Origin of the sequence: Paenibacillus tyrphae (assembly GCF_000722545.1) — a bacterium.
Classification (GTDB): domain Bacteria; phylum Bacillota; class Bacilli; order Paenibacillales; family NBRC-103111; genus Paenibacillus_G; species Paenibacillus_G tyrfis.
The window spans coordinates 1-92,817 of record NZ_JNVM01000030.1 but is presented as its reverse complement, the minus strand read 5'-3'; the positions used below and the strand labels follow the sequence as shown (position 1 = coordinate 92,817).

78 protein-coding genes and 1 pseudogene are annotated in these 92,817 nt (G+C 54.0%); 14 read left to right on the top strand and 65 right to left on the bottom strand.

Annotated elements, in window-relative coordinates; genetic code table 11:
• Nucleotides 1-991, top strand: a 991-nt coding sequence (locus ET33_RS39040; protein WP_036689991.1) for a fibronectin type III domain-containing protein, incomplete at its 5' end; no start/stop codon positions are given.
• Nucleotides 992-1,189: 198 nt separating this feature from the next.
• Here ET33_RS39040 and ET33_RS28210 read toward each other — a convergent pair.
• From ET33_RS28210 to ET33_RS28195, 4 genes are read right to left on the bottom strand one after another with little or no spacing between them, the layout of a single operon-like run.
• A complete protein-coding gene (locus ET33_RS28210; RefSeq protein WP_036689990.1) occupies nt 1,190-3,034 on the bottom strand; it encodes a DUF4352 domain-containing protein in 1,845 nt (614 codons plus the stop codon).
• Nucleotides 3,031-4,185, bottom strand: a complete 1,155-nt coding sequence (locus ET33_RS28205) for an ABC transporter permease (RefSeq protein WP_036689989.1) — start codon at nt 4,183-4,185, stop codon at nt 3,031-3,033. Before ET33_RS28205 ends, ET33_RS28210 begins: the two co-directional genes overlap by 4 nt.
• Nucleotides 4,166-5,371, bottom strand: a complete 1,206-nt coding sequence (locus ET33_RS28200) for an HlyD family secretion protein (protein ID WP_036689988.1) — start codon at nt 5,369-5,371, stop codon at nt 4,166-4,168. The genes ET33_RS28205 and ET33_RS28200 overlap by 20 nt, the downstream gene beginning before the upstream one ends.
• Nucleotides 5,372-5,407: 36 nt before the next feature.
• A complete protein-coding gene (locus tag ET33_RS28195) occupies nt 5,408-6,022 on the bottom strand; it encodes a TetR/AcrR family transcriptional regulator (protein WP_036690001.1) in 615 nt (204 codons plus the stop codon).
• 263 nt (nt 6,023-6,285) lie between these two features.
• Between ET33_RS28195 and ET33_RS28190 the strand changes: the two genes are divergently transcribed.
• On the top strand, nt 6,286-12,069 hold the full coding sequence (locus ET33_RS28190) for a S8 family serine peptidase (RefSeq protein ID WP_036689987.1): 5,784 nt from the start codon (nt 6,286-6,288) through the stop codon (nt 12,067-12,069).
• Nucleotides 12,070-12,204: 135 nt separating this feature from the next.
• Here ET33_RS28190 and ET33_RS28185 read toward each other — a convergent pair whose 3' ends face one another.
• The 3 genes from ET33_RS28185 to ET33_RS28175 are packed head-to-tail and all read right to left on the bottom strand — an operon-like array spanning nt 12,205 to nt 15,355.
• The gene (locus tag ET33_RS28185) at nt 12,205-13,032 is read right to left on the bottom strand and encodes a carbohydrate ABC transporter permease (protein WP_036689986.1); all 828 of its coding nucleotides are present in this window, start codon (nt 13,030-13,032) and stop codon (nt 12,205-12,207) included.
• A gap of 1 nt (nt 13,033) precedes the next feature.
• Entirely contained in the window at nt 13,034-13,918 is an 885-nt protein-coding gene (locus ET33_RS28180; protein ID WP_036689985.1) for a carbohydrate ABC transporter permease, read from the bottom strand.
• Between the two features lie 60 nt (nt 13,919-13,978).
• Entirely contained in the window at nt 13,979-15,355 is a 1,377-nt protein-coding gene (locus tag ET33_RS28175) for an extracellular solute-binding protein (protein WP_036689984.1), read from the bottom strand.
• A 267-nt stretch (nt 15,356-15,622) separates the two neighbouring features.
• Here ET33_RS28175 and ET33_RS28170 point away from each other — a divergent pair, with 267 nt between their 5' ends.
• Nucleotides 15,623-15,874, top strand: coding sequence for a zinc/iron-chelating domain-containing protein (locus ET33_RS28170; protein ID WP_036689983.1), 252 nt, complete (start codon nt 15,623-15,625; stop codon nt 15,872-15,874).
• A 656-nt stretch (nt 15,875-16,530) separates the two neighbouring features.
• Here ET33_RS28170 and ET33_RS28165 read toward each other — a convergent pair.
• The 5 genes from ET33_RS28165 to pdhA form a co-directional block, all read right to left on the bottom strand.
• Nucleotides 16,531-16,989, bottom strand: coding sequence for a hypothetical protein (locus ET33_RS28165; RefSeq protein WP_036689982.1), 459 nt, complete (start codon nt 16,987-16,989; stop codon nt 16,531-16,533).
• A 234-nt stretch (nt 16,990-17,223) separates the two neighbouring features.
• Nucleotides 17,224-18,642, bottom strand: a complete 1,419-nt coding sequence (gene lpdA / locus ET33_RS28160; RefSeq protein WP_036689981.1) for a dihydrolipoyl dehydrogenase — start codon at nt 18,640-18,642, stop codon at nt 17,224-17,226.
• A 6-nt stretch (nt 18,643-18,648) separates the two neighbouring features.
• Nucleotides 18,649-19,995 (bottom strand): dihydrolipoamide acetyltransferase family protein, encoded by a 1,347-nt coding sequence (locus tag ET33_RS28155; RefSeq protein ID WP_036689980.1) that lies wholly within the window; start codon nt 19,993-19,995, stop codon nt 18,649-18,651.
• 34 nt (nt 19,996-20,029) lie between these two features.
• On the bottom strand, nt 20,030-21,010 hold the full coding sequence (locus ET33_RS28150; RefSeq protein ID WP_036689979.1) for an alpha-ketoacid dehydrogenase subunit beta: 981 nt from the start codon (nt 21,008-21,010) through the stop codon (nt 20,030-20,032).
• 20 nt (nt 21,011-21,030) lie between these two features.
• Complete coding sequence (pdhA, locus tag ET33_RS28145) at nt 21,031-22,101, bottom strand: pyruvate dehydrogenase (acetyl-transferring) E1 component subunit alpha (RefSeq protein WP_036689978.1); 1,071 nt, start codon at nt 22,099-22,101, stop codon at nt 21,031-21,033.
• A gap of 216 nt (nt 22,102-22,317) precedes the next feature.
• Between pdhA and ET33_RS28140 the strand changes: the two genes are divergently transcribed.
• Nucleotides 22,318-23,043 carry an alpha/beta hydrolase gene (locus tag ET33_RS28140; RefSeq protein WP_036689977.1) on the top strand — a complete coding sequence of 242 codons (726 nt, stop codon included), beginning with the start codon at nt 22,318-22,320 and terminating at the stop codon, nt 23,041-23,043.
• Nucleotides 23,044-23,065: 22 nt separating this feature from the next.
• On the opposite strand, the gene ET33_RS28135 is transcribed toward ET33_RS28140, so the two are convergent.
• Nucleotides 23,066-23,938 (bottom strand): lipoate--protein ligase family protein, encoded by an 873-nt coding sequence (locus ET33_RS28135; RefSeq protein ID WP_051775724.1) that lies wholly within the window; start codon nt 23,936-23,938, stop codon nt 23,066-23,068.
• Between the two features lie 236 nt (nt 23,939-24,174).
• Here ET33_RS28135 and ET33_RS28130 point away from each other — a divergent pair, with 236 nt between their 5' ends.
• Complete coding sequence (locus ET33_RS28130; protein WP_036689976.1) at nt 24,175-25,059, top strand: RNA polymerase sigma-70 factor; 885 nt, start codon at nt 24,175-24,177, stop codon at nt 25,057-25,059.
• Nucleotides 25,060-25,150: 91 nt separating this feature from the next.
• Here ET33_RS28130 and ET33_RS28125 read toward each other — a convergent pair whose 3' ends face one another.
• The 3 genes from ET33_RS28125 to ET33_RS28115 form a co-directional block, all read right to left on the bottom strand.
• Nucleotides 25,151-25,690, bottom strand: coding sequence for a GDYXXLXY domain-containing protein (locus tag ET33_RS28125; protein WP_051775722.1), 540 nt, complete (start codon nt 25,688-25,690; stop codon nt 25,151-25,153).
• Entirely contained in the window at nt 25,683-26,912 is a 1,230-nt protein-coding gene (locus ET33_RS28120; protein ID WP_036689975.1) for a DUF2157 domain-containing protein, read from the bottom strand. Before ET33_RS28120 ends, ET33_RS28125 begins: the two co-directional genes overlap by 8 nt.
• A 242-nt stretch (nt 26,913-27,154) precedes the next feature.
• A complete protein-coding gene (locus tag ET33_RS28115) occupies nt 27,155-28,570 on the bottom strand; it encodes a HEAT repeat domain-containing protein (RefSeq protein WP_036689974.1) in 1,416 nt (471 codons plus the stop codon).
• 551 nt (nt 28,571-29,121) lie between these two features.
• Here ET33_RS28115 and ET33_RS28105 point away from each other — a divergent pair.
• Complete coding sequence (locus tag ET33_RS28105; RefSeq protein ID WP_036689971.1) at nt 29,122-30,039, top strand: NAD-dependent epimerase/dehydratase family protein; 918 nt, start codon at nt 29,122-29,124, stop codon at nt 30,037-30,039.
• A 66-nt stretch (nt 30,040-30,105) separates the two neighbouring features.
• Nucleotides 30,106-31,383, top strand: a complete 1,278-nt coding sequence (locus ET33_RS28100; protein ID WP_235206837.1) for an ATP-binding protein — start codon at nt 30,106-30,108, stop codon at nt 31,381-31,383.
• Nucleotides 31,384-31,472: 89 nt separating this feature from the next.
• Here ET33_RS28100 and ET33_RS28095 read toward each other — a convergent pair whose 3' ends face one another.
• The 17 genes from ET33_RS28095 to cymR all read right to left on the bottom strand — a co-directional run bounded on the left by ET33_RS28095 (nt 31,473) and on the right by cymR (nt 49,533).
• Nucleotides 31,473-33,278, bottom strand: coding sequence for a peptidoglycan D,D-transpeptidase FtsI family protein (locus tag ET33_RS28095; RefSeq protein ID WP_036689970.1), 1,806 nt, complete (start codon nt 33,276-33,278; stop codon nt 31,473-31,475).
• A gap of 116 nt (nt 33,279-33,394) precedes the next feature.
• Nucleotides 33,395-35,572 (bottom strand): methyl-accepting chemotaxis protein, encoded by a 2,178-nt coding sequence (locus ET33_RS28090; RefSeq protein WP_036689969.1) that lies wholly within the window; start codon nt 35,570-35,572, stop codon nt 33,395-33,397.
• A gap of 381 nt (nt 35,573-35,953) precedes the next feature.
• Complete coding sequence (locus ET33_RS28085) at nt 35,954-37,243, bottom strand: peptidase U32 family protein (protein ID WP_036689967.1); 1,290 nt, start codon at nt 37,241-37,243, stop codon at nt 35,954-35,956.
• A 33-nt stretch (nt 37,244-37,276) separates the two neighbouring features.
• The gene (locus ET33_RS28080) at nt 37,277-38,218 is read right to left on the bottom strand and encodes a peptidase U32 family protein (protein ID WP_036689966.1); all 942 of its coding nucleotides are present in this window, start codon (nt 38,216-38,218) and stop codon (nt 37,277-37,279) included.
• Between the two features lie 32 nt (nt 38,219-38,250).
• A complete protein-coding gene (gene mltG / locus ET33_RS28075; RefSeq protein WP_036689965.1) occupies nt 38,251-39,309 on the bottom strand; it encodes an endolytic transglycosylase MltG in 1,059 nt (352 codons plus the stop codon).
• Between the two features lie 85 nt (nt 39,310-39,394).
• Entirely contained in the window at nt 39,395-39,691 is a 297-nt protein-coding gene (locus ET33_RS28070) for a DUF1292 domain-containing protein (protein WP_036689997.1), read from the bottom strand.
• A 69-nt stretch (nt 39,692-39,760) separates the two neighbouring features.
• The gene (locus ET33_RS28065; protein ID WP_036689964.1) at nt 39,761-40,087 is read right to left on the bottom strand and encodes a DUF1292 domain-containing protein; all 327 of its coding nucleotides are present in this window, start codon (nt 40,085-40,087) and stop codon (nt 39,761-39,763) included.
• 6 nt (nt 40,088-40,093) lie between these two features.
• On the bottom strand, nt 40,094-40,516 hold the full coding sequence (ruvX, locus tag ET33_RS28060) for a Holliday junction resolvase RuvX (protein WP_036689962.1): 423 nt from the start codon (nt 40,514-40,516) through the stop codon (nt 40,094-40,096).
• A gap of 191 nt (nt 40,517-40,707) precedes the next feature.
• Nucleotides 40,708-40,971, bottom strand: coding sequence for an IreB family regulatory phosphoprotein (locus ET33_RS28055; protein WP_010497096.1), 264 nt, complete (start codon nt 40,969-40,971; stop codon nt 40,708-40,710).
• 77 nt (nt 40,972-41,048) lie between these two features.
• Nucleotides 41,049-43,670, bottom strand: coding sequence for an alanine--tRNA ligase (alaS, locus tag ET33_RS28050; RefSeq protein WP_036689961.1), 2,622 nt, complete (start codon nt 43,668-43,670; stop codon nt 41,049-41,051).
• Nucleotides 43,671-44,057: 387 nt separating this feature from the next.
• A complete protein-coding gene (locus ET33_RS28045) occupies nt 44,058-44,342 on the bottom strand; it encodes a hypothetical protein (RefSeq protein ID WP_010497092.1) in 285 nt (94 codons plus the stop codon).
• 32 nt (nt 44,343-44,374) lie between these two features.
• The gene (locus ET33_RS28040; RefSeq protein ID WP_036689960.1) at nt 44,375-45,655 is read right to left on the bottom strand and encodes an ArsB/NhaD family transporter; all 1,281 of its coding nucleotides are present in this window, start codon (nt 45,653-45,655) and stop codon (nt 44,375-44,377) included.
• A gap of 268 nt (nt 45,656-45,923) precedes the next feature.
• A complete protein-coding gene (locus ET33_RS28035; protein WP_036689959.1) occupies nt 45,924-46,994 on the bottom strand; it encodes an AI-2E family transporter in 1,071 nt (356 codons plus the stop codon).
• 161 nt (nt 46,995-47,155) lie between these two features.
• Complete coding sequence (locus tag ET33_RS28030) at nt 47,156-47,353, bottom strand: hypothetical protein (RefSeq protein WP_010497085.1); 198 nt, start codon at nt 47,351-47,353, stop codon at nt 47,156-47,158.
• Nucleotides 47,354-47,363: 10 nt separating this feature from the next.
• Nucleotides 47,364-47,885 carry a PRC-barrel domain-containing protein gene (locus tag ET33_RS28025; RefSeq protein WP_036689958.1) on the bottom strand — a complete coding sequence of 174 codons (522 nt, stop codon included), beginning with the start codon at nt 47,883-47,885 and terminating at the stop codon, nt 47,364-47,366.
• Between the two features lie 35 nt (nt 47,886-47,920).
• Nucleotides 47,921-49,072 (bottom strand): cysteine desulfurase family protein, encoded by a 1,152-nt coding sequence (locus ET33_RS28020; protein ID WP_036689957.1) that lies wholly within the window; start codon nt 49,070-49,072, stop codon nt 47,921-47,923.
• A 38-nt stretch (nt 49,073-49,110) separates the two neighbouring features.
• Nucleotides 49,111-49,533 carry a cysteine metabolism transcriptional regulator CymR gene (cymR, locus tag ET33_RS28015; RefSeq protein ID WP_010497078.1) on the bottom strand — a complete coding sequence of 141 codons (423 nt, stop codon included), beginning with the start codon at nt 49,531-49,533 and terminating at the stop codon, nt 49,111-49,113.
• Between the two features lie 173 nt (nt 49,534-49,706).
• On the opposite strand from cymR, the gene mnmA reads away from it, so the two are divergent.
• Nucleotides 49,707-50,798 carry a tRNA 2-thiouridine(34) synthase MnmA gene (gene mnmA, locus ET33_RS28010; RefSeq protein ID WP_036689956.1) on the top strand — a complete coding sequence of 364 codons (1,092 nt, stop codon included), beginning with the start codon at nt 49,707-49,709 and terminating at the stop codon, nt 50,796-50,798.
• 72 nt (nt 50,799-50,870) lie between these two features.
• On the opposite strand, the gene ET33_RS28005 is transcribed toward mnmA, so the two are convergent.
• The 4 genes and pseudogenes from ET33_RS28005 to ET33_RS27990 form a co-directional block, all read right to left on the bottom strand.
• Nucleotides 50,871-52,091 carry an extracellular solute-binding protein gene (locus tag ET33_RS28005; protein WP_036689954.1) on the bottom strand — a complete coding sequence of 407 codons (1,221 nt, stop codon included), beginning with the start codon at nt 52,089-52,091 and terminating at the stop codon, nt 50,871-50,873.
• 291 nt (nt 52,092-52,382) lie between these two features.
• Nucleotides 52,383-52,687: pseudogene (locus ET33_RS38645) on the bottom strand (MFS transporter); the annotation flags it as partial.
• Between the two features lie 48 nt (nt 52,688-52,735).
• Nucleotides 52,736-53,458, bottom strand: a complete 723-nt coding sequence (locus ET33_RS27995; RefSeq protein WP_036689952.1) for a hypothetical protein — start codon at nt 53,456-53,458, stop codon at nt 52,736-52,738.
• A 47-nt stretch (nt 53,459-53,505) separates the two neighbouring features.
• A complete protein-coding gene (locus ET33_RS27990) occupies nt 53,506-54,171 on the bottom strand; it encodes a YhbD family protein (protein ID WP_051775720.1) in 666 nt (221 codons plus the stop codon).
• Nucleotides 54,172-54,372: 201 nt separating this feature from the next.
• On the opposite strand from ET33_RS27990, the gene ET33_RS27985 reads away from it, so the two are divergent.
• The gene (locus tag ET33_RS27985) at nt 54,373-55,053 is read left to right on the top strand and encodes a sensor domain-containing protein (protein WP_051775718.1); all 681 of its coding nucleotides are present in this window, start codon (nt 54,373-54,375) and stop codon (nt 55,051-55,053) included.
• Nucleotides 55,054-55,111: 58 nt separating this feature from the next.
• Here the strand turns inward: ET33_RS27985 and ET33_RS27980 are convergent, their stop codons facing one another.
• The 12 genes from ET33_RS27980 to ET33_RS27930 form a co-directional block, all read right to left on the bottom strand.
• Complete coding sequence (locus tag ET33_RS27980) at nt 55,112-56,365, bottom strand: replication-associated recombination protein A (protein WP_036689950.1); 1,254 nt, start codon at nt 56,363-56,365, stop codon at nt 55,112-55,114.
• Nucleotides 56,366-56,498: 133 nt separating this feature from the next.
• Nucleotides 56,499-56,963, bottom strand: coding sequence for a hypothetical protein (locus tag ET33_RS27975; protein WP_036689949.1), 465 nt, complete (start codon nt 56,961-56,963; stop codon nt 56,499-56,501).
• 3 nt (nt 56,964-56,966) lie between these two features.
• Complete coding sequence (locus ET33_RS27970) at nt 56,967-57,752, bottom strand: hypothetical protein (RefSeq protein ID WP_036689947.1); 786 nt, start codon at nt 57,750-57,752, stop codon at nt 56,967-56,969.
• A 139-nt stretch (nt 57,753-57,891) separates the two neighbouring features.
• Entirely contained in the window at nt 57,892-58,644 is a 753-nt protein-coding gene (locus ET33_RS27965; RefSeq protein ID WP_036689946.1) for a tRNA threonylcarbamoyladenosine dehydratase, read from the bottom strand.
• A 32-nt stretch (nt 58,645-58,676) separates the two neighbouring features.
• The gene (aspS, locus tag ET33_RS27960) at nt 58,677-60,464 is read right to left on the bottom strand and encodes an aspartate--tRNA ligase (protein WP_036689945.1); all 1,788 of its coding nucleotides are present in this window, start codon (nt 60,462-60,464) and stop codon (nt 58,677-58,679) included.
• A gap of 25 nt (nt 60,465-60,489) precedes the next feature.
• A complete protein-coding gene (gene hisS / locus ET33_RS27955) occupies nt 60,490-61,752 on the bottom strand; it encodes a histidine--tRNA ligase (RefSeq protein ID WP_036689944.1) in 1,263 nt (420 codons plus the stop codon).
• Between the two features lie 461 nt (nt 61,753-62,213).
• Nucleotides 62,214-64,175: an FAD-dependent oxidoreductase gene (locus ET33_RS27950; protein ID WP_036689943.1), complete on the bottom strand. Its 1,962-nt coding sequence runs from the start codon at nt 64,173-64,175 to the stop codon at nt 62,214-62,216.
• A gap of 74 nt (nt 64,176-64,249) precedes the next feature.
• A complete protein-coding gene (locus ET33_RS27945) occupies nt 64,250-65,788 on the bottom strand; it encodes a coproporphyrinogen III oxidase (protein WP_051775715.1) in 1,539 nt (512 codons plus the stop codon).
• A 199-nt stretch (nt 65,789-65,987) separates the two neighbouring features.
• The gene (locus ET33_RS39035) at nt 65,988-66,164 is read right to left on the bottom strand and encodes a hypothetical protein (RefSeq protein ID WP_010498701.1); all 177 of its coding nucleotides are present in this window, start codon (nt 66,162-66,164) and stop codon (nt 65,988-65,990) included.
• A gap of 132 nt (nt 66,165-66,296) precedes the next feature.
• Nucleotides 66,297-66,743 carry a D-aminoacyl-tRNA deacylase gene (gene dtd / locus ET33_RS27940; protein WP_036689942.1) on the bottom strand — a complete coding sequence of 149 codons (447 nt, stop codon included), beginning with the start codon at nt 66,741-66,743 and terminating at the stop codon, nt 66,297-66,299.
• 41 nt (nt 66,744-66,784) lie between these two features.
• On the bottom strand, nt 66,785-68,980 hold the full coding sequence (locus ET33_RS27935; RefSeq protein WP_036689941.1) for a RelA/SpoT family protein: 2,196 nt from the start codon (nt 68,978-68,980) through the stop codon (nt 66,785-66,787).
• Nucleotides 68,981-69,114: 134 nt separating this feature from the next.
• Nucleotides 69,115-70,185, bottom strand: coding sequence for a CotH kinase family protein (locus tag ET33_RS27930; protein WP_036689940.1), 1,071 nt, complete (start codon nt 70,183-70,185; stop codon nt 69,115-69,117).
• Nucleotides 70,186-70,312: 127 nt separating this feature from the next.
• Between ET33_RS27930 and ET33_RS37845 the strand changes: the two genes are divergently transcribed.
• Together ET33_RS37845 and ET33_RS27920 are read left to right on the top strand one after the other, a co-directional pair.
• A complete protein-coding gene (locus tag ET33_RS37845; RefSeq protein WP_152570716.1) occupies nt 70,313-70,519 on the top strand; it encodes a hypothetical protein in 207 nt (68 codons plus the stop codon).
• 816 nt (nt 70,520-71,335) lie between these two features.
• Entirely contained in the window at nt 71,336-71,989 is a 654-nt protein-coding gene (locus ET33_RS27920; protein ID WP_036689994.1) for a hypothetical protein, read from the top strand.
• Nucleotides 71,990-72,062: 73 nt separating this feature from the next.
• On the opposite strand, the gene ET33_RS27915 is transcribed toward ET33_RS27920, so the two are convergent.
• From ET33_RS27915 to ET33_RS40470, 6 genes are all read right to left on the bottom strand, one after another.
• Nucleotides 72,063-72,575, bottom strand: coding sequence for an adenine phosphoribosyltransferase (locus ET33_RS27915; RefSeq protein WP_036689938.1), 513 nt, complete (start codon nt 72,573-72,575; stop codon nt 72,063-72,065).
• A complete protein-coding gene (gene recJ, locus ET33_RS27910) occupies nt 72,572-75,025 on the bottom strand; it encodes a single-stranded-DNA-specific exonuclease RecJ (protein WP_036689937.1) in 2,454 nt (817 codons plus the stop codon). The genes ET33_RS27915 and recJ overlap by 4 nt, the downstream gene beginning before the upstream one ends.
• A 23-nt stretch (nt 75,026-75,048) precedes the next feature.
• Nucleotides 75,049-75,999, bottom strand: a complete 951-nt coding sequence (locus ET33_RS27905) for a cation diffusion facilitator family transporter (RefSeq protein WP_036689936.1) — start codon at nt 75,997-75,999, stop codon at nt 75,049-75,051.
• 96 nt (nt 76,000-76,095) lie between these two features.
• Entirely contained in the window at nt 76,096-77,013 is a 918-nt protein-coding gene (gene secF / locus ET33_RS37840; RefSeq protein ID WP_081890540.1) for a protein translocase subunit SecF, read from the bottom strand.
• On the bottom strand, nt 77,003-78,235 hold the full coding sequence (gene secD / locus ET33_RS37835; protein ID WP_081890539.1) for a protein translocase subunit SecD: 1,233 nt from the start codon (nt 78,233-78,235) through the stop codon (nt 77,003-77,005). Before secD ends, secF begins: the two co-directional genes overlap by 11 nt.
• Nucleotides 78,236-78,346: 111 nt before the next feature.
• Complete coding sequence (locus ET33_RS40470) at nt 78,347-79,036, bottom strand: post-transcriptional regulator (protein ID WP_036689935.1); 690 nt, start codon at nt 79,034-79,036, stop codon at nt 78,347-78,349.
• Nucleotides 79,037-79,218: 182 nt separating this feature from the next.
• Between ET33_RS40470 and spoVB the strand changes: the two genes are divergently transcribed.
• The gene (spoVB, locus tag ET33_RS27890; RefSeq protein WP_036689934.1) at nt 79,219-80,784 is read left to right on the top strand and encodes a stage V sporulation protein B; all 1,566 of its coding nucleotides are present in this window, start codon (nt 79,219-79,221) and stop codon (nt 80,782-80,784) included.
• Nucleotides 80,785-80,797: 13 nt separating this feature from the next.
• On the opposite strand, the gene ET33_RS27885 is transcribed toward spoVB, so the two are convergent.
• Complete coding sequence (locus ET33_RS27885; protein ID WP_036689933.1) at nt 80,798-81,472, bottom strand: DUF421 domain-containing protein; 675 nt, start codon at nt 81,470-81,472, stop codon at nt 80,798-80,800.
• Between the two features lie 176 nt (nt 81,473-81,648).
• On the opposite strand from ET33_RS27885, the gene ET33_RS27880 reads away from it, so the two are divergent.
• The gene (locus tag ET33_RS27880; protein WP_235206836.1) at nt 81,649-82,011 is read left to right on the top strand and encodes a TIGR04086 family membrane protein; all 363 of its coding nucleotides are present in this window, start codon (nt 81,649-81,651) and stop codon (nt 82,009-82,011) included.
• Between the two features lie 136 nt (nt 82,012-82,147).
• On the opposite strand, the gene yajC is transcribed toward ET33_RS27880, so the two are convergent.
• From yajC to ET33_RS27840, 8 genes are all read right to left on the bottom strand, one after another.
• On the bottom strand, nt 82,148-82,471 hold the full coding sequence (gene yajC / locus ET33_RS27875; RefSeq protein ID WP_010498684.1) for a preprotein translocase subunit YajC: 324 nt from the start codon (nt 82,469-82,471) through the stop codon (nt 82,148-82,150).
• A gap of 96 nt (nt 82,472-82,567) precedes the next feature.
• A complete protein-coding gene (gene tgt / locus ET33_RS27870) occupies nt 82,568-83,707 on the bottom strand; it encodes a tRNA guanosine(34) transglycosylase Tgt (RefSeq protein ID WP_085978520.1) in 1,140 nt (379 codons plus the stop codon).
• 33 nt (nt 83,708-83,740) lie between these two features.
• Entirely contained in the window at nt 83,741-84,802 is a 1,062-nt protein-coding gene (gene queA / locus ET33_RS27865; RefSeq protein WP_036689931.1) for a tRNA preQ1(34) S-adenosylmethionine ribosyltransferase-isomerase QueA, read from the bottom strand.
• Between the two features lie 82 nt (nt 84,803-84,884).
• The gene (locus ET33_RS27860; protein WP_235206835.1) at nt 84,885-87,017 is read right to left on the bottom strand and encodes a SpoIID/LytB domain-containing protein; all 2,133 of its coding nucleotides are present in this window, start codon (nt 87,015-87,017) and stop codon (nt 84,885-84,887) included.
• A 45-nt stretch (nt 87,018-87,062) separates the two neighbouring features.
• Nucleotides 87,063-88,067, bottom strand: coding sequence for a Holliday junction branch migration DNA helicase RuvB (gene ruvB / locus ET33_RS27855; protein WP_010498666.1), 1,005 nt, complete (start codon nt 88,065-88,067; stop codon nt 87,063-87,065).
• Nucleotides 88,068-88,138: 71 nt separating this feature from the next.
• Nucleotides 88,139-88,780 (bottom strand): Holliday junction branch migration protein RuvA, encoded by a 642-nt coding sequence (gene ruvA, locus ET33_RS27850; RefSeq protein ID WP_036689930.1) that lies wholly within the window; start codon nt 88,778-88,780, stop codon nt 88,139-88,141.
• Nucleotides 88,777-89,280 carry a crossover junction endodeoxyribonuclease RuvC gene (gene ruvC, locus ET33_RS27845; RefSeq protein WP_036689929.1) on the bottom strand — a complete coding sequence of 168 codons (504 nt, stop codon included), beginning with the start codon at nt 89,278-89,280 and terminating at the stop codon, nt 88,777-88,779. Before ruvC ends, ruvA begins: the two co-directional genes overlap by 4 nt.
• A gap of 176 nt (nt 89,281-89,456) precedes the next feature.
• Nucleotides 89,457-90,161: a BofC C-terminal domain-containing protein gene (locus tag ET33_RS27840; protein ID WP_036689928.1), complete on the bottom strand. Its 705-nt coding sequence runs from the start codon at nt 90,159-90,161 to the stop codon at nt 89,457-89,459.
• Between the two features lie 135 nt (nt 90,162-90,296).
• On the opposite strand from ET33_RS27840, the gene lepB reads away from it, so the two are divergent.
• Complete coding sequence (gene lepB / locus ET33_RS27835; protein ID WP_036689927.1) at nt 90,297-90,845, top strand: signal peptidase I; 549 nt, start codon at nt 90,297-90,299, stop codon at nt 90,843-90,845.
• Nucleotides 90,846-90,898: 53 nt separating this feature from the next.
• Here the strand turns inward: lepB and ET33_RS39030 are convergent.
• The coding region (locus ET33_RS39030) for a hypothetical protein (protein WP_036689926.1) at nt 90,899-92,817 on the bottom strand (1,919 nt) is incomplete at its 5' end.

The following is a 92,817-nucleotide window of genomic DNA, read 5'->3' as shown; positions in this document are numbered from 1 at the left end:
TTCCAACGAAATCAATATTAAGCCAAGCGCCACCAAATATACGGGCGGTTTGTTGGATGGGGTAGCGTTAAACATAGGCCCATCTTTTAATAATCCGACTTCCACGGTTATGGAGTTTACAGACAACAATGGGAATACATACAAAAATATCGGAACCAATATCGCATGGTATACATTTTCCGCTCCTAAGGACATTAGTGCCGTAATCGCCAAATGGCACAGCACTTACACAATTAAAATGGAGTTCTATGACGCCAATAACACGCTGATCGGTTCCTATACGCCGACAACTAATGATGGCGTGGAGTCATTGCCTAATACGATTCAAAATGTTTCGAGCGTTGTGTTGAAACCCGTCACTGCCGGGTCTGCTATTTTGGCCTACGAATGGAACGTCTTCGGTAAAAATCATGATGTTCCTCCCGGCGCACCGCTTAATTTAACAGCGGTAGGAGGAGATAAAACCGTATCCTTGACATGGAACAGCATGAATACAGCTACAAGCTATAAAGTAAAGCGCAGCACTACGGCGGGGGGCCCTTACACAGAAATTGCCACCGTGAATAGCGCTACGTATGCTTCCTACTTAGATACTAACGTGGTTAATGGAACAACCTATTATTATGTCGTTACTGCCGTAAATGCAGCGGGAGAAAGTCCAAATTCGAACGAAGCTTCAGCTACACCTAACGGATCGATTGTAACCCCGCCTACTCAGGATACGGATAGAGCCTTACTGCGCATCATGCTGAACAACGGGGAAGAAAAAGAATACGACCTGTCCATGAAAGAAGTGAACGCATTCTTAGCTTGGTACGAAGGTCGAGCTTCCGGCACGGGTGCGGTGATGTTTGCAATCGACAAGCACAATAACAATAAAGGTCCTTTTAAAAACCGGAAGGATTACATTATTTACGATAAAATTATCACCTTTGAAGTAAATGCTTATACCGCTGCTTCCGGTAATCCCCATACCGATTTGAAGTCGTGATGCAACATAGCTTTCAGCAAGTCGCCGCTTAGCGGCGGCTTTTTTTTAGTTATCTTTACTGATTCAATCAACAAATAAGCAGACCGCCATTCAGCAGTCTGCTTATTTGTTAGTTATGAATATTCGTCGGAGTACAAGAAATTGTACACCTTCGTGTTTTATGCAATCACTACACCGTACACCAGATCAAGTTTCGTCCTACTGTTTCAGTACGCCGACAAGCCGCTTCGCTTCGCCCGTCGGGGTCGTGATCACTTCGTAAATATTGATGTCCAGCGGATACTCGTGTTCTTCGGTGCGTAAGCTGTCGAATTGAATAAACTGCACACCGCTGATCAATCGGTTGACGCCGCTAAACGGCAGCGACTTCGTCGATAAAATTCTACCTGTTTGGTCAACCAGCTCAAACATCATTTTGGACGAGTTCGGATCGACCACGACATGTTCGTTGCGGGTAATGTCCATATCGAGCTTCATACGGTACGTATAAGTAATTGGATTGCCCGGCGTCGTGGTCGTCCGCGCGTTCAGCGTCCAGTAGTTGATCTTGACGTTGAACGGATAGAACGACATATTTGCCAGATCCAGCTTCGATTCCTGCATTGCCACGCGGTATGCTCCGATCGCTGTCGAAGCCGGCGCCGCTGTCTTCGCATCCGTGAACTTCAGAACGTACTGCTCGTCCTGGTTTTCGGTCGGCATGTTGAACGCATAGCTGACGGCATAGCTCGTTTGCGGCATAATTTCCGCAGTAGCCCCCGCTTGACGGTTGCCGGAATACGTCATGCCCTGCGCCGTAATCAGCTTCGTCTGGAACGTTGGCACCGGAACCGGCAGGTCGCTGTTGTTCGTGAGCAGCAGCTTCGCAATCACGGTCTGATAGCCTTCGCCATCGTTCTCATGACGATGAAACTCAACCATTGATACCGACAGGTGCGGATCGATCGTATCAGACAAGCTGTCAAAAGCGAACGGTTGGCCTAACTCGTAAGGCTTGGCCGCATTATACTCGGTCGTACGGCTCGAGACCGGCAGCGCCACCTGATAACGTCCCACGTTGTAGGGAACTTCAACTGGCGGGTTCTTAGGATCAACTTGGCGGAACGTTTCCCGAGTCAGTACGTTGAAGCTCGTGAGCACGGTATCTTTATCGGTCGGGATGGCGAAATGGATGTACCGCTGCTCCTTCGGCTCAAGCACCAGCGGGGATGCCTCGACCCGTTTCCCCGGGAAGACGGTTTTATCGGTGCTTCCGTTCCCGTTCGACCTGCCGTCTATGGTAAAATCAGGGACAGCCTCTTTGGTGGCGGACGGATTCTCCACGCGCATCTTCACTGTTGTTACCGGGCCTTGCTGCGTATTGTCGCGGTTCACCGAAACCGGCGTATAGACAAGCGGCGATTCCAGCGCCGGGCTTAACGTAAAGGAGCGTTCCCACGGCAGCACCGATGAAGCGGAATTCGCGAAGCTCGACAGCGGTCCGGTCCATTCCTGCCCTTTCACAGGCACCGCGAGCTGCACGGTCTCCTTCTTCGGATACGAGTACCAATCGACAGCGTACCAGACTAGTTCGGTAAGCTCTGAAGGACTCCGGCGGTCCACCTTGACGAGGAAGTTCAATTCCTCGTTCGTCCCCGGACGAATGGCATGGGCGTTAAACACGCTCGCTTGCATCGGATATTCGTACCCGTCGGCCGTTTTGACCCTCAGCTCCAAGTCCGGAATTTTCGCCACCTTGGCGTCCGAGCTCCGAACCCGCACGACCGCAGCGATGCGTGTGCCTTCGCTGGTCGTTTCGTTCAGCAGGCTCTTGATTTCGACCTGCAGCTTATCCGTGAGCGCATAGCTTTGCAGCAGCGGCGTTCCGGCGATCGTCCCGGATGCTTGGCCGCCCGAAGCTGCCTTCGACGCGTCCGCCGTTACCGCAACTTCCGGCGCAGCCGAAGCCGCCATGGCAGACGGAATGGACGCCGTGCTGAGCAGGGACGCCGTCAACACGACAGATAGTGCCGTTTTTTTCCATTGATGGTTCGAATTCGTCATGCTGCAACCTCTCCCACTGTTGAATTTACTTTAACCCGGCGCGTCTCCCACATCGTCAGCAAACCGACGGCAAGCGACATCACACCGATCATCACGATAAATACACCGAGTTCCCTTGCGAAATATTCAAGCGCGCCGCCGCGGTAGCCTATGCCCCGAATGAATTTGAACAGCCAGGTCAAAGGCAGCATGTTGCTGACCGCTTGAATCGGCCCAGGGAATATAATTGTGGCCACCTGCACACCTGACAGCATAAAGGACGGGTACACAATCGCATAGGTGCGAAGCGCCACCTTCGACGGGTCCGCCGCCGTCCAGCCCACGACCATGCCCATCAGCGTGACCGTCAGCGTATAGAGCAGCAGCGGAACCAGAAATTCCAGCGGATTCCCAACAAATCTCAGCCCGCCAAGCTGCTTCAGAAGTCCGAAGGCCAGCATCAAGCTGATGCAGGAGATCACCGCGTACGGCAGCACGCGCGACCAGAGCCCGATCGGCGAACGAAGCGCCTCCTCCAGCCGGCCCTCCACCCGCAGACGGGGGACGATGGATGCCCCGGCGATAGCGGTAATCCCCAGAGCCACCACATTGACGAAGCCGATGACCATAAAGCCTATAAAATCGGAGGTCGGGTTAAACAGCAGCCGCTGCTGCAGCGAGAGCGGGGAGGCAATCCCCATCGCCGCATCGTCGCCGAGTCCCATTACCTTCAGCTTGCCTACGGACAGCGTCGTGTTCTCGATTGTAATCAGCTCTTGCATACCGGAACGTATGTTCCCGATAGCCGACGGCATCGAGTTGTCGATAAGCAGGCCTATATTAATTTGCTTCCCTTGGAAACGGTACTGCTCCATTCCCCGCGGCAGATACATGACAACCATATATTTTTCATTGGCCATCAGCTTTTCCGGCGGGATCGCCTCGTGGAACACGTCCACGACGTTGAGATATTGGGACGCGTTCACCTTGTCGATAAACTGCTGGCTGTACAAGCTGTTGTCTTCATCGACGACCGCCATCGGCGCTTCGTTGATTTGACCGTTCTTGAACATGTAGCCGAAAAGTGCTGCCACGATCAGCGGAGCGATCAGAATCGCCAGAACGAATTTGCCGGATAGCGCATATTTCGTTTCATCGAGCAGGGATTTCATCGACATGTACCTCCGCTGTCATGCCCGGCAGCAGCTTGTCGGTCCGCTCTACGTAGATACGCACTTGGAACGAGTTCAAATCCGCGGTACCTTTCTCCCGGCTCATGCGAAGCGCGGCGAATTGCGGCGCGGCCGTAACGAACTGGACTTTGCCCTCCACCTTGTCCGGCAGTGCGGCAAAATGCGTTGGAACAGCGGAGCCGGCCTGGAACTTGCCGACTTGGCGCTCATCGACATACAAGTCGTAATAGAGCTTGCCCGTTTCCAATACGACGACCGGCATCCCGGAGCCGACGTTCTCGCCCGTCTTCGGCATGATTTTGACCACTTTGCCGTCACCCGGAGCGCGCAGCGTGAAGCGGTCCTTCTGCACCTTCAGCGATTCCATCAAAATGTTCAATTGCTCCAGCTGCTTGTTCAGCGCCTCAATGCCGATCCGCTGATTCGAGATATCGCCCTCGGCGAGCTGCTGCTGCTCGACGACCGCCTTGGCGCGGTCCGCTTGCAGCGCCGCCAGCTTGCGTTCTTTATCCGTAGCGCCGGCAAGCATTTTATCCAGAACCGCCTTCTGCTGGTTTCTCGCATTCTCCAGCGTCGTTACCTGGCTGCGCGCATTCTCGACCGCATCGCGGTGATCCTTGTACGAATACGGATTATTATCGTACGCCTCCTCGGTATTGAGCAGTTGGTTGTACAGCTTGAGCGCATGCGTGTAGGCTTCCTCCGAAGCCGCAACGGCAAGCTTCTGCCGTTCGATATCTTCGCTTCTCGCGCCGTCCGCCACCTGCGCCTCCTGCGTCTCCGCCTGCGACAAGCCGAGCTGCGCCTGCTTCACCGCATTGCCCAGCTTGCCTTGGGCGACTTGGATGCCGTCTTCCGCCTGCTTGATCTTTAAGGTCGTAACCTCCACATCGGCCTGCGCTTTGCGGAGCTGCAGGTCGATATCCGTCGGATCGAGCGTCATCAGCACGTCGCCCTTGCGCACCGCCTGTTCCTCTTTGATCGGCAGATCGATGATTTTACCGCCGACGCCTTGAAATGAAACATTCACCTGCTCTGCCGTTAGAATGCTTCCTTTATTGGAAGAAGCCAGCGTTACCGCATCCTTGCCCTGCGCCGCCAGCATCCAGCCTCCTCCGCTGAGCGCTAATGCCAATACGACGATCGCCGCCACTTGTTTCTTCATTTCCTCCGTTCCCCTCTCCCGATGCTTCTTTTCTCTCTATATCTTGCTTTTGATTCCGTTCAAAATGAATTTGGTTGTCAGTTCCACAACCATTTTCTCGGTCTCGGCCGCCGTAGGCTGGTTCGATTCGTGCTCGTCCTGAAATACGGGATCCAGAAACGGGCTGCTGCGCGAAAACACGAGCGTACCTACGATAAAATGCACCGTATGGCGGGTCGAATCGAACTCGAACTGCCCTTTAGTTTTGCCCGCTTCAAGAATGAGACGCAGTTGCCGCCACAGTACGTAGATGATCGACTGAAGCTTCTCCAGCCGCGGGCTCTCCATCATGACTTCCTGCTGAAGGATATTGATCAGCTCCGGCTCCGCCAAGCGGAAGAGCGCAAACTCACGGACAAACGCTTGCAAATCATGTACTGGATCCTCCAACTCATATTCCGCTACCAGGAACGCCGGGGCGAACGTTTCGAACAGTGCGTAGAACACGTTCTCCTTGCCGCCGAAATGATAAGACACCAGAGCCAGCGCCACTCCCGCTTCATCGCAAATCTGCCGTACCGTCGTGCCCTCGAAGCCTTTTTTTGCGAACAGCTTCTTGGCGGCGTTCAATATTTTCAGCTTGACGTCTTTTCCCTGCGCTTCCGGTTTCATGAAGACCTCCCTTTCGATTTGAACATGATTTTGAACGTTTGTTTTGAACATTTGTTCAAGTGATCTCTGATTGGTATTTTATAATGGATAATCTAACCTGTCAATAGAAAACTAACCATTTTTTTTACCTGATTTAGGGGGATGTCTGACTTGGTTCCACAGCTTATTTTGCATTGATGCAAAATATTTGTATTTACGAAAAAATTTTTGTGTAGTACAATTTGTTCTGTTTCTAATCAAACAATACAGGAGGACATGGGAGAGTGTATTTTAAAATCGTACCTAAGTGGTTTAATTTCGTGCTTGCTTTCTTTATTCTTTTTTCATCATCCCCTGCCGGCTTCGCGATGGCGAATGCCAATAACACGGAATCGGCGGCTCGGCCATTGCCTGATGAGCGCAGACTCCATACGGCGGCAGTGAAAATCGATGCACAGCTCCAAGAGTCATTTGATCAAGACGCTTTCGTCTCCTATCTTGTGAAATTTAAAGAGCAGGTCGATGTCGAGCGGATCTCCACCCAAGCCCGACAGCGATCCTCAATCATGAAAGAAACGTCCGCCAAACGGAAATCCTCCGTCAGAAATACGGTTATACATACGCTGCAGGATACGGCGGACCGTGCCCAAGCCGACATCTCAAGCGACCTGGAACGAATGGAAAAAAACGGACAAGTCAAGGACTATAAAAATTATTTCATCGTAAACGCGATGGCGGTCACGAGCACCAAAGAGGTCATGGAGCAAATCGCCTCCCGCCCCGATGTGGAAAAGGTGCTGCCGAACCAGGTATACCAGTTGAATAAGGCGCCGGAGCAAGCGGACGGACGTGCCCTGCCGCAACCGGCCGGCTCCGACAACGTCCCTTGGAACCTGAAAAATATCAACGTTCCGCAAGCTTGGCAAATGGGTTTTGACGGAACGGGAATCGTCGTGGCGAATATGGACTCGGGCGTCGATTATACCCATCCCGCGCTCCAACGAAAATGGAGGGGCTTCGATGCGCAAGGAAATATCGTTAGCCCGGAATTGAACTGGTATGACGCCACGCTCGAAATGAAAAAGCTGCCCTACGACGGCGACGGCCACGGCACTCACGTAATGGGCACCATGGTCGGCTCCGATCCGGAAGGCGCCAATAAGATCGGGGTAGCGCCGCAGGCCAAATGGATGGCCGCCCGAGTATTCGATTCGAACGGCCAAACGACGGATTCGGCCATTTTGGATGCCGGCGAATGGATTTTGGCGCCGAAGGATAAGCACGGCAATGCGCACCCCGAATTGGCTCCCGATATCGTGAACAATTCCTGGGGGAATATTCCGGCAGGAAAAAACGAATTTTTCCGGGACATCGTCAAGTCGTGGCGGGCAGCCAACATCATGGCCTTTTTCTCTGCGGGAAATACGAAGCCTCCGGACAATAACGGCGGACCGGGTTCCGTTACCGCTCCGGCTAATTATCCCGAATCGTTCTCCACCGGAGCCGTCAATTACCAGAATCAACTGGCCGCTTTCTCTCTGCGCGGACCTTCGCCTTACGGTACGGTGAAACCGGAAGTGGCGGCGCCGGGCGTAAGCATCCGCTCTTCCGTGCCCGGGGGCGGGTACAAATCTTTAAACGGCACGTCCATGGCAAGTCCTCATACCGCCGGGGTAGCCGCCCTGCTGCTGCAGGCCAACCATTCGTTAACCGCCGATCAAGTGGAAGCGATTTTAAAGGAAACGGCGGTTCCGCTAACGGACAACGACTATCCCCAAGTTCCCAGTAACGGCTTCGGATGGGGGCTGATCAACGCCTTGAATGCCATATCGTCCTTGCAGCAAGGGATCGGCACCGTGGAAGGCATAATCTCGATCGACGGGAAGGATGCCGATCTGCCGGTTATCGCACATACGCCTATTCCGCTGGCTTTTAACGTGATGGATCTGACCGTTGCCGCAGGCGTCAAAGACCAAACGGGCATAACCGGCGCGGAAGTGTCGGTTCGGGCGAAGGGCGCGGACGATTGGACATCCGTTCCGATGAAGCTCGTGTCGGGCAATGCGAAGGACGGCCAGTATGAAGCCGATATTCCGAAATCGCTGCTGACGGTTCCCGGCGTAGACTATAAGATTCGCGCGACGGATTTTGGCGGGAATACTACGGAAACGACGGTTTGGTCCATCGAAATCTCCGAAGGCGTCAAGCTCGGTTATAAGCAAAATTTCGAAGAACATATCCAAGGCTTTGAATTTGGGGGCGATACCGGAATCTGGGAATGGGGAACGCCGACGAGCGGTCCCGGCAAAGCCTATTCCGGCACCAAGGTGCTCGCTACGAAACTGGACGGCAAATATCCCGTCGGAACCAAAAGCTTCGTCGTGATGCCCCTAATCGACTTAAGAGACGGCCAGCATACGATATTATCCTTCACACATTGGTACAAACTAGGAAACTGGATGAACGCGATTTTCGATAAGGCCGAGATTTTCATTGCTTCCAGCAAAACCGGCTTTGCCTTCGATCGGGTCAAGAACTTTGACTTTCAAAGCTACGGCTGGAAAACCGATTACCTCGATTTATCGGCTTATGCCGGTCAGCAGGTGTTTGTCGCCTTTAATTTGAACGGCGAATACGGCAGCGATTTCGGATGGTACATCGACAATCTGGAACTGATCGGTCCGGAAACGGCCCCGCCCCCGGCGCCTCACGTCAAGATAAGAAGCAACACGCCGGGAAGAGTGATCGTCGAGTGGGACAAAGCGCCGGAAGGAAAAATTAAAGAATACGTCATATACCGCTCCACACAGCCGGGCGGCAATTATCAGGAGGTCGGAACAAGCCGCTCGCAAAATTACGGGGAGCTGCCGACACCGCAAAAAGGCACTTATTACTATACGGTTAAAACCCGAACCCAAAGCAACGTTCTAAGCGAGCCGTCGAACGAAGTGTCCTGGACCTTCACGGCCGGCAAAGAACTATTCGCCGACGACTTTAACGGACCCGATGACAACGGCTGGACGCACAGCGGAGACAACGACCAGTGGGAGCGGGGCGTGCCCAATCTGGCTCGCGGGCCCAAGGCCGCCGTTTCGGGGCCGAATGTATGGGGAACCGGACTGTCGAAGGAGCTTGCGAAGAACAGCGACCAAAGCCTGATCTCCCCTGAAATCGATCTGACTCGGGCGCAGCACGCCTCGGTCTATTTTCAGCAGTGGCATGATTTGGACGAATTCGATAAAGCGTACGTCGAAGTCAGCAAGGATAACGGCGCGACATGGGACAAAATCGCTCAATATCCAAAGCAGCCGACAAGATTTTGGTACTTGGAAGAAATTGGTCTAGGCAACTATGTCGGGCACAAGATCAAGGTGCGTTTTCATCTTATCAGCAAAAATTCGATAGGCAGCGCAGGATGGTACATCGACGATTTCGAAGTAAGGGAAACGCCTCCGGTCAAATCGAAATCGGCAAGCCAGGCTAACGCCAACGATGACGAGCAGCCGGCGCGATCGGGCTTCAGGCCTTCTTTGCAAGCCATGCGCGCTACGAAGAGCTTTTCCTTGCAGAGCAGCGACGCAGCAGCGTCTTCCCTGCCCGCCGACGCTACCGTCACGGTGCTTGAGACGGACCGCTCGACGAAAACTGTGACGGGAACCGGCCGGTATACGCTGAAACACCCGCCCGGAGACTACACGCTGCATGTCGAAGCTTACGGTTATCGTCCCGTAACCCGGACGGTCAGCATTCAAAAGGACCGCACCGTCAAGGCGGACTTCCATCTGCAACCTTTGGCTAAGGGACGGATTACAGGGCAAATTACCGATCGGCAGACAGGAAAACCGATTGTAGGCGCCAATGTCAGAACGATGGAGGACCTTCGTACGGAACCTGCAATTACCGATGCCCAGGGAGCGTTTTCCATGGAAGCGTATGAAGGCGATTATACCCTGCTGATTTCCGCGCTCGGCTACTTATCCGAAAACACGCCGATTCATGTGCAGGGAGATCAAACGCTCGTCCAACCTGTAAGACTGCAATCATTTACCGGTACTCCGAATGAGCTGGCATACGATAGCGGCAAGGCGGATAACGCACTTGCGTATCACGTCGCCGGGAACGGCTATGCGGTGCGGATGACGGCGGACGGCCCTTCGCAGGTGACGGGGGCGCGCTTCTTCTTTTGGAACGAAGGTTGGCCGGTACCGGGAGGAACCCGCTTCCAATATGCGATCTATGAAGCCGATCCGATCGATGGCATCCCGGGGAAAATGGTCGCGGGACCTTATGACGGAACAGCCAAAACAGACGGTACATGGACCGACGTCGCTTTCCAAAACCCGGTCATTCTTAACGGCGACTTTTATATAGCCTACCTGCAAACCGGAGTGTACCCGGATGTTCCCGGCTTGTCCGTTGACGATAACCGTGAAAACTTCAGACGTTCTTGGAAAAAGGACGGCGATCAATGGTCTCGTTCGACGACGGTCGGTAACTTCATGATTCGGGCCAAAATCAACAAAATCACCGGCGTTCCGGTCGATCCGCCTCCGGGTGTGGCCTCCATCGCCGTCACTCCTTCCCAAGCGGTGTTGAAAGAGGGCGACACAGTCCGGCTAAGCGTGACGGCCTCCGTGTATTCCAGCGTCTATTCGGATGTGTATTCGAACGGAGGCTTTAAGACGATTCCCGTGACTTCAGGGCTGAATTTCACGTCTTCGGATGACAAAATCGCTTCTGTCGATCAGACGGGCCTCGTTCGCGGGATCAAGGCGGGACAAACGACTATTTTTATAACCTATGCCGGAGCTTCAACATCGGCTGCAGTTACGGTGGAAAGCGAAACACGGCCACAGCCGGAACCGAAACCTGAACCGAAGCCCGAGCCGAAGCCCGAGCCGAAGCCGGAACCAAAACCGGAACCGGATTCGGAATCAGACTCTGAATCGGCCCCGGCTCTGCCGCCGTCGTCATTTACCGCCGGACCAAAGGTGGAGGATCGCCTGAAAATCATGGACGATGGCCGACTTATCGGTTACTTAAAGGCAGCGTCGAATAACGGAATGGAGACGGCAGTCATTTCCATCTCCAAGGATGAAATGGAGCGCCAATTGGCCAAGGGAAAAACGGAAGCCGCAACGATGAATTTAACTTCCGTCAGCCTGACCAAATTTCATTCCGTCACCGTTGAACTGGACCCGGCCACCACCGATCGTTTACTGGCCTCAGGCAAGCGGATGATGATTAACGGCAGCTCTTTCGCTATCGAAATTCCGAATGCTGCGCTTTCAGACTTTAGAACTAAGGAAGGTCTGAAAATCAAGTTGGCCGTCAGCACCGAAGGGTTAGGCGGCGTTCGTCCGATGGCGGCGGGAAGCGCGACTATGGTTTCACCGATCGTATCCATCTACCATTCTAATGATGTCTTCGGCCAGCCGATTTCCCTTACCTTAAAGCTCGACGGCAAAACAGCCGCAGGGCAAAAAACGGGGGCGTACCGTAGAGACACGGAAACCGGCTGGAGCTTTGACAAAGCGTCGACCCACAGCGGCGACAGGCTCGTTGTCACCCTTTCCCGCCCAGGCTCTTATGCGGCATTGGAATATCACCGAACGTTTGTCGACATAGCCGGGCATTGGGGACGGAATGAGATGGAGATTCTTGCCTCTCAACATGTGATTGCAGGGAAAACGGATGATTCGTTCGCTCCCGACGATTCCGTCACGCGGGCCGAATTTGCGGTCATGCTGGACCGGGTATTGGGAAAAGAAGCGGATTGGCGCCAGCGTGCCCAAGAAGAGGGCGCTCGACAGCCGCTCACCCGCGAAGAAGCGGTTTTCATGCTGGTGGAGGCTCTGGGAATTGAGCTTTCAGGCGTGAACATCGAGCTTCCTTTCAAGGATATCGACAATCTTCCCCCGAAAGGGCGGTCCTCCGTAGCCTATGCATTCGATAAAGGCATCATTAACGGAGTGGAAGAAACCAGATTCGCCGGCAACGAGCCTTCCTCTCGTGCTCAGGCGGCGGCCATGATTTATCGGCTGTTGCTCGGCTTAGGCAAAATATAACGACAACGAAAAGACCTCGTTTCTTAGAGGTCTTTTCGTTTTGAGTGTTTTAGAAAGAGGTTTTTGGTTGGAATAGTGAACCCTACGGAAGTAGATACCCCGCCCTTGACACGCGAAGGCGGGCAGAAGGGGAGATTACCCCTTTACGCTGCCCGCCGTAACGCCCTCAATAATTTGCTTTTGCAAAAAGATGAAGATAATAATGATCGGGATTACGCTAATACTGATCGAAGCGCACAGAGCGCCATAGTTCATGTTGAATTTGTCCGCAAACCCGACGACCGCCACAGGCAGCGTCCGGAGCGTCTGCGTAGACAGGAATAAGTTCGCCATGACGTATTCGTTCCAATGGCCGAGGAAGTTAATGATAAACACCGTAACGAGCGTCGGCAGCGACAGCGGGAATATGACCCGGAACAGTAAGCCGTAAGCGGACAGCCCGTCCATGATGCCGGCTTCTTCGAGTTCGGTAGGAATCGCCTTCATGAAAGCGGCCACGACAAAGACGGTTAACGGAATCCCGAACGCCATATACGGAATAATGAGCGCCAAAGGAGTGTTGTACAGCCCCATGTCCTTCACCATAATATACAGCGGAATCAGCAGCGAAGCGGGAGGAATCAGCAGCGAGAGCAGCAGCAGCCCGTACACCAGCTTGCTGATCGACGGAAACCGCATTCTCGTGACCGCGAAGGCGATCCCCATGGCGAGCAGCAAGGACCCGAACGTAGCGATGGTAGCGGTATAAAGGCTGTTAATAAAATACGTGCCCAAATGCGAATTCGTCAGTGCACTCTCATAGTGCGAAATGGAAAACTCCGAAGGCAAGCCCCATGGATTCGTGATAATCTCGTTATTTTTCTTTAAAGACGAGATCACAATGAAGTAGATCGGGTAAACGACGATAAGCACATACGGAATCAGGACGAGATGAGGAATACTTTTGGCCAACGCTTTGTTCATGTCAGTATTTAACCTCCTCTACCCTGCGTGAGAACAGATGGAAAATGAGCGTGACGATAGACGTAAACACAAAAATGATAATCGCAATGGCATTGGCGTAACCATATTCGCCGGCCGAATACGCCTGCTTGTACATATACGTAGCCATAACTTCCGAACTGCCGAAAGGTCCGCCGCTGGTCATAATCAATACGATATCCAGCGCCTTCATCGCACCCGTGATCGACAGCAGCATGACGACGACAATAACCGATCGGATGAGCGGCACGGTGATGTGCCACGCCTTCTTGAAGCCAACGGCGCCGTCGATTTCCGCCGCCTCCAGCACTTCCGAAGGAATCGCGAAGATGGCCGCGAGCACCAGAACGATATAGAACCCGGTCCACTGCCAAGCGTTCGCTACGAGCACCGCGGTCATCGCCGTATCCGGATTTCCGAGCCACGGCTTGGCCACTTCGGCGAACCCGGTAGCGCGGAGAAGCTGATTGAGCAGCCCGGCATCCGGTTGGTATATGAATTGCCATATAATCCCGACCGCAGCCGTCGACAGCACGCTCGGCAAAAATACCGATACTTTATAGAGCCCCAGCATCTTCTTCGCTCTGCTGATGATAATGCCGACTGCGATAATGATCGGTACTTGGATAATCAATGAGAACCCGACAAAATAGACGTTATTTTTAAATCCGATCCAAAACTTTTCGTCTTGGAGCGCTTTAAGGAAGTTATCGATTCCGTTGAACACCGGCTCGTTAATCCCGTTCCAGCTTGTGACGGAATATCTTAGGGAAGAGAACAGCGGGACGATATAGAACGTCACATACAAAACCAGGGCCGGGACGACAAAAATCAAGTAGGCCACCGGATTCCTCAGCACCTTATTCATGGATCACCCTCCGATAGCAAAATGCGGGCGCCGCGCGATGCGGCACCCTCGTTTAGCTGTTTATTTTTTTTCGCCGCCGGCTTTATTCGCTTCTTCTTGCGTTTTTTGCATGCGTTCGGCTAATTTCTCCGGTGCAATTTGTCCGCCAAGCAGCTCTTGCATCGATGTTTCAAGCGTCACTTTCACTTTCGGCTGAACCAAAGCGTCGAACGCCGGGAACGCGCCTTTGGACGACCCTTGAATGTCGCTGATTTCTTTAACCAGCGGATGCGCGTCATTCGAGCCTTTAACGTTTTTCATGGCCGGAATCCGGTTTGCTTTGTTAAGCTGATCCGCTTGATTTTCGACCGTGTAGAAGTTTTTGATGAACGTTTTCACGGCTTTCAGCTCATTGTCGTTCAGGTGAGCGGAGAAGCCGTAGCCGTTACTCCAGCCTCCGTTGATGTAGCCGTCGCCTTTGCCGCCCACATCCGGGAGACGGAAGAAGCCGACATTGTCTTTCACGGTCGATTTTTCCTTGTCAAGCACCGCGGAAGTCGCCCACGTGCCGTCAAACAGCATGGCCGCCTGGCCTGTGTAGAACTTCGCCTGACCTTCGGCATATTTCAGTCCCAACACGTTAGGATCGATATAGCCTTTTTCCTTCAATTCCTTCATCCGCTTGAACGCTTCTACAACCGGAGCGTCAGTCCACTTGGTTTTGCCCGGTTTGAAGCCTTCCTGCAGCTCGGTACCGCCTAAGCCGACAAACAAGCTGTTGCCGAGCATGTTGATTGCCCAAGCGCTCTCAGGTCCGCCGCCCAACGCGATCGGCGTAATTTTTTTCGCTTTCAAAGCTTCGCAGACTTTGAGGAACTCTTCCCAGTTTTTTGGAACCTGCACGCCGGCGTCCTGGAACATTTTCTTGTTGTAGTAGAACCCTTCCACGTAACCGGATTCCGGCAGGCCGTAGATTTTGCCGTCCACCGTAAATTCGCTGAGGTTGTAGAATTGGTCCGACAAGCCAAGCTCTTTAAGAATATCGTTCAACGGGAGCAAATGGCCTGCTTTGGCATAGTTCTGGGTATCCGCACCTCCGAATAAGTTGAAAATGTGCGGCGGCTTGCCGGAGGACATTTCCGCTTTCAGCTTCACATCGCGATTGACGGTATCTTCGACGCCGTCGAGGTTCAGCTTAAGTCCCGGAACGTCCTGCTCCGTTTTCGCCGTCACCTTTTGCAGCAGCTCCAGTGTCGATTTCGCTGTGTCCCGGACGTTGATGTGGCGCACCGTCATTTGGAACGAGCCGGCCTTCGCTTCCGTACCGGCAGCCGACTTGCCAGGATCTGCGCCTTTGTCTTTGTCGTTATTCGCTGCCGGCGCAGAGCTGCCGCAGCCTGCCAGTACGGTGGTCAGCAAGAGCGCTGCGCTTGCGGAACAAAGTACACTTTTCTTCATCTGGGAATCCCCCTATTTCCATATTTGTATCGGTGACCTTCACCTTGCTTTTATTATAAAATCGCGCCATGACGCGTCACAGGTATACATTTCAACTTTGGTGGGATAAAATTATCTACTTAATTATTTATTTCCATTTTTAATAGTGAATTTCTAATAAAAAAGGGAAAGCCCGCAGGCTTCCCCGATCTTCTTAACGAATATGGTATAATAAGAAAATGAGTCGTAGAGCGTGGTTGAAGCGCGAAAGAATAGGAGGTAAGAACTATGGAGTGCCGGGTCGGATGCGCCGCTTGCTGCATCGTCATCTCAATTTCTTCCCCGATCCCGGGCATGCCGGAAGGCAAGCCGGCAGGGGTTCGCTGCATCCAGCTTACGACCGATAACCGCTGCGGATTGTTCGGGAGCCCGGAACGTCCGGCCATATGCGGAAGCCTGCGTGCCTCGGAGGAGATGTGCGGCCCTTCGAACGAAGAGGCCTATGCGTATTTAGAAGCTTTGGAGCGGGCGACAAGCTGAGGGTAACATCTCGCATGAGCTGCTGCACTCCATCCGTTGTCTACGGCTCCAACGCTGCTTTTAAATAACCATCGCCTTCGCATCCCGCTTCCTCTCCCGTTCCGCATACAAGATCAAGAGTGTACCAGCCTGTTTTGGCCGCAATATAATATCCCCCTGCGCCTCTTTCCGGAGGCACGGCGACGAAGGTACTGACGGGACCATCATATAGATGCACGAGAGAAACCGTCGTACTGTTCACGATTTCGGAAGTCGGGTAGTAGGCGCTTGCGTAGCTGAATTCAATTTGCGTCCCTTCCTTGACATAAATGGACCGGGTCTGTACTCCATAAGAACCCGGTGTAAGGAATGCGCCTTGACACGTATAAGAGTCGTCACTGCAATTGTACGTATACTAAGCTAAGGCTTCCTTCGTACCAAAACCTGTAGATAGCGCAAGAACGATAAGCACTACGATCATTTTTTGAACCGCTTTTTCTTTGACCGTCAGCCTCATTTCATTCACCATCCTTTTGAATTATTAAATTTTAGAACATTGATCGGCTACGGAAGCATCCCCATTCTTTCCGGGTTGAAGAAATTAAGCTGCGACCTATTGATTGATACGTTTTGTATCGTCAAGGACAGGGCAATCCGCTTAGCAAGGTCGCATCATGTCATTTCGATGTTCGTAAGTAACCTCTGCCATCGCAATCGCTTGCGTAACGACATTCCATCGAAAGATAATAGTATTGCGATTTCGGCGCAATAAGTTCTCCACCGGCTTCGCCTCCTTGAGGAACAACAGCAGAGGCAACTTGTACCGGAGTACCCGATTCCAAATATAAAACTAAAATTTCCGTCTTTGAAATATCATACGTCTTCTTCCTCGAATCCTTATAGTGATATGAGATTGCTTGTCCTTCGGGAACGTAGATTTCAACCGTGTCCATTCGCTGCGCAAGATCGGGCACCAGATCCGCCGCTTGACAATGATAGAGCGTATCGCTGCAATCCCATGTCGTCTGCCAGGGCCCGCCTAAAGCTTCCCTCGTGCCCAGACCTGTGAAACAAACAACCGTCAGCAGAATTGCCATTACTTCCTTAAACCTCAGTCTTTTAAACCCCAGGCTCATTTTACACACACTCCTGCACATTAAATTTGACATGATTCTCTCTGACCCGTCGGATCGAGAAAATGAAAATTATGGTTCTATAGTTTTATACTACCATTATCTGATTATATGTAAATAAGCCGCTGGGAGTAGGATCATAGTTTCAAATTCAGTACCGTGACAATTTTACGATTAAAAAAACCCGAAACAACGCAGCTCTAAGCTGCATTTGCTTCGGGTTTCGAATATACGAATTTATTTTTTGGCAAGCTGGTGAATCGGATGGCCGAGCGCGCCTTCGGCGGCGTCCATCGTAATTTCGCCAAGCGTCGGATGCGCGTGAATCGTCATCGCAATGTCTTCAAGCGTAGCGCCCATCTCGATGCCGAGCGTCATCTCTGCGATCAGGTTGGAAGCTTCCGCGCCGACCACTTGTGCCCCGACCAAAAGGCCGGTGTCTTTGTCGCCAACAAGCTTCACAAAGCCGTCCGTGACGTTCATCGATTGCGCGCGGCCGTTCGCCCCGTAAGGGAACTTTCCGGTGAACACGTTGATGCCTTTGGCTTTCGCCTCGGTCTCGCTAAGGCCTACGCCGGCGATTTCCGGATCGGAGAAGACGACGGCCGGAATAACTTTGTAGTCCACAACGCTCGGCATTCCGGCAATGGATTCTGCCGCCACTTTGGCCTCATACGAAGCTTTATGAGCGAGCGCCATGCCCGGTACGATATCGCCAATCGCGTAGATATGCGGAACGTTCGTCTGGCATTTTTCGTTGACTTGGATCAAGCCGCGTTCGCCGACCTGTACGCCTGCGAGTTCCAGCGACAAGTCGCCATCGGTATTCGGACGGCGACCGACGGTAACCAGCACGTAGTCCGCGGTGATTTTATGCTCTTCGCCTTTGACGGTGTAAGTTACCGTCACGTCTTTGTCCGTTTGCTCGCAGCCTTGAGCCATCGCTTCGGTAACCACTTCGACGCCGAGCTTTTTCAGGTTGCGCGCTACCGGCTGCGACAGTTCTTTTTCGAAGCCCGGCAGGATGGAGTCGGAGCCTTCCAGCACCGTCACTTTCGCGCCGAACTTAGCGTACGTTTGTCCCAGCTCGATACCGATGTAGCCGCCGCCGATGACGACGAGGCTCTTCGGCAGTTCGCTCAGTGACAGCGCTTCGGTCGAGGACAGAATGCGTCCGCCGTACGGGAATGCCTTCAGCTCGATCGGACGGGAGCCTGTCGCAATAATGCAGTGGTTGAAACGGTAACGCGCCGTTTCGTTATCGTTGAAGACGCGCGCTTCATGCTCGTTGATGAACAGCGCTTCGCCGTTAAAGATTTGCAGCTTGTTCCCTTTCAGCAGCATCCCTACGCCGCCGCTTTGCTTCTTGACGATGCCGTCTTTCCACTCTTGGATCTTCTCCCAATCGACGGTCACATTTTCCGCCGAAATCCCGATCGACGTGGCATGCTTGATCACTTCGAAATGATGCGCCGCGGAAATCAGCGCCTTGGACGGAATGCAGCCGCGGTTCAGGCACACGCCGCCAAGCTCGGATTTGTCCACGATCAGCACGCTTTTACCAAGCTGTGCTGCGCGGATACCGGCTACATAGCCGCCGGGGCCGGCCCCGATGACCAGAACGTCAATTTCAACCGATGCGTCTCCTACTACCATATCGGATTACACCTCCATGACAAGCAGTTCCGGATCGGCCAGCAACTGCTTGATATAGTTCATAAAGTTTTGAGCCGTAGCGCCGTCGATAATGCGGTGGTCGAAGCTGAGCGACAGCGCCATGACCGGAGCGATGACGATTTCGCCGTTTTTGACGACCGGCTTCTCGCTGATGCGGCCCGTTCCGAGGATCGCCACTTCAGGGAAGTTGATGATCGGCGTAAAGAACATGCCGCCGGCGGAGCCGATGTTCGTAATCGTGATCGTGGAGCCTTTCAGCTCGTTCATGCCGAGCTTGCCTTCGCGGCCGCGAACCGCAAGATCCTTGATCGCGCCGGCAATGGTCCAAATATTTTTGCGGTCCGCATCCTGGATGACCGGTACGATCAAACCGTTGTCCGTATCCGTCGCGATGCCGACATGGTAGTACTTTTTGTAGACGATTTCCTGCTTCTCTTCGTCGATCATGGCGTTCATCGCCGGGAATTGACGGGCCGCCGCTACCAATGCCTTCACGATGAAAGGCAGGTAGGTCAGCTTGACGCCCTTCTTCTCAGCAACCGGCTTCGCTTTTTCGCGCAGCGCGACGAGGCGTGTCACGTCGACTTCGTCCATCAGGGTTACGTGCGGAGCGGTATAAGCGCTCTTGACCATCGCATTCGCGATCGCCTTGCGGATGCCTTTCAGCGGTACGCGCTCTTCCTCGCGGTCGCCGCTGACCGGCGCTGCTGCCGAAGACGCCGCCGCGCTTGCTGCCGGAGCCGCTGCCGCCGGTGCTTCAGCCGCTTTCGGCGCGGCGCCAGGCGTGAAGCCAAGCACGTCCTCGCGCGTCACGCGTCCGTTTTTGCCTGTCGCGGTAACTTCCGCGATGTTGACACCCTTCTCGCGCGCCAGCTTGCGCACGCTTGGCGTCGCGAGTACTTCGCGCTCGTCGCCTGCAGCTTGGGCTCCGCCGGCCATCGGCGTATCCAGCTTCGAGGCGTTTACGTTCGCCGCTACAGCGCCGCCAACCGCGCACTCTGCGCCACCTTGCGCAGCCGGAGGAGCTTCCGCTGCCGCCGGAGCAGCGCTCGGTGCTTCGCCGTGGCCATGGGCCTGCTGCGGCACCTCGCCGGTCACTTCGATGACGGCGATCACGTCGCCGATCGTACATACCGTACCTTCGGAGACCTTGAGCTCGATGATTTTCCCTTCTACCGGAGAAGGTACTTCCACCGTTGATTTATCGTTTTGAACGTCCATCAGGATCGTTTCGTCATTTACCGTATCGCCGGGTTTTACGTGCCATTTCACGATCTCGCCTTCGTGAATGCCCTCGCCCAGCTCGGGAAAGCGGTATTCAAAGTTTGCCATCGGTTACTCACCGTCCTCGAGTCTTAGTAAAATATTAGAAATCCAGTACTTGATTCAGGCCTTTGACGATACGGGCCGGATTCGGAAGCCATTGATCCTCGACTTGCGCAAAAGGATATACCGTATCCGGAGGCGCAACGCGCAGCACCGGCGCTTCGAGATGCAGAATCGCTTTCTCGTTGATTTGCGCGATTACTTCCGCGGCGATACCTGCGGTTTTTTGCGCTTCCTGCACGACGATCGCACGATTCGTTTTCTTGATCGATTCGACGATGGTGTCGATATCCAGCGGCATCAGCGTGCGCAGGTCGATAACTTCGACTTTCGCGCCGCGCGTTTTTTCGATCTCCTCGGCCGCTTTGAGCGAAGTGTGCACCATGGCGCCGTAAGTAATGATCGTGACGTCCGAGCCTTCGCGAACGACGTTCGCCTTGCCGATCGGTACCGTATATTCACCTTCCGGCACTTCCGCGCGGAACGAACGGTACAAGTTCAGATGCTCCATGAAGAACACGGGATCGTTGTCGCGGATTGCCGAAATGAGCAGCCCCTTCGCATCGTAAGGGTTGGACGGCACGACAACTTTAATCCCTGGCGTTTGCACCATCAGCCCTTCCAGCGAGTCGGTGTGCAGCTCCGCCGCTTTAACGCCGCCGCCAAAAGGCGTACGGATCGTAATCGGCGCGTTGTAACGGCCGCCGGAACGATAGCGCATGCGCGCCGCTTGTACGGCGATTTGGTCGAACGCTTCAAAAATAAAGCCGACAAATTGGATTTCCATGATCGGACGGAAGCCTTGAGTCGCCATCCCGACCGCCATCCCGCCGATCGCGGATTCCGCAAGCGGCGTATCGAATACGCGTTTCTCCCCGAATTCGGCCTGCAGACCTTCCGTTGCGCGGAATACGCCGCCGACCTTACCTACGTCTTCCCCGAATATGACCACGTTCGGATCGCGCTGGAGCTCGACTCGCATCGCGTCCTTGATCGCTTGAATCATTGTCATTTGAGCCATGGCTGAAAGTTCCTCCCCTTTTACGCTAAGTAATCCGCTTTTTGCTCTTCCAAATGCTGTGGCGTCGTTTCGAACATGCTGTCGATCAAGCCCGGCACCGTCATTTTTTCCGTTTCTTCGGCCTTCTTGATCTGCTCAGCGACGGTGTTTTTCGCATCCTCGACGACTTTGGCTTCTTCCTCTTCGGTCCAAAGGCCTTTGGAGACGAGATAGTTGCGGAAGCGGTTCAGCGGATCCTTAAGCTCCCATTCAGCCGTTTCTTCTTTCGTGCGGTATTTGGACGGGTCGTCCCCGGACATGGAGTGCGGCAGGAAACGGTAAGTTATCGCCTCGATGAGCGTCGCTCCTTCACCCTTGCGGCCGCGCTCTGCTGCGTCTTGAACGGCTTTCACAACCGCGAGCACGTCCATCCCGTCTACTTGTACGCCTTCGATTCCGGCAGCAACCGCTTTGTGCGCTACAGAAAGCGCAGCCGTTTGCTTGGAGAACGGCGTCGTAATCGCGTAGCCGTTATTTTGCACCATGAAAATCGACGGCAGCTTGAACGCCCCCGCGAAGTTCAGCGCTTCGTAGAAATCGCCCTCGGACGAGCCGCCATCACCGGTGTACGTAATGGAAACGCGCTGCTCTCCGCGCTGCTTGAACGCCATCGCCACGCCCATCGCGTGCAAATATTGCGCGCCGATGATGATTTGCGGCATAAGAACGTGCACGTCTTGCGGAATTTGTCCGCCGTGTTGATGTCCGCGCGAATAAAGGAACGCTTGGTACATCGGCAGACCGTGCCATACGATTTGCGGCATGTCGCGGTAGCCCGGGCAGATGAAATCGTCTTTGTTCAGCACGAATTCGCTGCCGACCATCGTTGCTTCCTGACCGGAAACCGGCGCATAAAATCCGAGGCGTCCTTGACGCGTTAAATTGACAGCGCGTTGGTCCCACGTACGTGTGAACACCATGCGGCGCATTAATTCTTTCAATTGGTCATCCGTCAGGTTCGGCATAGCTCCGGGATTCGTAACGGTACCGTCGGTGCCCAGAACGGACAACGGCTGTACTTCCTGTACGCCCACAACATAAGGCTTGCTCATTTCCATATTCACCTCAGCGATAGATTTTGAAGGGATGTCGAAATTGGGGTGTTTCTGTTATAGTATTATTATAAACCTGTTTTAGTGAATTGCACAAGAACATACTTGTAAAATATGATTTCTTTTCGATTAGACGTATATAACAGTTTATAAAAAATAATAATACAGATTAATAAAATCCATAAAACTATTATAATACACTGTGAGGTTTGTCACATGGACGACAGCTTGTACTACAAGCGTACTATCGTAAAAGAAACCGTATTTTCACACGCTCTCGGGCAGGAAAGATCGCTGCGCGTTTATCTTCCCCCAGGCTACAACGAACTGTTGTCGTATCCTGTCATCTATTGCCAGGACGGCGAAGATTTTTTTAATTTCGGCCGCATCGCCACAACGATGAACCGGCTTATTTTCGATGACAATGTGGAGCCCGCCATCATCGTCGGCGTAGACGTAGACAAAACGGTCCGCACTTCCGAGTACGCGCCCGAAGGAGAGCGTTTCGGCGCTTACTGCGCGTTTTTTGCCGAGGAGCTGATTCCGTTTATAGAAGATCATTATCCGGTTCGCGCGGATTTGAACGAACGGATCTTGGCCGGCGATTCGCTCGGGGGCACCGTTTCTCTGCATCTTGCCTTAGATTATCGTAGCCTTTTTTGCCAAGTTATATCCTTGTCCGGCGCATTTTTACAAACGACGCAAGAGCGGATCGAAGCCGAGGACGACTTGTCGTGGCTGAAGCTGTCCATGGTCATCGGACTCGATGAGACGGAAGTAACGACGGAGCGCGGCAGGTTCGATTTTGTGGAGGCGAACCGCAAAACAAAACAGCTCCTCGTTACGAGAAGCTGTTCGCTGCATTACGAAGAAAAGCCGGGAAAACACATTTGGGGCTTTTGGCAAAATGAGCTGCCGGGCATGCTGAAGCGATTTTTTTGACCTGAATCCGTTACAAAGCCTCTTATTCGCCGGACTCCCTTCCGCGAATGCCATAGCGCTCGCGGAGCAGGGCCGCCATTTCCCGCACCCGGGAGGCTTCCGGGACCCACAGTCCCGCTGCCGCCCGTTCCAGCCCTACGGGGGTTTGCCGCTCGCGCACGACCCGCTTCAATGCCTCCATGAACTTGAGCGCCGCGCCCTCGCCCAGATCGGTCAGCTCTTCCAAGCTGGCCATACTGTCGGCCGTCACTCGCGGAAAATCGATATCCTGCGCGCCGCCGGAAGCCCGCTCGTAAAACTCGCGCGCTTGCCGCGCTTTCTCCTCCCCGGCCCCCTCGGCAATCACGAACGCCTGCACGACGTACGCATGGGCCTGCCGCCGCTGGGCGATGCCGCAAAATTTGCGGCCGCCGATACTCAGATCGTAATCTCCGGGACAGTAGGCCCCTTCAATTTCCCCTTTGCGCACTTCGCATCCGGTCGCTTGAAGCGCTAGCCGGATCAGCTCGAACATCCGTTCGAAGTCGTCGCGGAAGTCGATTTCCCCGGCCCGGCGCTTCGGCATGATCAGCGACACGTTGACGACGCCCAGATCAAGCGGCACCGCCGCGCCGCCCGAATTGCGGACGGCGACGTTGTAGCCTTCCGCCTCCAAGTACCTGGCCGCTTCCGCCACGCCGGGCAGCCGGCTGTCGCGCAGCCCCATGACGAACGCGCGCGGGTGACGCCACAGATGGCACAGCGGCGCCCCGCCTTCGCCCACGTGCTTGCACAGCAGCTCCTCCAGCGCAAACGGATACAGCACGTCCTGTTCCGTTACGTCTTGCGAACGGTCCAGCAGCAGCAGATCCGAAAGCCCGTTCTTCTTCGGCTGCGTCATCTCTTGCTTGTCCATAGCGGCTAACCCGCTCCTTTCCCGATTCCGCTTCGCGGGTTCGTCTAAACTACCCCCATTCTAAAAGGGTCCGGCGGCCGTTGCAAGTACCCGGGATTTCACTGCCTCCGGAAAGCGATCCGTGCTACAATGAAAAGGACTTGTCACAAACCTGTCCGCCGTCTCGTCTTATTTACTTACGAGCGAACCGCGCCGAAGCCGGCAGTTCGATTTTTACCGCAAAGGAGAATCCACCAATGACGCAGCTTCCGTTGGAAGACTGGTATACCGAGTATAAACCGCTGTTGTTTTCGATCGCATACCGGATGCTGGGGTCGGTGTCCGAAGCGGAGGATATCATCCACGATCTGTTTCTGGCCGTATCCCGCACAGACCCGGGCGCGATTCAGAACCCGAAGGCGTATTTGTGCAAATCCGTTACCCGCCGCTGCATCGATCAGCTCAAATCCGCCCGTTCCCGCAGGGAAGTGTATGTCGGGCCGTGGCTTCCCGAGCCGCTGCAAACTTCGGACAAGGAAGACCCACTGCTGCAGGCGGCCCGGAACGACGACATTTCCTTTGCCTTCCTGCTGCTGCTGGAGCAGTTGAACCCGGTTGAACGGGCGATTTTCGTCCTGCGCGAAGCGTTCGATTACGACTATAAAGAAATTGCCGACATGCTGGACAAAAGCGAAGCCGCCTGCCGTAAAACGTACAGCCGTTTGAAGCAAAAGCTGCATCCCGAGGAGGCCCTGCCCCCTCAGCCCGGCTTACCGGAATCGGAATCGCTCGTCCGCAGCTTTTTAAAGGCGGTCAGTACGGGAGACGTGCTTCAGTTCATCCATCTGCTGACGGAGGATGCCATCCTGCACTCCGACGGCGGAGGCAAGGTGCGCGCGGCGCTCCGGCCGATTCTCGGTGCCGACCGGATCGCTGCCTTCCTGCTTGGCATAGCATCCAAAGGCACCGTCCTGACGCGGAGCGTCCCCGTTTCGTTCAATGGCGGAGCCGGACTGTTGGTTGACGGCTCCCGCTCCCGCATCGCCATGCTATTCGAATTCGAAGGCACGCGGATCCGAACGATGTATTTTGTGAACAATCCGGATAAGCTGAGCCATCTGACGGAACTTCCCGAGCTTTAAACCGCTGCACCCAGCCGAAAAAAAGCAAAAACTCGATTCCCCCTGGACTGCAGGAAGCCGAGTTTTTTCATATATTATCTTCGACGCAGCGTTACGACCGCTCTTCGAGCCCTTCGATTTTTGCTTGGCCCCACGGGGCGACTTTCATATGCACGATTAGCCGGCTGGCCTTATCCTCAAGCGATTTGCCGGTCCCCTCGGGCACGTAGTATTTTTCCACTCCATATTTGACGAGAATCTCTTCCCTCCAACTATTGTCGATCCGGCCTTTCATCACGACCTCGCCTTCCTGCACCGCGGGCTTCGAGCCGTATGCAGCCACCGGCTGGGCAATACCGTCCGTTCCCGGCTTCAAAACCACGTAGACGGGTTGGCCTTTCTCTGGCTTCCTTGCCGTGTCCTTCCACAGCGACGGGTCCAGACGGCTGATGTCATAGCCGAGGGTAACGTAATCGCCGTACAGCAAATCGCGCGGGTCCACCGGCACCGTTCGGACACGGATATCCTTTCCGAACCAGCCGACCGCATAGAAGGATAGAGCGATTCCAATCAGCACAAGTGCCTGCAGCACGACTATTCCGGCCTTAAGCAGAGAACGACGGCTGCCGCCTGAAACAGCTTTGTCAGACATGTCGGTTCCCCTCCTTCGTATCGTCGAAAAACCGTTTCTTCCGCCGGTTCAGGAACCAACTCAAACCGATGAGTATACAGCCTCCGAGAATGAAAAACAGCGATTTGTCCATAAAATCCCATGTCAGTTTGCCGTAAGCCACCATCGTACTGCAGATGAATAGAACCGTTCCGAAATTGATCTTGAACCGCCATTCCTCGGCATAGCCGCGCCATAGCACGTACAGCGAGAAGAAAAACGTCGCAAGCAGGTACAGGACGTCGACGCCGGAAGGCAGGTAAACGAACGGTGCGAGCAAAATCCATTCGAAGGCGCTGGACGCCCGGCCGTTTCGCAGCTTGCCGATCAGCGAGACGCCAAAGAGAAGAACAAGCGCCCCGAAGTAATAGAGCGGTTCGGCGAGCAGCCTGCTATCATCCGCAAGCCCTCTTCCATGTCCGGCCATCACCATGACGATGGCGAAAATAAATGCTGCGGCAAGCGGAGCCGTCTGCAGCGCGTAGCCTCCGCGGCGTTCCTCCTTCAACCAATCGCTGAGGACGTAAAGCGCCATGGCCGGGATAAACATCCAGAGGAACGGCACGTCCGAGACGATCGCCCACATCAGCGCCTGCACGGTTACGCTGAAGCTGAAGCACCAGATCAGCAGCGGATGACGCCATTTCCAGCCGTAAAACCCGAGACCGGCAACCAGAAGCGCGAACGCGGTATAGCTGAAGGAACCGAACTCCGCTGCGCCGTACCATTGGGCGATATCAAATAGAAGCAGACTTAGCAAATACAAGTAGCGGCTGCGGTATATAAAGGTCGCGGCCATTCCTGCGCAAGCCCACAAAATAAACGTTCCCGCGTTGTAGGAGACCAAGTGAAACATTTGGCCGATCAGCACGATGCCTCCTCCGAAGCTGACGACTCCAAGGCTGACCAGCGCGATGCCCAGCCTATCGTGGCCCCTCCGCAGCGCCAGCTCGCCCCCGCCGTAAAAGCCGATCAGCAGCAGCACGATCATGGCAAGGCGGACAAGCTGCGGGATATCCTGCCAGTTGGCAGCTATAAAACTGAGAATGCCCAGTCCAACCAAAATGCTTCCGAGAATCGGCAGCAGGCCGACGGCATGATTTTTCGTTTCGTACATGCTTAGAAGCTGATCTGCCTGCTCGCGGGTAACGATGCCCCGCTCCACCCAAATCGGGGTTTCTTTCTCCAACCATTTTCGGCTCATCGGAATGCACCCCTTGTTTGCGTAAAATCTTGTGCGAGTATTGATAACTCAAGTATATCCGGTCCGAGAGGAAAAAGAAGTACTAACTTCCGCTAGTACTACGAACGTTCGTTCCACTCGAAACATGCACAAAATTCAATCGGATCGTAAGCTTCTTTACCCGTCCGGCAAGTCCATAAACCTAAAAAACCTCATCCCGCATAGGCGGGACGAGGTTGAACGAGGTCGTATCGAACAAACTATTAAGGATAAAAGGTGCTCTGCGGCGTTGTTGTCGGACACCAGCGGGAGTTGAGCAGGAAACGGATCAGCACGTCCTTGGCCGAGTCGGTGCCGATGTAGTGCAGCGCTTCGGCTGCGTGCGCCCGAACGTAACGATTGTCGTCGTCTAGCGCTTTTGCAAGCTGCGGCACCGCAGCCTCCCCGGCCGACCCGACGCGGCACAATGCCAAGCCGGCAATGAAGCGGACTTGAGCGTCCTCATCTTGAAGGCAGCGGGTCAAGGCGGAGGCAACGTGGTCCGCTGGCGTGCCGATCATCCCGAGCGTCTCGGCGACCGTCTGCCGGACCGGTGCGGACGGATGATCGAGCAGCTTGATCAGCGACGGTACGGCTTGCGCTGACAAGTGCCTCAATTCGCCGAGCGCATAGGCCGCATGGACGACAGTCTCGTCCCGTTCACTGCCCAGCGCTCGTTCGAGCGGCGCGACCGCTTCGGCCCCGGCAACCGCTAGGCCGTAAGCCGCCGTGCGGGAAACCTTCACATGATCGTGAAGCAGACCGCGCATCAACGCTTCTACCCCCTCGGGCCCCCTACCTGCAAGCTCATATACGGCATCCAAAGCATTTGGCTCGTACGGATCTTCCAGCTTGGCCACCGTCGCGTGAAAAGCCTCCGCTCCTCCCGAAGCGAAAGCGCCCGCCAAGCTGCCCAGCCGGCCGGATAACCAATTCCACGTTTCTTTCCACATCGCTTCGTGCTCCACAATCGGCGTACTGAACGAGGCCGGCCGTTTCCATTCGGTTTCCCGGCAATTCCAGCTCGGCGCTTGCGGTGCTGCCGTCCGCATGAACTCGAACTTGAGCATATACCTGTGCCGTCCAAGAAGATTCGGGGTCGACCGGTGCCAGATGTCATAATGAATCAGCGCGAAGGTCCCCGCTTTGCCGCTCGCTACCGCCTCGCCCTCCGGATTGTTCGTTTCGAAGGTCCGACTCTCGTAATTTTGCGTGCCGGGCATGATGCCCGTCGGTCCCAGCTCAACTGGCGTGTCTTGAGGAAAATACATAATCATCGCCCACCACGGATGATGATTGCGCATTCTTTTGTAGCCCCAATAGCTGTCCTTATGCCAGCCTCCGGCTACGGGAGAAGCGTTATAATGTCCGTGGCGGTGCGCGTGCAGCATATAATTCGGCCCGAGTACGCTGGTTAACGCTCCCGTAACGACCGGGTGATCGAACACTTTCTGCAGTTCGCGAATGCGCGGCAGCAGATTGTTCCCGGGGTTCCCTTCATGCTCGTACACGTGATTCAACTGATCCGTCAGTGCAAGGTGAAACGATTCGGGGAAATCCGTTTGCAGGATCAAGAAGCCTTCGGTTATAAACGTTCTCATTTGCTCATCGGTCAACAAAACAGGGGTTGGACGGCTCATTTCTTTTTCCTCCCAGGAAGTGAAGTATGTCGATGCCCTCATTATAGAAAAGAAGCCGGGTCGCGCACATGCAGGAAGGTAATTCGGATTTGCACAAAAATAAGGATTTTTCCGACGCCAATTCCATTCCTTATGCATATTTTATTTTTACAAACGGTCCGATATAATGGTAGAATAGCTATTTTGAACCACACGCCGATTTTTCCTGATCCTACGTGGAAGCGATCGTGCTCGGCGGCGATTTGACCGATTTCGGACGAACGATCGAAGTACAAACGGCTGAAGGCGGTCATGGACGCGTACAAGCTCCCTCCGGTTTACGCCAATATGGAGATTATTGTGATATTTGGCTGACGTCCAAAGGCTCCTTTTCCACGGAAACGATGCCGAACGGCAAGACGGCGCCATGTCCAGAGAGCGGTTCCTGAAGTTTTTCGGTTACAAGAACCTTTGCTTCGACGTGTGGGTCAACGATGTTCATTTGGTTTTGCTATAGCAGGAAGTCTATGTGCAGGAAAAACCGGAGGTCGGCGATTGATGGAGCTCTTTACATGAATATTTTGGTAACTGGCGGTGCAGGATTTATTGCATCCCACATTGTAGATGCATTGATTGAAGCTGGCCATCGTGTTTACGTGATCGATAATCTGTCTACCGGAAGCCGGGAACAATTGAATGAACAAGCGTCTTACTACGAAGTAGATATTTTGGACGAACGGATCGCCGAGATTTTTGACGAAACGAAACCGGAGATCGTCATTCATCACGCTGCGCAAATCGATGTGCAGACCTCAATTCAAAAACCGATGTTCGACGCAAAAATTAACATACTGGGAACGATCGCCCTGCTTGAGCAGTGCCGTAATCATAGCGTTCGTAAGATGATTTATGCCTCGTCGGCTGCGGTTTACGGTACTCCGGAATATTTGGGCGTAGATGAACGTCACCCGCTGCGGCCGTTATCCTTCTACGGTATCTCGAAGCATACACCGGAGCATTACATCGAAGCGTTCTCTCATCTGTATGGTTTGGATTACACTATTCTTCGTTATGCGAATGTCTACGGCATCCGGCAGGATCCAAAAGGTGAAGGCGGCGTCGTATCCATTTTTGTGGACAAGCTGCTTCGGAGCGAGCAGCCGATCATTTTCGGTGACGGTGAACAGACCCGCGACTTCATCTACGTTAAAGACATCGTCTCTGCGAATATGGCCGCTTTGGAAAAAGGCAGCCGTGGCTTGTTCAATGTAAGCTGTAACGAGCAAACCTCGGTTAAAGAGCTTTTACAGCTTATGAGCGAGCTGTGCGGGACAACATTTGCACCGGAATATAGGGCACCACGAGCTGGCGACATCGTACATAGTCGATTGGACAACACAGCCGCTGCACAGCTGCTTAACTGGGAGCCGCGCTACTCGCTTCGCGACGGACTGAAAGAGACATGTGACTACTATCGCAAATTGTATTAAACCCTTGCCAGAGTAGGACCGGAGAGGCTTCTCAAAACACGCTGCCCAAAGGTGATGACATTGAATTTGCTCCACCAATTGCTGTTAAACATGCTTATCGTGATTACGCCGGTCATGCTGTATCATCTGTTTTGGATTGACCGTTTGCAGCATGTGAACGTGCGTACGAACCAAATTATCGTTACCGTCATTTGCATGGCTGCCTCTTTGGTCAGCATGATGCATCCGTTCGAGCTCTCTCCCGGATATTTGTTCGATTTCCGCTTGATTCCGCTCGCCTTGTGCTTTTTTTATGCCGGACCCTTGCCAGCGCTAGGCGTTGCCGCCATTATTATGGCTTACCATTGGAAGTCGGAACGGCTTGGACTTCATACGCTGCCGATTTCCCTCGGCTTCAATCTCATCCTACTGTGGTACTGCAAACGCCGGATCGCCGATGCGGCCCGGCTGCTCAATACTGCAATAGCGGCCGGACTGGGATTCGTCTTGTCATTGATTACGGCATTTGTCGCCTTGTTCTCGCTGTGGCAGGAGCACATTCCAGTTACAGGATATTTTTTCCTGTTTTTTGCTTCGTTCAGCCTCATCCATTCGTTTACCGCCGGACTTGTCGTCTATATCATTAGGCAGATCAAGCGAAATATCGAAATGCGCAAGCAGCTCCAGCATAACGATAAAATGAATATGTTGAGCGAGCTGGCAGCCTCCTTCGCCCACGAAATCCGCAATCCGATGACGGTCGCCCGCGGGTTCGTGCAAATGATGCGTCAAAACGACTTGGCGGAAGACAAACGGCAAATTTACAGCCAAATGGTATTGGAAGAGGTCGATAAAGCGCAGGCGATCATTAACGATTACTTATCCTTCGCCAAGCCCCAGCTGGAAGAGATCGAGCTAATGGATGCCAAGCCGCTTATTTTACAGACGGTCCAAACGCTGCAGTCGTTCGCCGACCTTCGTGGCGTATCGGTGGAAACGCATCTGCAGGACAAGCTGATGATCAGCGCCAATCCGGATAAGTTCGCGCAGTGCATCATGCATTTGTGCAAAAACGGCATTGAAGCAATGCCCGGCGGAGGAAAGCTGCAAATCGTCGGCGTGCTGCAAAATCAGACGGTGTGCATCGACATTATCGATCAAGGGATCGGCATGACGCAGGATGAAGTCGGACGGCTCGGCACGCCGTTCTATTCCACCCGCGGCAAAGGAACCGGCCTTGGCATGATGGTCACCTACCGGGCCATTCAAAACATTCACGGCCGGATCGACGTGACGAGCGAAGTGGGCAAAGGCACCTGTTTCTCGATTTTGATTCCGTCACTGCACTCCTCCACCTATCATTAACCTCGATGAAAAAGGCTGAGTCTTCGCCGTACAACGCGCGAAAACGCAGCCTCCCGTAATACCTCCAATAAATCCCCTCATGATCGTTCCTACTTTTCAGAGCTGACAGCCAAAATATCCATCACTTCCTTAAAAAGCGGGATCGCCTTATGGTTGCCCCCTTCCGGGACGTTCTGGACAACCACCGCTGCGGCATAGCGAGGCTGTTCCGCAGGACCGTAGCCAATAAACCAATGGTTCTCGCCGGGTCGTCCGTTTTTCAACCTAACCTGCGCCGTCCCCGATTTCCCGGCCAGGCTCCACTTCGCCGATCGCAGCGCCTTACCGGTGCCATGCTCCACCGTCTCGGCCATCCAACCCAGCAGCCGCTTCGCCGTCGCCGGCTTGATAGGTTTAGCAGCCTGCTCAAGCTCATGAGCCTGGAACGACTGGTATAACCGATCGTTCCGGAACCGGATTTCCCGCACAATTCGCGGCGATGCGACCTTCCCTTGATTATACAGCGTCACGACCAAGTTAGCCGCTTGCAGCGGCGTCATTAACACGTCCCGCTGGCCGATAGCCGTCTGTACCAGCGCACCTTCGTCCGACTTGTCCGAAGCAGCGGCATAGATTTGCCCCTGCTCTTCGGCATCCCACTGCCGAAAGCCCTTCCGGTGCGGTACGTCTGCGCTCCAGCCGACGGACATTTCCAGCCCGAGCCTGTGCGCGTAAGCCTCCAGCTTGTCTCCCCCAAGCCGCTGCGCTACCTTCGCAAACACGATGTTGCACGACTGGGCGAAGCCTTCTTCCAATGTCAGCGTGCCGTGTCCTTCTTTCTTCCAGCAGGTGAAGCCGTATTTTCCAAGCGCGCCTGTGCACTCGAACGTTTCGTCTGCTTTTACCGCCTTTTCCTCCAAGGCAGCCGCGGCGGTCACGGTTTTAAAAATCGATCCGGGGGCGACCGCTTTTAATGCCTTGTTGCTCCAGCTTCCTTGGGCCAGATCGACATGCTCAGGCTGGAATGCGGGCGTGCTGGCCATCGCGATCGTATCCCCATTTCGAATATCCAATACGACGACGGCGCCTTCCGTCACGTGTGAGCGCTCCAAGGTCCGTTCGATTTGCTGCTGTATCCCGGAGTCGAGGGTCGTGACGACTTTAAGCGGATAATACGGATTGCTCGGAGCGATTTCGCGTGTATCGAGCCCGGGCAGCGGACGCTTCAATCCGTCGGTAAAAAGCGAGACGGAGGATGGCCCGATTCCCTGCAGCCAGGGCTCAAACGTTTTTTCCAGCCCGGAATTGCCGATTTTGCTCGTGAGCTGCAGCTCTCCCTTATGGAATTGGTCGGTGAACTGCCGCGTAATCCGCTCCGGATTTTGCCCGATGAAGCCGAGCACTTGGCTTGCCGGCTGCCGCTCGGCGTAGCGCTGCTTGAAGGTCATCGCCCGGACGGATTTCAGACCCAAAGCCTCGATCTTGGCCGCCTGCGCGTCCGTCAAAGGAACCGGACGGCCGGACACGGACCAAATGGCCGGACCTTTCAACTGGCGGACAAAGGACTCCCAAGCGGAAAGCGGAGCATTTACGATGCTTGCCACCCGGTCCATCGTAGTAGACGTATCTGTAGATCCTTCCTCATGAATAGGGAAGACAATCAATGCCTTCTGCGCCGTTCCCGTCAAAGGAACGCCGTTCCGGTCCACAAAGTCACCTCGCCCGCTATCGAGCACAAGACCTTGAGCCCGCTGAATGACCGAATTTTCCACCAAATCGATCTTTCGTTCCGTCAAGCTGCGGGAGGCCGCCACTTGAATCCAGAACAACCGTAAATTCCAAGCGGCCAAAACCCCGATGACCAGCAGTAATACGATAAAAATCCGGTTCTTTTGCAGCTTTGTTCCGTTGTCCATCCCGCGCACCTGCCAGCACCTTGTATGATGATACAAGTATGGTCAGGAACCGCCCTCTGCAAACGACCAAACAAAAAGCGCCTTCCCCAATGGAGAAGACGCTGTGTAGACCTGCGTTAAACTTGGAATTTCGACAACTGTTCCTTCAACGAGTTCGACAGGTCTTCGAGACTGTCCGACAGCTTCACAAGACCGGAGCTGATGCTCATTTGCTCCGAGCTCAGAGATGCCACCTCTTGCGAAGTCGCGGACGATTCTTCGGCCACAGCGCTGACGTTTGACATCGCATCACTCAGCACCATCTGCGACGCTTCAAGCTCGCTGATCGACTCCGTTACTTCGGACAACCGTTCAATGAATTCGCCCATCTGCGAATCGACTTGCTTAAAGATCGAATCGGCTTCTTTCACGGATTCGATTTGCTCCTGGAAGATCGGGTAAGCCTGCGAAAGCACGTTAACCGTCTCGTCAATTTCCTTCTGAATCGTTTCGGTAATTTGGCCGACGATCGCAATCGATTGTCTGGATTGGTCGGCCAGCTTGCGGATTTCGTCCGCAACGACCATGAAGCCTTTCCCCGCCGCACCGGCCCGGGCCGCTTCAATCGTAGCATTCAACGACAAAATGTTCGTTTGCTTCGTCATGTTGCTGAGCACGTCCAAAATTTTACGGATGGAGCGGGTGCTTTCCTTCAGGTTATCGACCTTCTCCACCATCGAGCGGGTCATCGCTTCCGTTGCGTTCGTTTTGCCGATCAGCTCGGACATATATTCGATCCCTTGCTTACTCGACGCTTGAACTTCCGAAGCTGCGGAACCCATGACGATGTTGGCGTCAACCACGCTTTTCATCTGCATGCCGATATTGTGAGTCAGCTCGTTGCCGCGCTCGGATTCCACAGCTAGGCTGGATGCGCCACTGGCGATTTCTTCCGTAGCGACGGCGATTTCTTTAGCCGACGTAGCCGTTTTCTTCGAAGCGTCCGACAAGCTCCCCGCCGTTTGCAGTACCTCTTGAGCGGAATGATTCGTCTGCTGTACCAGTGTCGTAATTTTTTCCATCATCTGGTTGAAGCTTTGACCCAACTGCCCGATCTCGTCCTGGCTCGTGACGGTCATCCGCACCTTCAGATTGCCTTGCTCCCCTTCTTTCATCAAGTTGCGGAGCTGAACGACCGGGCGTCCGATCATTCGTACGATGAAGTATCCGATTACAACGGCGATAATCATCGCCACAAAAGCCATCAGCCAAGTCATACCGAAGATGACTCCCGCATCCTTCACAAGCTCTGCCACGGGCATCGCGCCGATCAAGAGCCAATTCGTTTTGGCCGATTTGAAATAAACGAGCTGCATGTCGCGGCTGCTGTTTTGCAGGTTTCCTTTGTCTTCTGTAAAGGCTTCCTTCGTTACCCCAAAATCGCTCGGCTTGCCAAGCGCCGCAACGTCCTGGTTATAGATGTAGTTCATGTCAGGTGTGACGATGACCGTTTTTCCGCCTTCGCCCATCGAGATTTGACTGAGCTCCTTACCGACCGCTTCCAAGTTAATCTCCAACAGAAGCACGGACTGCACGGCATTGGTCGTCGTATTTTTCAGCACGCGGCCCAGACCGAACGAAGCTGTGCCCGCATTGCCGAGCGAATCCGAGTAGCCCTTCGCTCTGGATTCCAGCCAAGTCGCTTTGCCGTTGCCTTCAACGATCTTCTTGAACCAATCTTCCTGCGCCAGACTTTCCTTATTCATCGCCGAACCGGCCGAAGCTACCGGCTCTCCGCTTGCCTTAAACAAATAGATCGACTTGAGCGTTTTGTTCGAGTACGAATAAACGTTCAGCTTGTCGCCAAGCTTCTGCCGGAGCTGGAGAAAATCGTAGCTGTTTTTGTTCACGGTATCCATATCCGCAAGCAGCTTTTTCAAATCTTCGTCCAGCAAAATTTGCATCGACAAATCTTCGTAGGTGGCGTAGAGCAGATCGAGCTTTTGCCCGGCTTGCATAATGGTGCCTTCCGACGCGTCGGCCACCTTTTTCTGAATAACTCCCTTGGAGATGTTATAAGAAGTCAGACCTACGGTCAACACGAAAAACAAGATGCTGATAAAAAAGATAAGGAACAGCTTGCCCCCTACCGACCTCAACAAGTTCATAAGGCCTACTTCTTTCAGCGAATCCACGACTTTAGAAGCACTCGAACCTTCGGGACGATTCGGGTCAGATGAATTGGAGCGCCCATTTTTCAACGATTTGCCGGCTTTTTGCAGGCTGGCTTTAAGTGAAGACCATTGATCCTTCACAGGAAACACCACCTAGATATGTAATAGTTTGATAAGTATGCGAGCTTTAACCGGTTAATCTTGGTATTCGACATGAAATCTCAAAATCCCTTTAGTTCATTGGGTTGCGATCGAAAAAAATAGTAGTTCCACCGCCTCAATTCATAATCGCCTTACGAATATATAAATTTTTAGTTAATAAAAAAAGAGTATCTTTATCTATATCGGGACCAAGTAGGTAAAATGTTATAGATATTTTAACAAAAAATGCGACTACATGACCGAAGGCGCATACTTAGGTCATTCGACCGACTCTTCGCACCGGGGTTATCCGTGCAAACGCAAAAAAGCCCCGTCCCTAAGGGACGGAGCGTCGTCAAGCGGCGGTTATGCCGCGGCCATTTACGATTTTTTCATTTTTTTGCGCATCATATCAAATGGACGGACCGGCTGCTCGACCTTCATCCGGATGAGCTGCAGCGGATGCCGCGCAGCGTCGAGCGATTTGCCCTCTTCATCCTGCAGCTCGCCCACCGCCTGCTTGAAGAACGTGCCGTTCGGACCGAAGAACTCCACTTCCTGCCCCGGCTTAAAATGGTTCCGCTGCTGGATGAGCGCGGTCTGCGTCGCTTCGTCATACTCCATCACAACGCCGACAAAATCGTACGGAGCCGCTTTGTCCTCGGGCTCGAAAATGTGGTCCTCGTGCCCCGGGCGGTCGTAGAAAAACCCGGTATTGAGCGGACGGTTAGCCGCCTTCTGAATCTCATACAGCCATTCCGGCTTCAACTCGTAATGCTCCGGATCAGCAAAATACGAATCGATGGCCTGACGGTACGCATTGACGACCGTGGCGACGTAGTGAACGCTCTTCATGCGGCCTTCGATTTTGAAGCTGTCGACGCCGGCGCGAATCAGCTCGGGAACGTACTCGATCATGCACAGATCCTTCGAGCTCATCGAGAACGGATTGTCACCCGTTTGAAACAACGGAATTTCCTTGATGCCGATCTGCGGTCCGTTCAGCTCTTCCTCGGTAGTAAACAGATCATATTTCCAGCGACAGGACTGCGAACAGCCGCCGCGGTTCGAGTCGCGATCCGTAAAATGGTTTGACAGCACGCAGCGTCCCGAATAGGAGCTGCACATCGCCCCATGGACGAACACCTCGATCTCCATATCGACGTGCGTCTTGATCTCGACGATTTCTTCCATCGTTGCCTCGCGGGCAAGTACGACCCGGTCGATGCCTTCTTCTTTCCAGAACTGCACGGCTTGACGGTTCATTGTGGACTGCTGGGTGCTCAGGTGAATTTCCAGCTTCGGAGCCGCGCGCTTGCACGTCTCGATAATAATCGGGTCCGCCACGATAATGGCATGCACGCCCGCATCCTGAATGCCGCGAAGATAATCTTCCAAGCCCGACAAATCTTCATTGTGGGCATAAATATTCGTCGCGACGAATACTTTGGCGCCGTATTTCTCCGCAAACTCGACCCCTTCCCGCATTTCCTCGAAGGTGAAGTTGTCCGCGTTCGACCTGAGCCCGTATTGCTGCCCGCCGATATAGACCGCATCCGCCCCGTAGTGAACGGCGAATTTCAGCTTTTCCAAGCTTCCGGCCGGCGCGAGCAGTTCGGGCTTCTCGAACCGCATTCGCTTGCCAAGCAGCTCTTGCTTCAACAATGTCATGATATTCCACCTCGCTTATATCTTCTAATGATATTAATAAACCTGCTCTTTGAAAAAGAATCCGTACGTCAGCTCGCGCCGTTCGTCCTGCAGCGAGCGGATGGCATCCAGCCACTCCTCTTGAAACTCGTAGCCGTCCGGATTCGCCGTATACGCATCAATCGCTTGCCGGTAACCGCGAATCACCGCTTCATTGTACTCCGGCGATTTCAGCAGCGCCTCCAGCTTGAAGCTGTCGATACCGCCTTCCATCAGCTCATGCAGGCTATCCAGCATACAAATGTCGTCCGAGCTCATAATATGCGTGCCGTTCGCATCCTCATAGATCGGATATCGCTCGTCCGGCCGCTCTTGCTCGATCAGGAACAAGCCTTCCTCTTTATCGAGCTCCAGCTTTTCAAGCTCTTGAGGACGTCCCTGATGCTCCTTATAATTGGTCAGGAGGCTCCGCTTTGAATGATAAATATTCGTAATGCCATGAACTTGCACTTCCACTTCCATCGAGCCATCAAGCTGGCGCGCAATTTCCAGCGTCTCCTCCAGGTTCAGCTCGCGGGCCAGCACCATGCGGGCCGCCCCTTTGCTTGCCCAATAGCTAGCCGTCGCATAGTTGGTGGAGGTCATCTCCGCGTTCCAATGCAAACGCATGCCGGGTGCGAAGCCGCGAACCGCCATCAGCACGGCCGGATCACCGAAAACAATGCCATCGATGCCCGCTTGCTGCAGCTGGCCTACGTATTTTTCCAGCTCGGGCAGCAAGTCGTTATCCATAATAGTGTTGACAGCTGCGTATACTTTCGCTCCGTGTTCATGCGCCCAAGTAACGAGCGATGCCAGCTCCTCCGCCATTACTTCCCCCGGCAGCCGCAAGCCGAACCGGTGCTCGCCTACGAGGACAGCGTCCGCCCCTGCTTCGATATACCGCTTCGCTTCTGCGGATGATCCGGCCGAAATCAACAGTTCCGGTTTTTTCATGTGCCCGCTCACCTTCTCCTCACATTGTAAAGCTACGGCTTGGCGCTTTTGGCGCTCTCCGCGATATTCTTCTTATGCTGCTCGAACGTCTCCGCAAACAAATGCGCCTTGCTTCCGTCCTTTTTGGTTACATAAAACAAATATTTGGTATCTGCCGGATAAATCGCCGCTTTGATCGAGGCGAGGCTCGGACTTGCAATCGGTCCGGGCGGCAGTCCTTTATTCAAATACGTATTATAAGGACTTTGAATCTGCAAATCCTTCTCGAACAGCCGTTCCTTCGGCTTGTCGAACAAATACTGCACGGTCGCATCGATTTGCAGCGGCATACCTTGCTTTAAGCGGTTATGAATAACGCCGCTGACGAGCGCTCGCTCGTCTTCGACAACAACCTCACGTTCGATAAGTGAGGCCAGTGTCAGCATCTGATGCACGGTCAAGCCTCGCTGGGCCAATGTCTGCTTCCAATCCTGCGGCAGCTGTCCAAGCTTCTTGTCGAGCTCTTGCGTCATCGTCTCGATCATTTCTTGCGGACTCGTACCCTTTTTCCATTCGTACGTTTCCGGGAACAAATACCCTTCGAGACGGGACCGCAAGGACGCGTCCGCCGGAATCTGCGCCGCTGCGGAGCCTTCAGCCCCCTTGAAGCTTTGTACAAGATTCGTGAACTGCTGCAAGTCAACGCCTTCCTGCTGCTGCAGCTTCTCCGCAATCTGACGCACGGTAAAGCCCTCGGGCACCGTCAAGCGGATGCCGGCTTCCTTTACCGTATCTCCCTGGTTCAGGTGCTCGATGATCACGTCCGGCGATAGCCCGGGCTTCATGGCGTACTCGCCTGCTTGGAAGCGGCCGCCTTCCTGCTTATATTTCAAATACCACGTAAAAACGCGAGCGCTGCGAATAATGCCCTTGCTCTCCAGCTCGGCCGCGAGCTGTCCCGTTCCGGCGCCCGGCGGCAGCGAGATGCGCTGCTCCGTCTCCGAAGCCGGCATCGGCTGAAGCGAGCGGGTCACATACCACCCAAGCCCTGTCCCGGCCCCGGCCATTATTGCAACAATTCCTATTGTTCCCCAAACCCATACCCGTTTCACGGCGCCGCTCCTTCTACATCTCCGCAAACAAACGAAAAAGAGCGGATCATCTCCGCTCAGGCTTCCTTAAGAAAAAAGTTGTACATTACAACTGTTCGTCAGCCGGAAAAGTCAACTCGTCGAAAAGCTCGGAGACGTTTTCCCATTCATCGTCGTCTTCGATCGTTTCAAGCTCAAGCTCCCCGTCATCTTTCCGTGTCACACGGTAAATTTCCGGTTCATCTTCCTTGCCCGGCTTCGCTTTTTCCAGCATCGCGTACCCTTGATCGCCCAGGATCAATTCGGAGACGATACGATAGACGACGGATTCCTGCTCTTCGTCATACAAAATAATATCATCTCCGAACGTTTCCCGCAACTGACGGGTTGGCGTCGCTTCCATATTCGGGTTCAACGTTCCAGCCTCCTTATGCAAACGGCAAGCCTCCCATACGGGAGGCCAGGCGCCATCTTACTTGGACGATTCTTCTTCCTCGTCGTCGTATTCGTCCATCAGCGTGTTGAACGTTTCCTCCACGATATTCCATTCTTCTTCGTCCTCAATCGTATACAGCTGCAGATCGTCGCCGTCTTCCTCATAACGGAACGCATACACTTCGTCGGATTCCTCGTCGGCATCGACAGGAACAACCATCATATACTTTTTATCCGAGTCGTCCACTTCGAATTTCATGATGACTTCGAATTCTTCTTCGTTGCCTTCTTCGTCGGGAATGTAAATAATTTCGGGCTCTTCTTGCAGCTGTTCCTGATTGGTATTTTGATCTTTATCTGTCACCGTTCTTCACCTCTTCGAGTTGGCTTGGGCATCCATATATCCTTGCAAAATGAGCGCAGCCGCCATCTTGTCGATGACCTGCTTTCGTTTCTTGCGGCTAACGTCCGCTTCCAGCAGCGTGCGCTGGGCGGAGGCGGTTGTCAGCCTTTCATCCCACAAATGCACCGGCAATTGTAGGGTTTCATGCACTTGCTCTGAAAATGCGATACAAATTTCTCCACGCGGACCGATCGTGTTGTTCATGTTTTTCGGCAGGCCTACGACGATTTCCGTGACGCCATATTGCGCGATAAGCTCCCGAAGACGGGCCATATCACGCTCCTCGGTCGTTCTCCGGATCACTTCAAGCCCCTGCGCGGTCCAACCGAGCTCGTCGCTGACGGCGACGCCGATCGTCTTGTCCCCGTAATCCAGTCCCATCAAGCGCATTAGGTTCTCCAGTCTGGTAGCTAAGTCCGGTGAATCTTAGGTCACTGCGTGAGCGGATCATTCTTCCAATCGCTGTTGTCTCCGGATTCTTGGATCAGATAACCTTTTGAGAGGTTAGAATCCGGAGACAAAGGCGACCGCTAACGCTTCTCCAGAACGATTCCGCCCCCTCCGCTATATTCACCGGACTTTTAAGATTTATATTGCTGCAAGTAGGAACGAACCAGTTCCTCGATCAATTCGTCCCGCTCTCGCTTGCGGATGATGCTGCGCGCATTGTTGTGACGCGGAATGTAAGCCGGGTCGCCCGAGAGCAAATAGCCTACAATTTGGTTAATCGGATTGTACCCCTTCTCCTGCAGCGCATCGTACACCGCTAGAATGACTTCTTTGGGCGAGGTCTCGATCTCTTCCGCTTTTACATTGAACTTCATCGTTTTATCCATCGAACTCATTTAGAGGCACCCCCCTGCATTGATCAATACTGACTTATTCGCCACGATCCTAAAAATTCCTGTTTACGGCAAAATTATTATTTTGCCGCGACGAGCTGCTCCACGCTTTGCAGCGCTTCCTGCAGCTTGGAAGCGTCCTTGCCGCCGGCCTGCGCCATGTCCGGACGTCCGCCGCCGCTGCCGCCGCAGCGGGAAGCGACTTCTTTGATCAGCTTGCCGGCGTGGTAGCCCTTCGACACCAGATCCGGCGTAACGGCCGCAACCAGATTGACCTTATCCTCCGCAGCGGCTCCGAGCACGATCACGGCCGAGCCGAGCTTTGTCTTCATCTGATCGACGATATTGCGGAGCGTCTCCATATCGCTTGCGCTCACCTGAGCGGCGAGCACCGTTACGCCATCCACCGTTTTCGCCTGATCAGTCAACGAACCTGCTTCAATGCCGCTAAGCTTCGCTTTGAGCGATTCATTTTCGCGCGATACTTCCTTAAGTTGTGCAAACAAGCCGTCGATCCGTTTCGGCACGTCGCCGATGTTCGATTTCAGCAGGCTTGCGGCATCGCGAAGCAGTTGCAGCTGCCCATCCAAATATTGATAGGCATTTCGTCCCGTCGTCGCTTCGATCCGGCGTACACCGGAGCCGATTCCCGACTCGCTGACGATTTTGAACAAGCCGATCTGGCTCGTGTTCCGCACATGGCAGCCGCCGCACAGCTCCAGGCTGTAGCCGCCGACCCGCACGACGCGGACGATATCGCCGTATTTTTCGCCGAACAGCGCCATAGCGCCCATGGTCTTGGCTTCGGCAATCGGCTTGAGCGAAATATCGACTTCGATGCTCTTCCAAATTTGCTCGTTAACCCGCTGCTCGATATCCTGCAGCTCTTCTGCGGAAATGCTGCCGAAGTGCGAGAAGTCGAAGCGCAGGCGCTCGGGCGCAACCAGCGATCCGGCTTGGTTCACGTGCTCGCCGAGCACTTCCTTGAGCGCTTTGTGCAGCAGGTGGGTAGCCGTATGATTTTTAATGATATCTTCGCGCACATCCTGCGTAACCGTTGCCTGAACGGTATCGCCCTTGCGCAGCACGCCCGCTTCCACGACAACGGTATGCACGTGCTGTCCGTGCGGCGCTTTGCCCACGTCCTCAACCTTGAGCACCGTATCGCCTGCGGTAATATACCCGTGGTCGCTGACCTGACCGCCGCTTTCGGCATAGAACGGGGTTTGGTCCAAAATCACCTGGCACGTCTCGCCCGTTCCGACCAGATCGACGAATTGGTTCTCGTGCACGATCGTGATCACTTTAGCAGCAGTTACCAAATCAGTATATCCAACAAACTCGCTTTTAACCGTGAAATCGGCCAGCGGACCGCCCTGCACTTTCATGCTGTCGGTCTCTTTGCGGGCCTCGCGGGCACGGTCGCGCTGCTCCTGCATCGCTTGATCGAAGCCAGCGCGGTCGACCGTCATGCCTTTCTCGGCGGCGAAATCCTCGGTCAAGTCAAACGGGAAGCCATACGTGTCATACAATTTGAACGCATCCGGGCCGCTGATAACCGTGCTGCCTTCGTTGTGGGATTTGTCGACCATTTCGGCCAAAATCGCAAGGCCGTCGGACAGCGTCTCGTGGAAGCGCTCCTCCTCGATGCGGATGATCTTCTCGATGAATTCGCGTTTTTCGACCACTTCCGGGTAGTAGACGCCCATCACCTCGCCGACAATCGGAGTCAGCGTATACAGGAACGGCTTATCCATGCCGAGCACTTTGCCGTACCGCACTGCGCGGCGGAGCAAACGGCGGATGACGTAACCGCGGCCCTCGTTGGACGGAAGCACGCCGTCGCCGACGGAGAAGGCGACCGTACGGATGTGGTCCGCTATCACTTTCAGCGCCACGTCGTACTCTTCGTTTTGCTTGTAAGTCACGCCGGCAAGCTGGGCCGTCTTTTGAATGATCGGCTGGAACAGATCGGTATCGAAGTTCGAATCGACATCCTGCAGAATGGAAGCGAAGCGCTCCAAGCCGGCGCCGGTATCGATGTTTTTGTTCGGAAGCGGCGTATAGCTGCCGTCCTTGTTATGGTTAAACTGCGAGAAGACAAGGTTCCATACTTCAAGGAAGCGCTCGTTCTCTCCGCCCGGCCAGCACTCGGGATCGCTGAGATCGCCGTACTTGTCGCCGCGGTCGTAGAAAATTTCCGTACACGGGCCGCAAGGACCTTCGCCGATGTCCCAGAAATTTTCCTGGAGCTTGTAGATGCGCTCTTCCGGCAGTCCGATCTTTTTATTCCACAGCTCGAACGCTTCGGTATCCTCGGGATATACCGTGACGGACAACCGGTTCGGATCGAAGCCGATCCATTCGGGGCTCGTCAGAAACTCCCAGGCCCACGTGATCGCTTCCTCCTTGAAATAATCGCCGATGGAGAAATTACCGAGCATTTCAAAGAACGTATGGTGACGGCGCGTTTTGCCGACGTTCTCAATATCGTTCGTGCGGATGCACTTCTGCGAGTTCGCGATCCGCGGATTTTCCGGGACGACGCGGCCGTCGAAATACGGCTTCAGCGGCGCCATGCCTGCGTTGATCCACAGGAGCGACGGATCGTTATGCGGCACGAGCGGCGCGCTAGGTTCGATCGTATGTCCTTTGCTTTCAAAAAACTTCAACCATTTTGCGCGAATTTCACTTGCTTTCATTGGGTTCATTTTCCTCCCGACACTTCATTTTAATACAAAAAAACGCCCCTGAAACAGGGACGATTTGCTCGCGGTACCACCCTGGTTATTGTGCGGCTGCATGGATACGCCTTCACAATCTCCTCTGTCCGGACGATAACGGGCCCGCCCGGCGGACTTTTTGAATCCGCGCTCCGAAATGAGCGTTCGGTCATCCTTCATTAGAAAGGTTTTCCCAGCTGGAGCTGCGAGATTGCAAGCAAGCTTGCACCGCGACACCTCCAAAACCTTCTCTCTGGCTAATGGACTATGACGTACTTAAATTTCATCAACGCTTTCATGTGCCTGAAAATAAGCACTATTTATCAAAATTATAGCTTTCGGGCAGCAGACTTGTCAACAGAACGTCTACTGCTCCCAAGCCATGCGCTGGACAAGCCGGTGCCTGAACAGGCTGATTACGAAATCTTCGTAGAAATCGTGCCGGACGATCCATTGATACTCGGCGTCTTCGTGGGCGTAAAATAAGACGTCCGTGATCACGTCGTTGTCGTCGAAATAATCGCGAATCCGCTTGACTGCCTTTTCGACACCGGCATCGGGGCGATGGAGCTTCATCCGGAACTCGACATCTTGTCCGTTCGATTGCTCTTCAATGGTCAGAAGCTCCCGGTCATATTCATAGTACAGCATAAGTGAAGCCTCCTTCGGTTAAACGACTGCTGTTACATCAAATATCTCACATACACGTATAGATTTGCAACAGCTATCGAAAGCAGCATGAGCGGAAAAGCGATCACGAAAAATTTCATGAACGAGATCGGATGTCCTTCCCTTGCCGCCATACCGGCTACGATCAGATTCGCACTCGCGCCGATCAGCGAGCCGTTCCCCCCGAGACAAGCCCCTAGCGCAAGACTCCACCAAAGCGGCTCCAGGTTGCTGACCCCCATCGTGCCCATTTCCTGAATCATCGGAATCATCGTCGCCACGAACGGGATGTTATCCAAAAACGCCGAAGCGATTCCGCTGAGCCAGAGAATAAGCACCGCTGATTTCGTCACATCGCCGCCCGTTACTCCGACCGCGTAGTTCGCCAACGCGGCGATCACGCCGGTTTCAATCAAGCCCGAGACAAGCACGAACAATCCGACGAAGAAGAAGATCGTCGTCCACTCGACCCGCTGAAACGCCTCTTCCAGAAAGTGCTCGCCGGTCAACAGCAGAAGCAGGAAAGCACCCGCGAGCGCTACAGTCGCCGACTCTAAATGGACGATCTGGTGAACGAAGAAGCCGATTAGGGTCAGCCCAAGCACCGCAAGACATTTTTTCAACAGCACTGGATCGCGGATTTCCGCTTTTTCGTTCATTTTCATCAGTCCAAGCCGCAGCTCTTCCGTCGTGCGAATCTGTTTACGGTAAAACAAAACAAAGAAAGGTACGGTTATCGCGAGGATGATCGCCGCAATCGGCGCCAAATTGTTGATGAACGCCATAAAAGTCAGTTCTTTCACCGCGCTACCGATCATGATGTTCGGCGGGTCGCCGATCAGCGTCGCCGTGCCGCCGATATTGCAAGCGAGAATTTGCGACATCAGAAAAGGAACCGGATTTACTCGCAGCTGCCGCGTAATGCTGAAGGTTACCGGCACCATCAGCAGCACGGTCGTCACGTTATCGAGAAACGCCGAGCCGATCGCCGTGACCAGCGAGAGCACGACCATGATGCGGACCGGGTGACCGCCCGCCTTTTTGGCCGACCAGACCGCAATATATTTGAACAGTCCCGTTTCTGCGGTAATGCCGACAATAATCATCATGCCCACCAGCAGGCCAAGCGTATTGAAATCGATATGATGAAGCGCCGTTTCCTGATTGACGATACCCAGAACGACCATCAAAATGCCGCCGATCATGGCAACGATCGTCCGGTGAATTTTTTCCGAAACGATAAAACCGTAGGCTACCGCAAACAATCCGATAGCGATAAGAGCTTGTTGATCCATAATGAAATCCTCTCTCCGATGCAATATTATTGGTGCCGCCAGCTCGCGCCGTTCTTCCGCATAACCCTAAAAAAAGCAAAAAGAAGCCCTTGGTGACAGGCTCCTCCGAAAATCAACGCGATTATGTACTTGTCTTGTGCAACCGGCAGGCATCCGGTCAACGGCCGGATATCGAAGATACGTTCCCCCCCTGCCGCTGCCAACTTATATATACGCACAAGGCAGTCGCTAGGTTTCGCCTGATCAAAAAATTTTTTCTAAAAAATATTCATGTCGTCTTCCGGTGAATGTAATACATGAACACATGCTGCAGAATCACTTTCATGACCGCAAAAAACGGAACCGCCAGTATGAGCCCCGTTACTCCGGCAATCTCCCCGCCCACAAGCAGCGCGAAAATGATCACAAGCGGATGCATATTGAGCGAACGGCCGACTACTTGAGGCGAGATTACATTCCCTTCGAGGATTTGGCAAGCCGTATTGATAAGAGCAACAAACAGCACCATTTTCCAGGAAACCGTGGACGCCACGATCAGTGCCGGTGCCGCCCCGAGAAATGGACCGAGGTAAGGGATAATGTTGAACACCGCAACGACGCTGGCCAGCAGCAGCGCGTAAGGCATGCCGATCAGCCAATACCCGATGTAGGCGAGCAGCCCGACGATCATGCATACAGTAAACTGGCCGCGGATATAGTTGCCAAGCGCCATATCGATATCCATCAGCATGGACACGATTTCTTTGCGGTGCGTTTTCGGCACGATGGCCAGTGTCGATTTTTCGATCAGTTGAAAATCTTTCAGGATATAGAAGGCGACAAACGGAATGATGAAGAGAAGAAAGACCGTATTGATGGTGCTGCCGATACCGTTAATGTATTCCGCAATCGCAAGCGAGATTCCGTTCTCCAGCTTGGAAAGCGACTGCTGAATGCCCATCCGTACGCTGTCCGGGAGAAAGCTGAGTCCGTTTAAGCCGTTTACAACACTTTGCGCCTTAAAGGCGACATCCGGCATCTTATCGTTCAATTCCGCGAGCTGCCGCACGAACATCGGAATAAGGTTCATGAGCACGACGGTCGCCGAAGTAATGAAAACCGCATAAATGAGCAGCACGGCCATCGTTCGCGGCACTTTGCGGGCGCCAAGCAGCGTCACCACCGGATTCAGCACGTAAGAAATGATCAGCGCGATCGCGAACGGCGTCAAAATTTTTTTCAAAAAATCATACAAACCCGTAATCATCGGACGGAGCTGCAGGAGCATGTACAATATGATCAAACCGATCAGCGTATAGATCATGCCGACGAGCAGCCTTTGTTTCGGGAACCGGTCCATAGCGCCCCCCTTTACCTCGATCTGACTTCTGACGAAAAGTTGGCCTTTTTACAGTATATGTACAAGTCCGCGCTCTTAACCCAGCGAACAAAAAAACCGCTTATCCCGGAACGCCTGTTCAAAGCGTCCGGGAAAGCGGCTTGACTATACGATTATACTCGTCAGTTGGCATGAAGCTCGGGCATTTCCTCTTCAAAAAACAAATCGTCGAGCGAGCTAAGCGTGCCGTCTTCCTCCACTTGGAATACGGACATTTTTTCCCCGTTCACCGTCAGTTCGATAAAACAGCCCCAGCAGTAAAACTGATGGGAGCCGATCTTTCCAATATCCTTGGAATTGCAATTTGGACAACGTAACATCGGTATCACCCTATTCTTCTTTTGGTCCGAAGATTTCTTGAAGCGCTTCGCTGGCGTGAACGGGAACAATTAAGGCGTCGTCGCCGACCTTGACCGCATCCGGCATCGGCAGCCATCTGCGCCCTTCCGTGAGATCCGAGATGAAACCTTCGGTCAATTCGTAACCTATTACCTTTATGCCCCTATCCGCTTCCAAATAAACGTCCTCGATCACCCCGAGCTGCTGCCCGTTGACGGTAATGACCGGGAGACCCTTCAGCTTGCGTTCGCCAAACAGCAGCGCCCTGCAAGCGGAGCTTGGATTCAGCGGTCGGACGGCTTGTTCTGCGGCAATCGTAACAGCGTCGTCGCCCATCGCTATCACGTCTTTACGCTCAATACACGTGGCTTCGGAAAACCAATGCCCCGCTTCGAGCAGCACGGACTCGACCTCCCAGCCTTCGTTCAGCAACAGGTCTTTGGCGCTGCCCACTTGTTTCCCTGTCTCTACGCAAATGACCGGCAATCCGATAACATCGCGCGCTTTTTTCAACGAGCTTCTCTCCCAGCCGGCAAATCGAAATTTGCCTATCCTTTAGTACGTAAGCGGCTGATAATGGTTTCAACGGCCGTGGCGACAGCAGCCATTTGTCCGGTGTCGTTGCCTGGTCCGAAGCTGAATCGGATAGCCGATTGCGTCACATCATCCGGCAGCCTCATCGCCTTAAGCACATGAGAGATTTCCAAGGAGCCGGACGTACAAGCCGAGCCGCTTGAAGCCATCACTCCCGCAAGATCCAGATTCATCAGCATCGTCTCGGTAGAAATGCCGGGGAAGCTGACATTCAAAATATGCCGAAGCTTCTCTGTAGGATGACCGTTGACGACAAACTGCCCGGGGGCCAGATGCCGTTCCAATTCGGTGACCATTTCTTGACGTAGTTTTTCCATCTTTTGTTGCACTTCATACCTATTTCGGTCAAAAATTTCTACGGCTTTTGCAAAGCCTGCGATGCCTGCCGTATTTTCCGTCGCCGGACGGCGTTTCCGTTCTTGAGCGCCGCCGTAGAGCAGCGGTGTGACGCGAATGTTTTTGGCTATATATAACGCGCCGACCCCTTTGGGACCGTTCAGTTTATGCGCGGAAAAACTCATCAAATCTACCGGCAGCTCACGAAGATTGATAGGCACGTGAGCCAACGCTTGAACGGCGTCGACATGAAAACAAATGCCGCGCTCCCTGGCAAGGCGTCCGATCGCTTCGATCGGCTGGAGCGTACCCACTTCGTTGTTGCCGTACATGACGCTGATCAGGATCGTATCCGGCCGAATGGCCTCTTCCACATCGTTCGGCGATACTTGGCCGAATCGGTCCACAGGTACATAAGTCACTTCGTATCCAAGCTGTTCCAATCGCTCGCAAGCATGAAGAACGGCATGATGTTCGATCTGTGTCGTTATGATATGCCGGCCGCGTTCCCGGTACGCCTCAGCCGCACCGAACAACGCCATATTGTCGCTTTCCGTTCCGCTCCCTGTGAAAACGAGCTCGGACGGCGCGCAGCCGACAAAAGCGGAGATCCGGTCCCGGGCGGCGCTAAGCGCCATTCTGGCTTCCCGACCGGCTTGATGCGTGCTTGAGGGGTTCCCGTACGCCCCGGTCCAATATGGAAGCATCGCTTCCACGACTTCGGGAAGTACGGGCGTTGTGGCGGCGTGATCTAAATAAATGAGCTCCAAAGCTTTCACCACATCTGTTAGGAGGATTTCAAAGCGGTCTAAATGTAAAACATGTAGCTGTCGTTTTGATTTCCTTCGTCTTTGTAAGAAATCAAATCGTGCAGCGTCGTCGAATCAAGCACCTGCGCAATTCCGTCGCGAATCCGAATCCAGAGTTGGCGCTTGGCCGGATCGTCTTCCTCGGTGAAGTCGACCGGGCTGATCGGACCTTCCAGCACCCGAATCACATCGCCGGAGGAAATGTCTTCGGGCGATTTGGACAAAATATATCCGCCGTATGCGCCGCGGATACTTTTTACGAGACCTGCGTTACGCAGCGGAGCGACCAATTGCTCCAAATAATGCTCGGAAAGCTGATGCTTTTCTGCGATGCTTTTCAGTGAGGTGGGGCCTTCTCCGAACTTCGTCGCGAGCTCCATCATGATCGTGAGTCCGTAGCGGCCTTTGGTGGAAATCTTCAACTTGTAGCACCTCGTTTACATTTCATACATTTTTGTATCGATTCTATGGTAACATAAAACCTTGTAATTTGGGAGAAAAACCGTGGCATATTCATGAAAAATTTTATTCTTTCTTCATTTGAATGTATAATACTTTTAATGTACGAACGATGTACAGGTATAGAAGCGAGGTAATGATCATGACAACAAAACCGCGAGTCGTTCTTGGGATGTCGGGCGGCGTCGATTCTTCGGTATCCGCGCTTGTCCTGAAGGAACAAGGGTACGAGGTCATCGGCGTGTTCATGAAGAACTGGGACGATACCGACGAGTTCGGGCATTGCACGGCGGAAGAGGACGCCGAGGACGTACGCCGCGTCTGCGACCAAATCGGCATTCCCTATTATACGGTAAATTTTGAGAAACCATACATGGATAAGGTGTTCGCCTACTTCCTCGACGAGTACCGCAAAGGGCGGACGCCGAATCCCGACGTGATGTGCAACCGTGAGATTAAATTCGGGGAGTTTTTGAACAAAGCGCTCGAACTCGGCGCCGACTATATCGCCACCGGCCATTACGCCCGTGTCGAGGAGCGAGACGGCAAATACCGGCTGCTGCGCGGGGTCGACAACAACAAGGATCAGACGTACTTCCTGCATGCGCTGAACCAATACCAGCTGTCGAAAGCGATGTTCCCGATCGGCCATCTTCCGAAGTCGGAAGTCCGGGCCATCGCAGAGAAAGCGGGGCTTGCGACCGCGAAGAAAAAAGACAGTACCGGCGTCTGCTTCATCGGCGAAAGGAACTTCAAGGAGTTCCTGAGCGGCTATCTGCCCGCGAAGCCGGGAGAGATGAGAACGCTGGAGGGCGAGGTAAAAGGACGGCACGATGGTCTTATGTACTATACGCTCGGTCAGCGCCAAGGCCTCGGCATTGGCGGCTCCGGCAGCGGAGAGCCTTGGTTCGTCGCTGGCAAAGATTTGGAGAAAAATATTTTGTATGTCGTTCAAGGCGAAAAGCATCCGGCGCTCTACTCGACCGGACTGCTTGCGACCGATTTGAACTGGATCGCCGGCGGACCGCCGAAAGAGCCGCTGCACTGCACGGCGAAGTTCCGCTACCGTCAACCCGACCAAGGCGTGACGGTCCATTTCGGCGAATGCGGCCGCTGCGAAATCGTGTTCGACCAGCCGCAGAAGGCGATTACCCCAGGGCAATCTGTCGTTTTCTATGACGGGGAAGTCTGTCTCGGCGGCGCGGTAATCGACAAAATTTTGCAGTAAGTCGGCATATATGTGTAGCAAAAGGGAGCCTTTCGGTGTAAACCAGGAGCTCCCTTTTTATTTATGCCGGCATTATTTTTTCAAGGCTTGATCCAGCTTATATTGTCCGATTGTATTCAACTCAACCAGCATATGGTCTAATTCAAGCTCGCCTTCAATCACTCTGGTCATGGATTGTTGGACCTGCTCATAAAACTCGGTTGAAAATTCATAGGGGATGGAAGGCGTATAAGCGTCTTGGGGGGATAGTTTATAGAATGCTTCCATATAATTATCCTTCTTTTGCATGCTGTCTATATAAGCTGGAAGACTGCCGTGGGTACCTGCCCGGCTATTCAGCTTCGCAAACTTTTCGCTATGGATATACTCCAGCAGCTGCCAGGCACCGTCTACGTTTTTGGATCCGGAATAAATTCCGAACAATTTATTGGGAGCAAGAGACATGCTCTGATTGGGTGCGGCGAGATTCACTGGCTCCGTAGCGACTCCCCATTCGAAATCAACGTTTGAAAGATACTCCAATTCATACGAGTACTCTACCGTCATGGCCGCTCGCCCTTGTATGAACGGATTTTCAAGCAGCAGGTTTCCCTTTTGCGTGTCACCCGGTTGGTTGATATAAACCGTGCCTTCCTTTGTTCTTGAAATTACCATATCCATAATGCGTCTCCAGCTTGGAGCATTGATCATGATTTTCTGTCCGGCTGTATCCGTCAAGCTTAAGCCTTCGGTTTCTGCGATATTTTGAACAAGCCAGAAAGGATGGCGAATGTTATGGTAGTAACCGTATGTGCTGCCGTCATTGCGCTCCGATTTTGCAAACCGTGCAGCCAGTTGAAACACTTCCTCCCAGCTCATATGATCCGTTGGATAACGTATCCCGAATTGATCGAATAACGTCTTGTTATAAAATAAGGCTTTGGATTGAAAGGTCGGTGATAGGCCGTACAAGCGTCCCCCGCCTTTATTCCTTAGGTAAGCGGTCATACTTTTGTTCATCCGTTCCAGGTTGACGTCTTTTGATTTTTTTAGAAGTGGCTCCAGATCGATAAGCATTCCATCCTCAACAAAGCTTTGAAGATCAAAGTTGAAGATGAGATCGGGCTGTTCTTTTTTTACAAGCTCCCGATACCCTTCCATGGAAAATCCTTTCTTGTAGTAATCATCCAATGAGACGACTTCGATCTCGACATGAGGGTTTTGAGCAGTAAACAGCTTACCGTAAATCTTATGGAAACTTTGTTTATCGTGATAAAATACCTTTAGCTTCGTTGCTTTGTCTTCGGGCTTCATGCCGGTACATCCCGTTAAGAGACAAAACAAACAAAGAAGCAGTTTCAATCGGATCCTCAGTTGATTCATTTTTTCGCGGCTCCCTATTTTACAAGTCAGTTACTTCGTTCGATTCACCCTTCCAAAATTGGATATACATACCTATCGTAACATAAAAAGCCGGCTGAAGCTGTTCAGCAGGCTCTCTATACTACATTATGAAGTTGATGAATGCGATGCGGCTTGTTCGGAAATTGCTTCCCGCTGCGCAGGGGAAATGTGGATTTTTTCCCGGCTCATCCATAAGACGCACAAAATCGTAAGCGCAGCAGGAATCAAAGCCCACAGGAACGTGTGCGAAATCGACGTCGACAACGACGCCGTAAAATACTGCTTGCCGTGCCGCACAGGACGGAGCCAAGCAAAAATACGATTAAGCTGAACACGAAAAACCGCTTGCGTCCATACATATCGGATAGCTTGCCGAAGATCGGCATCCCCGCCATCTCGGCCACCATGTAAGCGGATGTTACCCAGACAAATTTGTCCAATCCGCCGAGCTCAGCTACGATCGTCCCCATCGCCGTCGCTACGATCGTATTGTCCATCGCCGCCATCAGGATGCCCAGTAAGAGACCGGCGACGACGAAGCCAAGGCGGCTCAACTAGATTTGCCGGTACTCATAGATTTTTGCTCCCTTGAACGGGTTCAAGCTTTCTTTGTATTCGACCAGATCGATTTCACAGCCCGGGCCGATCGTAATCCGGTTGCCCCGGACGACTTTGGCCGTCGTATTCTCCAAATAAATTTCGTCCCCTTCGATCGTTTCAGCGTCGAGCTTCGCGTCGAGCATCGGCAGTAACGACGTGAGAAGCGACTTGAAGCCTTTTTTGCGCACCGTGATCACTTCGCCGCCGATTTCCTGCGCGGAGCTGGCACCGTAAAGCGAAATATCGATAACGCCCGCATTCAATAAACCGTCGATCCGGAACGCTCCCTTGGCATTGAACGTTTCCGCCTCGCAGTCTCCGGCGACGGTCAAGTCCCCTTCCAGATCGATCCGGTCGCCGTTCATGTTCCCCTGAACCCGAGCGCTGCCCCGGCATTTAAAATCCAAATACGATACGTTTCCTTCCAGCTTGAAATCCCCATAAACTTTAATGTCCTCGCTCTCGACACTGCCGTTCATCGACGACACACCGTTCACTTGGATGAACTTGGCCTTCACTTGGCCGGAGATTTCGCTGACTCCGTTCGTCTTGAACTGCAAGCAATCGATATCGCCATAAACTTTGCCTTCGCCGTTAATTTTCACGTCCCGGTAGCTTCCGCCCGAGGAAGAGCCGCTGCCCGAAATAACGAGGTCACGGCGGTTGTTGCTATCCATAGTTATCCCTCCGTACTTGCTGCATTTTATATTTTTCTTAAAACGCATTACGATAATTTGATTTTCAATTCCTCTGCGCACTGGCCTATCGAAATCCGCGCTACCACCCTCACCCGCGGTTCGAAATACACTTCGCCCGGACTCGCCGCAATCACGAAGCCGGACATGCCCATCTTGCGAAAAAAGATCAGCTCGGCAGTTTTGCCTTGAAGCTTCGGATAATGCTCCGCCATGGTCTGAATAAGGCCTTTCCCTTCCTCCAACGTCATCTCTCCGGTTTGCAGCAGCTTGTCGAGCGCATACATGCATATTATGTTTTCAAAATCGTAGACCGCGCTCGCTCCCTGCTGTTCGATGTAAAAATCAAGCGTCTCTTTCGTAACAATGTTGCGTTTTTCCAACTCCGCACGCCCAAGAGCAACTTCGCTCAAATTGGGAGAAAATACATCCGCCAGCTCATCCAGCGATAAATCGTCTTTCATATTCACGATTTTATCGATCCGCGCCAGAATGCTCTCCTTCGGAAAAAAGGTCTCCTGTCCCGTAAATGTCGACTTTCGAATAAACCATTCTTCCGGAATGAGATTTTTTCGTTTCCAGCGGTATAATTGGCCGTAAGAGATGCCCGTCAGTTCAAGCAAATCTTTTTTGGAGATCAATTCCCGTTCCGTCACCTTCAACGCCTCCTTACGAAAACAAGTGTAACATAACATTGTTACGTTGTAAATCGTAAAATAAAAAAAGCTTCCGGGAGCGAAGCCTTTTTTGCGGAAACTATGTGGTTTCCCAGAGACATGGCATGCTTGTTGACGGTGCAAACTACCCGATGCTCAGAGACTAATTTAAAAATAATTGAAGGGGGAAACTCGGCACGAACGTCAAAGGGTTCAAAACAATACAAGGATGTGGAACCATTGAATACGCAAAAACCAGGATTTATCGGGGCCTTTTATTATTTGCTTTATCTTCTTCCCGCAGGCATTGTCGGATTCACGCTGACAATCGTCGGTGTTGTCTTGTCCATCGGACTGATGCCACTGTTCGTCGGCTTTCCGCTTATGATCATGACAGCGCGGTTTGCCAAGCACATGACCGTTTTGGACGCAAGGTTGGCCGCCAGGCTGCTTCAATCCCCTTCGACTGCCACAAATTCCGCTCAATCTGATAATTTCGATCCCGGGCGGCATGGCAGAAGAGGCCTCTTCGCCCAGTTAAGAGCGGAGCTTTCCGATCCGGCAACTTATGTAGGACTGCTGTTCCAAATCGTCAAACTGCCCTTGGGCATCATTTCGTTTACGCTTGCCGTTACGATCGTAGCCGTTAATTTGGCACTCTTGGCGTCTCCACTCGTCTATACGATTTTGCTGCAATCGATCGGCATCGATATTTTCGAGAGAGAACTGTTCGCCCGTTTACTTCCGACGGATTTCAGTTCGCTCCAAATCTCGCTTATTTATGCAGGAATCGGTCTGCTGCTTCTGCCCGTAACCAATAGCTTGATCCGTCAAAGCGCCTTATTCTTCGGACGCATCGCCATCGAAATTTCCGATCCAGCCGGGGGAAGAGCCGGTGAAGCTCCGCTGCAGCGGGCCTAAGCGGGCTTATTTCCCCGGAAATGTTCCACCCTCGACTCCGCCGGGGTACCCTGCGGCTTCACTCTGCCGCAGGCTTGTTATATTTCGCGAAAATTTTCGCTTCCACTCCGCTATTTTGCGGCTGATAAAATCGCTTGCCCTTCACTTCCGGAGGAAGATATTCGTTCCGGGCATTCGGATGATCGATAGGATTCGAATAAGTTCTCGTACCGTCGCGAACATCTGCTGGGACCTCGTAAGCTTTCGTCTGCTTGACGTAGTCGAGCGCTCCGTTGATCGCTTTATAGACCGCATTGCTTTTCGGACTCTCGCAAATGAACACGACGGCTTCGGCGATCGCCATTCGCGCTTCCGGCATGCCGACAAATTCGACGGCATCTTTGGCCGCCAATGCGATTTGCAGAGCGGTCGGATTGGCCATGCCCACATCCTCCGTCGCATGAACGACGATTCTGCGGCAGATGTATAGCGGGTCCACACCCGAATACAGCATGCGCGCCAGCCAATAGATGGCCGCGTCCGTCTGTCCGCCGCGGAGCGACTTGCAAAAGGCGGACGTCATGTCGTAAAAATCGGTATGGGTTATCGCATTGATCCGGGACTCGAACGATTCCTGAATCGTCTGCAGCTCAATCGTTTGTGAATCGTGCAGCGAATAGGCGGCCGTTTCCAAGGCGATCAAAGCATTTCTTACATCGCCATTGCAGACATCGCATAAGTAATCCATCGCTTCCTGTGTAATCCCATACTCCCCGCCCAGCCCTCTTTCGGGGTCCGCCAATGCCTGACGCAAAATTTGCTCCAGATCGTCTTTTTGCAGCGCTTCAAGCCGATACACGCGGCAGCGGCTGACAAGAGGCGGTATGATATCGTGTGCGATGCTTTCCGTCGTAGCGCCGATCAGAATAATGGTTCCGTCTTCGACAATAGGCAGCAGCGACTCCTGCACGTTGCTTTTGAGCGCGTGAATTTCATCCAAGAACAGAATCGTCCGCTGATTGTACAGCTTCAGATTGTCTTTGGCTTTTCGGGCGACTTCTCGCAGATCCGAAACCGAAAGCGAGACGCCGTTCAATTTCTCAAAATGCGAGCTCGTCATGCCGCTGATGATCGTGGCGAGCGTCGTTTTGCCGCTGGAAGGCGGACCTTGCAAAATCATGGAGCCGATCTTGTCCGTTTCGATGAGCCGGCGCAGCACCTTGCCTTCGCCGAGCAAATGCTTCTGTCCGAAAAATTGCTCCAGATTTTGCGGGCGCATTCTTTCCGCCAGCGGCTTGTAATCGTTCGTCCGGTTAAAATCGAATAAGTCCATGGTTTTCTCTGACCGCCAATCCTGAATATTCGCAAAAAAAGCACAGGCCCTTCACGCCGCTTAGGTGCTGCGAACGTATGACCCATGCTTTTTATTATAAAAGCAGTTTGGACGATTTACAAAGGTTTAAGGCTCAGCCCGAGCCAAGCTGACCGATGCCGAGAGCAAGCCGGCGCTCCATGATGTGCCGGACATCCGATGCTTGATCGGGGCTGCACTCCACAATCACGACAACGTCCGCGCCATGTTCTCTCCGCTTGCTTTTTTTTCGCCGTTTGCAGTGAATCAGCCAGTCCAGTACAAAACCAAGAGCAGCGCCTGCCGCAAGGCCGAGCAGCCCGCCGATAATCGGGCCGATGGCCCAGCGGAAACCCAGCGATGCTCCGAGTACGGAACCGATCGTTCCGAGTACGGCGGGCCCGTCCAGCATGCTGGCCCCGTCGGAATGACGGATCGTATCGAATACCCTTATCTCCTGCTGGCCACTTTCCTTAAGCGGAACCGCGGCAATTGCTTCGGCAAGGATGCCTTGCCGCTCCAATTCGCAGATGGCCAGCTCCAGCTCCGACGAATGGCGAAAAGTCGCTACGATATACATCTTCTACCGCCCCGTCGCCCGGCAGAAGCCGAGGCGCAGTGTCCCATAGTTCCGCTCCAGCCATTGCTTCTGGGCCTTATCGAATAATTTATTGTATTCGACCGAAAACACATAAGCCTCGTAAGCCGCAAAGCAGTAAAAAGAAGGCATAAACAAGGCCCATTGCGCGTTAATCGAGTGCCACGCCTGTACGTTACTCCCTGCCATAGTAAAGAGTACGATTTCTGCAATAGCCGAGAAATACATAAAGCCGATCCACCCGGCCATCAGAAAAAAGCCGATAGGAATGCGGCGAAGATACAGCTGCCCAAGTCCCGGCATGAGCATGGACCAAGCCATAGCGAGCCAGGGCGAGCTTTTGTCCAGATGATTCACGGACATTCCGCTCATTTTAAAAGATTCAATGGGCGCACCTTCCCATTCGGCCAAAACCCACTCCTTGTTCAGCTCAATCGTTTTGCGGTAGCTGTCCCAGATGGCATAAATATAGACGGGAATATACAGCAGCAGCCAACGTGGATTCAGCACCTGCTTCGACAGATCGATATGCCCCGTAAAAGAGCAGACCATCGAGGTATTGATTCCCGACTGCATGTTGATTCCAATTTCCCATAATATCAAAATAAACCCTTTAATCTGACTGCCTAGGAGTAAATGGCCAAATCCCGGAAACGCAGCCGACCACCAAGCGATCACCCAGGGCTTACGCAAATGCAGCAGGTTGATATTCAAGGTTCCGAAATAAGCCAAATAGCGCTTGTGGCTTCCCGCAGTTGGGCTTCGTTCCATGGTCCGCACTCCGATTGAAAAAGGATAAAATCACCTTTGAATTCACCTTTTCTATCTTGCCCCAAAAATGACAAAAAAAGCATCCTTTTCGCGTTTTCGCTGCAAAGGATGCTTTCTTTATGCCGAATGGCTGATTATGCTACTTCAGTCCGGCCTTAGCCAACAGGTCGCGGACAGCGACGCCGACCATGATCAGACCGGCGACCGGTGGAACGAACGCGTTGCTGGCCGGCGGCTGCTGCGCTTTACGAATCTCGGGCGCATTCTCCGGCACGATCCGCTGCGTGACATCAATCCGCGGCTTGATCGGTTCTTCCGTCGAAAAAACGACCTTGACGCCCTTCTTGATGCCTTCCTTCCGCAGCTTGTGGCGAATTACCCGCGCCATCGGATCGACGCTCGTCTTGGAAATATCGGCCACCTGAAACCGGGTTGGATCCATTTTATTCGCAGCGCCCATACTGGAAATGAGCGGGATTTTCCGCTGTAGGCATTGCTTGATCAGATGAATTTTGTAGCTGATCGTATCTGAAGCGTCCAATATATAATCCAGCGGATATTGGAATAGCAGTTCATACGTTTCTTCGGTATAAAACATTCGCAGGGCGACGGCATCGCATTCCGGGTTGATTTGCAGGATACGATCTCGCATCAGCTCCGCCTTCGGCTGACCGACCGTCGTCGTCAAAGCATGAATTTGCCGGTTCACATTCGTAATGTCGACGACATCCTTATCGATCATGATGATCCGGCCCACGCCGGTACGGGCCAACGCTTCGGCGGCGATCGAACCGACGCCGCCGATGCCGAGAACCGCCACCGTACTATTTTTCATGATCTCAAGCCCTTCCGGGCCGATCGCCAGCTCCGTACGGGAAAATTGATGCAGCATGGCTTACTGTCCACACTCCTCTTATTCGGGTCTTAAGCTTTGGTGGAAGGCTGCTTGAGCGCCAACCGAATGGACAGGTCCTCAAGCTGCTTGGCATCCACGGGACCCGGAGCTCCTGTCAACAGGTCCGATGCGCTGGCCGTTTTCGGGAAGGCAATCGTTTCGCGCAGGTTGGTGCGGCCGGTAATCAGCATCACGAGCCGGTCAAAACCGAAAGCAATGCCCCCGTGAGGCGGCGTACCGTATTCGAAAGCCTCCAGCAGGTAGCCGAATTTCTCCTGCACCTCTTCCTTAGAAAGGCTCAGCGTAGCGAACATTTTCTCTTGCACTTCACGCTGATAAATCCGCATGGAGCCGCCGCCGACTTCGTAGCCGTTCAGCACAAGGTCGTAGGCCTGCGCACGGATTTGTCCCGGATCGGTGTCGAAGTAATGCATGTCTTCTTCCTTCGGACGGGTAAACGGATGATGCTCCGCCACATAGCGCTTCGCTTCTTCGTCATAGCCGAGCAGCGGGAAGTCCACTACCCACGCGAACTTGAATTTGCTGTCGTCGATCAGGCCCAACTGACGGCCGATTTTCAAACGAAGGTTACCGAGCACGTCGGCAACGACCTTCTTCGTATCGGCGGAGAACAACAGCAAGTCGCCTTCTTCGGCTTCCAGACGCTGCTTGAGTTGCTCCAGCTCCTGCTCGTTGAAAAATTTCACGATCGGCCCTTTCAGCTCGCCGTCTTTATACGTCATCCACGCAAGCCCTTTGGCCCCGTAGCGTGCGGCGAATACGCCGAGATCGTCGATTTCCTTGCGGCTCCAAGCGGCGCAGCCTTTGGCATTGAGCGCCTTCACCTGGCCGCCCTTTTTAATGATGTTCGCAAATACTTGGACGCCCGATTCGGCGACAATGTCCGAAACGTCCTGCAGCTCCAGGCCGAAACGAAGATCCGGCTTGTCGGAGCCGTATTTGCCCATCGCGTCCGCATAACTGATGCGTTGGAACGGCGTTTTGATGTCGGCGCCAGCTGTTTCTTTAAACAGGCGTACGACGAGCTTCTCCATCATGCCGAGCAATTGATCCTGCGACAGGAACGACGTCTCGATGTCCACCTGCGTAAATTCCGGCTGGCGGTCGGCGCGCAGATCTTCGTCGCGGAAGCAGCGGGCGATTTGGTAGTAGCGCTCCATGCCGCTTACCATCAGCAGCTGCTTGAAAATTTGCGGCGACTGCGGCAGCGCGAAAAATTCGCCCGGGTGAACACGGCTTGGCACCAAGTAATCGCGTGCGCCTTCCGGCGTGCTGTTGATCAAAATCGGCGTTTCCACCTCGATAAAGCCGTTCTCGTCCAAATAATCGCGGAAAATTTTGGCCGCTTTGGCGCGAAGCATCAAAGTACGCTGCATTTCCGGACGGCGCAGGTCGAGATAGCGGTGCTTGAGACGCAGCGATTCGTCGATTTCAATCCCGTCTTCGATGAAGAACGGCGGATTTTTCGCGGCATTCAAGATCTCAATCTCCTTGATGCGAACTTCGATCTCTCCGGTCGGAAGATTCGGGTTGACGGTCTCCGCATCCCGCTCAACGACTTCGCCGCGTACAGCGAGCACGTACTCGTTACGCGCCCGATCGGCTACCGCAAGCGCTTCGCCAGAAAAAGCCGGATTAAATACGACTTGTACGATCCCGCTCCGGTCGCGCAGATCGATGAACAATACCCCGCCCAAGTCGCGGCGGCGCTGGACCCAACCGTTCAGCGTTACCGTCTCTCCCACATTAGCTTTGCTCAAAGTGCCGCAATGCTGCGTTTTTAACATCGTCGTCATGGTGTTTGTTACCTCCGTTTTATCGTTAAACTTGCCCGGCCCGCTCGCGCAGCGTCTGCACGAGATCGGCGAGAGGCAGCGTTTCTTGTTCGCCGGTAGCCATCGTTTTCAAGGTAATCTCACCCTTCGCAAGCTCATCTTCGCCAAGAATAGCAACATAAGCTGCGTTGTACCGATCGGCCGATTTCATTTTCGCTTTGATCTTGCGACCCAAGTAGTCTTTTTCCGCGGATAGTCCCGCCAGTCGCAAATTTTGCAGCAACTTCACACACTCGCGCTCTGCGGCTTCGCCAAGGCCGATCAAGTACACATCCAACGGTTTAACCCCCGGAATGTCGACTCCCTGCGCCTGCAGCACAAGCAGGATACGCTCCATCCCGAGTCCGAAGCCGACGCCCGGCTGGTCGGTACCGCCGATTTCTCCAACAAGGCCGTTATAGCGTCCGCCGCCCCCGATCGTATCGATCGCGCCGATACCGGCCGCTTTGTACTCGAACGCGGTGTGCGTGTAGTAATCCAGCCCCCGGACCAGCCGCGGATTGATGCGGAACGGAATTTCCATCGCGGCCAAATACCCCTGCACCGCTTGGAAGTGCGTCTGACATTCCTCGTCCAAGTATTCGAGAATGGTCGGCGCGCCCTCGCCGTATTTCTGATCGACCTTACAGTCGAGAATCCTCATCGGATTGCGGTCGTAACGCGATTGACAGTCCTTGCACAGCTTATCCTTCACCGGAGCAAAGAACTCTTGAATTTTCTCGCGGTACACGGCCCGTACGGCCGGGTTGCCGACAGAGTTGATTTCCACCGTGACGTCTTTTAACCCGAGCTCTTTATAAAACGTATAGCCGAGCGCAATGATTTCCGCATCGAGACTCGGGTCTACCGAACCGAACGCTTCGATGCCGAACTGGTGAAACTGACGGTAACGGCCGGCCTGCGGCTGCTCGTAGCGGAACATCGGGCCGATATAATACATCTTGCTGACATCCGGCTCGCCGTACAGCTTGTTCTCCACATAAGAGCGAACGACCCCGGCCGTCCCTTCGGGACGAAGCGAAATGCTGCGGTCCCCTTTGTCAAGAAATGTGTACATTTCCTTCTCGACGATGTCCGTCGTCTCTCCTACGCCACGTTGGAACAGCTCCGTGTGCTCGAACATCGGCGTACGGATCTCGCGAAAATTGAAACGCTGACACACTTCCCGGGCCTTCGCCTCAATATAATGCCATTTCTCGATTTCGCCGGGCAACAGGTCTTGCGTGCCCTTCGGTTTTTGAATGCTCATGTAAGCCAGACTCCTTTCTGTCGCGTTTCAGCACAAAAAAATAAAAAACTCCCGCCCCTGAACTAATTCAGGGACGAGAGATTGTACTTAACCAAAGTCTCCCGCGGTACCACCCACGATTCGAACGAGCTTGCCGCTGCCGAATCCGGCTTAAGCAAAATAACTCGCTCACACTCTTCAAGCGGGTAACGTCCGCCAACCGCAAACGGCTACTATCCGGCACTGGCTATGAACGCCTTCGTCTGGCCGGGGTTCCCCGTTCGTCCTCCGGGAGGTCTCTTCATCCGATTCGCATAAGGAAGCTTGCAGCCTAGGCTTCCCTCTCTGGATACGCAAGGTTCGAATTACTTTGTCCCATCAACGGATCTACAAGATATGACATGGAATTAGAATTTATTCTACCCGCGAAGGTTTCCAAAGTCAAGAAAAAACATGCGCTTGCTTGCAAATTTTCGTTTGGATTATTTTGCCGACTTCAGCGCGTTATATACGTCTTTCATCAGCATATACGTATCGCCGTTGGTCAGCTCCTGTTTGTTCGCAATGCCGTCCAATGTCGCGGCAGCAAGGAATCCTTTGCTTTGCAGCGTCTGCAGCGCTTGCTCGGGCGACGTTTCCACCTTCAGCAGAAGGGCGATCATATGCGCCGCTTGGTCCAGCGTAACCGGCAGCGTCTTCGGATCGGTGCCTTTGGCGAGCGCCTCTCCCGGATTCCCGGCCATGGCCTCGGGCTTGAATTTGCGCATGCCCAAGAGAAGGTTGACTAACCGCTGCTGGTTGGACTTGCTGTCCAGCGCAAAGTTGTTGTCGTATCCGCCTGTCGCAAGACCGAGCGTGACCGCTACCTTTAAGCCTTCGTACGCTTTATGCTCCATGAACGGCTGCGCCTTGATGCTGAACGGTTTCAGCACCATGCCCTGCTTATTCAGCGTATCCTGAAGCTTCGAAATGGCTTCCTTGTTGGCGGACATTTGACGGAACGTGCTTCCGGAGTCCTCCGCGATTTTTGCTGCCGCTCCGGCTGCTTCGGCAGCTGCCATGCCAACCGGAATGACGCGTGCAGTCCCGTGCGGGAGCGAATCAAAGCTTGCTGCGCGTCCGACGACCAGCAGCCCGTCCACTTTCAGCGGCACGATGCTGCGGAACGGTACAGCGTATTGCTGAGGCACGGTAATAACCGCACCGTTGTCCGCAGGCGACATGCGCTGAATATCGACCGGATAGGAGCCGAAACCGATGCGATCCCATTGATCGCGGTTTTCAAGCACGTCAATAATGCTGAGGCGGTATTCGCCTTGGATGTGACGCGTTTCGCGCACATACAGCTCCGGTGCTGTATCGTCCAATGCGATGCCGGCAAATTCGGGATATTTTTCATTCATGTATTTTACAATATTGGGAAGCTCGTCCTTGCCGAGCTTAAATGCTTCTTCCCGCGACTTGGGGTCGGTTCCGTCGATTCCGAAAATTTGCAGCGCATTAATCAGCATCGTATCGTTGTTCTGACGTCCGATGTTCAATCCGCGCATCCGCACGCGGTCTTTATTAACCGCGGGATAATCCTTCATGTCTTTGTAGCCCCAAGCGCTCATTTCGTTCGCGCCCGTTCCGGCGTCGTTGTCTCCTTCCAGACGTTTGCGGACCTTTTCCCATACGTCCGGCGTGACATTCTTCAACCGGAAGACGAGCGTCACGGCCATACGCGCCTTCTTGTCGCCAAGATCTTCGCGCCCCGTCGTATAAGGAACTCCGGCGGCTGCGGCAATGTCCGCATCCTGTGTTGCATCGATGAGCGCTTTGGTCTGAACGGTTTTGACACTGCCGTCAGCAAGCGTCAGCTTCATGCCCGTGATTTTGGAAACCGTTCCGGAAGGGGAAGTGATCGGCTCCATCGATTTGACCTTCAGCAGCACGTCGATATTTTTCTCTGCGGCTACCAGCGAGTTAAAGGCATTTGCAGCCGTCACGACATCGAACGAATCTCCTTCGATTTTGCCGTACCACTCCGCAAATATGCCCTTGTTGAGCATTTCCCGTTTATGAAGGACACTTTTGTCCGGCTCATAGTTCATGTCCAAGCTGTTCAACCATCCGAGGGTCATCAGTCCGCCCAAGATTTCGCGGTCTTTTCCGTCAACGAGCAGCGTCTTCTGGCCGTTGCGCGCCGCAGAGACGGCCGCCGCCACTCCCTCGGGATCGGTCCCGGCCACAATAAGGTCATAGCTGTCTTTCGGAGTACTTACCGTTTTCACTTCTTCCAGCTTCTGGGCAGCTTTTCGTTGACTGCTGTCCGCTCCTGCTTTCATTCCCCCTGCTTTCCAGTAATGCCATGCACCGGCGCCAGCCGCAATTAGAACGATTAATGCGATTACTATTACGTATCCTTTTGCGCTGCCTCCGGAATAGTTCGATTTCCCTGCCATAATACACCTCTGCCATGTTATGATTTATGCCTGATCATTTGAAATTAAAACGAAGCATGATCCGTTACGCCGCCTTACGACGGCTGGCCGGCCGGAACGCCGTAAGCATCGTTCAGCAGCCTGATTTTTTTGTCTACATACTCTTGATAAGCCTCATTGTAGAAAGACGGCTCCTTCGGGTTCGGCATCCGTTCGATGCGCTGCTCGTAGCCGTCCTCATGCTCGACTTTCGGATAAAGCACTTTGCTTACCGCGCCGCAGCCAAGTCCGATAATCGTCTGACGCTCTTCCATCATCAGAATGTTGTACAGACTCTCGAAGCCTTCGAGCGAATAGCCGACGTTCTCCTGATTGCCCAAAATGTTTTTCTGCCGGTACATATAATACGGCTTGTACCCGTGCCGCTCCGTCCATTCGGAGACTGAGTGGATCATCTCGGCGATTTCGTCCCGCTCCGCCACTTCGTACTCGCTTTTGTTCTTCGTCATCTTGGAAGCGCGCTTGAAGGAAAGCGTATGAACCGTCAGCGATTCCGGCAGCAGCTCGACCGTTTGATCAAGCGTCCTCTGCAGCTCGGCCATTCCTTCGTTCGGCAGCCCGATAATCAGATCCATGTTGATGTTGTTCAACCCGAGCTTTCGCGCGAGCTTGAACTTGTCGATCGTTTCCGTCACCGTATGGTGCCGTCCGATCGCATCAAGCGTCGCCTGCGTGAAGCTTTGCGGATTAATGCTGATCCGGTCGACCTTCCACCGTTTCATCACTTCGATCTTATCTTCGGTAATCGTGTCCGGACGGCCGGCCTCGACGGTCAGCTCGCGGACACGATCCATCGCCGGGAACGATTCGTGCATCGTGACGAACAGCGCATCCATCTGCTCGGCCGTAATGCTCGTCGGCGTTCCTCCGCCCCAATAAATCGTCGTTATGCCGACTTCGGCTTCCCGCATCCAGCGGCCCATCTCGCGAATCTCGTAATGCAGTCCTTCCAGGAACGCCTCGACGGACCCGTTATTCCCTCGAATATCGTAGGCCGGAAATGTACAATAAGCGCATTTGGTCGGACAAAACGGGATTCCGATATAAATGCTTACTTCCCGGTCTAAATGGAACAAATCAGGGATCACTTTCAACTGGCGTTCGGCTATTCCGGCGAGCAGCTCCACTTTCGGTTCGGTGACGAGATACTCGTCGCGCAGCGTTTGCTTGCAGCTTTCAATCGGTTGTTTCATCATCATGTTATGCATTAGCTTGGTCGGACGCACGCCGGTCAAAATCCCCCATGCCTGCTCCAGCCCGGTATACTCGCGAAGCACTTGAAGCAGCCCATAGACGACCGACCGCTTGACGGTGCGTTTATGCCCGGCGTCCCGCGCATCCATCGCCCGCTCATGCTCGTTGTCGTAAGCGGCTCCCGTCTCCCGGTCGGTCAGTCGGATCTTGGACCTGATTACACGCTTCGTTTCATCGGCTTCCACCTCGACGCGAACGTGCAGGCGCGCATCGTCCGTTCTCTCGTAGACCGCTTCGACCTCTTCGAAAAAAAGCTTGCCTATATGAAACAGCTCATTGGCCTGTTCACCGAAACCGACACGCTCGAATTCGATTTTCAATGCATTCCATCCTCCGTTAATCGTCTGTGCGAGTCAGCCGCCGGATGCCGAAACAAATGCTTCGTCACTTATAAGACGGGACTACTGCACAAGAAGTTTCATATTGGAACAAAACTAGCAATAGTTTAGCATATTTGGCTGTCTATTGAAACAAACGGACCGCTTTCGCTCAATCTACGAAAACGGCCCGTCTTTTTGGTCAGCGGAACGGTTTGCGCGCCGTCCGCTTCAGTTGCTCGCTGGAAGAAGAGAAATCGGCACGGATTTCCGTATCGTCCATGCCGGACGATTGCAATGCCGCCGCCTCCGCCAGACCGCCGGAAACAAGCTGCAGTTCCGGCATCAGTAAGCTTTGTTCTTTCGGCGATCGGTACATAATAGGCATAGACTCCTTAGATGTCGGGCAGCCACGCAAGATGAAATCGTGCGCAGGCTTATCTCTCATTGTCTCCCGCCTGAGCCTTGCTTATTCGTATGGATAAAAGCCGCTGTATGTGCGGCTCGGATGCTAAGCCTGCTTGCTTTCGACGATGAGCGTAACCGGTCCGTCGTTGACGAGCGACACGTCCATCATTGCCCCGAACCGCCCGGTCTCCACATGGAGTCCCGCTTCACGCAGCATATCGTTAAACCGTTCGTAAAGCGGCTCCGCAAGCTCCGGACGAGCGGCTGCCATGAAATTGGGCCGTCTTCCCTTCCGGCAGTCCCCGTATAAGGTGAATTGAGAGATGGACAGCACCTGGCCTCCGGTTTCAAGCACCGAATGGTTCATTTTCCCTTGTTCGTCTTCGAATATGCGCAAGCCCGCTATTTTATCGGCAAGGTACCGGGCATCCTCCTCGATATCGCCGTCCGCAATGCCGACAAGCAGCACCAAGCCGTGGTCGATGCGGCCTACCGTCTCGCCGTTCACCGTCACTTGTGCCGCTTTGCTTCTTTGCAGTACCACTCTCATAAACGTTCTGACTCCGTTTCAAAAATAAAATTTCCGCGCCTTTAAGCCTGCATAATGCGCTGCACCGAATAAACGTCCTTGATCCGCTTGATTTTTTCCACGACCGAATGAAGATGATCGATATTGCGGATCAGTATCGTCATGTGGATGACCACCATCTTATTTTTATCGGAGCGGCCCGAGACGGCGGAAATGACCGTTTTGCATTCCGATACGACCTGCAGCACTTCATTCAGCAGTCCGCGCCGGTCGTGACCCGTAATTTCGATCTCGACATTATAATTCGCCTCGATGTTGTCCGCCCACTCCACCTCGATCACGCGATTTCCTTCTTCGCTGCATTCCGGCGAAGGAATGTTCGTACAGTCCGAACGGTGAACGGATACCCCGCGCCCGCGCGTAATATACCCGATAATCACATCGCCCGGAACCGGATTGCAGCAGCGGGCAAACCGCACGAGCAGGTTGTCCACTCCTTTGACCCGGACCCCTCCAGTCGGACGGCCTTTGCGCTCCTTATCCGACACCGGCGCTTTCATTTCCTTAACCTCGGACGTAAGCATCGCCTGCTGCTGGGCTTCCTCCGCTTCCCTGCGAACCTTCTCGGTCAAACGGGTTACGATCTGGGCCGCGGTTATGCCGCCGAAGCCGACGGCCGACAGCATGTCCTCAATTTCGTTAAAATTGAATTTCCGGGCGACCTCCAGCATCTCGTCGTCTTTCGTCAGCGCCGGAACGTCGTAGCCGAGCCGTTTCAGCTCGCGCTCGATCATTTCCCGGCCCTTGAGCACGTTTTCTTCGCGGCGCTCTTTCTTGAACCATTGGCGGATCTTCGTCCGGGCGTGCGACGATTGAGCGATTTTCACCCAATCCTGGCTCGGTCCGTACGAATGCTTGGACGTCAAAATCTCGATGATATCGCCTGTTTTCAGCTTATGGTCGAGCGGGACGATGCGTCCGTTGACTTTGGCGCCGATCGTACGGTTCCCGACCTCCGTATGAATCCGGTAAGCAAAGTCGAGCGGGACCGAGCCCGCTGGCAATTCAATGACTTCCCCTTTCGGCGTAAATACGAACACCAGATCGGAGAAAAAGTCCATTTTGAGCGACTCGACGAACTCCTGCGCATCCTGCGTATCGTTCTGGAGCTCAAGAATTTCGCGGATAAAATGCATCTTGTCTTCGTAGCTGCCTGACGGGACAGAAGTGCCTTCTTTATAGGCCCAATGCGCGGCGACCCCGTACTCCGAGGTACGGTGCATCTCAAACGTGCGGATCTGAACTTCCAGCGGCTCGCCTTTCGGACCGATGACCGTCGTATGCAGCGATTGATACATGTTCGGCTTCGGCATGGCAATATAATCTTTGAAACGGCCGGGCATCGGCTTCCACAGCGTATGGATGATTCCCAGCGTGGCGTAGCAGTCTTTAATGTTGTCGACGATAATCCTCAGCGCCAGCAGATCGTAGATTTCATTGAACTGCTTGCTTTTCACCGTCATCTTCTTGTAAATGCTGTAAATATGCTTGGGCCTTCCCGAGATATCGCCGTCGATCCCCATCTCCTGCAGCTTCTCGCCTACGGACGTAATGACGTCGCTTAAGTACTGCTCCCGTTCGGCACGCTTCTTCTGCATCAGGTTCACGATGCGGTAATACTGCTGGGGACTCAAGTATCGCAGAGCGATGTCTTCCATCTCCCACTTGATCGCCGATATCCCTAGACGATGTGCGATCGGGCAAAAGATCTCCAGCGTCTCGTCCGCGATGCGCCGCTGCGCTTCCTCCGACTGGTGCTTGAGCGTTCTCATGTTGTGCAGACGGTCCGCCAATTTAATAAGAATGACGCGAATGTCCTGTGCCATGGCGACGAACATTTTGCGGTAGTTTTCGTTCTGGTGCTCTTCCTTGCTCTTGAATTTGATTTTCTCGAGTTTGGTGAGGCCGTCGACGATCATCGCACAGGTAGCGCCGAACTTTTCATGCACCGTTTCGAGCGATACCGTCGTATCCTCCACCACGTCATGGAGCAGCGCAGCAATGATGGAAGTCGTATCCATCTGCATATTAACCAAAATGTCCGCTACGGCCAGCGGATGCAATATATAGGGCTCTCCGGATTTGCGCACTTGGCCGTAATGCGCCTGATCCGCAAATTCATAAGCTTCCTGGATTCGTTTCAGGTCATTTTCTTTCACATATGTGGATGCCTTCGCAAGAAGCTGCTCTATCCCCATCCGTTCATCCATTCCCTTAATTCGATTTTAATCCATTATGCCCTTGAACCGGGGGCTGCGTCAAGAATTTGCGAGACAAACCGACATATTACGCGCAAAACGGACAATTGTACACGCTCCGCGTACGCTGACGGCTACAAATCCCGCAGCGCATCGGCTACCAGCCTTCGGCGCTCTTCGATGTACCTGCGGATCATCCATACTTCGCCCTCGAACTCGGAAACCGACCATTTGCGAGCCGAATCCTGCACCACATGAGGCCTTATCGCGCTGTGCATGGTGTGGGCGACGGGAATGATTTTTCTTACTGTGAACGTGTCGTTCAGCATAGCTGCAAGCAGCTTTTTATACTTGCTCCGGACGGCCGGAAATTTCAACAAGGTACGGGTCAGCCGGTTATAGCCCGTCACGCGCACCAAATCGCTGCCGCACGGTTTGCCGAAGCAGTTCCTCCCCCAAGTGCCTTCGTAATCCCATGGAATAATTCGGTATTTTTGTGATTTTCGGTGCCGATATATGGCATAGTTCTGATCGAAGCCGTCATAATTTCCGGTTAAAACGGCCCCTGCCAACCAGCGGAGGTAATTGTCGATGTCCAAGCGAAGCTGCAGATAGGATAATAGCGCTTTAGAGCTGTCCGAGCCGAGGGTATTCAGCTTGCGGATAAACAGCGTGAACTTGCTCCGGTCATCCGAGGAACCGATCATTTGCTTGTAGCCTGAAAACAATGACGATTTTTTGCGGCTCGTATCGTTCGGATACATGCTGAAGTTAGCATCGTCGTTTACGGCATAAAACAGCGACTGAACCGAGATTCCCCGTCTTCGAAAAAAATAATGGTCGACCCCTTCGATCTCCAGATACACCCCTAAATTTTGGCCGTTGAGTCGAAGCAAGCAATGTCTGGTTTGAGAACACGGTACTCCGATCCACTCGAAAAAGCGAAACGACAAAGCATTCCGAATCAATGAAGGATCGTCGTACTCGGCATTATAATGGTACGTTTTTCCACCGCGAACCACTTCGTAGGAACGTTTCGGGTAGTCGCGCGTATGTCCGCCCCGGTAGCGAATCTTGATCTCCTTTTTCGTTCCCTCGGACACCATGCTTCCTTGAACGAAACGGTTGCTCCAGACGTTTTTTTGCAGCTGTTTCAACTGCTGCTCGCCAATTACCAAGTGCCTCACAGGCAGTTCTGCAAACATCGACCTTCCGCCTTTCTCTACAAAGCAAAAAGCCTATCCTTGTGGATAGGCTTTTTGTGCTACTTTACCGTATGCATCCGCATACAGCTCAGTCACGGCGATTGCCTTGTCTGCGTGCCTTTGGCGCTTGGCGCCTTTAGCGTCAGCTCCGACCACTGCGATGGCTGCGGTCGCTGCGATGGCTGCGGTTACTGCGATGGCTGTAGTTACTGCGGTGGCTGCGATCACTGCGATGACTGCGGTCGCTGCGATGGCTCCGATCACTCCGCCCGCTGCGGCAGCCCCAATCGCCTTGATTTCCACCCCAAAACCATGGGTCACAATTGGGGAATAAAGGATTCATAGTGCAAAACTACTCCTTTCCTACTGATAGTTTTAGATTATGCTTGCGGTGACAGCGTTGCCATGGACAAACGTTAATTCTTGAAAAAGTGCACTTTCGCCTTGTCCGCTAAAATCTACCAACACCATGTCCAAGCCTCAAGATACTAGCGGAAATTAAAAGACAACTAGATTACAGACTATACCGAATGATGCGAGATACATATAAATAAATTACAAATCAACTCCTTTGATACATAAAAGGAGGTTGGTGCCTATGCGGTAAGTTGGCGATTCGGTGACAAGCCGTCGGCAGGGCATCTATTCAGGGAATCGGAAAAACCATTATTTTATTACACGGAGGGGAATGATTTAACTTCGGACCATGTTATCGTCATTATTAACAACGAACTTATTCGCGTCCCTCTCTTCCATATTAAGAGCGTTACCGTCGGACTGAAAAGCCGTGGAGATAAAAACGGGAACAAAAGCGGGAATTAACTTTTGGACACCTCCTTTCTTCAATTAAGCCGCGGACGGAGCACCGAAAGCTTGGCTTGTGAGCAGCGTATGTCCATGTGGAAACCTTTCTTTGAGGATCGGAGTGCCTTCCATTTTAGGTGGACCGTCACGGACAATAACCGTCTTTCTGAATGACGGTTATTTTTCTAATAGGCTCGCAGCCGATATGGAAAGGGGGTCAACCGAAATCCCGTAACAGCTCCCGGGCGTGCAGATGTTAAGCAGCTGCTGCTGCGGTCATTTGGGGACATGGCTTTGAACTTCAGCAGTGCGAAAAAGTTAATGAGGAGGTGTTCATGTGAAAACGATGCGCTCGTATATTAACCAATACGTCGAGTTGTCCGTCTCTGGCAGAAAGGATTGTGTCCGCGGTTTATTAATTGACATCGGCAGCGATATTATGGTTCTTCACGATGGAGAACGGTTTCTATACCTCCCGCTCCTGCATCTACAGCAGATGTCTCTTTCCGTCAAACAAGAGGCAGGTGTGGAATTTTCGGGGATTTCATGGGAACCGTCGCAAGATTTATCGTACCGAAAAGTGTTGATGAACGCCAAAGGAATGTTTACCGAACTGTATATAACAGGAAATCAATCGATTCACGGATACGTAACAAGCATCATGAACGACTTTTTCGTCTTCCAATCGCTGGTCTTTCATTCCGTTTTGATCGGTATGCGGCATTTAAAATATTTGATTCCTTACAGTCCGAATGCAACGCCTTATGCCATGAATCCGACTTCGTTTCCGGTCAGAACACCGACCATGGCTCTGGCGCGAACGATCGATCAACAATTGAAAAAATTAGAGGGGGAGTTCGTCGTATTGAATCTGGGAGAAGACCCTGGCAAGATAGGTCTGTTAAAAACCGCCGACACCCCCATTATCGAAGTCATTACTTCCGGCGGCGCGCCGATGTTCATGCATATCGATCATGTTAAAACGGTCCACCGCCCTTAAGCTGCAACTCCTTTGGCTGATAAAAAAAGCGGCCCAAGGAATTTAATTCCTTCAGGCCGCTTTCCCATCAATCTTAATACTGCAACAGCGAAAATACTTCGATCCCGTCCAACTTCTCCCGTCCGTTAAGCTCCAAAAGCTCGATCAGGAACGCCGCCCCGACCACTTCTCCGCCTAACTGCTTGACCAGGTTGATCGAAGTTGCAATCGTGCCCCCTGTGGCCAGCAAGTCGTCGGCGATCAGCACTTTTTGGCCCGGAGCAATCGCATCGTCATGCATCGCAAGCTTGTCTTTGCCATATTCCAGTGCGTAATCCGCTTCAATCGTCGCCCCCGGCAGCTTTCCGCTTTTGCGGATCGGCACGAAGCCGACTCCCAGTGCGATCGCGAGCGGCGCACCGATCACGAAACCGCGCGCTTCCGGTCCAGCGATGCAATCGATCTCTTTGTCCTTCAAATGACGGGCAAGCTCTTCAATAACGGCTTTGTAGGCTTGTCCGTCTCTCAGCAATGTCGTGATGTCCTTAAAGCTGATTCCCGGCTGTGGGAAGTCTTCGATAACGCGAATATAATCTTTGAAGTTCATACAATTTCCTCCATCATGGAATGGTTTGGTTCCGTTCCCCTCAGAAGCTTCAAACGAAGCTCCTTTGCGGAGCAGTACAGAAGCTCCTGCTCTACGTCCGGCCGTTTCGAACGGCTGCGGTAAAGCAGCGAGACGGATAAATCTTTTTTCTCGGAGGAGGGCACAACCCTGTACCCCTCCCCTTCCGGCTCGATCAAGCCAAGCTCGGTAAAAACATCCAATATAAAACGGACGAGATGCGGCGAAAGCGCGCAACGTCTTGCGATCGCCTGGACAATCTGGTCGCCTGCGGACCGGTTTGCGGCTTCCGGCCGCAATGCCATGACGGCGCCGTATACGGCTTTGAACATCTCACGGCCCGGCATGATGCTGCCTTGCTTATCCTCTTCGGTGCCTCCGAACGCAGCGTAATACCGCTGCGCAGAGGACGCTTCGGCGGCCAGCGCGTGCAACTGCTCCATCCTCTGCGGGAGGGAGTAAATGAACACGTCCGAAGCCCCCGATAACGGCGTAAGTTCTGCGTGCTCGTTCGTAGGCCGAAACTGGCCGTGAATGTCGGCACACCACAGTGTGTATCGGGCAGAAGGCGATTGGAGCGAAACCGGAATCGCCTCTCCAAATACGATGACGGCAGGCGAAGAGTCATGCTGCCCCGAATGATGCCGTTCTAGCCGTTCGCACAGCTCCGCAAGCTTCTTTTCCGGCTTCGGAGCCCCTCGCCAATCGAACAGCTGTATTTCCGGCACGCGCACGTCCTGGATCATAATTTGCGGACGGCGTACTCCGTTCCATTCGTTGATAGATAACTCCCCGAGCACTTCAAGTTGTGCCGACGGCGATATCCATTCCGCCAAAGAAGCTTTGCCGAATCCGACCCCATCCATGGCGGCCGCCGTCTCGTCCTGCGCAGACCGGAGAGACAGCTTCAAATGCTGCTGCTCCTTGCCCATCGTTCGCATGTCATTTAAAGCAAGATCGCCGAACACGAAACGTGGGGACGGGTTCCCCATCCCGAACGGTCCAAGCCGCTCCAACTGTCCGATGCTTTCCAAGGTTACGTCGCTGAAATCGCAGACCAGATCCGCATCCAGCTGCGGTATGTAATCGTCCGGCGTCAGCCATTCTTTCGCCAACTGCTCCAACCGAAGGCCGAGTTCCGGCAAATGTGCCCTTGCAAGCGTCATACCCGCCGCCATCGGATGACCGCCGTAATGATCCATGATATCGGAACAATGCGTTAAGGCGCGGTACATGTCGAAGCCGGCGATCGAACGCGCAGAGCCTTTGGCCATACCGGTTTCCGGATCAATGCCCAAAATAATGGTCGGCCGGTAAAAGCGGTCGACGATCTTGGAGGCAACGATGCCGATCACACCGACGTTCCATTCTTCGTGAGCCAGTACGATAGCATCGGGCAGTCCGCCGTTCGCTTTGCGTTTTTCGACCATATCTACGGCCTGCTTGGCCATTTCGTCGACAATGCGCTGCCGTTCCTTGTTCAGCTGATCCAGCTCGAATGCCAACTGATCCGCTTCCTGTTCGCTCGTCGTTGTCAGCAGCCTGACCGCCGTGTCCGCGCTGAGCAGACGGCCGCTTGCATTGATGCGGGGCGCCAGGGCAAACCCGATATGCGTAGAGGTTACCTCCCGAACCGGAATGCCGGCTATTTCCAGCAGCGATCGAATACCATAATTCGATGTCGATCTCATCCGTTCCAAGCCTTGCTTCACAATAATCCGGTTTTCGTCCGTCAGCAGCATAAGATCGGCTACCGTACCGATGGCTGCAAACTCCAGCAGCTCCTCGGGCCAACGGCCGAGCAGCGCTTGTGCGAGCTTAAGCGCGACGCCTACCCCTGCAAGCTGCTTGTAAGGGTATGGACAACCCGGCTTTTTCGGGTTGATCAATACGTAAGCGTCCGGGAGCACCTCCGGCGGTTCATGGTGATCCGTGACGATGACATCGATTCCCAGAGCGTTCGCATACGCGATTTCCTTCACGGCGCTGATGCCGGTATCGACCGTTACGATCAGCCCGACGCCCTGCTCCTTCGCCGCGTCAAGCGCAGCGGTATTGAGACCGTAGCCTTCCTGAACACGGTGCGGAATGTAATAATCGAACGTGCAGCCGAGCTGCCGCAGCAGGTGAACCATCAGCGTCGTGCTGCTGACACCGTCCGCATCGTAATCGCCGTAGATGCGAATATGTTCCCCGTTGTCGATCGCTTTTCGAATTCGTTCCACCGCTTGTTCCATACCATCTAAAAGGAACGGATCGTACGTCTGATCCGTTCCTCCGTTTAAAAAATGAGCGGCTTGCGTGGAATCTGTTATTCCCCGGACAACGAGCAGGCTTGAAATGATCGGCGGCAAATTAAGCTCCTCCGCCAACCTTTCAGCCGCTTTGCCGTCTGCCGCACCGATATTCCATCTTGCCTTCGCCTGAAGCATGACGGCCGTTCCCCCTATTCCTCTTAATGAAGCAGCGTAGGCATATCGTCGGGCTCCGAATCCGCACTCTTGTACGGATAACCTGCATCGTACGGATTGACGTGAACGAACACGTCGGAAACGTGCAGGAACCGTTTCATGAGCGTATGCTTGACGATTTTGGCAATATCATGCCCTTCCTGGATCGAGATGCGCGGATTGACGCTGATTTTCACGTCGACAATGACATAATGGCCGTGTTCCCGCGCCCGCAGTTGATCCACAGCAATTACGCCTTTAATGCGCTGTACCGTTTCAAGCAAATCTGCCGCATCCTCTTGATGCAGTACGTGGTCCATCGTGCTGTGAACGGAATCCATCAACAAACGGTATCCCATTCGCAGCACCATGACCGCGACGACCAAACCCGCAATCGGGTCCAAATAATACAGGTAAGCAATTCCGAAATAGGAACCGAGCATCGCGCCCCCGACGCCGACAAAAGCGGCAATCGAAGAATAAACATCGGAGCGGTGCTCCCAAGCATTAGCGATCAGGGCTTGACTGGCCAGCTTCTTCCCAAGCCGGAACTTGTATTGAAACATCGCTTCTTTGACAATGATGGACAAGATGAGCACCGTCAGCGCGAAGCCTTCCGGCGGTTCATGCACGCCGCCATAGATCGATTTCACGGCCGAAATGCCGATTTCCACGCCGACCACAAGCAGCAGCACCGATAAAATAATGGCCGCTATCGGCTCCGCCTTGCCGTGTCCGTACGGATGATCCTCGTCGGGAGGCCGCTTGGCCGTGCGAAGCCCGATCAGCACTGCAACCGATCCTACGACATCCGACGCCGAATGGAACGCATCGGCCATTAATGCTTTACTGTTGGCCATATAGCCGGTTACGCCTTTTAGAAGGGCCAGGGCAAGATTTCCTGCTATGCCGATCCATGCGCCCGCTGCCGCTTGCTTGTAACGTTCCTCCGTCATGGGCCACTCCTCCATGAGATTGATAGAAAGGCCGCGGAAACTTGCCGTTTCGCGCGGCCGGCCGCAGATGAACCATGGCTTCGGTAAAAGCGGTTCTTACGCTTTCGCTGCAGAGCTCTTTTTCGAGCCGATCGATTTGCTTTTCAGATCGTACCAGAGCGGACCTGCAATAAAGATGGAAGAATAAGCGCCGCTGGTCAGACCGACGATCTTCGCAAGCGCGAAGAGTTGAATGGAAGGACTGCCGAGCACAAGCAAACAAACGGCGGCAATCAATACCGTAAGGACCGTATTGATATTCCTTGTCATCGTCTGCCAGATGCTGTCGTTCAATAAGTTCGCCAAATCGTCCGGCGTCTTCAGCTTGGCAAAGCGCAGATTTTCGCGAACCCGGTCAAAGACGACGATTTTATCGTTAATCGAATAACCGATCGTGGTGAGCACCGCTGCCATAAACGGCAAGTTTACTTCCAGCCGGAATATCGCGAACACGCTGATGACCAAAAAGGCATCGTGCAGAATCGCAATAATCGAAGCAATCGCGAACCGCCACTCGAAGCGAATCGTGATATAGAGACAGATGGCCAAGCTGGCTACCCCGATCGCCATGAGCGCTTTATTGCGAAGCTCCATCGCCATATCCGGCGTAACGGTATTGACTTCCTGCGATACGCCGTTGCCGTAGGTTGCCTTGAATTTCTCCAGAACTTGCTTCTGGGCTGCTTCGGGCAAGATATCATTAAATCTCATGGACAGGCGGTTGTTGTTGTCCCCGCCAAGGGTCATCACACCGGCTTCGACGCCGACGCTTTTGAGCAGTTCTTCGGCTTTGGCTTTATCCATCGCTTGTCCGGCCGATATGTCCATAGACGTACCTGCCCGGAATTCTACCCCGTAGTTCAGACCGCTGACCGACAAGACGACGGCGCCGATGATACAGACGAGAAGCGATATGATATAGAACGTTTTGCGATGTTTGACAAAATCAAAAAGTATTTTAGTTTTAGAGTTCACGGATTTCCGACTCCTTTACGCCAAAATAGACCGGCTTCTTGAACAAATTGCTTCGGATGAGCAGCAAGGTCAAAAACCGCGCAAAGAAGACGTTCGTGATCACACTAAGCACGACGCTGAGCATCGTCGTAAGCGCAAATCCGCGGATGGCTCCGTTCCCGATGTAAAACAAGACAAAGCCGGAAATGATGTTCGTAATATTGGCATCCATAATCGTTCTGAACGAATGCTTCGAGCCTGCCTTCATCGAGGAAAGGATGCTCTTGCCGCTGCGGATTTCTTCTTTGATCCGTTCCGCGGTAATGATGTTCGCATCGACCGCCATCCCGATCCCGAGAATAAATGCTGCGATCCCCGGCAGAGTCAGCGTCGCATGAATCCAGTCGAATACGACGAGCAGCAGCCAAGAGTAGGTGATGATCGATATCGAGGCGACAAGGCCCGGTAGCCGGTAAAAGATCAGCATGAAAAGCAGGATCAGCACGGAACCGACAAGGCCGGCTTTAACCGTTTCCTGCAGGGACAATTGACCAAGCGTAGCGCCTACGCTCTGCGTATATTTCTCGGTAAGCTTCAACGGAAGCGCGCCGAGGTTGATCGTATCTTTCAGCTTGTTGGCTTCGTCATACGTATAATTGCCCGAGATGGTCGCTTTGCCATCGGTCAGCACCTGCTGTACGATCGGCGCGGACAGCTGGGTCTCGTCCAAATAAATGGCAAGCGGTTTACCGAGCAGCTTCTCCGTGACCTTGCGGAATTTCTCCTTATCCTTGACTTCGATCGAAATCATTGGACGGTTCTGCTGGTCGAAACCGACTTTGGCAGCGCCCTCTACGAAGTCGCTCCCCAGCATTTCCTTCGTGCCGTCCGGCCCGCGGAACGTCAGCTGTGCAGGCTCTTTAATGATCTTTCTTACTTCCTCTTCATTCGACACTCCGGCCAGCTTCACGCGAATTCGGTCGCTTCCCTCGGTTGTTACTTCCGGCTCTGCAATCCCGAGGCTATCGGCCCGTTTCTCCAGACTGATCGCGGTTTGCTTGAGCGATTCGGGAGTAACCGGCTTCCCGGGCTCAATCGGCTCCACAACGTACAAAATCTCAAAGCCGCCTTTCAAATCAAGCCCCAGCTTCACTTGTCTGACAAGCTGCGGACTCGTCACTCCGATCGCGGCAAAGACGATCAGCACGATAGCGAAAAAAGCGACGATTCTTTTGATGTCCATAAAAGTCTCCTTCCATACTCAATATTCCTATTATACCTACGTGCGAAAAACGAGTCAATTTGCCTCTTTTTTCCTTTCTGTAAAGACGGGCGCAAAAAAGAAGCCCGCTCGCTAGCGATGGGCATCCTTATATATGCTCATGGTCATCCAGTTCATGAACTGCGTCGCCTTCAAAGATAAAATATCGTTGACGATACGGTGCAGCGGAGGAACGCCGGTCTTATGGTATTTGTCACTGACACACTCCCATATCTCCTCTCCTGTCACCTGCTCGTAACCGATCATGCGGAACTCCTCGGCTTTGCTCCGGCAAATCTCCTCGATGACCCGGCTGAGCTCCTCGTCATTCATGGGCTCTTCTTCCGGTTCAGGGTCCGGTTCCGATTCCATGTGCTTCATCCAAAGCTCCGGTAGATTGCCCGCTTCGGGTTCGCACTCCTCGTCTTGTTCCTGAGCCGAGGCCGAACCGATCTCCTGCTGAGGCTCACCCGGCTTCGGATCGGCCGCTCCTTCTTCCTCAAGCAAATGCAAGTCCGAAATCGGCTCTTCCGCCAACTCGCCGGTCCCCCTCTCCGAGTAAAAAAGCTCCATATATGGGACCGGTTCCGTAGGCGGCTTTTCGGCTGCAGCTTCCCGCGCCCCGTCTTCTTCCGGATACCGAGACTCAGAGCTGCCCGCTCTCTCGTTCCCGGCTTCCGGCCCTGTTTCCGGAGCGGAGGCGGCGTCTTGCTCCAATCCCGCTTCCATGGAATCTTGACCCTTGCCGTCGCTGCGATCCTGTTTCCAACTGTCGTTTTCCATCTTGCAACCCTCCCGCGTGCGCAGCCTCGTTATTGTACCTATTCGCTGTACCGAAGCGTTTTCCTGCCATTTGTGCCTGCGTCGCGCTCTAAAAATTGTTGCATGCTCTTGGACAGGTTGTGCATATCCATTAATAACGAACGGGAATACAAGCCCATCCAGAAAGAAAGAAGGTCGGTCCCTTGACAAAACAATCGTTTATCCAAGGAACGCTCATCCTCCTTGCAGCAGGCATCGTCAACCGCATCCTTGGCTTCATTCCCCGGATTACGCTTCCGCGGGTGATCGGCCCGGAAGGAATCGGCCTTTATCAAATGGGGTGGCCGTTTCTCATCGTCATTCTTACGATCGTCACCGGAGGCATCCCGGTCGCGGTAGCCAAATTGATCGCTGCTGCCGAAGCCGAAGGCAACGCGACCCGTGTCCGCACGATCTTTCGGGTAGCGCTAGCCCTGGCGACCGTCATCAGCTTTGTCTTCACGGCCGTCATCGTCCTCGGCGCCCGCTGGATTACCGACCATCTGTTCACGGACTCCCGGGTATACTACACGTTCCTATGTATGACGCCGATCATCCCGCTCGTCGGCATATCAGCCGTATTCCGCGGGTATTTTCAAGGACGGCAGGACATGATTCCGACGGCGCTGTCCCAGGTTGTCGAGACGCTCGTCCGCATCGTTACCGTGCTCGCCTTTGCATTCATGCTGCTGCCTTACGGCATCGAGTTTGCCGCCGCGGGAGCGATGATCGGCGTCATGGTCGGCGAGCTGAGCGCCCTGCTCGTTCTGGTGCTGCTATACCGGCATAACCGGTCGCAGCGGCTGGCGCATCACCGGGCAACGACCGGAGCTCGACGGTCGCTCAACCGCTTCGAGAGCCTGAAGAGTCTTCTGGAGTTAGCCGTGCCCGTCACCGGAAGTAAGCTGGTCGGCTCCGGCTCTTATTTTCTCGAATCGATTCTGATCATTCAAAGCCTCGCTGTTGCAGGCGTGGCAACCGGTGTGGCGACGGCGCAGTATGGAGCATTGCAAGGCATGATTATTCCGGTGCTGATGCTGCCTAGCGCACTTACCTTTTCCCTCGCGGTCTCGCTTATCCCGTCCTTGTCCGAGGCGGCGGCCAAGAACGACATGAAAACCATCCATATGCGGCTGCACCAATCGCTGAAGCTCGCATTGGTGACGGGCGCCCCCTTTGCCGTACTGATGTACGTGCTGGCAGAGCCGATTTGCCAGTATATGTACGGACAGCCCGGGGTCGGGGCGATGCTTCGGATGATGGCGCCCGCGGCGCTTTTCATTTATTTTCAGGCGCCGCTACAATCGACCCTCCAAGCGCTCGAAAGACCCGGAAGCGCACTGATCAATACGCTCGTCGGGTCCATCGTTAAGCTGACGCTGATTTATTTCTTGGCCAGCCGGCCGGAATTCGGCATCTTGGGGGCGGTTGTCGCCATCAGTGTGAATATCATGCTCGTTACCTTGCTGCATTGGAACAGCGTCGTGCGCCTGCTTCAGTTTCGGATGCAGGCCGGAGATTTCCTGAAAGTCGGAATAAGTATGGCGGTCGCCGGCTTCGCCAGCTATGTCGTAATGTATACCCATTGGATCGCCAGCGGCTTTACCCGTTTTGCCTTCTCCTGCCTGACGGGAGTTATCGTTTATCTGCTGATCGCCATGCTGCTTAAACTCATTAACCGCGACGACGTTTTCCGAATTTTATGGCTTGGCAAACGGATTGTGAAATAACGGAGGCGCCAGCTCATCTTTTTTTGTCGATAAACCAGCGGCCCCGATGATCGATGGAACAAAAAAATACGTCCTTGAAATCTTTGACTCCCTTATCCTGAAGCTGGCTCTTGAGCCAAAACCGGGTTTGGCCGAGCTTGGCCAAGTTTTCGTCCTGTACTTTACCGTCCATAATGAGCGGCAAAGGAAGTCCCTCGTAACGAAACGACGGCGGCTTTTCGCCGGGCGGTTCCGTCTCTTGCTTTTTTTCCACCACGGTTAGCTTGCCTGACGATTCGAGAAGGGCAAATTCCACATCGGCAAGGTTTGTCACTTTATTCTCTCTCAATTGCAGCAGCAGATCGTCCAAATTGTATAGCTGACGCTTCATTTCCTTCCGGTTCAGCTTGCCGTTCTGAATAATGGGGGAAGGCTTGCCTTCAAACAAGCGGCGCAGCTTCTCGTTTTTCAACGAAACAAAAGCAATGGTCAACTGAACCACGACCAGCGTTGCCATGGGAAGAATTCCGTCGAGCAAAGGCTTCTTGATATCTTCCAGCACGAACACGGCAATTTCCGCGATCATGATGGAAATGACGAGGTCAAAAACCGACAGCTTGCCGATCTCCCTTTTTCCCATAATGCGCAGGGTAAAAAAAACGATCGCATAGATCAGGATGGTGCGAAAAAAAAGCGTCAGTAGATCCATGGACTCGGCCTCCCCGATTGCAGTTCAATGCCTATTGTAGCCTCGGGGAACGATTGTCATGCGGGTGAATTGCTGGTAACAAATCGATGCTTCCGCAGCCGAAGAAGCTGTACTATTTCGGTGTACATGCCCATACAATGGGAAATAGAATGGCTTGGAACAGGAGGTCAAGAGGGATGATGAAAAGTTCACCCTTATTTGCCGGCTTGGTGTATGCCGTAGCGTTCATGCTGGTCGGGACGCTGCTCGCTTCGCTTGTATTGCTGGGAACGAATATTCCGGAGAAATCGTGGCTGAGCGCGACGCTGTTTATTCACGGAATCGCCATGCTGGTGGGGGGCGCGGTATCGGGCAAGCGCAGCGGCAGCAAAGGCTGGTACCATGGGGGACTCCTGGGGGCAATGTACACTGTGGTCGTATGGATGATTGGATTTTTGGCGTACGATGCAGGCTTTTCCAAGGAGATGCTGGGGCTGGCGGTAGTAGCTTTGCTGGCCGGGGCGCTGGGCGGGATGATCGGCATCAATTTGAAGAAATGAACCGGACCGCCGGTCCAATTGAACACGGCCCCCTTCCGGAACGGAAACAAAAAAGCGAGATCTCTTGAACCCGCCGGAATCCGGATGGAACGAGACCTCGCTTGTTTGCATTCGTAGCGAAACACAGTGGAAAAAACTATTTACCTTCGGAAGCCGCCGCGGAAGTTGTAACCGTATTAATGGCCGAACGCTCGAAGGTCAGCTTCGTGACGTCGTTCACCCGCAGGACGATCGTATCGTCCGTAATCTCCAGGATCGTGCCGTGAAGGCCCCCGATCGTAACGACCTTATCCCCTTTTTTCAAGTTGCTCAGCATCATGTTGCGAGTCTTTTGACGTTTTTGCTGAGGGCGGATAAGTAAGAAATAAAGAACGACGAACATCAGGACGAGCGGGCCGTAAGTCACGAGATATCCCTCGATCCCCGGAGCCGCCGCCGTTTCATTTGCCGCTAACCACATTTGTCTGATTCCCCCCTTTCTACAAATTTTCTCTATGTATACCATATGGTAAGTCCGGTGAACCCGAAGCAGTTGCGCTCCAGATTCACCGGGCTTTTAGAACCCTTTGCTGTTCTCGTCGATGCCGTATTTGGCGAAAAATTCGTCGCGGAAATCAAGCAGCCGGTCTTCACGGATCGCTTGACGCACCCCGCGCATCAGCTCCAGAAGGAAATGAAGATTATGGTATGTCGTCAGCCGGATGCCAAACGTTTCGTCGGCTTTGATCAGATGGCGGATGTAAGCCCGCGAATAGTTACGGCACGTATAGCAGGAGCACTCCGGATCGAGCGGACCGAAGTCTTCGGCAAACTTCGCATTGCGGACAACCAGCCGGCCTTCACTCGTCATGACGGTGCCGTTGCGGGCAATGCGGGTCGGCAGCACGCAGTCGAACATGTCAATGCCGCGGATCGATCCTTCCACCAAAGCGTCCGGCGACCCTACGCCCATCAGATAGCGCGGTTTATGGGTAGGCAGATAAGGAACGGTGTAGTCGAGCACCTCATACATCAGAGGCTTCGGCTCGCCTACGCTGAGTCCCCCAATAGCATACCCCGGGAAATCCATGGAAGTCAACTCAAGCGCGCTCTGCTTGCGCAAATCTTCGTACATGCCGCCCTGGACGATCGCGAATAACGCCTGATCGTTCGGCCGGGCGTGTGCTTTCAGACACCGTTCCGCCCAGCGGGTCGTCCGTTCGAGCGATTGCTTGGCGTAGCTGTGCTCCGCCGGATAAGGCGGGCATTCGTCGAAGGCCATCATGATATCCGAGCCGAGTGCATTTTGAATCTCGATCGATTTCTCCGGCGAAATGAACAGCTTGTCCCCGTTCAAATGGGAGCGGAACTGTACGCCTTCCTCGCTGATTTTGCGCATCTCGCTCAAGCTGAATACTTGAAAGCCCCCGCTGTCCGTCAGAATCGGACGGTCCCAGTTCATGAAGCGGTGCAGTCCTCCCGCTTTTTTCACAATCTCATGGCCGGGACGCAGGAATAAATGATACGTGTTGCTCAAAATAATATGCGCATCCATCTGCTTCAGCTCTTCGGGGCTCATCGTCTTCACGGTAGCTTGGGTACCGACAGGCATAAAAGCGGGCGTTTCGATCACCCCGTGAGGCGTATGCACCCGGCCCAGCCTCGCGCCGGATTGCTTGCAGGTCTTGATATGCTCATAGGTAACGGCCAATCCAATCACTTCTTTCTTTTCCGGTCAATTTTTCCTTATTCAATGAATGAACATCGCGTCGCCGAAGCTGAAAAAGCGGTACTCCCGCTCGACGGCTTCACGGTAAGCGGCGAGCACGTTCTCCCGCCCGGCGAGCGCGCTGATCAGCATAAGCAGCGTCGATTTAGGCAGATGGAAGTTGGTTAGCAGCGCATCGACAATGCGGAACCGGTAACCGGGATAAATGAAAATTCCCGTCCAACCGCTTCCCGCTTGCAGCATGCCGTCTTCACCCGCAGCCGTTTCCAGCGTCCGGGCCGAAGTCGTCCCTACCGCAACCACCCGTCCGCCTTTTCGCTTGACGGCATTGACAAGTTCGGCGGTTTCTGCGGATACTTCGTAATACTCTTCGTGCATCTCGTGCTGTTCGACGGTCTCGACCCCGACGGGACGGAACGTTCCCAGTCCGACATGAAGTGTAACATACGCTAATTGTATCCCTTTTTGTTCCAGCCGATTCAAATAGTCCTGCGTGAAATGAAGACCCGCCGTAGGTGCTGCGGCCGAGCCTTGGTGCTTCGCATACACCGTCTGGTACCGCTCGCGCTCCGGCAACTGCTCTTTAATATATGGCGGCAGCGGCATATGTCCCAAGCGGTCGAGCAGCTCGTTAAAAATGCCTTCGTAGCTGAAGCGCAGCGCCCGGCTGCCCATGTCGCCTTCGGATTCGACGGTAGCGACGAGCAGCGGCGGCTCCGCATCTCCGCCCGCTTCTGATGGAGCACCGCCCCCAAAATGCAGCACGGTCCCTGTCTTCAAACGCTTCGCCGGGCGGACGAGCGCTTCCCAGCAGTCCCCTTCAAGCTGTTTGAGCAGCAGCACTTCGGCTTTGGCCCCCGTGTCCGCCTTCACTCCGAACAGCCTGGCCGGAATGACCCGCGTATCGTTAAGCACGAGCACGTCTCCCGCCTCAAGATACCGTTCCAATTGTTCAAATGTATGGTGACCGATTTCCCCCGTTCGTTTATCCAGCGTGAGCAGGCGCGAGGCCGTCCGATCCGGAAGCGGCGTCTGCGCAATGAGCGATTCGGGTAAATGGTAGTCGAACAAGTCCACTTGCATGATACGTTTCATCCTTCTGTAGGTTTCATATTTAGTTCAATTTTTTTATGCTGCCCGAAAATGGCCGTCGTTCCTCAGGACCTCAAGGAGCGGCTTTCTGAATGGAGACACCCGTGTAATACGTCAGCAAAATTTTCTGGTAATCGTAACCAAGCTCGGCGTAGCCTTTGGCGCCCCACTGAGACATCCCCAGCCCGTGACCGTAGCCGGTGCCTTTGAAAAAAAACTGCGGGTCCCGGGTAGCCAGCCGCACTTTGCCTTGCGCATCCATCACAAAGAGCTGATCGTCGGTTTGTTTTCCCTTTCCGCCGCTGCCTGCGACAACGACGGGCTGAGAGGCCGAGGTCTGGCTTCGAGTCGCCCCCCCTGCTCCCAATATAGTATAGCGTCCCGTTTCTTCAATATCAAACCGGGTGCTGGGCAGGCCACCGAGCATCGTGCGGAGCGAATCCGGATAAGCGGCTTTGAGCGGCTGCCCGTTCGCCGTTACTTCTATTGCGCGGCCAGACGCTCCTCTTTTCGATACTTCAAGCCGGTTTAACGCCCCGCCCGTATAAGACGCGCCAAGCTTTTCCTTTAGCTTCGTCCCATCGTAAGGGCCGCGAATCCAAGAGTAAGCGTTCGATTCGACCTCTTGGCCGATAACGACGAACCGATCCCCGATGTCCACCTTGAACGCTGTCGGGTTGGCCGCATTGTCAACGTAAGGTGCGGGCCGGACGCTCACGCCGGTTGCCGTCGACTCATAATAAGGCAAGCCGGCCGGATTTTTTTGCCCCGTCGCCCTTGCGTAGTCGGAGTGGATATAGCCGGTATTGCCGTTCGGCAGGACGATCCGGTACCATACTTTCTTGCCTGCCTGAGCGCCTTCGTCCGGGGACTTTTGGCTCTGCAAATACGGCACTTCGTTGCCCCATACTTCGGCCGGAGCCGCAGTCATTCCCCCTGCATTGGAGTAATACAGCGGATTGATCAATCCGTTCTTATCTACGACCACTTCGCCTTGCGTCGCTTGCACCGCTTGCTGCGCGGCGGCGAACTCTACCGCCACTCCTTTATAGGCCTGATCGGTAGTCGTGTCGGTAACGTGCGCAATCTGGTATTTGACGCCCTGCTTGAGCGCAAATGTGCGCGCGGCGACAGCCTGCGCCTTCAACGCTTCCAAAGGCCATTCTTTACTCATCTCGGAGCCGAGGACCGACACGAGATACTGCTCAAGAGGCAGCTCGTTGACGACGGCCAGCTTGCCGTTGAACCGGGACAGCTCGATCCCCCCGCGGTAGGCGCGGTCGAACCGCTCGCGAATGGTGACGCCGCCCTGCGCATCTGCCGCCGCAGCCCACAGCTTTGCTCCTCCGCTGAAGGCGAAGGCCGCTAGCGGTCCCCCGGCGCTCTCGCCGCCCATGTCAAGCTCGCTGCGCTTCAGCACGTAGCTCTGCGCAGGGTCCACCGGCGTAAGCGCCACGGTCGGCAGTGCGGCCGCGATCTGCGCCTTCAGCGCTTGCAGCGCCGCATTGTCCGCGGCTTCGCCGACGAACACGGCGTAGCCGGCTTCGGTCAGCGCCACGTCGGCGTCGAACCCCGCCTGCGACAGCGCTACCGCCTGCGCATTCGCCTCCGCCTCGCCGGCGAAGCTGCCCGCGCTCCAGCGCAGCGGCCCGCCGACGGTAGCGCCAGATTGACCAGCGGCGGCTGATGCTGCCGCTTCCTTCGTGGCGAACGGGCCTACATAGGCCCGGTACGCCGACAAGCCCCGCTTCACGCGCTGTACCACGCCTGCGGTGGCTCCACCAGCCGCCAGCTTTTGCGCCTGCGAACGCGCGGCCGTAACGTCGCCGGTCTCCGGCAGCTGCGCGTAATAGCCGTCCGCAAAGACGCGAACCGGCGTTTTTGCCGCCGCTTGATGAACCGGCTTCACCCCGGCGGCCCCGCGCAAGCCGAGCTGCAGACCGGTGTCTGCCGACAGTGTAACTGCGGCGGCCGGACTAACATATTTGCCGGTATCGATAAATAACGCGACACGAACATTGTCGAGCTTCGGCACCGATACTGCACCGTAAGCGGCAGGCAGCACGCCTCCTGCCGGTCCCGCTAAGCCGATTGCTGCCGCAAGCAGCAGCGCTGCGGGCATCTTCATTCCTGATCTTAAGCGACGCGCCGCCCGCCCTACGGGAGCTTGTCCCATAGAGTCGAGCGGCCGTTTCGTTTTATGCATAAACCGCCGATTCCCCTCTCTTGACGGAACCGCCGATGCTTCCGCTTAAGAGCGGCTTGGCATCGGCAGCCCGAGATGTTTGCACGCGCTCGGCGTTACCATTCGTCCCCGGGGCGTCCGCTGCAAAAATCCGATTTGCAGCAAATACGGCTCGTACACGTCTTCAATAGTTTGACTTTCCTCTCCGATCGATGCGGCAATCGTATCCAACCCGACCGGACCGCCCTGAAAGCTTAAAATGATGGCCCGCAGCATCTTATGGTCGATCTCGTCGAGTCCCAGCGGATCGACTTGAATGCTCGACAGCGCCGCCTGCGTAATGTCGAGCGTAATGATGCCGTCGCCCTTCACTTGGGCAAAGTCGCGCACCCGCTTGAGCAGCCGGTTTGCGATCCGCGGCGTCCCGCGCGAGCGCATCCCGATTTCCCGGGACGCTTCGCCTACGATCTGAACCTGCAGCAGATCAGCAGTCCGGCTGACGATATAAGACAGCTCGTCGACCGTATAATATTCCAGCCGGCTGACGACGCCGAACCGGTCGCGAAGCGGCGCCGAAAGCAGCCCGACGCGCGTCGTCGCGCCCACCAGCGTAAACGGCGGCAGGTCAAGCCTCACCGAACGGGCGCTCGGCCCTTTGCCGATGATGATATCGAGAGCGTAATCCTCCATCGCCGGATACAGCACCTCTTCTACCGTTCGGTGAAGCCGGTGAATTTCATCGATGAAGAGCACGTCATTTTCCTGCAGGTTGGTCAAGATGGCCGCCAGATCGCCCGGGCGTTCGATTGCCGGTCCCGAGGTCGTCCGCAGATTGACCCCGAGCTCGTTGGCGATAATATTCGAAAGCGTCGTCTTGCCAAGGCCCGGAGGTCCGTACAGCAGTACGTGATCCAGCGCTTCCTTGCGCATTTTGGCCGCTTCGATATATATTTTTAAATTTTCCTTCGCCTGGGCCTGACCGATATATTCAGCCAAATACCGCGGACGCAGGCTGAATTCCATCCCTTGATCCTCCATCATCAGATGCGCCGAGATGATGCGGTCTTCCATGTTGCGCCTCTCCTTCCTGTCGGCTGCCCGCCAAGGCGGACGCCGCCTGCCGCGTCAAGTTTCCACACGGCTTATTTCATCAGCGACTGCTGAAACAGCGCCTGCAGCGCAAGCTTCGTTACCGCATCGGCCGTCTCGTCGCCCTTCAGCTTCGGCTTGACGGTTTGCCCCGCCCGGTCCGCCTCGGCTTCGGTATAGCCCAGCGCAAGCAGCGCCGCCTTCGCCTCGCCCCAAGCGCCGCTTGCCGTCGGCCCTGCCGCGGCAATTTCCAACAAGCCAAAGCCGGAACCGTCCGCCTCGGCCGAAGTCCATGCGCCCAGCTTATCTTTCAGGTCGAGCACCATGCGCTGCGCCGTCTTTTTCCCGATGCCCGGCAGCTTGGTCAAGAACGAAAGATTCTCCTGCCCGATGGCCGCCGCGATCACTTCGGGGCGTCCTCCTGCCAGTACGCCGATGGCTACCTTCGGCCCGATGCCGTTCACATCGAGCAGCAGCCGGAACAACGACTGCTCTTCCCTCGACGAAAAGCCGAACAGCAGGTGAGCGTCTTCCCGTACATGGTAGTGAATGTACATTGTCACTTCGGCGCCGTCCTTACCGGCTCCTACCGCATACGGATTGGCGCAAAAAACGCGGTAGCCGACACCGCGTACGTCCAGCACCACATATTCCGTTTCACGGTGCGCCACCGTCCCTCTTAAAAAGTCGATCATCGCTTGTAAGCTCCGTTCAATTTTTGTTGTAATCCCGAAGAATGGGCATGGCATATGGCTACTGCCAACGCATCCGCCACGTCATCGGGCTTCGGTACGGCAGATAAATGCAGAAACATTTTAACCATTTCCTGCACCTGCTTCTTCTCCGCTTTCCCGTAGCCGACGATCGCCTGCTTTACCTGCAAAGGGGTATACTCGGCAATCGGCAGCCCTTGCTGGACCGCCGCCAGCATCAGTACGCCGCGGGCTTGCCCGACGGTGAGCGCCGTCGTGACGTTCCGGTTAAAGAACAGCTTTTCGATTGCGACCGCATCGGGCTTGTATTTCTCGATAAGCTGCACCGTCGCTTCATATACTTGTTTTAGCCGCAAGGCATCTTCCGTACCGGCTTGCGTCTGGATCGATCCGTATTGGACGGGAACCAGCTTATGACCTTGTTTATCGATAAACCCGAAGCCGACGATGGCGATCCCCGGGTCAATGCCTAAAATCCGCAAGACGCGCACTCCCCCATTCGCTTTCCCATACTGCGGCTCTCGGACCGCAAGAAGCGAACATATGTATTCACCTGCCATTATAGCAGATTATCCCTTCCATGAACACGGCAAAAAGTCCGCCCGGCCTCCAGTGCCGCAGTGGACTTCGTCGCATTTCATTATAGGGCGCCTCCCTTCTATGGGGATGGCGTCACTTGCATCGCTTTCTCCGTTTCTTCTATCGCATAATCGCTCAGGGTCGAGAGCACGCTGTTATAATCGGCCAAATCCCTTATCCGAACCCCCTGATAAAGCTGCTTCACCGTCTCCCGGGGCAGGCTGCTTTCCAAATGTCGGATGTTCAGTTGAAAAAACGTTCGCAGGACGTTTTGGCCTCCCGACCCCGGCACCCCTTCGAACAACGACAAGTTGCCCTTGGCGTCCAGCCCGAAATAAGCGTTGTTTTTGCACTGCGGGGATAAGTCGTCCACCTTCTCGATGAAATAAACCCGGTTTGCATTCCCAAGACTAACGGTCATCGACGGATGAGTTTTGTGGTAGGCCAAAATGTCGGCTGCGTTCATAATGCCGATCCGCTGCAGCTCTTCGCCGCAAACATACGATTTTTTTACAAAAGCATCCCTTTGCCCGCTCAAATCTTTTATCATCGCACGCACTTCTTCCTCCGGCTGCACATAGGCTTCGACGGCGCGGCTGAAGACGGACTGTTCCTGACCTTGCGGACTACTTTTGTCATATAGCGAGCCGCGCAGCATCCACGCACCCGCAGCGAACAAGCCGGCTGCAAGCAAAACGACAGCCAGATTCAGCCAACGGCGTTTCAGACGCAGCTTTTTTTTCAATTGCTTCTTTAACTGATTCCAAAAGCCGAGCAACATCATGGCGATCCCCTTCTGTCTGTGGTGTTTTGAAATACCTGAAGCCTTTTTACTATTTTTCCCATGGGGATCGACGTTTATACTTTTTCCATGTATACTATGTTGCATACCAACAGCGGAAAGGAAGGGCGGTTGTTTATGCATCCTCTAGTCAAAGAAATTTGGGCGTGGGTTCGTTCTATTGCCGCCGCTTTCGCACTGACGCTTGTGATCGGCATCTTCGTGTTCCAACCGACCAATGTGTTGGGCCATTCGATGGACCCTACGCTGCATAACGAGCAGCGCATCTATGTATCCAAGCTGTCGCATACGTTCCGCTATGCGCCGAAGTACGGAGATATCGTTATTATCGACAGCAGGGTGGAACGGGAGCGCACGCTCAAGGACGACGTGCTGGAACACCCGCTGCTGAAGTTCATTCGCGGGAGCGAGGACCCGAATATGTACGTCAAACGGGTCATCGGCAAGCCTGGGGACGTACTGGAGCTCAAAAACAATAAAGTATACCGTAACGGGGAGCCGCTGGAGGAATCGTACTTGAACGAACCGATGCAGGTACTAGGCGAGCACCAGTGGACGGTCCCCGAAGGCCACATCTTCGTTATGGGAGATAACCGAAATCACAGCAAAGACAGCCGGGAAATCGGCTTTATTCCGCTAGACCATGTGTTGGGCATCAAGATGTGACGCCATCATAAAAAAACAGCCGGAGGCATAGGCTTCCGGCTGTTTTTTTGTATTTAGTTACCGAGCCAAGGTACGGGTTTTCTCGGTTTCGCCGAACGAACCGCCTGTCGGCGATTGCGCTCAATCAAACTGCTGAGCGCGGCACGCGCCGAGCTTTTCTTCTTTTTCCGTTTCGGGGGGCTAGCTGCTTTAAGCTCGGACGGGGTACCGGTTTGCGAAATGACCGCCTTTTCGGATCCAGCGCTCTCGCCCGATTCCTCCTCGCCTTCTCTCCCCTTATCGTCTACCGGCGGCTGCCCCCAAGGATAGGGGCTTCCGTACGGAGACATCGCAGGGCTTACATAACCCGGATACGACGGAAACTCCGGGTATCCGTGGAACGGAACGACCGGTTCGCAGAACATAGGACCCGGACCGGCAAACGGCATGAGCGGGTATTCGTCCATCGGGTGGCCATAGGGCTGGAACGGACCGGGGATATTCGGCTGTGGCATAGACGGCTCAAACGAAATCGGCGCTGTTTGGGACCATAGAGGCATATAAGAAGCCTGCTCAGGCATCTGCGCAAAGGAAGGCGATTCCGGCGGCAACGCGTACGGCAAATCCGCCAGCCCCCCTCCGCAGCCGCAGCCGCTTTTAACAACCGGCGGTTGACCGGTAGATAAAGACGGGTATGCCGGAGGCGCTGCCGGGGCCGTAAAATATGGCATCGTCCCTGTACTGGGCATTTGCGGAATCGGCGGAAGCTCCGGTTCCTTCCAATCGTTTTCTTTGCCTTTGCCGTAGGGCTGCTGCGGCTGCTGAGCCAAAGCTTCGACAGCGGGAACATTGTATTGCTGGAACAAAGACTCTGAAGGCTGTTGCAGCTGGGATCCAAACTGAAACGGTTGGTACCCGGGCTGCGGCTGAGCGACTTCATACGGATTTAGAGCTGACTCGCTTGGCTTGCTCTTCTGCGCCGCTTGGAACGGCTGTGGTGCCTCGTACGCCTGCGGCTTCTGCGCTGCGCTAAACGGCTGCGGCATCGGGCCCGGCTTGCCCTTCTGCGCCGTTTGGAACGGCTGTGACACCTCGTACGCCTGCGGCATCTGCGCTGCGCTAAACGGCTGCGGCATCGGGCCCGGCTTGCCCTTCTGCGCCGCTTGGAACGGCTGTGGAGCTTCGTACGCCTGCGGCATCTGCGCTGCGCCAAACGGCTGCGGCATCGGGCCCGGCTTCTCCTTCTGCGCCGCTTGGAACGGTTGTGGTGCCTCGTACGCCTGCGGCATCTGCGCTGCGCCAAACGGCTGCGGCATCGGGCCCGGCTTGCCCTTCTGCGCCGCTTGGAACGGCTGTGGTGCCTCGTACGCCTGCGGCATCTGCGCTGCGCCAAACGGCTGCGGCATCGGGCCCGGCTTGCCCTTCTGCGCCGCTTGGAACGGCTGTGGTGCCTCGTACGGCTGCGGCTTCTGCGCTGCGCTAAACGGCTGCGGCATCGGGCTCGGCTTCTCCTTCTGCGCCGCTTGGAACGGTTGTGGAGCCTCGTATGCCTGCGGCATCTGCGCTGCGCCAAACGGCTGCGGCATCGGTTCCGGCTTTCCTTTCTGCGCCGCTTGGAACGGTTGTGGAGCCTCGTTCGATGCCGCTTGGAACGGCTGTGGTGTTTGGAATGATTGTTGTTCCATTGTGGGGAAAGTTGGTATAGGAGCTATATTGGATGACAATACGGCTTCCTGCTTGCCCTGTGGCTGAATCGAGAATGGTGCGACGTTGGGCTGTGGGATACTCGGCTGTACCGAATACGGCATCACATTTGGCGCTGGCATATTCGGCTCCACCGAATACGGCATCACATTCGGCGCTGGCATATTCGGCTGTACCGAATACGGCATCACGTTCGGCTCCGGCATATTCGGCTGCACCGAATACGGCATCACGTTCGGCTCCGGCATATTCGGCTGCACCGAATACGGCATCACGTTCGGCTCCGGCA

Bases quoted from the DNA above. Each gene is read 5' to 3' on its own strand.
- ET33_RS28030 (WP_010497085.1), bottom strand. From the start codon at position 47,353: ATGTTACGTTGTCCAAATTGCAATTCCAAGGATATTGGAAAGATCGGC.
- ET33_RS27860 (WP_235206835.1), bottom strand. From the start codon at position 87,017: ATGCATAAAACGAAACGGCCGCTCGACTCTATGGGACAAGCTCCCGTA.
- ET33_RS28210 (WP_036689990.1), bottom strand. From the start codon at position 3,034: ATGACGAATTCGAACCATCAATGGAAAAAAACGGCACTATCTGTCGTG.
- ET33_RS28120 (WP_036689975.1), bottom strand. From the start codon at position 26,912: ATGAGCCGAAAATGGTTGGAGAAAGAAACCCCGATTTGGGTGGAGCGG.
- ET33_RS27980 (WP_036689950.1), bottom strand. From the start codon at position 56,365: ATGGACTTATTCGATTTTAACCGGACGAACGATTACAAGCCGCTGGCG.
- dtd (WP_036689942.1), bottom strand. From the start codon at position 66,743: ATGAGAGTGGTACTGCAAAGAAGCAAAGCGGCACAAGTGACGGTGAAC.
- ET33_RS27990 (WP_051775720.1), bottom strand. From the start codon at position 54,171: ATGTTATGTTACACTTGTTTTCGTAAGGAGGCGTTGAAGGTGACGGAA.
- ET33_RS28070 (WP_036689997.1), bottom strand. From the start codon at position 39,691: ATGGAAGCGACGCCAACCCGTCAGTTGCGGGAAACGTTCGGAGATGAT.
- lpdA (WP_036689981.1), bottom strand. From the start codon at position 18,642: ATGGTAGTAGGAGACGCATCGGTTGAAATTGACGTTCTGGTCATCGGG.
- ET33_RS27995 (WP_036689952.1), bottom strand. From the start codon at position 53,458: ATGGATAGCAACAACCGCCGTGACCTCGTTATTTCGGGCAGCGGCTCT.
- ET33_RS27905 (WP_036689936.1), bottom strand. From the start codon at position 75,999: ATGACGGAGGAACGTTACAAGCAAGCGGCAGCGGGCGCATGGATCGGC.
- ET33_RS27840 (WP_036689928.1), bottom strand. From the start codon at position 90,161: ATGATGTTGCTCGGCTTTTGGAATCAGTTAAAGAAGCAATTGAAAAAA.
- pdhA (WP_036689978.1), bottom strand. From the start codon at position 22,101: ATGAGCAAGCCTTATGTTGTGGGCGTACAGGAAGTACAGCCGTTGTCC.
- hisS (WP_036689944.1), bottom strand. From the start codon at position 61,752: ATGAGCATTCAAAAACCGAAGGGCACGCAAGACCTGTTGCCCGGCGAA.
- ET33_RS27880 (WP_235206836.1), top strand. From the start codon at position 81,649: ATGATGAAAAGTTCACCCTTATTTGCCGGCTTGGTGTATGCCGTAGCG.
- queA (WP_036689931.1), bottom strand. From the start codon at position 84,802: ATGCAAGTGGACTTGTTCGACTACCATTTACCCGAATCGCTCATTGCG.
- ET33_RS28180 (WP_036689985.1), bottom strand. From the start codon at position 13,918: ATGAATAAGGTGCTGAGGAATCCGGTGGCCTACTTGATTTTTGTCGTC.
- aspS (WP_036689945.1), bottom strand. From the start codon at position 60,464: ATGACGACGATGTTAAAAACGCAGCATTGCGGCACTTTGAGCAAAGCT.
- yajC (WP_010498684.1), bottom strand. From the start codon at position 82,471: ATGTGGTTAGCGGCAAATGAAACGGCGGCGGCTCCGGGGATCGAGGGA.
- ET33_RS40470 (WP_036689935.1), bottom strand. From the start codon at position 79,036: ATGGAAAACGACAGTTGGAAACAGGATCGCAGCGACGGCAAGGGTCAA.
- ET33_RS28140 (WP_036689977.1), top strand. From the start codon at position 22,318: ATGGACGACAGCTTGTACTACAAGCGTACTATCGTAAAAGAAACCGTA.
- ET33_RS28115 (WP_036689974.1), bottom strand. From the start codon at position 28,570: ATGAGCCGTCCAACCCCTGTTTTGTTGACCGATGAGCAAATGAGAACG.
- lepB (WP_036689927.1), top strand. From the start codon at position 90,297: ATGCATCCTCTAGTCAAAGAAATTTGGGCGTGGGTTCGTTCTATTGCC.
- secD (WP_081890539.1), bottom strand. From the start codon at position 78,235: ATGGACATCAAAAGAATCGTCGCTTTTTTCGCTATCGTGCTGATCGTC.
- ET33_RS28130 (WP_036689976.1), top strand. From the start codon at position 24,175: ATGACGCAGCTTCCGTTGGAAGACTGGTATACCGAGTATAAACCGCTG.
- ET33_RS28095 (WP_036689970.1), bottom strand. From the start codon at position 33,278: ATGGACAACGGAACAAAGCTGCAAAAGAACCGGATTTTTATCGTATTA.
- ET33_RS28195 (WP_036690001.1), bottom strand. From the start codon at position 6,022: ATGAAACCGGAAGCGCAGGGAAAAGACGTCAAGCTGAAAATATTGAAC.
- ET33_RS28150 (WP_036689979.1), bottom strand. From the start codon at position 21,010: ATGGCTCAAATGACAATGATTCAAGCGATCAAGGACGCGATGCGAGTC.
- ET33_RS27920 (WP_036689994.1), top strand. From the start codon at position 71,336: ATGCGCTCGTATATTAACCAATACGTCGAGTTGTCCGTCTCTGGCAGA.
- ET33_RS28155 (WP_036689980.1), bottom strand. From the start codon at position 19,995: ATGGCAAACTTTGAATACCGCTTTCCCGAGCTGGGCGAGGGCATTCAC.
- ET33_RS28085 (WP_036689967.1), bottom strand. From the start codon at position 37,243: ATGACATTGTTGAAGCAAGAGCTGCTTGGCAAGCGAATGCGGTTCGAG.
- ET33_RS27935 (WP_036689941.1), bottom strand. From the start codon at position 68,980: ATGGGGATAGAGCAGCTTCTTGCGAAGGCATCCACATATGTGAAAGAA.
- ET33_RS28045 (WP_010497092.1), bottom strand. From the start codon at position 44,342: ATGCTGTACTATGAATATGACCGGGAGCTTCTGACCATTGAAGAGCAA.
- ET33_RS28055 (WP_010497096.1), bottom strand. From the start codon at position 40,971: ATGAGTTCGATGGATAAAACGATGAAGTTCAATGTAAAAGCGGAAGAG.
- mnmA (WP_036689956.1), top strand. From the start codon at position 49,707: ATGATCATGACAACAAAACCGCGAGTCGTTCTTGGGATGTCGGGCGGC.
- ruvB (WP_010498666.1), bottom strand. From the start codon at position 88,067: ATGGAAGACCGCATCATCTCGGCGCATCTGATGATGGAGGATCAAGGG.
- ET33_RS27975 (WP_036689949.1), bottom strand. From the start codon at position 56,963: ATGTATATCGTAGCGACTTTTCGCCATTCGTCGGAGCTGGAGCTGGCC.
- ET33_RS28175 (WP_036689984.1), bottom strand. From the start codon at position 15,355: ATGAAGAAAAGTGTACTTTGTTCCGCAAGCGCAGCGCTCTTGCTGACC.
- ET33_RS28105 (WP_036689971.1), top strand. From the start codon at position 29,122: ATGAATATTTTGGTAACTGGCGGTGCAGGATTTATTGCATCCCACATT.
- ET33_RS28125 (WP_051775722.1), bottom strand. From the start codon at position 25,690: ATGTCTGACAAAGCTGTTTCAGGCGGCAGCCGTCGTTCTCTGCTTAAG.
- ET33_RS28035 (WP_036689959.1), bottom strand. From the start codon at position 46,994: ATGGACCGGTTCCCGAAACAAAGGCTGCTCGTCGGCATGATCTATACG.
- ET33_RS28185 (WP_036689986.1), bottom strand. From the start codon at position 13,032: ATGAACAAAGCGTTGGCCAAAAGTATTCCTCATCTCGTCCTGATTCCG.
- ET33_RS27915 (WP_036689938.1), bottom strand. From the start codon at position 72,575: ATGAACTTCAAAGATTATATTCGCGTTATCGAAGACTTCCCACAGCCG.
- ET33_RS28080 (WP_036689966.1), bottom strand. From the start codon at position 38,218: ATGAAAAAACCGGAACTGTTGATTTCGGCCGGATCATCCGCAGAAGCG.
- ruvA (WP_036689930.1), bottom strand. From the start codon at position 88,780: ATGATCGACTTTTTAAGAGGGACGGTGGCGCACCGTGAAACGGAATAT.
- recJ (WP_036689937.1), bottom strand. From the start codon at position 75,025: ATGCTTCAGGCGAAGGCAAGATGGAATATCGGTGCGGCAGACGGCAAA.
- ET33_RS28165 (WP_036689982.1), bottom strand. From the start codon at position 16,989: ATGAGCCTGGGGTTTAAAAGACTGAGGTTTAAGGAAGTAATGGCAATT.
- ET33_RS27950 (WP_036689943.1), bottom strand. From the start codon at position 64,175: ATGGCAGGGAAATCGAACTATTCCGGAGGCAGCGCAAAAGGATACGTA.
- alaS (WP_036689961.1), bottom strand. From the start codon at position 43,670: ATGAAAGCAAGTGAAATTCGCGCAAAATGGTTGAAGTTTTTTGAAAGC.
- ET33_RS28135 (WP_051775724.1), bottom strand. From the start codon at position 23,938: ATGGACAAGCAAGAGATGACGCAGCCGAAGAAGAACGGGCTTTCGGAT.
- ET33_RS27970 (WP_036689947.1), bottom strand. From the start codon at position 57,752: ATGGAACGAAGCCCAACTGCGGGAAGCCACAAGCGCTATTTGGCTTAT.
- ET33_RS28005 (WP_036689954.1), bottom strand. From the start codon at position 52,091: ATGAAGCCCGAAGACAAAGCAACGAAGCTAAAGGTATTTTATCACGAT.
- ET33_RS28205 (WP_036689989.1), bottom strand. From the start codon at position 4,185: ATGAAATCCCTGCTCGATGAAACGAAATATGCGCTATCCGGCAAATTC.
- ruvX (WP_036689962.1), bottom strand. From the start codon at position 40,516: ATGCGCTTGATGGGACTGGATTACGGGGACAAGACGATCGGCGTCGCC.
- ET33_RS27965 (WP_036689946.1), bottom strand. From the start codon at position 58,644: ATGCTGCATCAATTTTCCCGTACGGAGCTGGCGATCGGCCCGGAAGGG.
- ET33_RS27885 (WP_036689933.1), bottom strand. From the start codon at position 81,472: ATGGATCTACTGACGCTTTTTTTTCGCACCATCCTGATCTATGCGATC.
- ET33_RS27930 (WP_036689940.1), bottom strand. From the start codon at position 70,185: ATGTTTGCAGAACTGCCTGTGAGGCACTTGGTAATTGGCGAGCAGCAG.
- ET33_RS28040 (WP_036689960.1), bottom strand. From the start codon at position 45,655: ATGGATCAACAAGCTCTTATCGCTATCGGATTGTTTGCGGTAGCCTAC.
- ET33_RS28170 (WP_036689983.1), top strand. From the start codon at position 15,623: ATGGAGTGCCGGGTCGGATGCGCCGCTTGCTGCATCGTCATCTCAATT.
- ET33_RS39035 (WP_010498701.1), bottom strand. From the start codon at position 66,164: ATGTACCGATCGCCGAAAGAACAAAGCTTACTGATGCCGGAACTGCAG.
- ET33_RS28200 (WP_036689988.1), bottom strand. From the start codon at position 5,371: ATGAAGAAACAAGTGGCGGCGATCGTCGTATTGGCATTAGCGCTCAGC.